The organism is Rahnella sp. PCH160, from assembly GCF_047784855.1.
Classification (GTDB): Bacteria; Pseudomonadota; Gammaproteobacteria; order Enterobacterales; family Enterobacteriaceae; genus Rahnella.
In genome coordinates this window covers 921,500-1,036,842 of the sequence record NZ_JBLOGT010000001.1, presented here as the reverse complement: position 1 = coordinate 1,036,842, position 115,343 = coordinate 921,500, and the positions used below count along the sequence as shown (strand labels likewise).

Sequence of the window (115,343 nt, the reverse complement as noted above, 5' to 3'; positions counted from 1 at the left end):
AAAGTAGCCGTTTTTCACCTTTATGAAAGAGACTCGTCGGGAAGAAAACGAAAGAAGGATCTAAAAACGGGCAAGCGACATCTGTTTTTCTAATCTAAAATAATCCAGGATCCTTCCTGAGCCTTTTATATTGCGTTACTGATGAGCCAGTTATATTAGTTTTAGTAATCTGAACGTGGATGCAAAAGAAAAACTCAATCGAGAGTTTATGAAAATCTCATTACTCTACGCGGCTCCAGCTTTCCCATTCATTGATTTGTCCGGCGAACATTCATGTTACTCACAGTGCTTTATATTATTGGGATCACCGCAGAAGCCATGACAGGTGCTCTGGCGGCCGGGCGTCGTAAAATGGACACTTTCGGCGTCATTATTATTGCGGCAGCGACGGCTATTGGCGGCGGTTCTGTTCGTGACATGTTGTTGGGACATTATCCTTTAGGCTGGGTTAAGCACCCGGAATATATTGTCATTGTGGCCGTAGCCGCCATTATGACGACCTGGCTGGCTCCGCTGATGCAACACCTTCGCCGGTTATTCCTCGTACTTGATGCCGTAGGTCTGGTTGTATTTTCAATCATCGGGACACAGGTCGCGCTTGATATGGGCCACGGCGCAATCATCGCGTCAGTCTGTGCCGTAATTACAGGCGTTTTCGGCGGCGTACTGCGGGATATGATGTGTAATCAGATCCCGCTGGTCTTCCAGAAAGAAATCTACGCCGGGATCTCTTTCGCCTCCGCCTGGGTTTATATCGGCCTGCAATACCTCGCGTTGCCGCACAATCTGGTGGTGATCATCACCCTGCTTGTCGGTTTTACCGCACGTCTTATCGCGCTGCGCTTTCGTCTCGGGCTGCCGGTTTTCAATTATCCGCATTCAGACCATTAGATTGCCCCCGCCTTCAGGAGCTACTGAAAAGCAGGCAGTTCTGCCTGCTTTAGCCGCTCGGCCAGCGCCATAACCTGCGGGTGATGGATAAAGTCGTAAACTTGCCTGGCGCGTTTTTGCCCTATTCCCGTCATTGTTTCCCATTCACCGGAAGTTAACTGTTCCAGCAGACGCCAGCTTTGCCTTTGCTCCGCAAACTTCAGGGCGAAGGTCGGGAAACCCAGTGCTGACAACCAGTGTCTGAAGCCTTTTCCCCGCGCCAGCTGGATTTGCGCTATCAGTTTCTGCGCCTGCTTAACACTAACCCCCGGCACCGCCGCCATATCTTTCTCATTGAGATCTAACCACGCCACCAGTGAGTCAGTCGGGATCCCGTCGAGCAACTTTTGCCACGTCGCGCCACCAAACCCGGCCATATCTAATCCTTCAGGGCCGCTGAGCCAGACAAGACGCGAAAGAAACTGCTGCGCGCAGCCGGGTTCCGGTGTGAAACAAGAAAGCGTATCGAACTGTTGCGGATCAGGAAGGTTGATATCGGGCCGCTCGCTCACGCGCCATGTGACGTCATCAAGACGTGGAATCCCCTGCCCGGCCAGACTGATTGCAACCTGATCGCCGGGAAGGACATCCCATGCTTTAAAGCGGGCAACCGACCCCACGCTGACTTTATTCACCCATTTATCATCCAGCTTCAGCGTTTTCAGATTCAGAATCACGGTCACTTTTCCACTTCGACCCGTGGTTGTAGTAACACCCGAAACTTCCGTGAGTTGTCTGGCAGGCGGATATTTCCATGCAACGGCCCAGGTCGCTGACTTATTTTTCCAGTATTTACCGGCGGGCTCTTCTTGCTGGCGGATAACCACGCCATCGGTCGCAAAAGGCAACGGCTGGAGAAACCAGGTATCACGCCATTTCGATACGTCTTCCACCGAGTTCACCGCAAGTGTGAATTGAGAAACCGCAGGGAAACCTAAATCGCTCAGTGTTTGAAGATGCACCGACATGTCGGCGGGCCCGTCCGGCCATGACCAGACAAAGATGCCAATCTGGCTGAGCTGATCGGACACCGAATTTCGCATCATGGCTCCCGCCACTTTTGATCTCGCATTCATGCCGCCTTCAACGCTTTGTTGGTGACCGGTCATCTTCAGATACAGCTCACCCTGCAATACAAGCTCAGGGCTGTTATCGGGAATATTGAGGGGTATTGACGGTATAGAGGCCGCTTTGGCGGTCCAGTTCTGGCCTTTGGCACCATCTCCCCGGCTAAGCAAGGCCGCCAGTTTACCAAAGCGGTAAATCAGCGAAACGGCCACGCCATCGACTTTCGGCTGCACCCAGAGATTTTTACGCCCGCGCATCCAGTCTGATACAGCCTGTTTATCGCGTAATTTATTGAGCCCGGTATGCGCGACCGGATGAATAACAATGGCATTATTGCCACCCGGTATCACGAGTTCAGGTGATGGCAATCCGGCGCACTGCAGCCACCGGCTTTGTTTCTGGCGCAGGTTATCGTAAACGGAATCCTCGATCGGGCTGCTGCCAGAGACGTGGTAAGCCTTGTCCCATTGGGTCAGTTGTTCAGAAAGCTGATGTGTTTCCTGGGCCAGTTGTGCGGATGACCAAGCAGGGCAATCTTGCGGGAAGACCTCACTGGCCGCCGCAGGAAAAATAAAACAGAACACGCTGATAAAAAGAGTGAAACGGCGCATAAGCACCTCCTTGTGGGCACAAGTAAACGCTGTCGATATTTTATCTGCCAGTGCCAATGTTCGTTCTTGCGAGATGCTTTCCCGGTTATTTCATTCGTTGCTGTAATGCAAAGAAATTTTGGAATGCAGCGCGTAAATCTCCAAAAAGGGGCTATTTTCTCGGGCTTAGTTACGATGAAATACGTCGGAACGCTGCACCGAATGCGGCGAGCGTGTATACTGTGCGAGAGATCACTCTTCGCATACTTCCTATCAACCCAATCAGTTGAAACGTCATCATGGTTCAAGGCACGCTATATATTGTCTCCGCCCCAAGTGGAGCAGGTAAATCAAGTCTGATTCAGGCTTTACTGAAAACACAACCGCTCTACGACACACAGGTTTCTATTTCCCATACCACCCGTACAGAACGTCCGGGCGAGAAACATGGCGAACATTACTTCTTTGTCTCTAAAGAAGAGTTTCGCGAGATGATTGAACGTGATGCCTTTTTAGAACACGCAGAAGTTTTCGGTAATTATTACGGGACTTCACGTGAAACCATTGAGCAGGTTTTAGCGTCTGGCGTTGATGTTTTCCTGGATATCGACTGGCAAGGTGCCCAGCAGATCAGGAAAAGAATGCCGCAGGCACGCAGTATTTTCGTGTTGCCGCCATCAAAAGATGAGCTTGACCGTCGCCTGCGTGGCCGGGGTCAGGACAGCGAAGACGTTATCGCGAAACGGATGGCACAAGCCGTTGCTGAAATGACGCACTTTGCCGAATACGACTATTTAATTGTGAATGATGATTTTGATCTGGCTTTATCGGATTTAAAAACGATTATTCGCGCCGAACGTCTGCGTCTGAGCCGTCAACGGCTCCGTCATGACGGATTAATCACCAAACTATTGGCAGACTGAAGTCACTTTCAGTATTATGCCCAGTCTTTCGTCACCCTGTGGAGTAGCACATATATGGCACGCGTAACTGTTCAAGACGCTGTTGAGAAAATTGGTAACCGTTTTGACCTGGTGTTGGTGGCTGCTCGTCGCGCACGCCAGCTGCAATCTGGTGGTAAAGATCCACTGGTCGCTGAAGAAAACGACAAAGTGACTGTTATTGCCCTGCGCGAAATCGAAGAAGGCCTGATCACGAATCAGATCCTCGACGTTCGCGACCGTCAGGAACAGCAAGAACAGGAAGCCGCAGAGATTCAGGCAGTGACTGCCATCGCTGAAGGTCGTCGTTAATTAACGAAACGGATCTCACTTGTATATCTTTGAAAGCCTGAATCAACTGATTCAAAAATACCTGCCGGAGGAGCAAATTAAGCGCCTCGTGCAGGCTTACCTCGTCGCGCGGGACGCGCATGAGGGGCAGACACGCTCCAGCGGTGAGCCTTACATTACTCACCCGGTAGCCGTGGCATGTATTTTGGCTGAAATGAGGCTCGATCATGAGACTCTGATGGCGGCGTTATTACACGACGTTATCGAAGACACGCCTGCAACCTACCAGGATATGGAACAACTGTTCGGCAAAAGCGTTGCTGAACTGGTTGAAGGCGTTTCAAAGTTAGACAAGCTGAAATTCCGCGATAAGAAAGAAGCGCAGGCGGAAAACTTCCGCAAAATGGTCATGGCGATGGTGCAAGACATCCGCGTCATTTTGATCAAACTCGCTGACCGTACCCACAATATGCGCACGCTGGGTTCTCTTCGCCCGGACAAACGTCGTCGCATTGCCCGCGAAACGCTGGAAATTTACAGCCCGCTGGCTCACCGTTTGGGTATTCACCACCTGAAAACCGAGCTCGAAGAGCTGGGCTTCGAAGCACTCTATCCAAACCGCTATCGCGTCATCAAAGAAGTGGTGAAAGCCGCGCGTGGTAACCGTAAAGAGATGATCCAAAAAATCCTCTCTGAGATAGAAGGCCGTTTAACCGAAGCCGGTATTCAGTGCCGTGTGAGTGGTCGTGAAAAACACCTGTATTCGATCTATTGCAAAATGCACCTTAAAGAACAGCGTTTCCATTCCATTATGGATATCTACGCGTTCCGGGTGATCGTTAAAGAACTCGATACCTGTTACCGCGTGTTGGGCCAGGCGCACAGTCTGTACAAACCGCGTCCGGGTCGGGTCAAAGATTACATCGCCATTCCCAAAGCCAACGGCTATCAATCTCTGCATACCTCGTTAATCGGCCCGCACGGCGTTCCGGTTGAAGTACAAATCCGTACCGAAGATATGGATCAGATGGCAGAGATGGGGGTTGCGGCACACTGGGCTTATAAAGAGAACAGTGAAACCAGCACAACGGCGCAGATCCGTGCGCAACGCTGGTTGCAAAGCCTGCTCGAACTGCAACAGAGCGCAGGCAGCTCATTTGAATTTATCGAGAGCGTAAAATCAGATCTGTTCCCGGACGAGATTTACGTCTTCACGCCGGAAGGCCGTATTGTCGAATTGCCTGCGGGCGCGACCCCGGTCGACTTTGCATACGCCGTGCACACCGATATCGGCCATGCCTGCGTCGGTGCACGTGTTGATCGCCAGCCTTATCCGCTCTCGCAGCCGCTGACCAGTGGTCAGACTATCGAAATCATTACTGCACCGGGTGCCCGTCCTAACGCAGCATGGCTCAATTTTGTCGTCAGCTCACGCGCTCGCGCCAAAATTCGTCAGATGCTCAAGAACCTGAAACGCGATGATTCCGTTTCACTCGGTCGCCGTCTGCTGAACCATGCGCTGGGTGCCGGTAAAAAACTGTCAGACATTCCGCCAGAAAATATCAAAAACGAACTTGACCGCATGAAACTCGCGGCGATGGACGACTTACTGGCTGAAATTGGCCTCGGCAACGCCATGAGCGTCGTCGTGGCTAAAAATCTGATGGGCGATCAGTCTTCGATGGCAACATCGGGTACACGCAATTTGCCAATCAAAGGCGCAGATGGCGTGCTGATTACCTTCGCGAAATGCTGCCGCCCTATTCCGGGTGACCCGATCATTGCTCACGTAAGTCCGGGTAAAGGACTGGTGATTCACCATGAATCCTGTCGCAACATTCGCGGTTATCAGAAAGAACCTGAGAAATTCATGGCCGTTGACTGGGATAATCACCAGGAAACCGATCAGGAATTTATCGCTGAAATCAAAGTCGATATGTTCAATCATCAGGGCGCGCTGGCAAACCTGACCGCGGCGATTAATGCCGCGCAGTCAAACATCCAGAGTCTGAGCACTGAAGAAAAAGACGGCCGCGTATACAGTGCCTTTATCCGCCTGACGACCCGCGACCGCGTTCATCTGGCGAATATCATGCGTAAAATTCGCATCATGCCGGACGTCATCAAAGTTACCCGTAACAGAAACTGATTGTTATGACCCCAGAACGTTATGCACGCATCCGCGAAATGCTTGCGGCACGACAGCCAGACCTGACGGTCTGCATGGAACTGGTGCATAAACCGCATAACGTTTCTGCTGTCATCCGGACTGCCGACGCCGTTGGTGTTCACCAAATCCACGCCGTCTGGCCAACGACCCGAATGAAGACGCTGGTATCTTCTGCTGCGGGCAGTAACAGCTGGGTTCAGGTTAAAACGCACAAAACCATTCAGGATGCCGTCGCTAAAATGAAGGCGCAGGGTATGCAAATCCTTGCGACCCACCTGTCTGAAAAAGCCGTCGACTTCCGCTCGATTGATTACACCCGCCCGACTTGTGTTTTGCTTGGTCAGGAAAAAACCGGTATTACGCCCGAAGCTCTGGCGCTTGCAGACAACGATATCATTATTCCGATGATCGGGATGGTACAGTCACTGAACGTGTCTGTGGCCTCCGCTTTAATCCTGTACGAAGCGCAGCGCCAGCGTGAAAATGCCGGGATGTATAATCGTGAGAACAGCGTTTTAAGCGAGAAAGAACAGCAGCGTCTGCTCTTTGAAGGCGGTTATCCGGTCTTATCCCATGTGGCGCAACGCAAGAAATTACCGCGCCCATTCATCGATGAGACTGGCCAAATTATTGCTGATGATGACTGGTGGTCAGCAATGCAAATGACGGTGAAAAAAAGATGAAAGGCCGCCTGCTCGACGCCATCCCGCTCACCTCGCTCTCCGGCGTGGGAGCCAGTCAGGCAGACAAACTCGCTAAACTTGGTCTTGAAACTATTCAGGATCTGCTACTTCACCTTCCCCTGCGTTATGAAGACCGCACCCGCCTGTACACCATCAATGATTTATTGCCGGGCATCTTTGCGACTGTAGAAGGCGAGGTGCTGCGGAGTGATATCAGCTTTGGGCGTCGCAGAATGCTCACCTGCCAGATTAGTGATGGCACGGGATTACTGACATTGCGCTTTTTCAATTTCAACGCCGCAATGAAAAACAGTCTGGCTGCTGGCCGACGCGTGACGGCTTATGGCGAAATCAAACGCGGTACGCACGGCGCTGAAATTATTCATCCGGAATACCGCGTTCAGGGTGAAAACAGCGAAGTTGTTTTGCAAGAATCGCTGACGCCGGTTTATCCGACAACCGAAGGTATCCGTCAGGCCACACTGCGTAAACTGACCGATCAGGCGCTGGAATTGCTCGATACCGTGCCCATCGCTGAACTATTACCGGAAGAACTGAGCCGTTCGTTAATCCCGCTTCCCAAAGCGCTGCATTTGCTGCACAGGCCACCGCCTGACATTCAGCTGGCTGACCTGGAAAAAGGGCATCATCCGGCGCAGCGACGTCTGATTATGGAAGAGTTGCTGGCGCACAATCTGAGTATGCTGGCCGTCCGCGCCGGTACGCAAAGCTATAAAGCCATGCCGCTGCATCATGACGATCGTTTGAAAAATCAGTTCCTGGCCTCTTTGCCGTTCAGCCCGACCGGCGCACAGCAGCGGGTGGTAGCTGAAATCGAACAGGATTTAGCAAAAAACTATCCGATGATGCGGCTGGTTCAGGGCGACGTGGGTTCAGGCAAAACGCTGGTGGCGGCACTTGCCGCGCTTTGTGCGATTGCGCAGGGTCAGCAAGTCGGTCTGATGGCACCCACAGAATTACTTGCCGAACAACACGCCAATAATTTCCGTCAGTGGTTCGAGCCTCTGGGTATTCAGGTCGGATGGCTGGCGGGCAAACAGAAAGGTAAAGCCAGACAGGCACAACAGGACGCGATTGCCAGCGGCCAGGTTTCCATGGTTGTCGGGACTCACGCGATATTTCAGGAACAGGTTCTGTTCTCCTCGTTATCTCTTGTCATCATTGATGAACAGCACCGCTTCGGTGTGCATCAGCGGCTGGCATTGTGGGAAAAAGGTCTGCAACAGGGCTTCCATCCGCATCAGTTGATCATGACCGCAACACCCATCCCCCGGACGCTGGCAATGACCGCTTACGCCGATCTGGATACCTCGGTTATCGACGAACTTCCGCCGGGCAGAACGCCGGTGACGACCGTTGCGATTCCCGATACGCGCCGAAACGATATTATCAGCCGGGTGAAAAGCGCCTGCGAGCAGGAAAATCGTCAGGCTTACTGGGTTTGTACGCTGATTGAAGAATCTGAAATGCTGGAAGCTCAGGCAGCAGAAGCCACCTGGGAAGGGCTGAAAGAAGCGCTGCCTGCGCTGAATATCGGTCTGGTTCATGGCCGGATGAAAGCGCAGGAAAAACTGGCCGTCATGCAGGCGTTCAAACAGGGCGAAGTACAGCTTCTGGTGGCGACAACCGTCATCGAAGTGGGCGTCGACGTGCCCAATGCCAGCCTGATGATCATCGAAAACCCGGAACGTCTCGGGCTGGCGCAGTTACACCAGTTGCGTGGCCGCGTCGGCCGTGGTGCCGTCGCTTCTCACTGCGTGTTGTTGTACAAAACGCCGATGAGCAAAACAGCGCAGAAGCGCTTGCAGGTTTTACGCGACAGCAACGATGGTTTTGTCATTGCTCAGCAGGATTTAGAAATCCGCGGGCCGGGCGAATTACTGGGCACGCGCCAGACCGGCAGCGCCGAATTTAAAGTCGCAGACCTGCTGCGTGATCAGGCCATGATCCCCGATGTACAGCGTATAGCCCGTTATCTCCAGCAGCAGTTTCCCGATCATGCCAAAGCGCTGATTGAGCGATGGCTGCCGGAAAGAGTGCGTTACACCAACGCCTGATTTCCCCCTCTTGCTTTCCTGGTATGCCAAAACATTATTGAAAATGATGTTTTGGCTTCGATGTATTTTCCCCACGCATGCCCATTTCCGCCTCAAACCATTAAGACCTCTGGTTATTTGATGACCTTCACAGACTGGGGCAAAATCGGTAACCGGTTTCATACCCCGCCACTACACTGATGATAATTAAGGTAAGCCTGTCAGATCCTTTCACCATAAGGCCATTATCATCATGAGTATCAGCCAATCCCTCTTTGATTTTATAGAACAGAAAATCAGTCCGTTTGCGGCGAGATTGTCTTCTCAGCGCCATGTGATGGCGGTGCGTGACGGGTTTATTTCAGCAATGCCATTTATGATTGTTGGCTCATTTTTGCTGGTTTTCGTCCATCCGCCATTCTCTCCTGAATCCTCATGGGGATTCGCGCGAAGCTGGCTGGAACTGTCGGCAAAATATGAAGTACAAATTCTTACGCCGTTTAATATGACGATGGGGATTATGTCGATTTATATTGCGGCAGCCATCGCCTACAATCTGGCTCGAAGCTACAAGCTTGACCCGTTTATGACCGCGATGTTGTCGCTGATGTCGTTTCTGCTGGTGGCTGCGCCGCAAATTGATGAAAAAATGTCGACGGCTGCGCTGGGAGGCGTGGGGATTTTCACCGCTATTCTGGTAGCTATCTATGTGACAGAACTGACGCGGCTGCTGAAAAAATACAATATTGGCATCCGGCTTCCCGAACAGGTTCCTTCCAACATTAAGCATTCATTCGATCTGCTGATCCCGATTATTGCCGTCGTCATTACGCTGTTCCCGTTGAGTTTACTGGTGCAGTCGGGCTTCGACATGCTATTGCCGCAGGCCATTATGGCGCTGTTCGAACCACTGATTTCCGCAGCGGACTCCCTCCCCGCCGTCCTTTTAGCCGTGCTGATTTGCCATTTGCTGTGGTTTGCCGGTATCCACGGTTCGGCTATCGTTTCGGGGATGTTGCAGGCTTTCTGGCTGACCAATCTGGGGCTGAACCAGACCGATCTCGCCGCCGGTTTGCCGATGACACACATCATGACCGAAGCATTCTGGAACTTCCTGATCGTAATCGGCGGATCCGGTGCCACCATCGGGCTGGTCTTGCTCTTTTGCCGCAGCAAATCAGCGCATCTGCGCACCATGGGAAAACTCAGCCTGGTGCCGAGCTGCTTTAACATTAATGAGCCGGTGATTTTTGGCACGCCGATTGTGATGAATCCGGTGTTTTTCATCCCCTTCCTTCTCGCGCCGATGGTTAACGCCGTGATCGCCTACTGCGCCGTATCGACAGACCTTCTTCCGCATATGATTTCACTGGTTCCCTGGACGTCTCCGGCGCCGATTGGGGCTGCATGGGCAATGGGCTGGGATTTCAAAGTCTCGATTCTGGTGATCATGCTGATGCTGCTTTCGATGGTGATTTACTATCCGTTCTTCAAGGTTTACGAGAAGCAGTTACTGACGCAGGAAAAAGCGGCTGAAGCGGAAGCCGTGTTTACGGAAAAAGCAGAGGCGACTCAGTAAGCGATAAGTGAAGAAGCAAAAGCATAAAAACAGGCACCGTACATTCATTCAGGTGCCTGTTTACATTCAGATACCTGCCGGACACACCCGATTTTATCCCTGAAACTGACTAACACTTCCTCCGAAACAAACCGCAGCCGGGTAAACAGTTCATAAAAGAATTTTTAACGAAGATTTCACAGTTTGCATTGTCGTTAGCAAACGTTTGCTTTTGTCGCGTATTTCAATAAAAATGCCCGCTTTGCCGCTTATTGGAATGCCATAACATGAGTTCGCAAACCACAGAACAAGACTCGCAACAACCCGACCTTTCCCGCCAGCCAAAAAGTGAACTGATTTACCGGCTCGAAGACCGTCCGCCACTTCCTCAGACTCTGTTTGCCGCCTGTCAGCATTTACTGGCGATGTTTGTCGCGGTGATCACCCCCGCATTACTGATTTGCCAGGCGCTCGGTTTACCTGCGCAGGACACCCAGCACATCATCAGCATGTCGCTGTTTGCTTCGGGTCTGGCTTCCATTCTGCAAATTAAAACCTGGGGTCCCGTCGGTTCCGGTCTGCTCTCTATTCAGGGCACCAGTTTTAATTTTGTTTCACCCCTGATTATGGGGGGCTGGCGCTCAAAAACGGCGGCGCTGACGTTCCAACGATGATGGCCGCACTGTTCGGCACATTGATGCTGGCTTCCTGCACCGAAATCGTTTTGTCGCGTTTTCTGCACCTTGCACGCCGCGTCATTACCCCACTGGTTTCCGGCATTGTCGTGATGATTATCGGTCTTTCACTGATTCAGGTCGGGCTGACTTCGATTGGTGGCGGCTATGCAGCGATGAGCAATCATACGTTCGGCGCGCCTAAAAACCTGATTCTGGCGGCGGTCGTTCTGGTGGTTATCATTCTGCTCAACCGCCAGCGTAATCCGTACATGCGCGTCGCGTCTCTGGTTATCGCCATGGCCGTAGGGTATCTGGCGGCATGGATGATGGGCATGTTACCCGACGTTGCGCCAGCCGCGCAGAGCAGCTGGATTACGTTGCCGACGCCATTGTATTACGGGCTCGGCTTCGACTGGAATCTGCTGGTCCCGCTGATGCTTATCTTTATGGTGACGTCACTGGAAACCATCGGGGATATCACCGCGACGTCTGACGTTTCCGAACAGCCGGTCAGTGGCCCGCTGTACATGAAACGCATAAAAGGCGGCGTGCTGGCTAACGGCCTGAACTCGATGCTGTCAGCCGTATTCAATACCTTCCCGAATTCCTGTTTCGGCCAGAACAATGGCGTGATTCAGCTGACCGGCGTGGCCAGCCGTTATGTCGGTTTCGTGGTTGCGCTGATGCTGATCGTGTTGGGGCTTTTCCCGGCAGTCGCCGGATTTGTGCAGCACATTCCAGAGCCTGTTTTAGGCGGCGCAACCATCGTGATGTTCGGTACCATTGCGGCTTCCGGTGTACGTATCGTTTCCCGCGAGCGCCTGAACCGCCGCGCGATTATGATCATGGCGCTTTCTCTGGCCGTCGGCATGGGCGTTTCCCAGCAGCCGCTGATCCTGCAATTCGCGCCTGACTGGATAAAAACGCTGCTGTCTTCCGGTATTGCGGCTGGCGGTATTACCGCGATTGTTCTGAATCTGGTTTTCCCTCACGAAAAGTGATCACGGGATGTAATCCAGGTGTAACAGCGGCAGCGGGTCTGGAACCCCTGCCGCTTTTTATTGCCTCGCTTCTGCTAACTTGTTGAGAAAAGTCGCTGTTTGCGGCATAAACAAAGAATCTTTTTTCCTTTTTCCCGTTACAGGGCTCCAGACGATGAGATTTATCGGTAAAATTTTGCTGACGTTCGCCCTACTTCTGGTGCTGGCTATCGTGCTGGTGTACGTCTTATTACAAACCCGCTGGGCTGCCGGATGGGTCAGCCGCTGGATAAGCGACAACAGCGAATACCGGCTTTCGGTAGAAAAGCTCGATCACAACTGGTCAACACCCGGTCGTGTCACACTGACGAATGTCATCTTCGGGCAAAAAAATCAGCCTGAAATTCTGAATGCCGGAGAAGTCGATCTCGATTTGAGTTGGCGTCAGATTACTGACCCTTACTTTTTCAATCACGTTGTTCTGGCCAATGGCCGCCTGAATGTGAATCCTTCCACCAATACGCTGCCGTTCCAGGCTAATACGCTGCAACTGAGCAAGATGGCGCTGGCCGGGAATACCGCAGGTCTTGATATTCAGGGGCAGCAAATTAACGCCGGCATTTCGCCGTGGCAGCCGAAACCGAATCAGCTTCTGGGTGATAAAGCCGATTTCCAGCTGAGTGCATCGAGCCTGACGGTGAACGGGCTTCCGGCGGAAAACGTGCTGATTCAGGGCAATATCAACAATAGGAATCTGACATTGAGTAATTTCGGTGGCGATCTGGCACGCGGGCAACTGACCGGTAAAGCGACGCAGGCCGCCGACGGCAGCTGGAATATTGAGAATTTGCGTCTGAGTAATGTTCGCCTGCAAACGTCAAAAACGCTTTCGGCATTCTTTGATGATTTCCAGACATTGCCGAAAGTGACGATTCAGCGACTGGATCTGATTGATGCACGCTTGCAAGGCACCGACTGGGCCTTCAGTGATGTCGACCTTTCAGTACAGGACCTGACGCTGGAAAAAGGCGACTGGCAAAGTGATGACGGCGAAATCACGCTGAACGCGACGGACATGATTGACGGGAATCTGCATATTCAGGATCCGATCATCAGCCTCGACCTTTCCCCACAGGGGATTGCCATTAAGCAGGCCACCGCACGCTGGGAACGCAGTTTGCTGAGAACCACCGGAAACTGGCTGCGCGCAAACAAACGCCTGCAACTGGATGAGCTTTCCGTTGCCGGGCTGGAATACACGCTGCCACAGAACTGGAAACAGCTCTGGCTTCAGGCGTTGCCAGCTCCGCTTGCCGAAATTTCCATTAGCCGGTTCATCGCTAACCGGAATCTGATTATCGATATCAACCCGCAGTTCCCGTTCCAGATCACAGCGCTTGATGGTTTAGGCAGTAATTTGTTACTGGCGCGCAACCATCAGTGGGGGATCTGGGGCGGTAAGCTGAATCTCAACGCCAGTGAAGCCACGTTTAATCGCAATGATGTCCGTCGCCCTTCTATAACGCTGGACGCGAACGACAGCCAGGTGAATATATCCGAGCTAAGCGCCTTCACCAAAGAAGGATTACTGGAGGCAACGGCAACGGTAGATCAGCAACCACAGCGTCATTTCTCCGTAAAAATGAACGGTCGTGCGGTGCCAGCCAATGAGCTGGAAAACTGGGGATGGCCGCATCTCGCGCTGGACGGCAATGCCAATATGCAACTCAATTTGCAGGGGCAGATGCCGGCCAGCGTGGATTATAAACCCACGCTCAGAGGCAGTTTGCAGGTCACCGGCAGCAACGGGCAGACGGTGAATCAGCAGATGGTTAACGGGCTGGTTTCAGGCGCTGCACCGCAATAATCAATTTTGCGTCTGAACGTAAAAAGGCACCGTTTGCGCGGTGCCTTTTGTATTTACGCAAAGCGAATCAGTTGATTTCCGGTTCCAGCGGCGCGCCTGGCGCAGCCGGAAGCACCAGATAAGTGCCTTCAAACACGGCACCGTCGGTCTCGTCACCGTATAAATTCACTTCAAGCTGCACGCGCGCCTTACGCCCACGAGCAAGCCGGTCAAGGTCACCCCGGACGGAGCCCAAATCGGCGATGGCTCGCGGTCTGCCGGTCACTGGCGTGCTGTAGCGGATGTGTGCATCGGCCAGCACGATAGTGCCGCCCAGATGGCGTTCACGCAGCAATAACCAGATGAGCCCCCAGCCGGTCAGCGTGGCCAGCGAGAACAAACTGCCTGCAAACAACGTGTGATGAGGATTCTGATTACCTGTTTCCGGCATCGTGGTCACGAATCGCTGGCCGGTGTACTGGCTGATGCGTACCCCCATTTTTTCACTCAACGGGATATGATCGTACCAGGCCTGCTGCAACTGACCGCACCAGTCGGGGCGGTGCAAAATATCGTCCAGCGTTTCGACCGGTTTGATCATCAGAAAATGGCGAACCGGCGTCGTTTGCGGCGTGGTGATTTCACCCTGATTCACAAAACCCAGCTTGGCAAAGAATTCCACGGCATCTTCACGCGCGCTACACACCACACGCTTCACGCCTTCCTGCCGCGCGACAGACTCCAGTGTCATCGCCACCAGCGTCCCCAGCCCTTTATCCTGCACATTCGGATTAACCGCCAGAAAACGGATTGAGGCCTCGTTATCGGCATTGATATATAAACGGCCAACCGCAACCGGATCACCGTTTTCATCCACCACCATCTGGTGATGCGCAATCGAATCGTAGGCATCACGTTCTGAACCTTCTGGCTGATGCAACGGTTTGCGCAGCATTTCCCAGCGGAATCGGTAATAAGCGGCCAGCTCTTTTTCGGTCGTCGGTACTCTCAGGTGATACATAGATGCTTTCTCTCCGGCGTTATGCCTTATCGATCAGACTTGTAGCCAGAAGGTCACCGGCCCGTCATTCACCAGCGCCACTTTCATATCTGCGGCGAAACGGCCCGTTTCGGTAGCAATACCTTTTTCACGGCATTGTCCGCAAAAATACTGATACAACCGGTCAGCTTCCTGCGGCTCTGCGCCCTGAGAGAAGCCCGGACGCATGCCTTTTTGGGTGTCAGCCGCCAGCGTAAACTGCGAAACCACCAGCAAACTGCCGACAGCCTGCTGAACGTTCAGGTTCATTTTGTCATTCTGGTCACCGAATATCCGGTACCCGATCACCCGTTCACAAAGACGTTTGGCCTTTTGTTCGTCATCGCCCCGCTCAACGCCCAGCAAAACCAGTAATCCCGGCCCGATTTCACTACAGATATTTCCGTCGATAGTCACGCTGGCATTCAATACCCGCTGAATTAACGCAATCATACAAATCCTTCAGACTTATTTTTCTGCTGCTCCTTGTTGAGCAGACTGCAATTTTCTCAGGGAACGAAACTCGCCAAGCGTAACGGTGATTTCTGCGCCAAGAAGCACGATACACCAGCTGACATAGACCCAAAGAAATAAAATAGGAATCACCGCCAGTACACCGTAAATCAACTGATAAGACGGGAAAAGCTGAATGTACAGCGCGAAGATTTTTTTACTCAATTCAAATAATGCACCGGAAACCAGCGCGCCGACCAGCGCATCTTTGGACGGAACCCGGACGGTGGGCACCACCTGATAGAGCAGCCAGAAGGAAACCCAGGAAATCAATAACGGCAGAACCCGCAGGGAATGGTCGATGACAGAATGTACGCCGCTGATGTTCAGCCAGTTCAGCGAGAGAAGGTACGAACTGACGGCCACGCTGGCCACCAGCAGGATTGGTCCGAGCGTCAGCACCATCCAGTAGACGGCAAATGAGAAGACGATCGGGCGTTTGGTTTTGCTGTCCCATATTTTATTCAGCACGCTGTCGACAGACGCGATCAGCAGCAGCGCTGTGACGATGAGCCCGCAGGTGCCCACCGCCGTCATTTTGCTGGAGTTGGCGACAAACTGTTCGAGATAACGCTGGATGACATTGCCGGTCGCTGGCATGAAATTGGAAAAAATGAATGTTTTGAGCTGCGCGCTGATATCCGAAAACACCGGAAACAGCGCAAACAATGAAAAGACCACCGCAATCAGCGGGACCAGTGAAAGCAAAGAAACATAGGCTAAATGGCCCGCAAGAAGCGTCAGGCCATCTTTATCTGAGCGCTTTAAGAGCAGGTGGATAAATTTCCACAATGATTTCGGGTAGTGGCTCAGTGCCCTTTTTTGCATCCTTTCATCCTTCAGGAAAAGTATTTTGGTACGGTTTGATTGTCTTCCACCCACACCGCTTCGATTCCGGCCGCACGGGCAGCCTCAATATTCTCGACCACATCGTCAAAGAAGACCGTCTCAGCCGCACTGAAACCTTCTTTTTCAAGCACATGCTGGAAAATTTCCGGCTCGGGTTTACGCATTCCTAAATTTTGCGAGAGGTACATCGCATCAGTGTTGGCTTCAATTTCAGGATAGTGATGAGGCCAGAAATCCAGATGCAGGCGGTTGGTATTCGACAATACGACAACGCGATGGCCTTCTTCGCGCAGTTTCTTGAATACCGTAATCACCTCAGGCCGCAGCCCGACGAAGATGGCTTGCCAGCCTGCGCTGAACTGCTCAAAACTGAGCGCAATGCCCATTTCATGGCATAGATCGGCGGCAAACTGTTCATCGCTGATTTCGCCACGTTCGTGCTTCTGGAATACCTCACCCATTGAGAATCGCTCAGTCAGCGTTGCCAGCGGCGTACCGCTCAGATGGCTCCACACGCCGAGCACTCGTTTGAAATCAATATCAATAATGACGTTTCCCATATCAAAAATGTACAGCATTGCACGCTCCTGATTTCAAAGATGACTTTTAACTTTAGCGGTAAAACGTACAGGTGAACAGTGACAGATGCGTGGGGTTTAGCGCAGGTTAGGAAAAAAAACACAAAAAAAACAGGGTACCCAAAGGCACCCTGTTTCTGTTTAACGGCTTGCGTAAAAGAAGATTAACCTTCTTTTGGACCACGCATTGCACGTTTACGGTCGTTCTCGGTCAGGTGACGTTTACGAATACGCACAGACGTCGGAGTCACTTCGACCAGTTCGTCATCATCGATGAATTCCAGAGCTTGCTCCAGAGACATTTTGATAGCAGGAACCAGAGTCGTCGCTTCGTCAGTACCGGACGCACGCATGTTGGTCAGTTTCTTACCGGTCAGGCAGTTCACGGTCAGGTCGTTAGAACGTGAGTGAATACCGATGATCTGGCCTTCATACACTTCTGCGCCGTGGCCCAGGAACAATTTACCGCGGTCTTGCAGGCTGAACAGTGCGAACGCAACTGCTTTACCCTGACCGTTGGAAATCAGAACGCCGTTCTGACGCTGACCGATTTCGCCCTGACGGACGTCATCGTAATGGCTGAACGTGGAGTACAGCAGACCGGTACCTGAAGTCATGGTCATGAATTCAGTACGGAAGCCGATCAGACCACGAGCAGGGATCAGGTAATCAAGACGGATACGACCTTTACCGTCTGGGATCATGTCTTTGACATCGCCTTTACGCTCACCCATGGCCTGCATTACAGAACCCTGGTGTTGCTCTTCGATATCCAGTGTCACGTTCTCGAATGGCTCTTGCATACGGCCATCGATTTTACGGTTGATTACTTTAGGACGGGAAACCGCCAGCTCGAAACCTTCGCGACGCATATTTTCGATCAGAACCGACAGGTGAAGTTCACCACGGCCTGAAACGCGGAATGCATCAGCATCTTCAGTTTCTTCAACACGCAATGCAACGTTGTGCACCAGTTCTTTGTTCAGACGGTCAAGGATCTGACGTGAAGTCACATACTTACCTTCTTTACCACAGAACGGAGAGGTGTTAACACAGAAGTACATGGTCACGGTTGGTTCATCAACGCTCAGCGCTGGCAGTGCTTCAACATTTGTCGGGTCACAGATTGTGTCGGAAATGTTCAGCTCACCCAGACCGGTGATTGCGATGATGTCGCCAGCTTCAGCAACGGTCGCTTCGATACGCTCAAGGCCCATGTGGGTCAGAACTTTACCGACTTTACCGTTACGTGTTTTACCTTCGCTGTCGATCACAGTGACCTGTTGGTTAGGTTTAACAGTACCACGCTTGATACGACCGATGCCGATGACGCCAACATAGTTGTTGTAGTCCAGCTGAGAGATTTGCATCTGGAAAGGCGCTTCCATCTCAACTTGTGGCGGAGATACGTGGTCAACAATTGCCTGGTACAGCGGGGTCATGTCTTCGGCCATATCGTTATGGTCGTTACCCGCGATACCCAACAGTGCAGATGCATAGATGATTGGGAAGTCGAGTTGTTCGTCAGTTGCGTCAAGGTTTACGAACAGGTCGAAGACCTGATCAACAACCCAGTCAGGACGCGCGCCAGGGCGGTCAACTTTGTTGATTACCACGATCGGCTTCAGACCATTAGCGAATGCTTTTTTGGTCACGAAACGGGTTTGCGGCATTGGGCCATCCATTGCATCCACAACCAGCAGCACCGAGTCGACCATTGACATCACACGCTCTACCTCACCGCCGAAGTCGGCGTGTCCAGGGGTATCCACGATGTTGATGCGGTAGTCTTTCCAATTAATGGCGGTGTTTTTTGCGAGGATGGTAATCCCACGCTCTTTCTCCAAATCGTTGGAGTCCATTACGCGTTCGGTAGCTTCTACACGTTCTCCGAAAGTACCGGATTGTTGCAGCAGTTTGTCGACCAGGGTGGTTTTACCATGGTCAACGTGGGCAATAATGGCGATGTTACGCAAATTTTCGATCACAGCTTTGCCTCAGGCATTAGAAATAGCGCGCTATTGTACACGTATTAAGCGAGGTTCTAAACAAGATCACAAGGATCTTGTTGAAACAACTTGTGGATGGCTACTTTGTGATCCCTTTCACGGTGCAAAAGAACCAATGAACCATTATGACGCACCTTTTTGGTGCCTTGCATCTCACGATTAGCACCATTGTAGTGCATGAATTCCGTTATGGTGCATACTTATTGAGTGCAAAAGCCCTGTAAAATGGCGTTGTTTGCATTTTCTCAAAGTTGGCACAGTTTTCGCTAATACTTTTTAGAGTAAAAGTTTTTTAGGGTAAAAAGTTTTTACAGGGTGAAAAGAGTCTGATCAGACAAATGATAGTGCTGTTTAGGCCACACGCCAGTTCAAGTAAGGCTGTTATTTCCAACTAAAGACCAAAAATGGTTATTCGTTCCACGACGATAATGAGAAATTCGGGAGAACTAGTATGTCCGCTGAACACGTTTTGACGATGCTGAATGAGCATGAAGTGAAATTCGTAGATTTGCGTTTCACTGACACCAAGGGTAAAGAACAGCACGTCACCATTCCAGCGCACCAGGTAAGCGCTGACTTCTTCGAAGAAGGCAAAATGTTTGATGGTTCATCCATCGGTGGCTGGAAAGGCATTAACGAATCTGACATGGTTCTGATGCCAGATGCGAGCACTGCTGTTCTTGACCCATTCTACGAAGAAACCACGCTGATCATTCGCTGCGACATCCTTGAGCCAACCACTCTGCAAGGTTATGACCGCGACCCACGCTCTACCGCAAAACGTGCAGAAGACTTCCTGCGCTCTTCCGGTATCGCGGACACCGTCCTGTTCGGGCCAGAACCAGAATTTTTCCTGTTTGATGATGTGCGCTTCGGCAGCAGCATCTCCGGTTCCCACGTTGCTATCGATGATATCGAAGGCGCATGGAATTCAAGCACCAAATACGAAGGCGGCAACAAAGGCCACCGTCCTGCAGTTAAAGGTGGTTACTTCCCGGTTCCTCCGGTCGACTCCTCCCAGGATCTGCGTTCTACCATGTGTCTGACCATGGAAGAAATGGGCCTGGTTGTTGAAGCCCACCACCACGAAGTAGCAACGGCTGGCCAGAACGAAGTGGCAACACGCTTCAACACGCTGACCAAGAAAGCTGACGAAATCCAAATCTACAAATACGTGGTTCACAACGTTGCTCACGCATTTGGCAAAACGGCGACCTTCATGCCAAAACCAATGTTTGGCGATAACGGTTCCGGTATGCACTGCCACATGTCTTTGTCCAAGAACGGTAATAACCTGTTCTCTGGTGACAAATACGGCGGCCTGTCTGAAATGGCACTGTTCTACATCGGCGGTATCATCAAACACGCTAAAGCGATCAACGCCTACGCTAACCCGACGACCAACTCCTACAAGCGTTTGGTCCCGGGCTACGAAGCACCCGTCATGCTGGCGTATTCTGCGCGTAACCGTTCTGCGTCTATCCGTATTCCACACGTATCCAGCCCGAAAGCAATGCGTATCGAAGCACGCTTCCCTGATCCAGCGGCTAACCCATACCTGGCGTTTGCTGCACTGATGATGGCTGGCCTGGACGGTATCATCAACAAGATCCACCCTGGCGACGCGATGGATAAAAACCTGTATGACCTGCCACCGGAAGAAGAAGCAGAAATTCCAAAAGTTGCAGGTTCACTGGAAGAAGCTCTGAACGCACTGAACGAAGACCGTGAGTTCCTGACTCGCGGCGGCGTGTTCACTGATGACGCTATCGATGCATACATCGGTCTGCGTAAAGAAGAAATGGACCGTGTGCGCATGACTCCACACCCGGTTGAGTTCGAACTGTACTACAGCGTTTAATTTCTGATTAAACCCTGAACTCAGCGCCAGTCGTTTGGCCGGTGCTGAGCGTAATACCCGACTGAAGGCCTGGTAGTCAGAAAGCCTTTAGCGTCAAAATTAAGTAAGACGATTTTATTTGTTGCCGTGGAAACTTTCAGCCCATCTCCGGATGGGCTTTTTTCTCCACACTCTTTCCTGCTTAACCCCTCTGACCCGTGATTTCGCCGGGTAGCGAGATAAAAATGCACCCATCAGGTGCGGGAGACTGCGGTATGGCAACTGGCAAGCTGCCCGATGCTGGGCAGATCCTGAATTCCTTAATCAACAGCGTTCTGTTGTTGGACGACGATTTGGCTGTGCATTATGCCAATCCTGCCGCTCAGCAGTTACTGGCGCAAAGTTCCCGCAAACTCTTTGGCACCCCTTTGCCGGAACTGGTGGGGTATTTTTCGCTCAATATCGAGTTAATGCGTGAAAGTCTGACCGCCGGACAGGGCTTTACAGACAGCGAAGTGACCTTAGTGGTCGATGGCCGCGCACATGTGTTGTCACTGACCGCACAGATGCTGCCGGAAGGTTTCATTCTGGTCGAACTGGCGCCGATGGATAACCAGAGACGCCTGAGTCAGGAACAACTGCAACATGCTCAACAGGTTGCCGCGCGTGATTTGATCCGCGGCCTGGCCCATGAAATTAAAAACCCGCTCGGCGGGCTGCGTGGTGCTGCCCAGTTGTTATCCAGAGCATTGCCCGACCCGGCTCTGCTGGAATACACCAAAGTTATTATTGAGCAGGCTGACCGTCTGCGTAATTTGGTTGATCGCCTGCTGGGGCCACAACGCCCTAGCCAGCACGTCACACAAAGTATTCATCAGGTTGCCGAACGCGTTTGCCAGTTGGTGTCGATGGAAAAGCCGGATAACGTTCAATTAGTGCGGGACTATGACCCTAGCCTGCCGGAACTGGCCCACGACCCGGATCAGATAGAACAGATTTTGTTAAACATCACCCGCAACGCATTGCAGGCGCTCGGGGACGAAGGCGGCACAATTACGTTGCGCACGCGCACTGCTTTCCAGATTACGTTACACGGCGTGCGTTATCGTCTGGTGGCCCGTATCGATATTGAAGATGACGGCCCCGGCGTACCGGCGCATTTGCAGGACACCCTTTTTTACCCCATGGTCAGTGGCCGCGAAGGGGGCACCGGTTTAGGCCTGTCCATCGCACGCAGTTTGATTGATCAGCATTCGGGTAAAGTTGAATTTAACAGTTGGCCAGGACACACCGAATTCTCGGTTTTCCTGCCTATTCGCCAGTGAGGTTCTTATGCAACGAGGGATAGTCTGGATCGTCGATGACGATAGCTCCATCCGCTGGGTACTTGAACGCGCGCTCACCGGAGCCGGTTTAACCTGCACCACGTTTGACAGCGGCAATGAAGTGCTTGATGCCATTGCGACTCAAACCCCTGACGTTTTGTTATCAGATATTCGTATGCCCGGCATGGACGGTTTAGCGCTGTTAAAACAGATTAAACAACGCCATCCGATGCTTCCGGTCATCATAATGACAGCGCATTCCGATCTGGATGCAGCGGTCAGCGCCTATCAGCAAGGTGCATTTGATTATCTGCCAAAACCGTTCGATATCGATGAAGCCGTTGCGCTTGTCGAACGTGCGATTAGTCATTATCAGGAACAACAGCAACCGGCCCGCACCCAGCCAGCCAGCGGCCCGACGGCGGATATTATTGGTGAAGCGCCAGCAATGCAGGATGTGTTCCGCATTATTGGCCGGTTATCACGCTCCTCAATCAGCGTACTGATTAACGGGGAATCGGGTACCGGTAAAGAGCTGGTCGCCCATGCCCTACACCGCCACAGCCCGCGCGCCAAAGCGCCGTTTATCGCACTGAATATGGCGGCGATCCCGAAAGACCTGATTGAGTCCGAATTATTCGGGCACGAGAAAGGCGCATTTACCGGGGCCAATACCATCCGGCAGGGACGTTTTGAGCAGGCCGATAACGGCACGCTGTTCCTCGATGAAATTGGTGATATGCCGCTCGACGTACAAACCCGCCTGCTGCGCGTGCTGGCTGACGGGCAGTTCTACCGGGTCGGTGGCTATGCGCCAGTGAAAGTGGATGTCCGGATTATTGCGGCCACCCACCAGAATCTGGAGCTGAGGGTTCAGGAAGGCAAATTCCGTGAGGATTTATTCCACCGTCTGAATGTCATCCGCGTGCACCTGCCTCCACTGCGTGAACGTCGTGAAGATATTCCGCGTCTGGCGCGTTACTTCCTGCAAGTTGCGGCGAAAGAGCTGGGTGTTGAAGCCAAGAATCTTCACCCTGAAACTGAAACGGCGCTGACGCGCCTGCCGTGGCAGGGGAACGTGCGCCAGCTGGAAAACACCTGCCGCTGGTTAACCGTTATGGCCGCCGGTCAGGAAGTGTTAATTCAGGATTTACCGAGCGAACTGTTTGAAACGACAGCGCCAGAAACGGGCGGCCAAAGCCTGCCGGACAGCTGGGCAACGCTGCTGGCACAATGGGCCGATCGCGCCCTGCGTTCCGGTCATCAAAACCTGCTGTCAGAAGCACAGCCGGAAATGGAGCGTACGCTATTGACCACGGCTCTGCGTCACACTCAGGGGCACAAACAGGAAGCTGCACGCTTGCTCGGATGGGGGCGAAATACCCTGACCCGTAAACTGAAAGAATTAGGCATGGAATAACGTCATTTGTCTGAAAGCAAAACAGCCGCAGATGCGGCTGTTTTTGTTGGTGCAGAGTGCATCAGATAACGCGGGAGAATTGCTGCTGGCGAACCTGGCGGCGGAGATAAATATCAAAGCACATGCAGATGTTGCGGATCAGCAGACGACCGCGCGGCGTGACCTGAATGTGATTTTCACCGAATTCCACCAGACCGTCTTTGACAAGCGGATCCAGCAACGCTAAATCATCGGCAAAGTAATCCGTAAACTGAATCCCGTAGCGTTTTTCGATATCAGCAAAATCCAGCTCGAAATGGCAGATCAGCGCTTTGATTACGTCGCGGCGCAGGCAATCGTCCCCGGTCATTTCCAGACCCCGCCACAACGCATTTCCTTCTGCTTCTACGCGGGCGTAGTAAGTTTTCAGGTCTTTTTCATTTTGCGCATAGGTGTCGCCCAGGATACTGATCGCCGAAACGCCCATGCCTAACAAATCGCTGTCGCCCTGCGTGGTGTAGCCCTGGAAGTTGCGATGCAATTTACCTTCGCGCTGCGCCACGGCCAGTTCATCATCCGGGCGGGCGAAGTGATCCATGCCGATAAAGCGGTATCCGGAATCCGTTAACGAAGCGATGGTTTCCTGCAAAATCTTCAGCTTTTCTTCGGCACCGGGTAAATCTGCATCTTTGATTTTGCGCTGAGCGGCGAACAGTTTCGGCATATGCGCGTAATTGAAAACACTCAGGCGGTCGGGGTTAAGCTGCGCTACGCGTTTTAGCGTAAACGCAAAACTTTCTGAGGTTTGTTTTGGCAGGCCGTAGATGAGATCGATATTGGTGGAGTTAAAACCCAGCGCACGCGCCCGTTCAATCAGCGCAAAAATGAAGTCTTCGTCCTGCTCGCGGTTTACCAGGCGTTGCACTTCTTTATTGAAATCCTGCACACCCATGCTCAGACGATTAAAACCTTCACTGCGCAGATGGTCGAGAACATCCAGCTCTATTTCACGCGGATCGACTTCCAGCGACATCTCTGCATCAGGCAGGATATCGAAGTGTGCCCGCAGAAGGCTCATCAGACGGCTTATCTGCGCTTTATTCAGGTAAGTCGGAGTACCACCGCCCCAATGAAGCTGGCTGACCTGACGGCCTTTAAAGAGCGGCGCACGGTGGCTGATCTCTTTCTCAAGGACATTAAGATATTCTTCGGCTTTATGCTGCTGACGGGTCACCAGTTTATTGCAGCCGCAGAAATAGCAGAGCTTATGGCAGAAAGGAATGTGCACATACAGCGAGAGGGAACGCTCAGGATAACGCCCAGCCGCTTTTTTAAAGGCTGCATTATCGTAGCTTTCGCTGAATTCGAGTGCTGTTGGATAGGATGTGTATCGCGGACCTGAGTAATTGTACTTCTGGATCAGCGCTAAATCCCAGACGGTTGTCTGTTCTGACATGGGGTGACTTACTCCTTCCGGCGCCGGATGCTGCCGGTTCGCCTCACAGGCAGGCTTTGGGCCTGCCGTGCAAAGGTCGCTCTGCGCAAACGTGCTTTGGTTTTCGATAACCGCCGTAGTTTACCGAATAACCAAAGCAGATAACATGCAAAGAGTAAGGCTATTGCCGGGATGACCCAGCGCATGGCTTAGAAACCGTCTTTTGGATTTCCGCGCTTAAGCAACTGCATCATGTCTTCGTTTTTCTCTTCTTCTTCTTCTTCATCTTCGTCGTCGCCGAGTTCAATGCCGAGGATTTCCATCAGAACATCAATGCGATCCAGCGTCTGATCAACATAAGCCTGATCTTCTGCGCTAAGAGCTTTGCCATCGTCGATGAGATCCAACAGCGAATCCAGACGCGCATCATTTTCCAGCAGCGTCAGTTCTTCTTGCGGTGACATTTTTGGTGTTGCATCTTGCTTCGGCTGAGCCGCTTTTTTAGCCTTCGCCGCATTGTTGGTGACAGTTTCAATAATCAATGGCACGGCTTTCTTGCTGCCGATGCGCGGATCGGATTTTTTAGCATCAGAACCGCTTTGGTTCTGGGCTGCCCCCGGATTAGCGCGTGAGCCAGCTTTATGGCCACGACGCTTGTTGTCACGCTTGCGTTCGCGCGCTTCGATATCAAGCTCGACGCGATTTTTCTTCTTTGTTTTAGTTGTCGCGGTATTGGCACGCGGGGCTTTCGCTGGCTGTTTCATGGCATCTGCTCTTAGGTGTGTACATTTAGTATAGATTTGCGCCGGAATCTAGCAGAAAGCGAACAAAGAAAAAAGGCAGCAAGGTAACCTTGCTGCCTTTTTCTTTCCTTCATCAGAAGGATATTCATCAAACACGTTCCCTGTATAGCGTCAACGTCCCGGTTTTTCCTTTGCCTTTCAGAGCCTCCAGCCCCGTTCATCCTTAAATCGCAATGCATTTCCTGTGATCCGTGAATGCAAAATTCATCCGTGTTTCCCTACTTGCCTTCATCGCGTAAGAATTACTTTACCCGACTGGCGCAAAGGCTCAAGATACCCGCCAATCGCCTGTGAGGTTTCGGAAACACTCAAAATATATCTTATTGATTAAGATAAGAATTAAAGAATACTGCGATAAAACAAGCGAAATATCCCGCATCATGAATAGCAAATGTCTTACATCATGAAGGCAATTTCCCCCGCCTTCATCTCTGTGGTCCCTTCGCCTCATTATTCGGATTTCAAAAACACGAACACATCTCGGCTCTGTTGCAGTTATAATCGCCAGCCAGATACTCATGCCTCACGGAGACGCACGTTTTGACCAGCCAAACATACAACTATCATATGACCCATTTCGTCATGAGCGCCCCGGATATCCGGCACTTGCCAGCTGACGAAGGCATTGAAGTCGCATTTGCTGGTCGTTCAAACGCCGGCAAATCCAGTGCGCTGAATACACTGACACAGCAAAAAAGCCTCGCACGTACCAGTAAAACACCGGGACGTACTCAGCTGATCAACCTGTTCGAAGTCAAACCAGGCATCCGTCTGGTCGATTTGCCGGGTTACGGTTACGCGGAAGTACCGGAAGAAATGAAACGCAAATGGCAGCGCGCGCTGGGCGAATATCTGCAAATGCGTAACTCGCTGAAAGGTCTGGTTGTGCTGATGGATATCCGTCATCCGCTTAAAGATCTGGATCAGCAGATGATTCAGTGGGCTGTCGATGTCGGTACGCCGGTCATGTTATTGCTGACTAAAGCCGACAAACTGGCTTCCGGTGCGCGTCAGGCACAGATCAAAATGGTCCGTGAAGCGGTAAAAGAATTCATGGGCGATATTCAGGTAGAAGCGTTCTCCTCGCCGAAGAAAATGGGCGTGGATAAACTAAGCGACAAGCTGAACACCTGGTTCAGTGAGATCCCACCGGAAGTACTGGAAGAAGAATTGTCCGGCGAATAAAGTTGCCGGCCATTTTTGAATGGCATGTTAAGTAAAAAACATCATCAGGGTGGCCAGCAGGTTGCCCTTTTTTATGGGTCGCGTTTGAGCGAAATCTTTAGCAACGCCATGAAAAGCACAATAAAAAACGCCCCAGACATAAATGCCTGGGGCGGCTAAAATATTCAGCCAAATCCGATTACGTGAAGTAAAAGGTCTGAAAGATAGAACATCTTACCTCTGTACCCTACGAGAGAAACTTTACCCTATTTCCTGACGGGGAAAAAGAACTTTTTGTAGTTTACTTACACAAAAATCGTGGATTATGCGATCACCTTCAAGGTCTGAGCACATAATTCTGTAGCTTAATTACAAAAAAAGCTTAATTCCTATCCACTTAGTCAAATTATCACTTAGTGAGCCTGATCCCAGTTTTCACCCGTTCCGACATCCACTTTTAGCGGAACTGCCAGCGTCATACTCGCTTCCATCAGATCGCGAATTTTCTCGCTCGCTGCCGTGACATCATCCTTATGCACCTCAAACACCAGTTCATCGTGTACCTGCATGATGATGCGGGCACGCGGAGCATCCGGTTGTTTCAGCCAGTCAGCGACGCTGATCATGGCGCGTTTGATAATGTCCGCCGCCGTTCCCTGCATCGGGGCGTTGATTGCAGCACGCTCGGCGCCTTTACGACGCATGGCGTTACTGGATTTAATATCTGGCAGATACAGACGGCGGCCATCAAGCGTTTCAACATAGCCCTGCTCAGACGCCTGAGTGCGGGTGCGCTCCATATATTCGAGTACGCCCGGATAGCGCTCGAAATACAAATCCATATAACGCTGGGACTCTTTACGGGAATGTTCAACTGACGGGACAAACCGAAAGCGCTCATGCCATAAATCAGACCGAAGTTAATTGCCTTGGCGCTGCGACGCTGTTCGCCGGTGACGCTTTCCAGCGGCGTGCCAAAGACTTCCGCTGCGGTCGCCCGGTGAATATCTTTGCCTTCAGCAAACGCTTTCAGCAAACCTTCATCTTTGGATAAATGTGCCATGATACGCAACTCAATCTGCGAGTAGTCGGCAGCCAGAATGATGTAATCTTTTGGCGCAATAAAAGCCTGACGAATGCGACGGCCTTCATCATTTCGCACCGGGATATTTTGCAGGTTGGGATCACTGGAGGAAAGACGACCGGTGGCCGTCACCGCCTGATGATACGAGGTATGAACCCGGCCAGAAAGCGGGTTGATCATCAAAGGCAGTTTGTCGGTATAGGTTGATTTCAGCTTCGCCAGACCACGATATTCCAGAATCACTTTCGGCAACGGATAATCCAGTGCCAGTTCAGCCAGAACTTCTTCATTCGTCGATGGCGCGCCGCCCGGCGTTTTCTTCAGAATCGGCAATTTCTGTTTTTCATACAAAATAGCCTGAAGCTGTTTGGTCGAAGAAAGATTAAAAGGTTCTTCCGCCAGCTCGTGCGCTCTGTTTTCCAGCTCGTTCAGGCGAATTGCCAGCTCTTTAGAGTGAGCAGCCAAAATATTCTGGTCAATCAAGACACCGGTGCGTTCGATATGAGACAGAACAGGCACCAGAGGCATTTCAATTTCAGTGAAGACTTTCTTCAGCGATTCACTTTCCTGAATACGTGGCCAGAGCGCCTGATGCAATTGCAACGTGACGTCCGCATCTTCAGCAGCATACGGCGCGGCCTGTTCGAGAGCGATCTGGTTGAAAGTCAGCTGGTTTTTGCCTTTCCCCGCAATCTCTTCAAAACCTACGGTTTTATGCCCAAGGTAACGATCTGCCAGACTGTCCATATCATGGCGGCCTGACACACTGTCAAGCACGTACGATTCAAGCATTGTGTCGTAAGCGATGCCTTTCATTTCGATGTCATAGCGCATTAAGATGCCGCGATCGAATTTCAGGTTCTGCCCGACTTTCAACTGCTTCTCGTCTTCCAGTAACGGTTTAAATTGCTTAAGCACTTCATCGCGATCAAGTTGTACCGGCGCATCCAGATAATCGTGAGCAACGGGCAGATAAGCGGCTTTGCCTGGTTCTGTCGCTAAAGACAGCCCAATCAGGTTGGCCGTCAGCGTATCCAGACCATCGGTTTCTGTATCGAAAGCGAAAACGTCGGAGGCTTTCAGATAACCGATCCATTCGTCCAGAGTCGCCTGATCCAGAATCGTGGCATAACCTTCCTGAGAAAGCTGTTTGCGTTCAAGAGGTTGCTCTGCTGAGGTGACTTCCGTTGCTTCTGAATTCTTTTTCGATGCGGCTGACGCTTTAACTGCAGATTTTTTACCGCTCAGCCAGGTGCCCGATTCAACATCGGCCAGCCAGCGTTTAAATTCATAACGGCCAAATAACTGATGAAGCTCATCAGCATCAGGTTCTGAAACGGTCAGTTCAGCACAGGTTAAATCGAGCTTAACATCTGTTTTAATGGTTGCCAGCTGATAGGACAGATAAGCGACGTCTTTATTTTCCGCAAGCTTCGCGGCCATGGTTTTAGAACCACGGAAACTTAATGTCGAAACCTTATCAAGATCAGCATACAACGCATCAAGGCCGCCAATACCCTGCAATAGGGCTTGTGCGGTTTTCTCCCCAACACCCGGCACGCCCGGAATGTTATCCGAAGAATCACCCATAAGTGCCAGGAAATCGATAATCAGTTCAGGCGGTACACCATACTTCTCAACGACTTCTTCAGGCCCAAGAATCGCATTATTCATGGTGTTAATCAGCGTAACGCCCGGTGTAACCAGTTGCGCCATATCTTTATCGCCGGTACTGATAAGAACGGCATGACCCGCCTTTTCCGCTTCCAGTGCCAGAGTACCGATCACGTCGTCAGCTTCCACGCCGGAAACCACCAGCAGCGGCAACCCCATGGCTTTAACCATTTGATGCAAAGGCTCAATCTGCGAACGCAGATCATCAGGCATCGGAGGACGATGTGATTTGTACTGTTCAAAAAGTTCGTCACGGAAGGTTTTGCCTTTCGCGTCGAAAACCACGGCGACATGGCTTGGTGTGTATTGCAGCAATAAACTGCGCAACATATTAAGCACACCATACATCGCACCTGTCGGTTCACCCACTGAGTTGGTCAGCGGCGGGAACGCATGATAAGCGCGATAAAGGTAAGACGAACCGTCCACCAAGATTAAGGGGTTTTCTGCTATCTGGGCCATAACTCTTCTTCATTCGTGATCAGACATGCTCTAAGGATGCCATAGCCAGCCGGAAAGACGAACCTCAGGAGGAAAAATCATTGCGAACTTGCGAGGGATCTCGAAGGATCGTCCTGTGGATAAGTTTGTGAATAGTTTCTACAGGGAATTATTCTCTGAATTGCATCGGGAAATGTTGCAGAATTTTAACTACTGGTTTCATGAGGTTATAGTCAGTATGCGCGGGATCGTAGTGTAATAGAAACTTAATGGCTTTTGTGGATAGTAATATTTATTCAAAAGCATTCCTGGTAAAAAACATTTATATTTTAGCCTGCAATCATTTCTGGTTTTTAATTTTACCAAAATATAACGCCAGCCCGAAGGCTGGCGTTGGGATCAACACGTCTTATTTTTTTGTCGATAAGAAGTTAATGACATCAGAGTATTGTTTGACGTAAATGTCCATTGAACTGGTATCAAGTCCTTCATTTTTAACCATATATTTGCCGTTCACAAATACAGAAGGCACGCCTTGCAGACCCAGATCGGCAGCGGCTTTTTCCTGCTGAACAACCAGTGATTTCACCACAAAACTGTTAAGTGCAGCATCATAGTCTTCACCTTTCACACCCGCCTGAATAAATACCTTACGGATATCATCAGCAGTCTGTACAGACTGCTGTTTCTGAACGGCATCAAACATCAGCGGGCTGACTTTATCCTCAACACCCAACGCAATAGCAACAGCCCATGCCTGAGTTAATTGTTTACCCAAAGGCCCCAGGAATTCCACGTGGTATTTGGTGTATTTCACATCTTTTGGCAGGTTCTTACGGATGCTGTCTGATACATGCCAGACTTGTTCAAACTGGTAGCAGTGCGGGCAATAAAATGAGAAGAACTCGATTACCTGTGGTTCATTAGCAACGGTTTTATCTAAAGTAACGTATTGTGCACCATCAGAAAACTGTGCTGCAGATACACTGAAGGCCATAACCATACCAACCAGTGCCAGGAATATCTTTTTCATATATAGCCTATCTCCATTTAATTAAACTTCGAATATTAATCGTGACTCAATACATTGGCATCAGCTGTAAAGGAGGTGCCTGTAATTTCTTAATTTGCTCGGTGAAAGCGGCTATCTGACCACGCCAAAAGTCTTCGTCCTGCATCCACGGGAAGCTTTTTGGAAACGCCGGATCCCCCCAGCGCTTCGCGACCCAGGCCAGGTAATAAATCATGCGCATAGCACGCAGCGGCTCAATTAAGGCCAGTTCACTGGAATCAAAATCGGCAAATTCCTCATAAGCTTCCAGCAAGATATCTAACTGAATTCGTTGTTCACTTTGCTCGCCATGCAATAGCATCCACAAATCCTGAACGGCCGGTCCGGTGCGGGCATCATCCATATCGACAAACAGCGGACCATCACGCCAGAGAATATTTCCCGGATGGCAATCGCCATGCAGACGTAATGGCTGCCAGTCCGTATGCCAAAATTCCCGCGTCGTGCTTATCAGGTTATCAGTAACTGATAAGAAAGGTTCGCGCAGGCTGACAGGGATAAGGGAACATTGTGCAAGAACTTCGCGCGGCTGCGTCAGATACTCATCCAAACCTATCGTAGGACGCACTTTGAACTGGCTCTGACTACCAACCTGATGAATGCGCCCAAGAAAGCGGCCTACCCATTCCAGCTGATCCAGGTTATCGATTTCATACTGACGGCCACCGACACTGGGAAACACAGTGAATAAGTAACCCTGATGGCGGTGAAGAGTATCTTTATTGATAGAAAGGGGAGCGACAGCCGGTATTTCAGCATGAGCCATATCAAGCGAAAAACGGTGTTCTTCGTAAATTTGCGCTTCGCTCCAGCGTTCCGGGCGGTAAAATTTCACGACGTACCGTTTTCTGTCTTCACCAAGAAACTGGTAAACCCTATTCTCATAGCTGTTTAATGCAGTGAGGCCGGACTCAGCGACAAGACCGACACTCTCTAAAGCATCAAGGATAAGATCCGGCGACAATGCCTGAAAATTAAATGCTGAATTATTCATGACTTCATTCGGATTGGCCGCACAGAAAAATGACAATGCGAAATAGTATCATCTATTTTTAGCGGCACGCATGAAGTTCACATAAGTTTACATCAATCTTTAATCACGCCACGGGCACGTAAAAGAGCGGTTTTAAAGTCATCCTCGTAGTCTTTCTTAAGCCCCGGGATTTCCGCTGTGCTATCGGTACCACGCATTTTAAGGTGATAAATCAAGGTGTCATCGCTCAGTTCACCCAACGGCCCCTGGTAACCACATTCGGTCGCCAGTTTCTGAATAAACTCCATCAGATTCAGATCACAATCTTCTTTCCATGCCGGATGCAGTAATTCAATCAACTCGTTTACGCGATGCTCTTTCACAGTATTTCTCTCCATTAGCTTACAGACCCTAAAAATAACAGGGTTATTTCCTTTGGGGAAGAGCAAGCTTATGACGAAAAGTTAAACCTGCCCGCGCTTATCGTTAGACGTTACAATCATCACAATACAAATTTCCCGGCAGGAAAATTATGAACCGCAGTGATATTACTGGCGTTATTTTGGCTGGTGGCCGCTCAACCAGAATGGGCGAAGATAAGGGGCTGGTGGAAGTCAATGGGCGGCCACTATTTGAACATATCGCCGAGAAATTACGACCTCAGGTCGGTGAAATCCTAATCAGCTGTAACCAGAATGCTGAACGTTATGGGAGGGATTTTATGACCGTTCCGGATATTACACCCGACTTCTCCGGCCCGCTGGCTGGCATGCTTGCCGCATTATCGGTGAGTAAAACCGAATGGATACTCTTTGTCCCCTGTGATGTTCCTGCCTTCCCAGACAATCTTGCTGAAGCATTGAGGGCCGAAGCTGACGGGCAGCAGGCCGTTTATGCTCGTGATCCTGAAAGAGCCCATCCGACACTTTGCCTTCTGAATCGAAAAGTTATGCCAGATCTTGAATCCTATCTTGGAAATGGTGACAGAAAACTGATGTTTTTCTTCGAAAAAATAGGCGCTAAATCAGCTCTGTTCCAGGATCCTTCAGCTTTTTCAAACCTCAATACACCGGAAGATGTTGAACTTTGGAAGGCTAGTCAGCGAGACATCAAACTATGAAAAGTACACAGATCCCTTTACTTGGAATCGTCGCATACAGCGGAACAGGTAAGACGACGCTGCTGAAACAACTCATCCCGTATTTACGTTCACGTGGTATCCGGACAGGCCTGATAAAGCATACTCATCATGATGTTGACGTAGATTCTCCGGGAAAGGATAGCTTCGAGCTACGCAAAGCTGGCGCGGATCAGACTATGGTCGCCAGCAACAACAGGTGGGCACTTATAACGGAGACACCTCAGCAAAATCAGCCTGATCTTCACTATCTGGCCAGCCGCTTTGACGGCCACAGTCTGGATATGATTTTAGTGGAGGGGTTCAAGCATGAGGGAATTGAAAAGATTGCCCTTCACAGAGAAGAAACAGGAAGACCGTCGGATCAGTTAATCGATGAGCATGTGCTTGCTGTTGCTACGGATCTTACTTCAGCAGCCGTTTTCAACAATATCAGGGTTTTAGATCTTAATAACCCTGATGAAATAGGTGAGTTTATCGTCGAATGGTTGGAAAAAAAGAGAGAATAGGCGCGACATCTGCTCCTGCTCATTCAATATTTCTCAAATTCCACATAGCAAAAAGCCCTGTACGTCAGTACAGGGCTTTCCACTTGTTTGATGCCTGGCAGTTCCCTACTCTCGCATGGGGAGACCCCACACTACCATCGGCGCTACGGCGTTTCACTTCTGAGTTCGGCATGGGGTCAGGTGGGACCACCGCGCTACTGCCGCCAGGCAAATTCTGTTTCATCCATAACGCTTACCCTGTCTCAGGTTTGCACTACGAACCAATCTCGGAACATCAGCTGAAAATCAAAGTATCTGCACAGAATCTCTAAAAACACCTTTGGTGTTGTAAGGTTAAGCCTCTCGGGTCATTAGTACTGGTTAGCTCAATGCATCGCTGCACTTACACACCCAGCCTATCAACGTCTTAGTCTTAAACGTCCCTTCAGGTGGCTTAAAGCCACAGGGAAGACTCATCTCGAGGCAAGTTTCGCGCTTAGATGCTTTCAGCGCTTATCTTTTCCGCATTTAGCTACCGGGCAATGCCATTGGCATGACAACCCGAACACCAGTGATGCGTCCACTCCGGTCCTCTCGTACTAGGAGCAGCCCCTCTCAATCTTCCAACGCCCACGGCAGATAGGGACCGAACTGTCTCACGACGTTCTAAACCCAGCTCGCGTACCACTTTAAACGGCGAACAGCCGTACCCTTGGGACCTACTTCAGCCCCAGGATGTGATGAGCCGACATCGAGGTGCCAAACACCGCCGTCGATATGAACTCTTGGGCGGTATCAGCCTGTTATCCCGGAGTACCTTTTATCCGTTGAGCGATGGCCCTTCCATTCAGAACCACCGGATCACTATGACCTACTTTCGTACCTGCTCGAGCCGTCACTCTCGCAGTCAAGCTAGCTTATGCCATTGCACTAACCTCACGATGTCCGACCGTGATTAGCTAACCTTCGTGCTCCTCCGTTACTCTTTAGGAGGAGACCGCCCCAGTCAAACTACCCACCAGACACTGTCCTCACCCCGGATTACGGGGCCGAGTTAGAACATCAAACATTAAAGGGTGGTATTTCAAGGTTGGCTCCACAAGAACTGGCGTCCTCGCTTCAAAGCCTCCCACCTATCCTACACATCAAGGCTCAATGTTCAGTGTCAAGCTATAGTAAAGGTTCACGGGGTCTTTCCGTCTTGCCGCGGGTACACTGCATCTTCACAGCGAGTTCAATTTCACTGAGTCTCGGGTGGAGACAGCCTGGCCATCATTACGCCATTCGTGCAGGTCGGAACTTACCCGACAAGGAATTTCGCTACCTTAGGACCGTTATAGTTACGGCCGCCGTTTACCGGGGCTTCGATCAAGAGCTTCGCATTGCTGCTAACCCCATCAATTAACCTTCCGGCACCGGGCAGGCGTCACACCGTATACGTCCACTTTCGTGTTTGCACAGTGCTGTGTTTTTATTAAACAGTTGCAGCCAGCTGGTATCTTCGACTGGATTCAGCTCCGGGAGCAAGTCCCTTCACCTACGCGCCAGCGTGCCTTCTCCCGAAGTTACGGCACCATTTTGCCTAGTTCCTTCACCCGAGTTCTCTCAAGCGCCTGAGTATTCTCTACCTGACCACCTGTGTCGGTTTGGGGTACGATTTCGTGTTACCTGGAGCTTAGAGGCTTTTCCTGGAAGCATGGCATCAACTACTTCACCACCGTAGTGGCTCGTTATCACGCCTCAGGGTTATACAAAAGAGCGGATTTACCAACTCTTCCCCCCTACACGCTTGAACCGGGACAACCGTCGCCCGGCTAGCCTAGCCTTCTCCGTCCCCCCTTCGCAGTAACACCAAGTGCTGGAATATTAACCAGCTTCCCATCGACTACGCTTTTCAGCCTCGCCTTAGGGGTCGACTCACCCTGCCCCGATTAACGTTGGACAGGAACCCTTGGTCTTCCGGCGTGCGGGTTTTTCACCCGCATTATCGTTACTTATGTCAGCATTCGCACTTCTGATACCTCCAGCAAACCTCACAGTTCACCTTCGACGGCTTACAGAACGCTCCCCTACCCAACAACGCATAAGCGTCGCTGCCGCAGCTTCGGTGCATGGTTTAGCCCCGTTACATCTTCCGCGCAGGCCGACTCGACCAGTGAGCTATTACGCTTTCTTTAAATGATGGCTGCTTCTAAGCCAACATCCTGGCTGTCTATGCCTTCCCACATCGTTTCCCACTTAACCATGACTTTGGGACCTTAGCTGGCGGTCTGGGTTGTTTCCCTCTTCACGACGGACGTTAGCACCCGCCGTGTGTCTCCCGTGATAACATTCTTCGGTATTCGTAGTTTGCATCGAGTTGGTAAGCCGGGATGGCCCCCTAGTCGAAACAGTGCTCTACCCCCGAAGATGAGTTCACGAGGCGCTACCTAAATAGCTTTCGGGGAGAACCAGCTATCTCCCGGTTTGATTGGCCTTTCACCCCCAGCCACAAGTCATCCGCTAATTTTTCAACATTAGTCGGTTCGGTCCTCCAGTTAGTGTTACCCAACCTTCAACCTGCCCATGGCTAGATCACCGGGTTTCGGGTCTATACCTTGCAACTTGACGCCCAGTTAAGACTCGGTTTCCCTACGGCTCCCCTATACGGTTAACCTTGCTACAAAATATAAGTCGCTGACCCATTATACAAAAGGTACGCAGTCACCCCATAAAAGAGGCTCCCACTGCTTGTACGTACACGGTTTCAGGTTCTATTTCACTCCCCTCGCCGGGGTTCTTTTCGCCTTTCCCTCACGGTACTGGTTCACTATCGGTCAGTCAGGAGTATTTAGCCTTGGAGGATGGTCCCCCCATATTCAGACAGGATGTCACGTGTCCCGCCCTACTCATCGAACTCACAATCTGTGCATTTTTGTGTACGGGACTATCACCCTATACTGTGCGACTTTCCAGACGCTTCCACTAACACACAAACTGATGCTGGTTCTGGGCTCTTCCCCGTTCGCTCGCCGCTACTGGGGGAATCTCGGTTGATTTCTTTTCCTCGGGGTACTTAGATGTTTCAGTTCCCCCGGTTCGCCTCATTACACTATGTATTCATGTAATGATAATGTGTCGAAACACACTGGGTTTCCCCATTCGGGTATCGTCGGTTATTACGGTTCATATCACCTTACCGACGCTTTTCGCAGATTAGCACGCCCTTCATCGCCTCTGACTGCCTAGGCATCCACCGTGTACGCTTAGTCGCTTAACCTCACAACCCGAAGGTGTTTCCACCATCGCATTGCGATTATTTGAGAGACTCTGTTACAGACTAATCACCACTCAGTACTTCTACGGAGAGTGATGTTCAGCTGTAAACTTTCAATTTTCAGCTTGTTCCAGATTGTTAAAGAGCAATATCTTAAACACGACTCGTTAAAGTCATCTTTAAGATTTTTTATCGTTCATTAAGAACGGTTGATAATGTCTTTCACACATTATCGGATTGGCGTCCCCAAGGGGATTCGAACCCCTGTTACAGCCGTGAAAGGGCAGTGTCCTAGGCCTCTAGACGATGGGGACACGAAAAATCCGTACCAGACCGTATAACGGTATGGCACTTTTCGCATCAGCGTAAGGTCTCCCTTACCGCATCAACAGGTGCTCTTGCTCATTAATTTCATCAGACAATCTGTGTGGACACTGCACAATGCGTATCTTGAGGTAAGGAGGTGATCCAACCGCAGGTTCCCCTACGGTTACCTTGTTACGACTTCACCCCAGTCATGAATCACAAAGTGGTAAGCGCCCTCCCGAAGGTTAAGCTACCTACTTCTTTTGCAACCCACTCCCATGGTGTGACGGGCGGTGTGTACAAGGCCCGGGAACGTATTCACCGTAGCATTCTGATCTACGATTACTAGCGATTCCGACTTCATGGAGTCGAGTTGCAGACTCCAATCCGGACTACGACATACTTTATGAGGTCCGCTTGCTCTCGCGAGTTTGCTTCTCTTTGTATATGCCATTGTAGCACGTGTGTAGCCCTACTCGTAAGGGCCATGATGACTTGACGTCATCCCCACCTTCCTCCGGTTTATCACCGGCAGTCTCCTTTGAGTTCCCGACATTACTCGCTGGCAACAAAGGATAAGGGTTGCGCTCGTTGCGGGACTTAACCCAACATTTCACAACACGAGCTGACGACAGCCATGCAGCACCTGTCTCAGAGTTCCCGAAGGCACTAAGCTATCTCTAGCGAATTCTCTGGATGTCAAGAGTAGGTAAGGTTCTTCGCGTTGCATCGAATTAAACCACATGCTCCACCGCTTGTGCGGGCCCCCGTCAATTCATTTGAGTTTTAACCTTGCGGCCGTACTCCCCAGGCGGTCGACTTAACGCGTTAGCTCCGGAAGCCACGCCTCAAGGGCACAACCTCCAAGTCGACATCGTTTACAGCGTGGACTACCAGGGTATCTAATCCTGTTTGCTCCCCACGCTTTCGCACCTGAGCGTCAGTCTTTGTCCAGGGGGCCGCCTTCGCCACCGGTATTCCTCCAGATCTCTACGCATTTCACCGCTACACCTGGAATTCTACCCCCCTCTACAAGACTCTAGCTTGCCAGTTTCAAATGCAGTTCCCAAGTTAAGCTCGGGGATTTCACATCTGACTTAACAAACCGCCTGCGTGCGCTTTACGCCCAGTAATTCCGATTAACGCTTGCACCCTCCGTATTACCGCGGCTGCTGGCACGGAGTTAGCCGGTGCTTCTTCTGCGAGTAACGTCAATGCAATGTGCTATTAACACATTACCCTTCCTCCTCGCTGAAAGTGCTTTACAACCCTAAGGCCTTCTTCACACACGCGGCATGGCTGCATCAGGCTTGCGCCCATTGTGCAATATTCCCCACTGCTGCCTCCCGTAGGAGTCTGGACCGTGTCTCAGTTCCAGTGTGGCTGGTCATCCTCTCAGACCAGCTAGGGATCGTCGCCTAGGTGAGCCATTACCTCACCTACTAGCTAATCCCATCTGGGCACATCCGATGGCGTGAGGCCCGAAGGTCCCCCACTTTGGTCTTGCGACGTCATGCGGTATTAGCTACCGTTTCCAGTAGTTATCCCCCTCCATCAGGCAGTTTCCCAGACATTACTCACCCGTCCGCCGCTCGTCACCCAGAGAGCAAGCTCTCCTGTGCTACCGCTCGACTTGCATGTGTTAGGCCTGCCGCCAGCGTTCAATCTGAGCCATGATCAAACTCTTCAATTAAAAGTTCGATTTGCTTAAACAAGTTAAGCGGTGCTCAAAAATTAACTTTCGTAATAATTCACTAAATGAATTACTGCTTGGTCACTCTTTAAGACTTGATATTTTTTTGCCACCGAGGTGGCTGATATCGTCTTGTGAGTGCCCACACAGATTGTCTGATAAATTGTTAAAGAGCATGCCGCGGTTCGCAAGGAATCTTATGCGGCGCGGGAGGCGTATATTACGTTTTCCCGCTGAAGAGTCAAGAGATTATTCATTTGAACTTTCATCTTTTCTCTTCCTGTCCGAGCGACTTGTCAGTCGTTGTTCCCGGTCAGTGGAGGCGCATTATAGGGAGTTCTCAGAAGGCCGCAACCCCTAATTTCAATTATTTTATCAACCGTTCACTAATTCAACAATTTCACATGAATAGGATAATAAACACACTAAACCAGCTAAAAATGCGCCAGTTTAAAGCCTGAGGCTGACGTAAACTCTCCTTTATAATAAGAGAAAGACATTCAGGAATACCTTACATGCTACTCAATACACATCAACAGGCTGCTCAACGTAACCTTTCTTACTTACTGGCAGAGAAGATTGCACAACGTATTTTGTCTGGCGAGTATCCGGAGGGATCTATCCTTCCCGGGGAAAACGAGCTGGGGGAGATTTTTGGCGTCAGCCGGACGGCGGTGCGTGAGGCGGTAAAAACGTTAACAGCAAAAGGAATGCTCTTGCCGCGACCACGTATAGGTACGCGGGTGATGCCACAATCGAGCTGGAACTTCCTCGATCAGGAATTACTGACATGGTGGATGACAAGGGAGAACTTTGATGAAGTGATGGCACATTTTATTGTTTTGCGCCGCGCGCTGGAGCCGCAGGCTTGTGCTCTTGCGGCAATCTCCGCCACCAGGGAGCAAAAGCATCAGCTCTCTCTCTATATGTCTGAAATGCGCCAGTTGCATAAGCGCTTTGACCGGGAACGCTGGATAACCGTCGATACTCAATTTCACCAGCTCATCTATGAAGCGGGGAAAAATCCTTTCCTGACTTCATTTTCGAATTTGTTCAGTTCGGTCTACCAAAGCTATTTCCGGGCGATCACGGAAAATGAAGTCATCAAGCTGGAACATCACCAGCGCCTGACGGATGCCATCCTTACTGGTAACGCAAATGTCGCATTACAGGAATGCCAGCGTCTGTTACTGGCTGATGAGTGATCCTACAGACTGACGCACTACCAGCTCCGGCGTGAGCACTAAAACCTGAGGCTCTGATTCCGGATCTTGCAGACGATGCAATAATGCATCCACGGCCAGTTCACCCAGAGAATCTTTCGGCTGATGAATGGTTGTCAGTGGCGGCATCATATACTGCGCCAGCTGAATGTCATCGTATCCCACAACAGCCACATCATCGGGCACGCGTATTCCTCGCTGATAAAGCGCCTGATAGACGCCCACGGCCATCGCATCATTGCTGGCAAAAACGGCATGAGGCGGTACAGGCAACATCAGCAACTGCTCCATCGCTACCAGACCGCCGCCAAATTCAAAGTCACTGCTGACTTCATAACCGGGCAGGATCTCCAGACCGGCTTTTTTCATAGCCTTACGGTATCCGTTCAGCCGTTCCTGCGCCGTCGTTTTGTCCAGCGGACCGGTGATACAGGCAATACGACTGTATCCGTGACGGATTAAATGATCCGTCGCCATCTCGCCGCCCAGCAACGCATTATCCTGAATGACATCGATTGAACCTTCGAAGGGCGACCAGTCCATCATCACAATAGGTAGTGAAGGATAGCGGCTGATAGCATCTTTCGAAGGCCTGTGGTTTTCAGTACACATGATCAATAACCCGTCGACGCGCTTTTGCAAAAGCGTTTCCAGACTGCGGTTCATGCGTTCTGCGTCCCCGTCGGTATTACAGAGGATCAGACTGTAACCGCGTTCATAACAGCTGCGCTCAACGCCACGAACCACTTCGGAATAAAACGGGTTACTGCTGGCGGTCAGCAACATTCCGAGGGTGCGGGTTTGGTTGAGCTTAAGGCTTCGGGCTAACGCGGAGGGGGCATAGTTAAGTTGTTCAACGGCGGCATTCACTTTGTCGGCAATGGATTCGCTGACAAAGCGATTTTTATTGATGACATGAGAAACTGTAGAGGTTGAAACGCCCGCGAGGCGGGCGACATCTTTCATGGTGGCCAATCAGGCCTCCTGTTGAGCAAGAAAATCGTCGATTTCTTTACGCCACGGAACCGAGGGTTGCGCGCCAGGGCGTGTTACGGCTATCGCGGCAGCGGCATGGGCGAAACGCACGGCATTGTCCATGGTTTTGCCTTCGAGCAACGCGGTGACTAATGCACCGTTAAAGGTATCGCCGGCGGCGATGGTATCCACGGCTTTCACGCGGAACCCGGCAACCTGCTTACCTTCACCATTCTGGCTCAGCCAGACACCTTTACTTCCCATTGTAATGATGACCGTCGCGATACCTTTGTCATGGAGTACGCGTGCAGCACGCGCAGCGTCATCATTATTGTCGACTTTAATCCCCGTCAGCTTTTCGGCTTCGGTTTCGTTCGGGGTGATCATATCCACCCGCGCCAGCAATTCATCAGGCAGTTCACAGGCCGGAGCCGGGTTAAGGATGACCTGCGTGCCGTTATCTTTAGCCAGCTTCGCCGCTGCGATAACTGTTTCCAGCGGAGATTCCAGCTGCATCAGCAGGGCTGAGGCGTCGATAATGTTTTGTTTGTAACGCTCAAGATAGTCAGGCGTGACGGCTTTGTTTGCCCCCGCATCGATACCAATGACATTCTCACCTTCCGCATTCACAAAAATCAGCGCTACGCCGGTGGTTGTCTCTTTGATGGCTTCGATAGGTTGCGTATCAATGTGGTCGCTCGCCAGCTGCTTGCGAACACGCTCGCCAATATCGTCATCTCCGACACAGGCAATAAATGAAATATCAGCACCACTGCGACCGGCAGCAACTGCCTGGTTTGCACCTTTACCGCCGAAAGCCACGGTGTATTGCTTACCGATTACGGTTTCACCCGGTTGCGGAAAGTGGTTGATATTCAAAATATGGTCGGCATTGATACTGCCGAGAACGACCAGTTTGCCTGTCTTCACGTGTTGCTCCCTGAGTTAAATAGCGCCCCCGTAAGGAGGCGCGCAGATACAGCGTCAATATTACGGCTGAGCAACCAGTTTCAAATCAACAGGGATAACCGCCGGGACTTTTTCGCCTTTCAGCACTTTGTCTGCAGTTTGGACGCCGATTACGCCGATTTGTTCAGGACGTTGTGCCACGGTAGCGCCCATTTTGCCACCGTTGACCGCTTTGATGCCGTCATCTGTGCCGTCAAAACCGACAACCAGCACGTCAGTTTTACCGGCAGTCTGCAGGGCACGCAATGCGCCGAGCGCCATTTCGTCATTCTGAGCAAAGACTGCCTGCACATCCTGATGCGCGGTCAGCAGGTTTTGCATCACGTTCAGACCTTTGGTGCGGTCGAAGTCAGCAGGCTGGCTGGCGAGGATTTTGAAATGGTGCTTTTCAGCGGCCTGTGCAAAACCTTTGCCGCGTTCACGGGCAACAGACGTTCCTGCAATCCCTTCCAGTTCGATAACTTTTGCGTTTTCGCCCAGTTTTTTGGCAATGTAATCGCCTGCCATCTGGCCGCCGAAGGCGTTATCAGAGGCAACGTGGCTGGCGACAACGCCCTTGGTCGCCTGACGGTCAAGGGTGATCACCGGGATTTTCGCCTGGTTTGCCATCGTAACGGCATTACCTACTGCGTCAGAATCTGTCGGGTTGATAAGAATCAACTTGGTACCACGAACGGTCAGGTCCTGCACGTTCGCCAGTTCTTTCGCCGGGTTGTTCTGAGAATCCAGAACCACCAGGTTATAACCCAGTTTGTCGGCTTCTTTTTGCGCGCCGTCTTTCATGGAAACGAAGAACGGGTTATTCAACGTTGAAACGACCAGTGCAATAGTGTCTTTCGCCAGAACGTTAGCACTGAAGGAAGCGGTGATCGCTGCGGCGGAAACCCAGACAGCCAGTTTTTTCATATTCATGGTCATAAGTCCTGTAGGAGAGTTTATTTGTTGCTTTTGTTATCCACCAGAACCGCCAGCAGAATGACGACTGCTTTTACGATCATCTGGTAGTAGGAAGAAACACCTAATAAGTTCAAACCGTTATTCAGGAAGCCAAGGATCAAAGCACCGATCAGGGTGCCGACAATACGTCCTTTCCCGCCGGAGAGGCTGGTTCCCCCTAAAACCACAGCGGCAATCGCATCCAGCTCGTAACCGGTCCCCGCATTAGGCTGCGCGGAAGACAGACGCGCCACTTCGATGATACTGGCCAGAGCCGCCAGCAGCCCGCACAGGGAGTAGACGATGATTTTGACTTTATCGACGCTGATACCTGACAGACGCGTGGCAGACTCATTACCGCCCAGCGCGTAGATATAACGCCCTAACCGGGTGTGATGCAGCATGTACCAGACTGCAATAAACACCACGGCCATCAGCCAGACTGGGGTAGGAATACCCAGCGGACGTCCGATACCAAACCAACCGAATACGTCTGCTACATCGTTAAAACCGGTGCTGATCGGGCTGCCGTTGGTATAAACCATCGTGATACCGCGCAGCAGTAACATCATGACCAGCGTGGCAATAAACGCCTGCACCTTGCCTTTCGCAACAATCAACCCCGTGACAGCGCCGACACCGGCACCCAGCGCCAGCGCGCCCGCCACAGCAACCAGTGCATTAACTTCCAGCCCGACAATTGATGCGGCAACCGCACCGGTCAGCGCCAGCAAAGAGCCGACAGACAAATCGATACCGGAAGTCAGGATAACCAACGTCATGCCCACGGCCATAATGGCGTTGACCGACGTTTGCTGAAGAATGTTGAACAGGTTATTGACCGTGAAGAAGTTCGGGCTCAACGAGGAAACCACGGCAATCAACACCAGCAGTGCAATCAGAGACTTTTGCTCCAACAACAACTCTTTACTGATCCAGCGCTTTTTGGCTGGCAATGTCTGAGAACTCATATCTGATTACTCCTGCGTCACGCCGTATTGCTTGCCGACAGCGGCTGCCATCAGCACTTCTTGCGTTGCCTGTTCTATCGGGAATTCACCGCTCAAATGGCCTTCATGCATCACTAAAATCCGGTCGCTCATGCCGATCACTTCCGGCATTTCCGAGGAGACTAAAATGATGCTCAGCCCTTCGCGCTTGAACTGGTTAATAAGCTGGTAAATCTCTTTTTTCGCGCCAACGTCAACGCCACGTGTCGGTTCGTCGAGGATCAGGACTTTTGGCCGCGTCATTAATCCGCGGGCAATCGCCACTTTTTGCTGATTCCCGCCGGAAAGCAGGCCGATGGTCTGCATCATCGATGGCGTTTTTATATTGAAGAGGCGAATGAAATCGCCCACAGCCTGTTGCTCGTCGGCATGTTTCAAACGCCCGCCGCCGTGGCTGAAATAGCGCAACGCGGTCAGTGACATGTTTTCTTTCACCGACATCCCGAGCACCAAACCATCACGCTTACGGTCTTCGGAAATGTAGACGATGCCGTTTGCCAGCCCGTCCTGCGGAGAATGTGTGACGACCTCGCGGCCATCCAGCGAAACGTAACCACTTTTACGCGGCAACGCGCCGTAGAGAATTTTCATCAGTTCAGTACGGCCCGCGCCCATCAGGCCAGACACGCCGAGGATTTCGCCGCTGTGAAGTTCAAAGCTGACGTTATCCACACCCGGACCGCATAAATTACGGACCTGCAAACGCAGTGCGCCGCGTTCGTGGTTTATCCGCGGATACTGTTCTTCTAGACGACGGCCCACCATCATTTCGATCAACGTATCTTCTTGCAGTTCGCTGACCGGACGTTCAGCAATAAACTGACCGTCACGGAATACGGTGACGTCATCGCAAATCTCAAAAATCTCTTTCAGGCGATGGGAGATATACACCACGCCACATCCGGCGGCTTTCAGTTCGCGAATGACGTTAAATAAAGACGCCGTTTCGGTATCGGTGAGCGCATCAGTCGGTTCATCCATAATGATGACTTTAGATTCAAAGCTCAGCACTTTGGCGATCTCAACCATCTGCTGGTCGCCAATCGATAATTCACCGACCAGCCGGTCGCTTTTGTAACGCAGATTCAGACGCGCCAGGAGTTTATCGGCTTCGGCATACATCTTTTTCCAGTTGATGCGGCCAAAGCCATTGACGAACTCACGGCCAAGGAAAATGTTTTCAGCGATAGTCAGTTGTGGGATCAGGTTTAATTCCTGATGGATGATGCCAATCCCCGCTTCCTGAGAAGCTTTCGGGCCATTGAAGGTGGTTTCCTTGCCAAGAAACTGTACTGAGCCGGCATCTTTCTGGTAGATGCCGGTCAGCACTTTCATCATGGTGGACTTGCCCGCGCCGTTTTCTCCCACCAGCGCCATCACACGTCCCGGATAAACGCTGAGCGCCGCGCCGGAAAGTGCTTTTACGCCGGGAAAGGCTTTATCAATCCCTGTCAGTTTCAGCAAAGGTTGCATAAAGGCCTCAGAAGGTTACGCCGGCACACAGAATAACGTTCGCGTAAGGCGAACATTCCCCGCTGCGGATCACAGCCCGACTTTTTTCGCTTTGCGCTTTGAATGCCTCATGACTGACGTAATCCAAAGCAATGGTATTTCCCTGGTGTTGTTCGAGTTGTGTCAATTGGGCGAGTAACGCTTCATGGAGTTGAGGATTGTTAGTGAGGATTTCCTCGGCGAGGATAGCCCGCTCAACCTGCATCTCGTGTGTCACTACCTCTAAGACTTGTAAAAAGGTGGGGACTCCCTGGGTTAGCGCCAGATCGATGCGTTGGCAAGCTGCTGGCACCGGAAGACCGGCATCGCCAATAACCAGCTGATCGGTATGACCTAACCGGGCAATAACATTTGAGATTTCGGCATTTAATAGCGGTGACTTCTTCATTTTGACTCCTACAGCGAAACGTTTCGCTCATGGATGAGTTTATGAAACTCGCAGAACAAGGCAATGAAGATGTGATGGAATTGTGATCAGCGTCGAAACGTTTCGCTGAACGCTTCATAAAACGCAGCTCAATTTGAGTTAGCACTTAAATAAAGGGAAAGGGCAGAAATAAAACAGGGCACCCGAGGGTGCCCTGTTGAAAGCAGAAAGGGAAATCAGATTTCCACCTGCGTACCGAGTTCGATCACACGATTCGGCGGGATCTCAAACTGGTCCGGCGCGCGCAGGGCGTTACGGCTCAGCGCCATAAACAGTTTTCCGCGGAAATACAGATACCATGGACGCTTGGTGAGGATCAGCGATTCGTGCGACATGAAGAACGACGTTTCCATCATCCTGCACGGCAATCCTTCCAGACCACATCGATGGAAGACTTCTTCCACATTCGGCGTTTCTTTAAACCCGTAACTCGCGACCACACGCCAGAACGTCGGCGACAGCTGTTCAATGGTGACACGCCGGACGTTATGTACATAAGGCGCATCTTCCGTTCTCAACGTCAGCAGGACAACACGCTCATGCAACACTTTGTTGTGCTTAAGGTTATGCAGCAACGCAAATGGAATCACGTTGATGGCACGGGACATATAAACCGCAGTCCCCGGAACGCGAACTGGCGGTGATTTCTCCAGTGAAGCAATCATCGCTTCGAGTGAATTCCCGTGTTCGTTCATGCGGCGCATAAGACGGAAACGCTCGCTTTTCCAGGTGGTCATGACGATAAACATGCACAGACCCAGCGTCAGTGGCAGCCAGCCACCGGAGAACAGTTTTGTGGCGTTCGCCGCAAACAGCGGGATATCCATAAACAGCAGGGCAATCAGTAAAAGCCCGACCAGGAAAGGTTTCCAGTGCCAGTTTTTTAGCGCCACCGTGCAGGAGAGAATACTGGTCAGCACCATGGTGCCGGTGACGGCAATACCATAAGCCGCCGCCAGATTACTCGAATGCTCGAAGCTGGCAATCACGATAACCACCGCGAAATACAGCAGCCAGTTAATCGCCGGGATGTAGATCTGACCCGCTTCCATTTCTGAGGTATGGATAATGCGCATCGGCGGTAAATAGCCCAAACGCACCGCCTGACGGGTCAGGGAGAACACACCGGAAATCACGGCCTGAGACGCGATGATAGTTGCCAGCGTCGCCAGAATCAGTAACGGAATCAGCGCCCAGTCAGGTGCCAGCAGGAAGAAGGGGTTTTTGATCGCTTCCGGATTTTTCAGCAGCAACGCGCCCTGACCGAAGTAGTTCAGTACCAGAGAAGGCAATACCACGGTGAACCAGGCCAGACGGATCGGGAATTTCCCAAAATGCCCCATATCCGCATACAACGCTTCTACACCGGTGATTGACAGCACGACCGCGCCGAGCGCCAGGAAGGAAAAGGACTTATGCTCAATAAAGAAGTTAACCGCCCACATCGGGTTCATGGCGCGCAGCACTTCCGGATTCTGCATGATGCTGTTCACACCGAGGATCGCCAGCGACAGGAACCACAGCAACATAACCGGGGCAAAGAGTTTGCCCACAATGCCGGTGCCGTGCTTCTGAATTATGAAAAGCAACGTCAGAACAGAGATAGAAAGAGGGACGATATAAGGATCAAGGGCAGGCGCGGCGATTTCCAAACCTTCCATCGCGGAAAGCACCGAGATAGCCGGTGTGATCACCACTTCACCATAGAAGAAGCTGCCACCGATCAGGCCAAGAATCACCAAAACAGCGGTGGTACGTGCCGATGTATTTCTGCCCGCCAGAGACATCAGCGTCAGAATACCGCCTTCACCTGCGTTGTCCGCCCGCATCACGTAAGTGAGGTATTTGAGCGAAACAATGAGGATTAACATCCAGAAAATCAGAGAGAGAAAACCAAAAACGACGCTGGGTTCAACGTTGAAACCATAGTGACCAGAAAAACACTCTCTTAAGGTATAGAGAGGGCTGGTACCGATGTCGCCATAGACCACACCAATGGCGGCCAGGGTTACTGCTGGGAGTGACCGTTTATGTTCAGTGCTCATATTTTGTTTCTTTTTTGCTCGAACATCTGTAAGCGATGCGTGCGCTCAGTCTTATGATGCCCACTAAAAGGCGCACAGTATGCACGAATAAATCAGATTGCCTACCCATAAATGTGCAGCGAAACCGCCATTAAGATGAACGCGGTCACAATTCTGATAATAGAAAATTTTTAGTAATCAACAAGCTATAACGATAAAAATAAACGTGGCATATCGTCATAAGCCAGTACACTATTCAACAACTAAATGGAAACCGGAAGAGACAGTATGGCGCAATCCCCCCTTCTGGCAGAACGGATAGCCCGTCTTGCTAACGCATTAGAACATGGCCTGTACGAGAGGCAAGATGCGATACGCCTGTGTCTTCTGGCGGCCTTATGCGGAGAGAGCGTTTTTCTGCTTGGCCCGCCAGGCATCGCGAAAAGCCTGATTGCCCGCCGCCTGAAATTTGCTTTCCGACACGCGCGCGCTTTTGAATATCTGATGACACGCTTTTCCACTCCGGAAGAAGTCTTTGGTCCGCTGTCCATTCAGGCCCTGAAAGATGAAGGCCGTTATCTGCGTCTGACCGAAGGTTACTTGCCGGAAGCGGAAATTGTCTTCCTTGATGAAATCTGGAAAGCGGGTCCCGCCATCCTCAACACCTTGCTGACAGCCATCAACGAACGTCGTTTCCGTAATGGCGAGCGCGAAGAACCGATTCCGATGCGTCTGCTGGTCAGCGCTTCCAACGAATTGCCCGAAGCTGATGGCGGCCTGGAAGCATTGTATGACCGCATGCTGATTCGCCTGTGGCTGGATAAAGTGCAGGATAAGCAGAATTTCCGCTTACTGCTGACCAGCCGCACCAATGAAAGCGCCAATCCGGTGGCGGAATCCCTGAGTATCAGCGATGAAGAATATCAACAATGGCAGCCGGAGATCGATAAAGTCAATCTTTCAGACAGTTGCTTCGAACTGGTGTTTCAGCTTCGCCAGCGCCTTGATGCGCTCGATACCGCGCCTTATGTTTCCGATCGTCGCTGGAAAAAGGCACTCCGCCTGTTGCAGGCCTGCGCTTTTTTCAGCGGCCGGAATACTATCACTCCGATAGATTTGATTCTGCTGAAAGATTGTCTGTGGCATGACCTGAATACCTACCAACTGTTGCAAACCCAAATCGAGCAGCTGATCACCGAACAGGCTTACCAGCAACAAACCTTGCTGATGAAAATCCAGCAACTCAATCAGCAATGGATGCAATATCAGCAGCAGCAAAGCTCACGTCAGTCGATTAAGCTGAGCAAGAAAGCTGGCATTTTCAGCCGTAAACCGCAATACAGCCTGCCTGATGCCCTCGTTGCCAGCGGAATAACGCTGTTGCTGCAAACGCCTTTGCATCTGCATGAGATTAAAGTCACGCATCTGCTTTTTGAACGCAGCGTTCTGGAAGAGTGGATAAATAAAGGTGGCGTTCTGAAAGCCAAACTTAACGGGATTGGTTTTGTTCAAACGGTTGATGCCGAAATCGATGATAAGCAGCAATTGCTGGTGCTGGACGTCAGCCGTCAAAGTACGCCACTGACGTTGCCGGGCAACGAACACATCGCGGTGCCGGACGAAATGAAAAATACGCTGAATGATCTGACCGCAAAACTCGCTCAGCAAAGACATGAGTTCGGACAGCAGCAGAGTTGCCTTTTTGTTCCCGCAACGTGGATGGCAAAAATTGAAGCCAGTCTTTTGCAGGTTTCTGAACAGCTACGCCTGCAGCAACAAACCTTCAGCGGGCACTGATCATGTTTACCCTGGAATCTCTGGATCTTCTGCTGGCTATCAGCGAAGGAGAACTGATTGAGGAACTGATCGTCGGGTTACTGGCCGCGCCAGCCCTGGCGGTTTTCTTCGAAAAGTTTCCCCGCCTGAAGCGCGCGCTGACCCGGGATCTTCCTGAATGGAAATTACGCCTGCGCCAGAGGATCCACGAAACTCCGGTTCCTCAGGATCTGGCAAAAGAGTTTTATCTCTACCAGCATTGTCAGCAAGCCGACGCCCTGATATTTCAGGCAGAGCTGGGATCCCTGCTTGATGAGCTGGCAAGGCTGAATTCCCCGTTTGCCACCGAAGCCCGTACCTTGCGTGACAATCATGAAACCTCCCGTACTGCGCAGACCGGCAGTAGCTTCCAGACTTTATTCCTCCAGCGCTGGCGCCTGAATCTGACGTTCCAGACGGTGAACGTTCATCACCAGTTACTGGAACAGGAGCAGGAGCAGCTTCAGGAAGAATTGTTACAGCGGCTTGAACTGAGCAGCGAGTTGTCTCCTTTATTAGCAGAGAACGATACTGCCGCAGGCCGGTTGTGGGACATGAGTAAAGGAAAGCGTCTTCGCGGTGATATTCAGTCGCTGGCGCGTTTCGGCGCATTTCTCCAGCAACAACCGGAACTGATGAAACTGGCAGAACAACTCGGGCGCAGCCAGACGGTGAAAACCAGCCCGCATGAAGATGCCAAAATGGAAACGCACCGGCTGATGGTTCGCGAGCCTGCGACAGTGCCGGAAGAAGTGAATGGCATTCATCAGAGCGATGACATTTTGCGCCTGATGCCCACCGAACTGGGCACGCTGGGCATCCCCGAACTCGAATATGAATTTTACCGGCGCTTGCTGGAAAAACGTCTGATGACGTACCGGCTGCAAGGCGATGTCTGGTGTGAAAAAGTCGTGAAACGCCCGGTGGTTTATCAGCAGCAGGAACCACAGCCGCGGGGCCCTTTTGTGGTCTGCGTGGACACCTCAGGTTCGATGGGTGGCTTCAATGAGCAGTGTGCGAAAGCGTTCTGCCTGGCACTGCTGAAAATCGCTCTCGCCGATAACCGGAAGTGTTACATCATGCTGTTTGCCAGCGAAGTGATCCATTACGAACTGACCTCTGCCGGCGGGCTGGATCAGGCGCTGCGCTTTCTCGGACAGCATTTTCGTGGCGGTACCGATCTGGCCGCCTGCCTGAATGCCACGCTGGACAAACTGGCTTCTCCGCAATGGCACGACGCGGATGCCGTCGTCATCTCCGATTTCATCGCCCAGCGATTGCCTGATGAGGTGCAGAGAAAAGTTAAATTACTGCAACAGGAAAAACAGCACCGCTTCCATGCGCTGGCAATGTCACACTACGGAAAGCCCGGAATTCTGCGCATATTCGATCATATCTGGCGCTTTGATACCGGCGTGAAGAGCCGCGTTCAGCGACGCTGGCAGAGAAATTAAGCTTAAAGAGAAAGATAACCATGACTGAAATTTATCAGCTCGATGAGCTGGATCGCGGGATTCTGAACGCGTTGATGGAAAATGCCCGCACACCCTACGCCGAGCTGGCCAAAGTCTTCACCGTCAGCCCGGGAACCATCCACGTTCGTGTCGAGAAAATGAAGCAGGCCGGCATCATTACTGGCGCGCACATCACCGTGAATCCCAAGCAACTCGGTTACGATGTTTGCTGTTTTATCGGCATCATTCTTAAAAGCGCCAAGGATTATCCGTCTGCGCTGAAAAAGCTCGAGAGTATAGAAGAAGTGGTTGAAGCCTATTACACCACGGGCCATTACAGCATTTTCATTAAGATCATGTGTCGCTCTATCGATTCCCTCCAACATGTACTTATCAACAAGATCCAAACGATTGACGAGATCCAGTCCACAGAGACCCTGATCTCCCTGCAGAACCCCATCACACGGACTATCCAGCCCTGAGTCTCCATTTCTATACCCCTATTATCCACAGGTAGATCCCAGCTCATTCACAGCGTACAATAGCCCCTTTTCTCGGGTTGAGAGCACAATGGCAGACATTACCCTGATCAGTGGCAGTACGCTTGGCAGCGCCGAATATGTGGCAGAACACGTAGCAGAAAAGCTGGAAGAAGCCGGTTTTTCTACTGAGACGTTTCATGGCCCGGAGCTGTATGAAGTCCCGCAGGACGGGATCTGGTTGATGGTGTGTTCAACACACGGTGCGGGTGAACTGCCTGACAATTTACAGCCCTTTTTAGAGCAACTGGACGATCAGCAACCCGATCTCTCCAAAGTTCGCTTTGGTGCCTTAGGTTTAGGCAGCAGCGAATATGACACCTTCTGTGGTGCGATCGTCGCTTTGGATCAAAAACTGACCTCATTAGGGGCAAAACGGATCGGTGATCGTCTTGAGATCGACGTGACTCAACACGAAATTCCTGAAGATCCTGCTGAGGTTTGGGTCCTCAACTGGATTAATTTGATCAAATAAGTGTAAATTTCAGGCGATCAGATGTGGATAACTATGCTTAAAAGCAGGGTAAAACCCGTAGTTATCCCTCTAACAACTCCTGTATGCTTTTCATGCTGTGCATAACTCTCAATTCTGATCCCAGCTTATACTGTCCAGGATCACCGATCATTCACAGCATTGGATCCTTCTTAGCATCTTGATCTTCTTAAACAAAAGAGACTTATGCACAGAGGATCGCGATCCTAATAGAAGTATTAATAAGAGATCTTTAAATAAAAAAGATCTTCTTTTAATTAGTGAAGATCCCCGGGGACTTGTGGAACCTCTAAACTTGAGTAGAATCCCTCCTCCCAACGCCATACAAAGAAAGTTCGCTTGAACGCCGAGGTGCAGTCGCATGTTTTATCCGGATCAATTTGACGTCATCATCATAGGTGGTGGTCATGCAGGTACAGAAGCCGCCATGGCTTCGGCACGCATGGGACGTCAGACCTTATTACTCACCCACAATATCGACACGCTTGGACAAATGTCGTGTAACCCGGCTATTGGCGGGATCGGGAAGGGACATCTGGTTAAAGAAGTGGACGCGCTGGGCGGACTGATGGCCACCGCCATCGATCATGCAGGCATTCAGTTTAGGATACTAAACGCGAGCAAGGGCCCTGCTGTCAGGGCAACCCGTGCTCAGGCAGACCGGGTGCTTTACCGCCAGGCTGTCCGTACTGCGTTAGAAAATCAGCCTAACCTGATGATCTTCCAGCAACCTGTTGAAGACCTGATCGTCGAAAACGATCGCGTCGTGGGTGCTGTGACAAAAATGGGTCTCAAATTCCGCGCCAAAGCCGTTGTGCTGACCGTCGGGACGTTTCTGGATGGTAAGATCCACATCGGTCTTGAAAACTACAGCGGCGGCCGTGCGGGGGATCCTCCGGCGATCTCTTTGTCACAACGTCTGCGTGAATTGCCATTACGCGTAAACCGCCTGAAAACAGGTACACCGCCGCGTATCGATGCACGTTCCATAGATTTCAGCGTTCTCGCACAACAACATGGCGATAACCCGGCTCCGGTCTTCTCGTTCATGGGCAATGTGTCGCAACATCCGCGACAGATCCCATGCTACATGACCTACACCAACGAAAAAACGCATGATGTGATCCGCAATAATCTGGATCGCAGCCCGATGTATGCCGGGATCATCGAAGGGATCGGCCCGCGCTACTGCCCGTCGATCGAAGATAAAGTCATGCGTTTTGCCGATCGTAATTCTCATCAGATCTTCCTTGAACCGGAAGGCCTGACCAGCAACGAAGTCTATCCCAACGGGATTTCGACCAGCCTGCCCTTTGACGTACAGATGCAAATCGTCCGTTCAATGCAAGGGATGGAAAATGCGGTGATCGTTCGTCCTGGCTATGCCATCGAATATGATTTCTTCGATCCTCGTGATTTGAAACCGACGCTGGAAAGCAAATTTATCGCCGGCCTGTTCTTTGCCGGACAAATTAACGGCACCACAGGTTACGAAGAAGCCGCCGCACAAGGCCTGCTGGCCGGTATGAATGCGGCACGCAGCGCCAGCGAAGAAGAAGGCTGGGCACCACGACGAGATCAGGCTTACCTTGGCGTTCTGGTTGACGACTTGTGTACGCTGGGTACCAAAGAACCGTACCGTATGTTTACGTCACGCGCTGAATATCGTCTGATGCTGCGCGAAGACAACGCCGATTTACGCCTGACTGAAAAAGGCCGTGAACTTGGCCTGGTTGATGATGCCCGCTGGGTTCGTTTCAACCAGAAACTGGAAATGATCGAACAGGAACGTCAGCGTCTGCGTGGGATCTGGGTTAACCCTCACCATGCTCAGGTTGAAGAGATCAACGCGCATCTTTCTGCACCTCTTTCTAAAGAAGCAAGTGCTGAAGAACTGCTGCGTCGTCCTGAGATGACGTATGCACTGATCGCGAGTCTGTCTCCGTTTGGCCCCGGCGTACCGGATGTCCAGGCCGCAGAACAGGTTGAGATTCAGATCAAATACGAAGGCTATATCGCCCGTCAGCAGGAAGAGATCGAAAAACAACAGCGTAACGAAAACACGGTGTTGCCTCTCGATCTTGATTACAGCCAGGTAAACGGCTTGTCGAACGAAGTGATCGCCAAACTTAACGATCACAAACCGATGTCGATTGGTCAGGCGTCAAGGATCTCCGGTATTACACCGGCTGCAATTTCCATTTTGCTGATCTGGCTTAAAAAACAAGGCTTACTGCGCCGCAGTGCCTGAACCACATCTTTAATGACCGCTCTTTAAACTCGAAGAGCGGTCAATTCTTTCTTTTCCCACTTTTCTGGCTGTTTTATCATTTCCAAACCGGGCTGTTCCCGGCATATCGACTTTGTCTGAGGATTTCACTGTGCAAAAGAAACTGGACTCGCTGCTTGCTGCGGCAGGAATAGCGTTACCCGATCAGCAAAAACATCAACTGATTGGCTATGTCGAACTGCTGCATAAGTGGAACAAGGCCTACAACCTGACCTCTGTACGTGATCCGATGCAAATGCTGGTTCGTCATATTATGGACAGTATTGTGGTGAACCCGCATTTGCAGGGCCGTCGTTTCATCGATGTAGGAACCGGACCGGGCCTGCCTGGCATCCCGCTGGCAATTGTCCGTCCTGATTCACACTTCACATTGCTAGACAGCCTGGGTAAGCGTATACGCTTCCTGCGTCAGGTTCAGCATGAACTGGGCCTGAAAAACATCGAGCCCGTGCAGAGCCGTGTTGAAGAGTTTCAGCCAGAGCCGCCTTTTGATGGCGTGATCAGCCGCGCCTTTGCTTCGCTTCAGGATATGTTGTCATGGTGTCACCATTTGCCACAGAAAGGGCAGGGGCGTTTTTACGCGCTGAAAGGCGTGCGTCCGGATGATGAGCTCAACGTGTTGCCGGAAGGTATCACTCTGGAACGCGTCATAAAATTGCAGGTACCGGAACTTGACGGAGAACGTCATCTGGTCATTCTTACTGCAAACTAAAGTTGAGTTTTATCAATTAATCCTTAAAAAACGTGTGTGTTATCAGGGTTAAAATGAGCAGGCTAATTAAATAGTACAACCGACCTCTCAATTACTGCTTTTTTACATACTGATAGCATTTCAGTGATGTTTTTATTGTAATCCGCGACGTAATCGTCACTTTTGAAATTGAACAGGGGACAACTTCCTGATATTTAAATTGTAATGAAAATGTTGTTATTTGTTGGGTTGTTGTGTCAATAAATCGTAGCCAATTTTAAATAAGATTGTTTATCGAACATTGCATTCTTAACAATTTGATTTATAAAGATTTTAAAAGGCCTGATTAGCTAAAGACATTTAAACAGCGCAGGGTATATAAAGACATCTGGGTTAATTATGTGATCCAGTGCACGCTTCTTTGTCAGATGATGAAATAACCGAAGCAATGTAAAAAGGGCAAATTCAGCTATAGTTTGGTTGTCAAAATAGTGATGAAGCGGAAAATTTAAATAATTGTTCACCTTTTCGCTACTTATCCATTGAATTCGTTCCTGTGCCCCGTATAATTTGCTCGGTTTTTGCTGCTTGACTCAAAACAGTAAAGGCAGTGATATACGGCATTCAGTATACCTCCAGCTAGGTACTTGATACGGAGAGAACAAACGTCATGTCTGTATCCGGTATTTTACACAGTGCCCATAGTGTGAAGGTTGCCAGAAAGCTGTTGATACTGCAGTTATTGACCTTTGTTCTGCTCAGTGCTGTGTTTGGCTTTAAAAGCCTGGAATGGACCACATCGGCCCTTATGGGTGGTTTGGCCGCCTGGGTGCCAAATGTGCTGTTTATGCTGTTTGCATGGCGCCACCAGGCGCAAACAACGGTCTCTGGACGGGTTGCCTGGTCCTTTGCTATCGGGGAAGCGCTGAAGGTTCTGGTGACGGTGATCTTAATGATTGTCGCACTTGGCCTGTTTAAGGCGGCTTTTGCTCCGTTGGGGTTGGCCTATTTATCGGTGTTGATGACTCAGATTTTGGCACCGGTCGTCATTAACAGTTACCGTACTTAACTACTAAAGGGTAAGAGGCATCATGTCTGCATCAGGAGAAATCTCTACTCCACAAGAGTATATCAGTCACCATCTGACTCAGCTTCAGATCGGGACGGGATTCTGGTCGATTAACATCGATTCGATGTTTTTCTCCGTGTTCCTCGGAGTACTCTTTCTGGTTATTTTCCATCGCGTAGCCAAAAACGCCACCAGCGGTGTACCGGGTAAATTGCAAACTGCAGTTGAACTGGTCGTTGGTTTCGTCGACAGCAGCGTGCGTGACATGTATCACGGCAAAAGCAAAGTGATTGCACCTCTCGCGCTGACCGTCTTCGTCTGGGTGTTTATGATGAACCTGATGGATTTGCTGCCAATCGATTTGCTGCCGACTCTCATCGGTGAAAAGTTGCTTGGTCTGCCAGCGCTGCGTGTGGTTCCTACGGCTGACGTGAATATTACGTTGTCCATGGCACTTGGCGTATTCATTCTGATTCTTTTCTATAGCATTAAGATGAAAGGCTTTGGCGGTTTCATTAAAGAACTGACAATGCAGCCATTCAATCATCCGGTTTTCATTCCGATTAACTTGATTCTTGAAGGTGTCAGCCTGCTGTCTAAACCAGTTTCACTGGGTCTGCGACTGTTTGGCAATATGTATGCGGGTGAGTTGATCTTCATCCTTATTGCTGGCCTGTTGCCGTGGTGGTCACAGTGGATCCTGAATGTGCCTTGGGCCATTTTCCACATCCTGATCATTACGCTACAAGCCTTTATTTTCATGGTTCTGACGATTGTCTATCTCTCGATGGCATCTGAAAAACACTGATTTTCTTTCAACACTACTGCGTTTTAACTGAAACAAACTGGAGACTGTCATGGAAAACCTGAGTATGGATCTGCTGTACATGGCTGCCGCTGTGATGATGGGCCTGGCGGCAATCGGTGCTGCGATCGGTATCGGCATCTTGGGTGGTAAATTCTTGGAAGGTGCTGCACGTCAGCCTGACCTGATCCCTCTGTTGCGTACACAGTTCTTTATCGTTATGGGTCTGGTCGATGCAATCCCAATGATTGCGGTTGGTCTGGGTCTGTACGTGATGTTTGCTGTCGCCTAACACTGAGTTCGCTCAGCGTTAAACGAACTACATCAAATATTTCACTTTGAAAGAGGCATTGTGCTGTGAATCTTAACGCAACAATCCTCGGCCAGGCTATCGCGTTTGTCCTGTTTGTCGTGTTCTGTATGAAGTACGTATGGCCGCCAATTATGGCTGCCATCGAAAAACGTCAGAAAGAAATTTCTGAAGGTTTATCTTCCGCAGAACGTGCAAAAAAAGAACTGGACTTAGCGCAAGCCGATGCGACCGACCAACTGAAGAAAGCCAAAGCTGAAGCTCAGGTAATCATCGACCAGGCGAACAAGCGTAAAGCACAGATCGTCGACGAAGCGAAGACCGAAGCCGAGCAGGAACGTAACAAGATCGTAGCGCAAGCTAAGGCAGAGATTGACGCCGAACGCCAACGTGCACGTGAAGAGTTGCGTAAACAGGTCGGGATTTTGGCCATTGCTGGCGCCGAGAAGATCATCGAACGTTCCGTGGATGAAGCTGCTAACAGCGACATCGTTGATAAACTGGTCGCTGAACTGTAAGGAGGGAGGGGCTGATGTCTGAATTTGTAACTGTAGCTCGCCCCTACGCCAAAGCAGCTTTTGACTTTGCCGTTGAGCACCAAAGCGTAGATCGCTGGCAGTCCATGTTAGCGTTCACGGCTGAAGTCACGCGCAATGAACAGATTGAAGAACTGCTTTCCGGTGCTAGCGCGCCAGAAACGTTGTCTAAAACGTTTATTGCCGTATGTGGTGAACAACTCGACGAGGCATGCCAGAACCTGATTAAGGTGATGGCTGAAAATGGACGTTTACGCGTTCTTCCGGAAGTGCTGGAGCAGTTTATTGAACTGCGCGCCTCTCTCGAGGCTGTTGCTGAAGTCGAAGTAACCTCAGCAAATCCACTTTCGGAAGAACAGCAGGCAAAAATTGCTGCTGCGATGGAAAAACGTCTGTCTCGCAAAGTTAAGCTGAATTGCAAAATTGACAAGTCTGTTCTTGCCGGTGTCATTATCCGTGCAGGTGATATGGTGATTGATGGCAGCGTTCGCAGTCGTCTTGAACGCCTGGCAGACGTCTTGCAGTCTTAAGGGGACTGGAGCATATGCAACTGAATTCCACCGAAATCAGCGAACTGATAAAGCAGCGCATTGCTCAGTTCAATGTAGTGAGCGAAGCTCACAATGAAGGTACTATCGTTTCCGTCAGTGACGGGATCATCCGCGTACACGGCTTAGCCGATGTTATGCAAGGGGAAATGATTGCGTTGCCGGGTAACCGTTACGCTATCGCCCTGAACCTGGAGCGTGACTCTGTAGGTGCCGTTGTAATGGGCCCTTACGCTGACCTCGCCGAAGGGATGAAAGTAAAATGTACTGGCCGTATCCTGGAAGTTCCCGTTGGCCGTGGCCTGCTGGGCCGTGTTGTTAACACCCTGGGTGCGCCAATTGACGGTAAAGGTCCGGTAGAGCACGACGGCTTCTCAGCTGTTGAAGCAATCGCACCTGGCGTTATCGAACGCCAATCCGTAGACCAGCCTGTGCAGACAGGTTATAAGTCCGTTGATGCCATGATCCCAATCGGTCGTGGTCAGCGTGAACTGGTCATCGGTGACCGCCAAACCGGTAAAACTGCTCTGGCAATTGATGCGATCATCAACCAGCGCGAATCCGGCATCAAATGTATCTATGTGGCTATCGGCCAGAAAGCGTCCACCATTTCTAACGTGGTGCGTAAACTGGAAGAGCACGGCGCACTGGAAAACACCATCGTTGTTGTTGCAACTGCATCAGAATCTGCTGCACTGCAATACCTGGCGCCGTACTCCGGTTGCGCAATGGGTGAATATTTCCGTGACCGCGGTGAAGACGCACTGATCGTTTATGATGACCTGTCTAAACAGGCTGTTGCATACCGTCAGATTTCCCTGCTGCTTCGTCGTCCACCAGGTCGTGAAGCTTACCCAGGCGACGTTTTCTATCTCCACTCCCGTCTGCTGGAACGTGCTGCGCGTGTAAACGCCGATTACGTTGAAGCATTCACCAAGGGTGAAGTGAAAGGCAAAACCGGTTCCCTGACTGCGCTTCCAATCATCGAAACGCAAGCGGGCGACGTTTCCGCGTTCGTTCCTACCAACGTAATTTCGATTACTGATGGTCAGATCTTCCTGGAATCAAACCTGTTTAACGCCGGTATTCGTCCTGCGGTTAACCCGGGGATTTCGGTATCCCGTGTTGGTGGTGCTGCTCAGACTAAGATCATGAAAAAACTGTCCGGTGGTATTCGTACCGCTCTGGCACAGTATCGTGAACTGGCTGCGTTTTCGCAGTTCGCATCTGATCTGGATGAGGCAACCCGTAAACAGCTGAATCACGGTCAGAAAGTGACTGAGTTGCTGAAACAGAAACAATACGCTCCGATGTCTATCGTTGCGCAGTCTCTGATCATCTTCGCAGCAGAACGTGGTTACCTGGAAGACGTTGACTTGTCCAAAGTCGGTAGCTTCGAAGCGGCACTGTTGGCTTATGCTGACCGTGAACACGGCGAGCTTCTGCAGCAAATCAACCAAACTGGTGCGTATAACGATGAGATCGAGGGTAAATTCAAAAATATCCTCGATACCTTCAAAGCAACCCAGTCCTGGTAATACTAAACGGCCCTGCTGCCCTGCTTTTAGCAGATAAGCAGCAGGCCGTTTGGTCATGAGGAGAAGCAGAGATGGCCGGCGGAAAAGAGATACGTAGTAAGATCGGTAGCGTTCAAAACACGCAAAAGATCACTAAAGCGATGGAAATGGTCGCCGCCTCCAAAATGCGTAAAACGCAGGATCGCATGGCGGCCAGCCGTCCTTATGCAGAAACCATTCGTGAAGTGATTGGTCACCTCGCGCTCGGGAATCTGGAATACAAGCACCCTTACCTGGATGAGCGTGACGTTAAACGCGTCGGGTATCTGGTGGTGTCTACCGACCGTGGTCTTTGTGGTGGTCTGAACATTAACCTGTTCAAAAAACTGCTGACAGAGATGAAAGACTGGTCCGCAAAAGGCGTTGAGGTTGACTTAGCCCTGATCGGTTCCAAAGCAGCGTCTTTCTTCGGCTCCGTGGGTGGCAACGTTGTTGCTCAGGTGACTGGCATGGGGGATAACCCTTCCCTGTCAGAACTGATCGGACCGGTGAAAGTGATGTTGCAGGCTTTCGACGAAGGTCGCTTAGACAAGTTATGCGTTGTTAGCAATAAATTCGTCAATACCATGTCTCAGGAACCCCGCATCGTACAGCTGTTGCCTCTGCCTCCGGCAGAAGATGGCGTACTGGCGAAGAAATCCTGGGATTACCTGTATGAGCCGGACCCTAAAGCACTGCTGGATACCCTCCTGCGTCGCTACGTGGAATCGCAGGTTTATCAGGGCGTCGTAGAAAACCTGGCCAGCGAACAGGCCGCGCGAATGGTAGCGATGAAAGCCGCAACCGATAACGGCGGCAGCCTGATCAAAGAGCTGCAGTTGGTATACAACAAAGCTCGTCAGGCCAGCATCACTCAGGAACTCACCGAGATCGTCGGGGGAGCCTCCGCGGTTTAAGCTAGGTTTACGAATTACGTAGAGGATTCAAGATGGCTACTGGAAAGATTATCCAGGTAATCGGCGCCGTGGTGGACGTCGAGTTCCCTCAGGATGCGGTACCGAACGTGTACCATGCTCTTGAGGTAGAAAACGGTACCTCCAAGCTGGTGCTGGAAGTTCAGCAACAGTTAGGCGGCGGCGTTGTTCGTTGTATCGCAATGGGTACCTCAGACGGCCTGCGTCGCGGTCTGAAAGTGAACAACCTGCAACACCCAATCGAAGTTCCAGTGGGTGTGGCAACTCTGGGTCGTATCATGAACGTATTGGGTGAACCAATCGACATGAAAGGTGAAATCGGCGAAGAAGAACGTCGTGCCATTCACCGTCCGGCACCTTCTTATGAAGAGCTGGCGAACTCCCAGGAATTGCTGGAAACCGGTATCAAAGTTATGGACCTGATGTGCCCTTTCGCTAAGGGCGGTAAAGTCGGTCTGTTCGGTGGTGCGGGTGTAGGTAAAACTGTAAACATGATGGAGTTGATCCGTAACATCGCGATCGAGCACTCCGGTTATTCTGTGTTTGCAGGCGTGGGTGAACGTACTCGTGAGGGTAACGACTTCTACCACGAAATGACCGAATCCAACGTTATCGACAAAGTTTCTCTGGTTTATGGTCAGATGAATGAGCCACCAGGTAACCGTCTGCGCGTTGCACTGACCGGCCTGACCATGGCGGAGAAATTCCGTGATGAAGGTCGTGACGTACTGCTGTTCGTTGACAACATTTACCGTTACACCCTGGCGGGTACCGAAGTGTCTGCACTTCTGGGCCGTATGCCATCGGCGGTAGGTTATCAGCCAACGCTGGCGGAAGAGATGGGCGCTCTGCAAGAACGTATCACCTCGACCAAAAGTGGTTCTATCACCTCCGTACAGGCCGTTTACGTCCCTGCGGATGACTTGACTGACCCATCTCCAGCCACCACCTTTGCTCACTTAGATGCAACCGTGGTACTGAGCCGTCAGATCGCGTCACTGGGTATCTACCCGGCGGTTGACCCACTGGATTCCACCAGCCGTCAGCTGGATCCACTGGTTGTTGGTCAGGAACACTATGATGTGGCTCGTGGCGTGCAGTCTATTCTGCAACGTTACAAGGAACTGAAAGACATCATCGCGATTCTGGGTATGGACGAATTGTCAGAAGATGACAAACTGGCTGTCTCCCGTGCGCGTAAGATCGAACGCTTCCTGTCCCAGCCATTCTTCGTGGCCGAAGTCTTTACCGGTTCTCCGGGCAAGTTCGTATCGCTGAAAGACACCATTCGTGGTTTCAAAGGCATTATGGACGGCGACTACGATCACCTGCCAGAGCAAGCGTTCTACATGGTTGGCACCATTGAAGAAGCAGTGGAAAAAGCCAAGAAACTGTAACGCTAGTTTGTTGTGAGAGAGGATGACATGGCTGAAAAAGCTTACCATCTGGATGTTGTCAGTGCGGAAAAACGTATGTTTGCCGGCATGGTACAGAAAATCCAGGTGACGGGTAGCGAAGGCGAACTGGGTATTTTCCCGGGGCATGCTCCGCTGCTCACCGCCATCAAGCCTGGCATGGTGCGCATTGTTAAAGAACACGGTGAAGAAGAGTATATCTATCTTTCCGGTGGCATCCTTGAGGTGCAGCCGAATGCAACGACCGTGTTGGCTGATACTGCAATCCGTGGGCAAGACCTCGACGAAGCGCGCGCGCTTGAAGCTAAGCGCAAAGCGGAAGAACACATTAGTGGTTCTCACGGCGACGTTGATTACGCTCAGGCGTCAGCGGAACTGGCTAAGGCGATCGCGAAACTTCGCGTTATCGAACTGACCAGAAAAGCGATGTAACAACATCAGTGAGAAAAGCGACCTTCGGGTCGCTTTTTTTTTACCTTTAAAAAAGAGTGTTTTCAGCATTTATCCCAAGGCTTATTTTGGCTTTTGGTGGAATACTTGCGTGATTAATGGACACTTTACCCTCAGGTTTTTTGTTATAGTCTATATCGTGTTCAACCCTTGCGGGCTGCGGCTTGCAGACGGTTTTTGACGCGAAATATGTAGTAATCCGTTCACATAACGGGTTATTTTTGTCACTCAAATTGGATTTGTCAGGTTATCTATGTCAAACAGCGCACTGAGTGTGGTGATCCTTGCCGCGGGCAAGGGAACACGCATGTATTCCAACCTTCCTAAAGTTCTTCATACATTGGCGGGCAAGCCAATGGTTCAACACGTTATCGATGCAGCCACGCAGGTGGGTGCAAGAAACGTGCATCTGGTCTATGGCCACGGTGGGGATTTACTGAAGAAAACGCTGGCTGGCAGTGATCTGAACTGGGTATTGCAGGCCGAACAGCTGGGTACCGGGCATGCAATGCAGCAGGCTGCGCCTTTCTTTGCGGATGACGAAGATGTCCTGATGCTTTACGGCGATGTCCCGCTGATTTCAGTCGAAACGCTGGATAAATTGCTGAAAGCCAAACCTGAAGGCGGTATCGGTTTGCTCACCGTCGTACTGGATAATCCAACCGGCTATGGTCGCATCGTGCGTGAAAATGGCATTGTGACCGGCATCGTTGAGCAGAAAGATGCCAATGCCGAACAGCTGAAAATCAAAGAAATTAACACCGGTATTCTGGTGGCCAACGGCGCGTCGTTTAAACGCTGGCTCGGTCAGCTGAATAACAACAACGCGCAGGGCGAGTATTACATTACCGATATCATCGCGATGGCGCATGCGGAAGGCAATCTGATCGCCACCGTTCATCCGGCGCGTGACAGTGAAGTCGATGGCGTGAATAACCGCCTGCAACTTTCCCGTCTTGAGCGTGTGTATCAGACCGAACAGGCCGAACGTCTGCTTCTGGAAGGCGTGATGCTGATGGATCCGGCGCGCTTTGATCTCCGTGGCGAGTTGTCTCACGGGATTGATGTGGTGATCGACACCAACGTTATTATCGAAGGCCACGTAAAACTGGGCGATCGCGTCAAAATCGGTGCGGGCTGTGTACTGAAAAACTGCGTAATCGGCGATGACTGCGAAGTCAGCCCTTACAGCGTATTCGAAGATGCCGTGCTGGAAAGCGGTTGTACGGTCGGGCCTTTTGCCCGCCTGCGACCAGGTGCCGAACTGGCCGAAGGCGCGCATGTGGGTAACTTCGTCGAAATCAAAAAAGCGCGTCTTGGGAAGGGTTCGAAAGCGGGCCATCTTTCCTATCTTGGCGACGCTGAAATTGGCGACAACGTGAATATCGGCGCGGGTACGATCACCTGCAACTACGACGGCGTGAACAAAAGCAAAACGATTATCGGCAACAACGTCTTCGTCGGGTCTGACACTCAGCTGATTGCGCCGGTCACCGTGGGCAATAATGTCACTATCGCTGCCGGAACAACCGTGACGCGCGATGTACCGGATAACGGTTTGCTGCTGAGCCGTGTCCCGCAGGTGCATAAGCCGGACTGGCAGAAACCCGTGAAGAAAAAATAAGCTACCCTGAAATGGAGTGCGTCAGGCGCAAAAATTTGCGCCTGATTTCTTTCTGTCACGTTGTGTTTTGGTCTGTGTTTTCTCCGAATGCAGACCAAAACATAATAATCCCCAACTTCTACAAGGCTCGGGGAACCGCACGTACACCGGAAAACGGGGCGTGTGGATAAATCAGGTCAGGCATCAAAAAAGGTCCCGAAAGACCTTCAATAGGAATAAAACTGATGTGTGGAATTGTAGGCGCAGTAGCGCAACGCGATATTGCTGAAATTCTGTTAGAAGGTTTACGTCGTCTGGAATACCGCGGTTATGACTCAGCGGGTCTGGCTGTGATTGATGAGGACGGAAAAATGGGGCGCCTGCGTCGTCTGGGTAAAGTCCAGATGCTGGCAGATGCGCTGGATGAACATCCTTTGCACGGCGGTACGGGTATTGCCCATACCCGCTGGGCAACGCACGGTGAACCTTCCGAAGCGAACGCGCACCCGCATGTCTCTGATTACATTGCGGTAGTGCACAACGGCATTATTGAAAACCACGAACCTCTGCGTGAATTGCTGATCGAACGCGGTTACCGTTTTGATTCCGAAACGGATACCGAAGTGATTGCGCATCTGGTGCATTGGGAACAACTTCAGGGCGGCACGTTGCTGGAAGTCGTTCAGCGCGTGATCCCTCAACTGCGCGGCGCTTATGGCACCGTGGTGATGGACCGACGTGATCCGTCCGTTCTGATCGCTGCCCGTTCCGGTAGTCCGCTGGTGATTGGTCGTGGCGTGGGTGAAAACTTCATTGCTTCCGATCAGCTGGCGCTGTTGCCTGTCACCCGCCGCTTCCTGTTCCTGGAAGAAGGCGATGTGGCCGAGGTTAAACGCCGTTCCGTCAGCGTGTATGACAAAAAAGGTCATGCCGTTGAACGCGAAGAGATCGAATCTAAAGTGCAGTACGACGCCGGTGATAAAGGTGCTTACCGCCACTACATGCAGAAAGAAATCTACGAACAGCCGCTGGCGATTAAAAACACCCTGGAAGGGCGTTTCAGTCACGGTGAAGTGAATCTGAGCGAACTGGGCGAAAAGGCGGATGAGATCCTGTCCCGCGTTCAGCATGTGCAGATTATCGCCTGCGGCACGTCATACAACTCCGGGATGGTGGCGCGTTACTGGTTCGAATCTCTGGCCGGTATGCCGTGTGATGTCGAGATCGCGTCCGAATTCCGCTATCGCAAATCTGCCGTGCGCCCGGGCAGCCTGATCATCACCTTGTCTCAGTCAGGTGAAACCGCCGATACGCTGGCGGCACTGCGCCTGTCCAAAGAGCTGGGTTATCTCGGTTCCCTGGCCGTGTGTAACGTTGCCGGTTCCTCTCTGGTGCGTGAATCCGATATGGCGCTGATGACCAAAGCGGGCACGGAAATCGGTGTGGCATCGACCAAAGCGTTTACCACCCAACTGACCGTTCTGCTGATGCTGGTGGCGCGTATGGGCCGTCTGAAAGGCATGGCACCGCAGGTTGAGCACGACATTGTTCACGCATTACAGGCGCTGCCTGCGCGTATCGAACAGATGCTCTCGCTGGATAAAACCATCGAATCGCTGGCGGAAGGTTTCTCTGACAAACATCATGCGTTGTTCCTCGGTCGTGGTGATCAGTACCCGATTGCCATGGAAGGTGCGCTGAAGCTGAAAGAGATTTCCTATATTCATGCGGAAGCCTATGCGGCAGGCGAGCTGAAACACGGCCCGCTGGCGCTGATTGACGCAGATATGCCGGTGATCGTGGTGGCGCCTAACAACGAACTGCTGGAAAAACTGAAGTCGAATATCGAAGAAGTGCGCGCCCGCGGCGGTTTGCTGTATGTATTCGCCGATCAGGATGCTGGTTTTACCGACAGCGACGGTATGAAGATCATTCAGTTACCGCACGTCGAAGAAATCGTCGCTCCGATTTTCTACACAGTTCCGTTACAGCTGCTGTCTTACTATGTCGCGCTGATTAAAGGCACTGACGTAGACCAGCCACGTAATCTGGCCAAATCAGTCACAGTAGAATAAGCCACGCCGGTTTTGATACTGACTTCTAAGCGCCCATTTCGGGCGCTTTTTTATTTCCAAACGGCTACCTGCGGGTTTTCTCTTTCCCAGCCGCTGTCACGATTCTTTTCTCTCAGGCTTCGTTACCCGCCACGCATAAGGTATAGTCCGCCTTTTTACGAAGGTGCCTTGCTGAATGCTGTCCAACCCCTCCATTCGTCTCAACAAATACATTAGTGAGAGCGGGATCTGCTCTCGCCGCGATGCCGATCGTTACGTAGAACAAGGAAACGTTTTTATTAATGGCAGACGCGCCTCCGTGGGTGCACAGGTATTTGCCGGGGATGTGGTGAAAGTTAACGGCCAGCTGATTGAACCGCGTGATGAAGAAGATGTCGTGCTGATTGCGCTCAATAAGCCCGTGGGCATCATCACCACCATGGAAGACGGTGAACGGGACAACATCAGTGATTTCGTAAATCACAGCAAACGTGTTTTTCCGATTGGGCGTCTGGATAAAGACTCTCAGGGGCTGATTTTACTGACCAACCACGGTGATCTGGTCAACAAAATCCTTCGTGCCGGTAACGATCACGAAAAAGAATACGTCGTAACGGTCAACAAACCGGTGACGGATGAGTTTATTACCGGCCTGGGCGCGGGCGTGCCGATGCTGGGAACGGTAACCAAAAAATGCAAAGTGAAGAAAGAAGCGCCCTTTGTATTTCGTATCACGCTGGTTCAGGGGCTTAACCGCCAGATCCGCCGTATGTGTAAGCACTTTGGCTTTGAAGTCACCAAGCTTGAACGTGTGCGGATTATGAACATCAACCTGAAAGGCCTGCCTTTGGGGGAATGGCGTGATTTGACGGACGACGAGCTGGTCGAATTATTCAGGCTGACTGAAAACTCAACGTCTGATGAAAAACCGGCCAAAAAAACGCAGGCGAAACCTGCTCAGGCGAAAAAAACGGTTGTCACAAAACCGAAAAATACTGAAAAACCTGACGGGAATTCAGCGTCCCGTATGCGTTTTGCACAGCCTGGACGTAAAAAGAAAGGGCGTTAAGCCTGAATGTTTTTTCGCTGATACCGGCCTTCGCGCCGGTTTTTATTTGATGGGTCCCCGCCAGCTTGCCCATCTCGCTCAAATTGTGACCGGTGTCATAAAACTGTCATATAACGTACATTTTACTGTCACCGAACTGTCCTATTTTCCTCCTGTGCCAAACACTTTATATATCTCGACCTGGGTCGAACAAAAAAAAACCACTAGGAGTGGAACATGAAATTGATGCGTAACACCGTCGCCGGTATTGTAGCAGCGACTTTTTCCCTCACAGCAATGTCTGCTTTCGCTGCTAGTAATTTGACTGGCGCTGGCGGCACCTTCCCTGCACCTGTCTACGCTAAGTGGGCGGATGCTTATCAGAAAGCCACCGGTACTCAGGTTAACTATCAGGGCATCGGTTCTTCCGGCGGCGTGAAACAAATCATCGCCAAGACCGTTGATTTCGGCGCATCTGATGCTCCGATGAAAGAAGAAGATCTGAACAAAAACGGCCTGTTCCAGTTCCCTACCGTCATCGGTGGCGTGGTACTGGCTGTCAATATCCCGGGCATCAAATCAGGTCAGCTGACGCTGGATGGCGCAACGCTGGGTGATATCTACCTGGGTAAAATTAAAAAGTGGAACGACGCGGCGATCACTAAGCTGAACCCGGGCGTGAAACTGCCAGATACCAATATCGCGGTTGTTCGTCGTGCTGACGGCTCCGGGACTTCTTTCGTGTTCACCAGCTATCTGGCTAAAGTGAACAACGAGTGGAAAGAGAAAATCGGTTCAGGCTCTACGGTTAACTGGCCTACCGGTCTGGGCGGCAAAGGTAACGACGGTGTGGCCGCATTTGTACAGCGTCTGCCAGGCTCAATCGGTTACGTAGAGTACGCTTACGCGAAACAAAACAACCTGGCTTACACCAAACTGGTGGATGCCGATGGAAAAGCTATCAGCCCGACGGAAGAATCCTTCAGCGCAGCAGCTAAAGGCGCTGACTGGAGCAAAACCTTCGCTCAGGATCTGACTTACCAGAAAGGCACCAATGCGTGGCCAATCAGCTCCACCACCTTCATCCTGATTTACAAAGATCAGCAGGATGCAGCGAAAGGCGCTGAAGTTCTGAAGTTCTTCGACTGGGCTTACAAAAACGGCAACAAACTGACGACTGATCTGGATTACGCAACGCTGCCACCCGCTGTGGTTGAGCAGGTTCGCGCAGCCTGGAAAGCCAACGTCAAAGATAGCAGCGGCAAAGCACTTTACTAGGATCCGGCGTCTCGTCTGATATAAAGTACAAGTCTTCTGCTTCATTCCCTCTCCGGCCGGGGAGGGAATTAAATCTGAATTAAAAGAGAGTGGTATGGCTGAATACAAACCGGCTATCAAAGCACCGAGCAAAAACGGTGACATTATTTTCGGTGCACTGGTCAAACTGGCTGCGCTGATCGTGTTATTAATGCTGGGCGGCATCATTGTCTCGCTGTTTGTCGCTTCGCTGCCGAGTATTGAAAAGTTCGGATTATCCTTCCTGTGGAATAAAACCTGGGATGCTCCTAATCAGGAGTTCGGCGCACTTGTGCCTATTTACGGCACGGTCGTTACCTCAATTATCGCCTTACTGATTGCCGTACCCGTCAGTTTTGGTATCGCATTATTCCTCACTGAGCTTGCACCTAACTGGATGAAACGTCCGCTGGGTATTGCCATCGAACTGCTGGCGGCTATCCCCAGTATTGTTTATGGCATGTGGGGTTTATTCGTTTTCGCGCCGTTGTTTGCGAAGTATTTCCAGACGCCAGTCGGCGATGTGCTGTCCGGTATCCCGATTGTAGGTGCGCTTTTCGCCGGGCCGGGGTTTGGTATCGGTATTCTGGCGGCAGGCGTCATTCTGGCCATCATGATCATTCCGTATATTGCCTCCGTCATGCGTGACGTGTTTGAGCAAACGCCGGTGATGATGAAAGAATCGGCCTACGGTATTGGGTGTACGACCTGGGAAGTTATCTGGCGCATTGTACTGCCGTTCACTAAAAATGGTGTCATCGGCGGTGTCATGCTCGGTCTGGGTCGTGCGCTGGGGGAAACCATGGCGGTGACCTTCATTATCGGTAACACCTACCAGCTCGACAGTGCGTCGCTCTACGCACCCGGCAACAGCATTACGTCGGCGCTGGCGAACGAATTCGCCGAAGCCGAAGCGGGTCTGCACACTTCCGCACTGATGGAACTGGGGCTTATCCTGTTTGTTATCACCTTTATCGTTCTGGCGCTGTCGAAAGTCATGATCCTGCGCCTGGCTAAGAAAGAGGGCCGTTAAGATGACGACACTCGAAATGCAAAGTAACCCAGCTTTACTGGAATCCCGCCGCAAGCGTCAGGCATGGCGTCGCCAGAAGAACCGTCTGGCACTGATGGTCTCCATGCTGACCATGCTCTTTGGTTTGTTCTGGCTGGTCTGGATCCTGTTTACGACCATCGTTAAAGGCGTAGACGGCATGTCTCTGGCGCTGTTTACCCAAAACACGCCGCCGCCCAATACGGCAGGCGGGGGCTGGCGAACGCCATTGCGGGCAGCGGATTATTGATTTTATGGGCGACAGCCATCGGTACGCCGCTGGGCGTCATGGCGGGGATCTATCTGGCAGAATATGGCCGTAAATCCTGGCTGGCGGAATTCATTCGCTTCATCAACGACATTCTGCTTTCTGCCCCTTCCATTGTGGTCGGCCTGTTCGTTTACACCATTATGGTGGCGAAAATGGGACACTTCTCTGGCTGGGCGGGCGTACTGGCGCTGGCGCTGCTGCAAATCCCGATTGTTATCCGTACCACGGAAAACATGCTGAAACTGGTGCCGGACAGCCTGCGTGAAGCAGCTTATGCGCTGGGCACGCCGAAATGGAAAATGATTTCTGCGATCACCCTGAAAGCGTCTGTTTCCGGCATTATCACCGGTATTTTGCTGGCTATCGCCCGCATCGCCGGTGAAACCGCACCGCTGCTGTTTACGTCGCTCTCCAACCAGTTCTGGAGCACCGACATGATGCAGCCGATCGCCAACCTGCCGGTCACCATCTTTAAGTTTGCGATGAGCCCGTTTGGCGAATGGCAACAACTGGCCTGGGCGGGCGTGCTGCTGATTACAGTGTGTGTGCTCTTGCTGAACATTCTGGCGCGTGTGATTTTCGCCACGAAGAAGCAGTAAGTTAATTCATTACTGATGGCAGATGCGTGTTAAATCTGCCGTCACTGTTTACCCGGCGTCGCACGGCGACGCGCGCAAAAGAGAGATGTCTTATGAGTCGAATGACTGACGCATCCAACAGCAAGATTCAGGTTCGCGATCTGAATTTTTATTACGGCAAATTCCACGCGTTGAAAAATATTTCCCTGGATATCGCTAAGAACGAAGTCACGGCATTCATCGGCCCGTCAGGTTGTGGTAAATCCACGCTGCTGCGTACGTTTAACAAAATGTACCAGCTTTATCCGGAGCAGAATGCGGAAGGTGAAATTCTGCTCGATGGCGAAAATATTCTGGTCGATAAACAGGATATCGCGCTGCTGCGTGCCAAAGTCGGCATGGTCTTCCAGAAACCGACGCCGTTTCCGATGTCTATTTATGACAACATCGCGTTTGGTGTCCGTCTGTTTGAAAAACTGTCCCGTACGGACATGGATGAGCGCGTGCAATGGGCGTTGACCAAAGCTGCATTGTGGAACGAATCCAAAGATAAGCTGCACCAGAGCGGTTACAGCCTGTCCGGCGGCCAGCAACAGCGTCTGTGCATTGCGCGCGGTATTGCGATCCGTCCTGATGTTCTTCTGCTTGATGAACCGTGCTCGGCGCTGGATCCTATTTCAACCGGCCGTATCGAAGAGCTGATCACCGAGCTAAAATCTGATTACACTGTGGTGATCGTGACCCACAACATGCAGCAGGCTGCGCGTTGTTCAGACCGCACTGCGTTTATGTATTTGGGTGAGCTGATCGAATACAGTGATACTGACTCGCTGTTTACTTCGCCAGCGCGCAAACAGACTGAAGATTACATTACTGGCCGCTACGGTTGAGGTAAGAAAGATGGACAACCTGAACTTAAACAAACACATATCCGGCCAGTTCAACGCCGAGCTTGAGCACATCCGTACACAGGTTCTGGCAATGGGCGGGCTGGTTGAGCAGCAACTGACTGATGCGATCACCGCGATGCACAATCAGGATGCCGAACTGGCACAGCGCGTCATCAAAGGTGATGACAAAGTTAACCTGATGGAAGTGGCGATCGACGAAGCCTGTGTGCGTATTATTGCCAAGCGCCAGCCGACCGCCAGCGATCTGCGTTTAGTGATGGCGATTATCAAAACCATTTCTGAACTGGAACGTATCGGCGATGTGGCGGATAAAATATGCCGTACCGCGCTCGAGAAATTCTCGCACCTGCATCAGCCACTGCTGGTCAGCCTGGAATCTCTGGGTCGCCACACGGTAGAAATGCTGCATGACGTGCTCGACGCGTTCGCGCGTATGGATCTTGACGAAGCGGTGCGTATTTACCGTGAAGATAAGAAAGTGGATCAGGAATACGAAGGTATTGTGCGCCAGCTCATGACTTACATGATGGAAGATCCGCGTACCATTCCAAGCGTCCTGACCGCGTTGTTCTGCGCCCGTTCCATTGAGCGTATCGGCGACCGTTGCCAGAATATTTGTGAATTCATCTTCTACTTCGTGAAAGGACAGGATTTCCGTCACGTCGGCGGCGATGCGCTGGACAAATTGCTGACAGACGGTAAAGACGCCGCGAAAGAGTGATCGGTCACTGATACTCTTCATAAGCGCTATTCGTCATAAAAAAGGCCTCTTCCGAGGTAATGCCAGTCAGTTAAGCAACTGACTGGCTTTTTTCCTGTGCTTTTGGATACTTCCGGGGTCTTTCCTTCACCACTCTCGGAAAGGCCCTTTCTCTTCTTATCGGCAGCTTCACCATCTGCGCCATACTCTCCAGATTACGCAACAGTTCGGGGATCCGGCCCGGAGATGCGCCCTGAAGCGTCATTAACATCCTCATCACCAGACTGCACGAGTCTGAGAAGCTTAGCTGATTCGGCCAGTAACCCTTTAGGGTTTTAGACATCTTAATCATCTGATAACGAACAAGATTATAGGCTAGTAATACCCCCCATAACTCCTGCTCGACAAGTTCTGGTTTTTTACTTCTCAGCGTTAACCGACTCAGTAACATCGTCTGCTTAATTTCACGATAACCCAGTTCGATTTCCCAACGGTGGCCGTAGAGATCGGCCATTTCCCCCCCGGGTACCGCATGGCATCTGTCATTGAGGTCAGCAGATGGCAGACTTTGCCTTTACGGGTAAACGTCAGAAGGCGAGCCGTCATTTCCTCCCCCAGATCAGGCCACTTTTTCCGGGCCTGAGGACTGGTTTTCATCCTTATCAGATGATCGCCTTTACCGAGTTTTCGCACCTCTTCGTACTGCGCTCCTTTTTTCAACGGGATCATCCAGTGACGGCTCTCTCCCGCCTGATGCCAGGCATTCAGCAGCCCCAGAGAATAATAACCTTTATCGAGTAAAGTCAGTGTGTTATCGCCTGTTTGTTCTATCAGTTTTTCTGCCAGCGTATATTCGCTTTCTTTCATCGTACCGAAGGCGGCAGCCGTAAGCAGGTGGCTGGTCAGTTCCATCTGGCAGACCATTTTCACCTGCGGATAAAGCCCCGGTTGCCCGGCATAGGTCTGTCGCGGGAAAGCCACATCATTTTCTGGTGTATCCTGGGTTCGCCAGACGACACCGTCCACCGCCAGTAATGTCAGACCACACCAGTGTGGATGGGTGACGGAGTTGTGCCACACCTGTGCCGTTTGGGTAAACACGCGGCGAACGGCATCACTTCCCAGGCGCTGGCGGGCCTGGATAACGGCGCTTGGGGCAACGAAGGGCCGGTTGCCGGGGAGCATAATATCCAGACGGTTCACGATTTGGTGGAGGGGTTCTTCGCGTTCGAGCGCCATGCCAATGATGCACCAGACCATCATTTCCAACGGGAGACGGCGTTTACGCAGCGTGACGGAACCTGACTCGGCCAGACAGCGGGAGACAAGGTCGGGATCCAGAACATCACCGAGAGAAGTCAGAGGGTTACGGGTAGAGTCGTAGCAGGAAACGAGCTCAAGAGCCTGAGCAATGCGCATAAAAAAAATCCAGAAACGAAGAACGTTTCTGGATTTTTACACAGCCACTGGATCGTTCAACTGATCCTTAACTGATCGGCATTACCTCTTCCGAGGCCTTTTTGCTGTCCGCTGACGCGTTATTTCATCACATACCGCAGTGCCACCACCACCGCCAGCTGGCGATAATGCGCGACCTGCAAATCCACTTCGTCAGGGTTTTCGAACAGCGCACCAAACGTGTACTGGTTCGCGACCTGATGCACACACAGGCTGCTGATCAACCGGTGGACGTCGCGCGCCTGCGAATCTTCCTTAAATAAATGGCTCTGCTTTCCGCGTTCGAGAATATCTTCCAGCAGCGTTAACGCCGTTTTGTTGATCTCGCGGATGCTGGTGGACTGACGGATAAACCGGCCGCGCAGCATGTTTTCCGTTGACACAATCCGGATGAATTCCGGGTGCGAAACGTGGAAATCGAAGCTGGCTTCCACCAGTTTGACGATCGCTTCCGCCGGGGGAAATGACGACAAATCCAGATCCAGCTCGTGCTGGCGGATGCCGCGGTAAACGTGTTCCAGTACCAGCATGTACAGGGCTTCTTTGGTCTTATAGTGATAGACCACCATACGTTTTGTGGTACTGGCGTTTGAGGCGATATTTTCCATCCGCGCGCCCATCAGGCCAGATTCAGCGAATTCAGCCAGAGCACTGTCGAAAATGCGCTGTTTCAGTCCTATCGGATCATTTTTACGTCCCGGCGCCGGGGAACTTTGGCTGCTCAGCGTCATATCCTCATTAATAACCCAATCTCGCCACAGAGATTAACCATTGATTCGCTCAGTTACAATCTGTGCGTTCCACACAAGCGGCCAACACTTGACGAACGCGGCATGAAGGTCCACTACTGTAAGTCTCGAAGCCTGACAAAAGGACGCTATTTTGCCTGCTACCACCCGGTTACGTTCTATTGCGACAGTTTCAGCATCAGGAACTCTGCCCGAAAAACTCACGGCTATCGCGGCTGCGGGGTTTGATGGCGTAGAGATTTTTGAAGATGATTTACTCAAAAGCCCGCTTAAACCGATCGCTATTCGAAATCTGGCGGATTCCCTCGGGTTGCGGATTTTCCTGCTCCAGCCTTTCCGTGATTTTGAAGGTGTTCCGCCGGAAAAACGTCATGAGAAATTTGCCAGCGCGCGGCGACAGTTTGATCTGATGAATGAACTGGGCTGCGAACGTTTGCTGGTGTGCAGCAATACCGACCCCGAAAGCTCAGCGGAGCGCGATGTCCAGATTGCCGATCTCGCCGCACTGGCAGAGATGGCGCAGCCTCATGATATCCATATTGGCTTAGAGGCGCTGGCGTGGGGGAAACATATCAACCGTTACCGGCAGGCTTGGGATCGTGTGCGCGAGGTGAACCACCCGGCATTGGGGATTGTGCTCGACAGCTTCCATATTCTCGCCGTCGGCGACAATCTTGATCGTCTGGACGAAGTCCCGCTGGAGAAAATCAGTTTCCTGCAACTGGCCGATGCGCCGTTCAAAGACATGAACGTGCAGCAGTGGAGCCGCAGTTACCGGTGCTATCCCGGTCAGGGCGATTTACCGCTGGTGGATTTCGTCAGCACGCTGAACCGGAAAGGTTTTACCGGGCCGTGGTCGCTGGAGATCTTCAACGATAAAACCCTGCCGCTCGCAGAGGGCCTGAGTTCCCTGGCGGAACTTGAGCGGCGTATGCAGGCTTACGACAAATCACTCCACGCGTGATCTGATCCCTTTTTTCACCCCAAAGCGCAGGCGGTTCGCACATGTCGTGGAAAGGGGGCTCAGCGGATAAGATCGGAAAATAAAAAGACACATTTAACCGCTGACATACTTCCTCCCCGCGAGAATTTATCTATTCGCGTGGTTTATGCGACTGTACCGAACCATAGATTTTATCCCATACATCCAGTGCTGGCACTTTCCGGCTAAAATCCTTAGGATACCCCCGATTGTTTTTCCCCCATTTTGGAACTCACTAATGAGCACACCACACAGCAATGCTACCGGCGGAAAAAGTCTGGCTGAACGTTTGTTTAAACTGACGCAGCACGGCACCACGGTACGCACCGAAACTATCGCAGGCTTAACCACCTTCCTGACCATGGTCTACATCGTTTTCGTGAACCCGCAGATCCTGGGTGTCGCGGGGATGGATAAACAGGCTGTCTTTGTGACCACCTGTCTGATTGCCGCGTTCGGCAGCATCCTGATGGGTGTGATTGCCAACCTGCCGGTTGCGCTGGCACCCGCAATGGGCCTGAACGCCTTCTTCGCCTTTGTGGTGGTGGGTGCGATGGGTGTTTCCTGGCAAATCGGGATGGGCGCTATTTTCTGGGGTGCCGTCGGCCTGCTGTTGCTGACCATTTTCCGTATCCGCTACTGGATGATCGCGAACATTCCGGTCAGCCTGCGCGTGGGGATTACCGCCGGTATAGGGCTGTTCATCGGCATGATGGGGCTGAAAAATGCCGGCATTATTGTGGCGAACCCGGACACCATCGTCACCATCGGTAACCTGACATCCCACAACGTGCTGCTGGGCGTGCTGGGCTTCTTCATCATTGCGGTGCTGGCGTCACGTAACTTCCACGCCTCCGTGCTGGTGTCGATTGTGGTGACGACGGGCATTGGTCTGGCGATCGGTGACGTGCATTACAACGGTTTCTGGTCGATGCCGCCGAGCATCACCACTGTCGTCGGTCAGGTTGACCTGAAAGGCGCGCTGAACATCGGTCTGGCGGGGGTTATTTTCTCCTTCATGCTGGTAAACCTGTTTGACTCTTCCGGTACGCTGATTGGCGTGACGGACAAAGCCGGTCTGGCGGATGAAAAGGGTAAATTCCCGCAGATGAAACAGGCGCTGTACGTCGACAGTATTTCCTCTGTGGCAGGCGCTTTCATCGGGACCTCTTCCGTGGGCGCGTACATCGAAAGCACGTCCGGCGTGTCCGTGGGTGGCCGTACTGGGCTGACCGCCGTCGTCACCGGTTTGCTGTTCCTGCTGGTGATCTTCATTTCCCCGCTGGCGGGCATGGTGCCGGAATATGCGGCCGCCGGCGCGCTGATTTATGTGGGCGTTCTGATGACCTCCAGCCTGGCGCGCGTGTCATGGGATGACCTGACTGAAGCGGTTCCTGCTTTCGTGACGGCAGTGATGATGCCATTCAGTTTCTCTATCACGGAAGGTATTGCGCTGGGCTTCATCTCTTATGTGGTGATGAAACTGGGCACCGGTCGCTGGAGAGAAATCAGCCCGTGTGTAGTGGTCGTTGCCCTGCTTTTCGTCCTGAAAATCGCGTTTGTTGACGGGCATTAATCCGCACGCGATTTAGCTTTTACGAACGATAAAAAAACAGCCCGCCACTTTCCATAAGTTGGCGGGCTGTTTGTATTTCAGCGGTGGAAATTATTTGCTGACGCGATGCGTGTAATCTGCAAATGCGGTCAGCTGGCTTTTAAGGAAATCCAGCGTTCCCTGATCGGTAACTTCACCAATTTGTTCGTCCACCTTGCTCTGAATGACGCCACCCATAAACTCAGGCTTATTCATCACCATCGCGTCGAGGAAGACCAGAATCTGGCGCAGATGATACTGGCAGCGTGCGCCGCCGACCGGCTCCATGGAACTGGTCTGAATCAGCACGGTTTTGCCCGCCAGTGGCTGGTTTGGCAGACGTGAAATCCAGTCGATGGCGTTCTTCAGGCCACCGGGAACGGAATAGTTATATTCCGGCGTCACGATGATCACACCATCCGCCTGACGGATTTGCTCAGCAATCGCGTCTAAATCGGCCGGAAAGCCCTCTTCCTGCTGAATATCCGCATCATATAACGGCAGAGTGCCGATAGACGGCAGCGCTTCAATGGTGACGCCCTCAGGCGCGACTTTGGGCAGCGTGCGCGCGACCATACCGTTGTAAGAGGCTTTACGAAGACTACCTAACAGTGTGACAAACTTCAGTGGTTGAGCTGACATGGTTAACTCCTGTTATTTACCCGTCATACGTAGAGCTGCATTCAGGGTAGGGATGGCGTATTTCTTACCTTAAACGAAAAACGGCACGGCGATATACAAGGTTTTTGAAAACATGCGTGAAGTTTTATTTGGCAGGCGGCAGGCTGGTGAACTTCATAAAATGCGGCGATTCGGATTGCTGGTCTGGAGACAGGGTTTGTGTACGGGTGAAACCATTTTCCGGTTCATAGCGCCAGCACTGTAAACGGATAATCGACGGTGACTGCGCACACGCCCAGGTAATCGACCCTTCAATATCACTCATCACCTGCGCTTCGGGTGTCACGGTTGACCGCAGACGCCCGGAAGCCGGATTCAGGCTAAGCGTCAGCGGGTCTTGCTCGTTCAGGCCGGACATCTTCAGCATACTCTGACGAATACACCACAGTTGTAGCGAGGATTCCACGGGTCGGACTGCATGGCAATCCAGGTTTTTTCGACGGCGGATAGTTGCTGCTGCGGGTTTACCAGTGCGCTGCGTGCGTGAATGATTTCGAGATCAAGTCCGACTTTCCCTTCGCTGCTGATCAGAACCCCTGCTGTGCTGCCTGCATACGCCAGGCTGAAGTCGGGGAGATCGGGGGATTCAAAGCTCGGGCGACCACTGGGCAGCGTGATCACGTGGGGAAGTTCTGCGATGCCGTAAAGGTAGAAAATGATTTCAGCCAGAAGGACACGGCCGTTTAAGAAACGTCTTCGCTGTTTATCAGAGAGATGTCTTGCGGACATCACAATACTTTTGGGCAACCGGTGTGTATCCGGTTCTGCTTCCGTCACAGCCCATCTTGCAAAATGGCACGCCATTGTTCACTCCATGATTAATGGTTCGACCGTATTTTCACTATATTATGGAAGAATAACATTAAGAGAAATCATTAAAAACCGCTTAAACCCAGCGTCTCTGCACACTTTTTTTACTTTTCAGAAAGTTTTTCATAACCATAAAGTGAAACTAATCACAGTATTAACCACGTATTGAGAAAAAAACTCATCGGGACGATGTTCTGGTTTTTCACTCCGATGATCTGAGTCCCAGATATATCTACTATAGCCTCATAAAGAAACGTCAGAAAATGCCGTTATTAATTAAGCAGCGATCTCGCTGCTTTGCCTGTGAGTTACCCTAAAATGTTAAAAACAACGCAATCCCGGTTTATTGCATTGATCAGCGTGTTTTTTATTGTGCTGGTCATCGTCACGCTCATTGTGATCCAGGTCTTTGTTGCCCTCAGCTGAAACAAACAGAAAGCACTCTGGTTGCTAATCAGGTTGATGATATCGCTGTTGTTGTCAACGACCGGCTGAACAAAGTTGAATCTCAGATGCGTACCATCACTCAAACCGTCGCACAAATCGACAGCGACAGTATTGACCGGCTGCTCCCTGCACTGGTTGATCAATATGGTGATTCTGCAGTATTTGGCGGCGGTATTTGGCCTTTGCCGAATCAGCGTGACCCGGCAAAAATCAAATTCAGCACCTTCTTCGCGCGAAATAATAATAATCAGCTGACGGTAAACACGTTCTGGAACAGCGCCGAATCGCCGAACTACTTTGAGCAATCCTGGTATCTTGCAGCCTCAAAAGGTGAAAAAGGCCAGTGTGTCTGGGCGCCTGCCTACTTTGATGACGCCAGCCCCCAGCCGCGAACCAACTGCGCGATGCCGATTTATAAAGGCGATCAACTCTGGGGTGTTGCCACCGTTGACGTCACGCTGGGCTTCTTTAACCAGCTGGTGGCGGAAATGGAGAAAAAAGTCCACGGCACCGTTTATATCGTCGAAAAAGACGGAAAAATTGTTGGCAGCAGTCATTCAGGCGACGAAAAGTTACCGAAGCTGGCTTCTCTGGGCGAACAATCTCCGCTGGCGATACAGATTCGTAAAAGTCTCGATCAAATTAACGGGCAGACGAATCTGGTTGCTGACTACGATAACGATGGCACGTCTCACACGATGTTCATGAGCAACATTCAGGGGCCGTGGTACATCGCGACCGACATGCCAACCAGCCAGCTGCTGACGCGTACGCACGGTATCCTGCAAAGTCTGGGGATGGTGCAAATTCCGATGGTGATTTTGCTGCTGGTCGTTTTGATTATGGCGATCAAAATTTTTATGCGTCAGCTGGATGCGTTATATAAAAATATCAGCCAGCTTTCAGCCGGTGGCGCGGATCTGACCCGCCGTTTGCCGGAAAGCCGCAGCCCGGAATTCAACCGTGTGAACCAAAGCTTCAACCAGTTCCTGTCATTCCTGCAATCGATTCTCCGTCAGGTTGGCGACAGCAGTCTGGCGATCACGTCGGCCTCGCGCGAAATCGCCAGCGGCAACATGGATCTCTCCGGGCGTACCGAAGAGCAGGCGAGTTCGATTGTTGAAACAGCGGCGTCTATGGAACAGCTGACCAGCACGGTGAAACAGAACGCGGCCAACGCCGAAGGCGCTAACCAGCTGGCGCGCGATGCGTCTGCGGTGGCGCAGAAAGGGTCGGAAGTGGTGAAACAGGTCGTTGATACCATGGGCTCGATCACCCGTTCCTCGCACAAAATTGTCGATATCATCAGCGTGATAGACGGTATTGCCTTCCAGACCAACATTCTGGCGCTGAATGCTGCCGTCGAAGCGGCGCGTGCCGGTGAACAGGGGCGCGGCTTTGCTGTCGTGGCCTCTGAAGTACGCAGTCTGGCACAGCGTTCCGCAACGTCCGCCCGTGAAATCAAAAAGCTGATTGAAGATTCCGTGGCCGATATCACCACCGGCAGCCAGCTGGTGGCAACTGCCGGGACGACGATGGATGAAGTCATGGGCGGCGTGAATAACGTCGCGACGCTGATGAACGAAATCATGTCTTCCAGCCAGGAACAAAGTCTCGGCATCGAGCAGGTGAACGTTGCGATCACCCAGCTGGATAACGCCACACAGCAGAACGCCGCGCTGGTGGAACAGGTTTCTGCGGCCGCTCAGGCCATGCAGGATCAGACGGTCCAGCTGGAAACCGTGGTGGCCAGCTTTAAACTCTGATTGTTTGTTTTCACTATAAATAGAACGGTAAGTGAGCGATCACTTACCGTTGTTTTATGGACGGGATCATCAGTAGAAATCGTTTTCTGCCATGTAGTTAATCAGGCTGTTCAGTTTTGCTCGCGGGCGGAAATCGGGCAGATAAACCACATGCACGGCGCGCGTGGCGAAAGCTTATGTGCGCAGTGTGGAAGGTGCTCAAACCGGGCGTATTTATTAAGTCTGGTAAGATAACATTATGAATTACATAAAGAAGCCCGCAACAGTCGCGGGCTTTTCTGCATTCTGCCGGTCATTATTTCCCGATACAGAAACTCGAGAAAATACGGCCCAGCAAATCGTCAGACGTGAATTCGCCGGTGATTTCACTCAGCGACTGCTGCGCAAGACGCAGTTCTTCCGCCAGCAATTCGCCCGCCCATGCGCCAAGCAGCTGATCTTTACCCTGCACCAGATGCTGCGCGGCGTCTTCCAGCGCCTGCAAGTGGCGACGACGGGCAAGGAATCCGCCTTCCATGTTGTGATTAAAGCCCATCACCTGTTTCAGATGATCGCGCAGCAAATCTACGCCGTCACCGGTGCGCGCTGAAAGGCGAATAAGTGAGTGACCATTCACTTCTGTTTGCCCCAGCGCTTCGCCGGTAATATCGGCTTTATTGCGTACCACGACGATAGGCAGGGAAGCCGGAAGACGAGCCATAAACTCTGGCCAAATCTCCGCCGGTTCAGTTGCCGCAGTGGTGGTGCCATCGACCATAAACAGCACTAAGTCGGCCTGTTCGATCTCATTCCACGCACGTTCGATACCGATACGCTCAACTTCGTCGCTGGCTTCACGCAGACCGGCGGTATCAATGATGTGCAATGGCATTCCATCGAGATGAATATGTTCGCGAAGCACGTCGCGCGTGGTGCCCGCGATGTCCGTCACAATCGCCGCTTCGCGACCGGCCAGCGCGTTCAGCAGGCTGGATTTACCGGCGTTAGGGCGCCCGGCAATCACGACTTTCATCCCTTCACGCAGCAGGCTACCCTGACGGGCTTCAGCACGCACTGCATCCAGGTCGCCCATCACGGTGTTGAGTTTGGTTTCGATTTTGCCGTCGGACAGGAAGTCGATTTCCTCATCCGGGAAATCGATAGCCGCTTCGACAAAGATTCGCAGGTGAGTGAGTGCTTCCACTAAATGATGAATACGCTGCGAGAAAACGCCCTGAAGCGAATTGACCGCTGAGCGTGCGGCCTGTTCGGAACTGGCGTCGATCAGATCGGCGATGGCTTCTGCCTGTGCCAGATCCAGCTTATCGTTGAGAAATGCACGTTCAGAAAACTCGCCCGGACGCGCGATGCGTACATTTTCCAGCGCGACAATCCGCTTGAGCAGCAGGTCGAGAATGACCGGGCCGCCGTGGCCTTGCAGTTCCAGCACGTCTTCACCGGTAAACGAATTCGGGCCGGGGAACCACAGTGCGATCCCCTGATCTAACGTGCTGCCGTCGGTATCCTGAAACGGAAGATAATCGGCATAGCGGGGTTTTGGCAGCTTACCTAAGACAGCCTGTGCCACATCACGCGCCGCACGGCCGGAAATGCGCAAAATGCCAACGCCGCCGCGACCGGGAGGCGTTGCCTGGGCAATAATGGTATCTGAGGTACTCATAGCAATTGTCTCTTTCTGAATATGCAAAAAGGCGGTCTCGATGACCGCCTTCGTGTCTTAATCATGAGTGTAGCGGTCAGGACGGCAAACGCCCTGACGCTGACTTATGACTTTTTCTTGTCGCGGCTGTGCAGGCCACGTTTTTCCAGCCCGCGATAAATCAGCTGCTGCTGGAGAATGGTCACCAGGTTACTGACGATGTAGTACACCACCAGGCCAGACGGGAACCACAGGAAGAACACGGTGAAGATGACCGGCATGAAGGTCATGATCTTCTGCTGCATCGGGTCAGTAACGGTTGTCGGCGACATCTTCTGAATGAAGAACATCGTGATACCCATCAGAACCGGCAGAATGTAGTACGGGTCTTGCGCTGACAGGTCATGGATCCACAGGATGAATGGCGCGTGACGCAATTCAATGGAGCCAGACAGCATGTAATACAGTGCCAGGAAGATTGGCATCTGAATAACCAGCGGCAGACAGCCACCCAGCGGGTTCACTTTCTCAGACTTGTACAGCGCCATCATTTCCTGACTCATGCGCTGTTTGTCATCACCGATACGTTCACGCATCGCGGCCAGTTTCGGCTGCAACATACGCATTTTCGCCATCGACGTGTACTGAGCACGGGTCAGCGGGTACATGATACCGCGCACGATGAAGGTGATAACAATGATTGAGAAGCCCCAGTTACCGACGAAGCTGTTGATGAATTTCAACAGTTTGAACAGTGGCTGAGAGATGAACCACAACCAGCCGTAATCAACGGTCAGGTCAAGGTGAGGTGCGATAGCGGCCATTTTGTCCTGAAGTTCAGGACCGACCCACAGGGTAGACGCGACTTGTTGTTGCGCACCCGGTGCCACGGTAAACGGTGCACCTTTAAAGCCAATCGAGGAGATACCGTTGTTGGTGGTCGTGAAGAACGTGTTGGTGTCCTTCGCTGACGGGATCCACGCTGTTGCAAAATACTGTTGCAACATAGCAATCCAACCGCCTTGAGTTGTGACATTCAGCGCTTCGCTCTTATCGAACGCATACTTCTGATATTTGTCATCACTTGAGGAGTATGCCGCGCCACGGAACGTATGCAGCGCAAAGTTATTGCTGCCGGTATCGCGGTGCTTAGGCAAATCGGTGGTTTGTTTCAACTGGCCAAACAGGGTCAGTTCAAGCGGGGCAGCCGTGGTGTTGTTGATGTTGTATTCAACGTTCACCGCGTAAGAACCGCGCTTGATCACGAAGGTTTTGGTATAAACCGCACCGTTTTGCGCCGTGTAAGACATCGGAATGCGCAGTTCAGACTGGCCTTCAGCCAATGTGAACGAATCCGAGCTGGCCTGGAACAGAGGACGTTCGCCGTTTGCCGGATTATCAGGGCCGTTTTTACCTGTCAGACCGCTTTGTGCCTGATAGAGAAAATTAGGAGTGGTTTCCAGTAACTGGAAAGGCTGGTCAGAGCCCAAAGATGTAGGGTAAGCAGTCAGCAGAGCCTGCTCAATGTCGCCACCACGGGTGTTGATCGTTAATGACAGCACATCACTGTTAACTGTAATTAATTTGCCCTGTCCGCTACCAGGAACAGCCTGGTTAGCAGCATCACCGTTTGCAGTGTTCGCAGTCTGTTGCGTGGTCTGGTTGGCGGGTTGCGGAGCGTGGTCCGTTTGCCATGCCTGCCAGATCATGAAAGACACGAACAGCAGAGCGATGAGGAAAAGATTGCGTTGCGAATCCATCGTTAGTGTTCTCTGTTATTGTCGGTTTTCGGCGGTACGGGGTCATCACCACCTGGGTTCAAAGGATGGCATTTTAATACGCGTTTCAATGTCAACCAACTGCCTTTTAACATGCCAAAACGACCAATTGCTTCAATACCGTATTGAGAGCAGGTTGGTCGAAAGCGGCAATGTGGCCCGAGCAACGGACTGATGAATAACTGATAACCACGTATCAGTTTAATCAGGATGCGGGAGCCTGTCGGCAATGTCGACGCCATAATTTCTCCAACGCTTCCGTCAGCGCGCGATTATCTAAATCGGCGACACCCTTCTTGGCGACCACCACAAAATCCATCGACGGCAGCGTGTGCTGATTCAACCGAAAACTTTCGCGGGTTAGGCGTTTGATCCGATTGCGTTCATGTGCGCGTTTGACGTGTTTTTTTGCGACGGTGAGACCGATGCGGGGATGCCCCAGCTCGTTCAGGCGGCCGAGTATGGTGATTTGCGGCGTGCCAGCCCGTTGTGGCTGCTGGAAGACGAAAGTGAAATGACGGGGAGTTAACAAACGTAACTCCCTGGGAAAAGCGAGCTTAACCACTAAATAGGTTAGCTTTTATTACTTAGAAGCTGACAGACGGGTACGGCCTTTCGCACGACGGCGAGCCAGAACCTGACGACCATTTTTGGTGGCCATACGAGCACGGAAGCCGTGGGTACGGTTGCGCTTCAATACGGACGGTTGGAAAGTGCGTTTCATGGCGATTTCTACCTAAACTTAAATTATTACTGATCAGTAAACGCGAAGACATTTCGGCGAAAATACGACCGATGCCTTTGTCGCAACATATAAAGAAGCGGGATTGTAATAACTGTACAGTCCTGAGTCAATTTACATTGCCAGAAATGGCTCAAGTGTTTACCAGAATGGCCCGTGGTCACACCGTAATATCCATCTGGTTATGACCATCAGGAGCACAGGCTTCACACGTAGGGCTGAGGATTATACGGACTCTGCTATAAATCGCAAGGATCCTCGCCTGATCCTTATCCACAGGGAGGAGATCTTTCTCCCAAACTGGCGAAAATAGCCTCAGCGGACTCCTATTTTTTCACCAGAGTGATGATTACATCGCCTAATTTTAAAAGGATCGGCTAAGCTTACCCACTTGCCGATCAGTGCCTGTGGATAAAAAGGATCTAAACTCTCAGGAAGGGGAGGATCTCTGTGACGGATTGCGTTATGATCCGCCATTCCGATCGCCATCCCAGCAGGGTAGCTTTCGACAAAAACCGTAAAAAGCGGTTCACACGTGACTTTACGCCACTGACAGGGTGGTGAGAGAAATTTCCCCCATTGCGGGCGGAACGTGTGTCAAAAATCATGATTTAAAAAATATCCTGATCCTTTTCTTTTTTTATACTTGTTCGAGTGGAGTCCGCCGTGTCACTTTCGCTTTGGCAGCAATGTCTTGCCCGTTTGCAGGATGAACTACCTGCCACAGAATTCAGTATGTGGATACGCCCCCTGCAGGCGGAACTCAACGACAATACGCTGGCGCTTTACGCCCCGAATCGTTTTGTCCTGGATTGGGTTCGTGACAAATACCTAAACAATATTAACGGCTTGCTAAACGATTTCTGTGGCACGGATGCTCCGTTGCTGCGTTTTGAAGTCGGCAGCAAGCCGTTGATTCAACGCGTCAGTCAACCGGTCGCGGCCAGCGTCAGCTCACAGTCGGCGCCTGCTATTCCGCGTCTGGCTCCGTCCCGCCCAAGCTGGGACAGTTCTCCGGTTCAGCCCGAACTTTCTTACCGTTCTAACGTCAACCCGAAACATACTTTTGATAACTTCGTTGAAGGTAAATCAAACCAGCTGGCTCGCGCGGCGGCGCGGCAGGTGGCTGATAATCCGGGTGGCGCGTACAACCCGCTTTTCCTTTATGGCGGCACCGGTCTGGGTAAAACCCACTTATTGCACGCGGTCGGTAACGGCATTATGGCGCGCAAAGCCAACGCAAAAGTAGTGTACATGCACTCCGAGCGTTTTGTGCAGGACATGGTAAAAGCCCTGCAAAACAACGCGATCGAAGAGTTCAAACGTTACTACCGTTCAGTCGATGCGTTGCTCATCGATGACATCCAATTCTTTGCTAATAAAGAACGTTCCCAGGAAGAATTCTTCCACACCTTTAATGCCCTGCTCGAAGGTAATCAGCAGATCATCCTGACCTCTGACCGCTATCCGAAAGAGATCAACGGTGTTGAGGATCGTCTGAAATCGCGTTTCGGCTGGGGCCTGACGGTGGCGATCGAGCCGCCAGAATTAGAAACGCGCGTGGCGATCCTGATGAAAAAAGCCGACGAGAACGATATCCGTCTGCCGGGTGAAGTGGCGTTCTTTATTGCTAAACGTCTGCGTTCCAATGTGCGTGAACTCGAAGGTGCACTGAACCGCGTAATTGCCAATGCCAACTTTACTGGCCGTGCGATTACCATCGACTTCGTTCGTGAAGCGCTGCGCGATTTACTGGCGCTTCAGGAGAAGCTGGTCACTATCGATAATATTCAGAAAACAGTGGCCGAATATTATAAAATCAAGGTCGCTGACCTGCTTTCCAAACGGCGCTCCCGTTCGGTAGCCCGTCCACGCCAGATGGCGATGGCGCTGGCGAAAGAGCTGACCAACCACAGCCTGCCAGAAATCGGCGATGCGTTCGGTGGTCGGGACCATACCACGGTGTTGCACGCCTGCCGGAAAATCGAGCAGTTGCGTGAAGAAAGTCACGACATCAAAGAAGATTTCTCCAACTTAATCAGAACATTATCTTCCTAGCGCTATGAAATTTATTGTTGAACGTGAGCATTTGCTGAAACCACTGCAACAGGTCAGTAGCCCGCTGGGTGGACGACCGACGTTGCCAATTCTGGGTAACCTGTTATTACAGGTGACGGATGGCGCGCTGTCGCTGACCGGGACGGATCTGGAAATGGAGATGGTGGCGAAAGTCGCGCTGTCTCAGCCACATGAAGCCGGGGCGACGACCGTTCCTGCGCGTAAATTCTTTGATATCTGCCGGGGATTGCCAGAAGGCGCGGAAATTTCCGTCGCGCTCGACGGCGACCGTATGCTGGTACGTTCAGGCCGCAGCCGTTTCTCGCTGTCGACCCTGCCGGCAACAGATTTCCCTAATCTCGACGACTGGCAAAGCGAGGTGGAATTCACCCTGCCGCAGGCCACGTTGAAACGCCTGATCGAAGCCACGCAGTTCTCCATGGCGCATCAGGACGTCCGTTATTATTTAAACGGTATGCTGTTTGAAACCGAAGGTGAAGAACTGCGTACGGTGGCGACCGACGGTCACCGCCTGGCGGTTTGTTCAATGCCCGTTGGTCAGTCATTGCCTTCGCATTCGGTGATCGTGCCGCGTAAAGGTGTGATGGAACTGGTGCGTTTGCTCGACGGCGGCGACAACACGCTGCAACTGCAAATCGGCAGCAACAATATCCGTGCGCACGTCGGCGACTTCATTTTCACATCCAAACTGGTTGATGGTCGTTTCCCTGATTATCGCCGTGTATTGCCGAAGAATCCGGACAAAACGCTACAGGCAGGTTGTGACTTGCTGAAACAGGCGTTTGCCCGTGCAGCCATTCTTTCTAACGAAAAATTCCGTGGTGTGCGTTTGTATGTCAGCCATAACCAGCTGAAAATCACCGCCAATAACCCGGAACAGGAAGAAGCCGAAGAAATTCTGGATGTCGGCTACGAAGGCACTGAAATGGAAATCGGCTTTAACGTCAGTTACGTGCTGGATGTGCTTAACGCCCTCAAGTGCGAAGACGTTAACTTGCTGCTGACCGACTCTGTGTCCAGCGTGCAGATCGAAGATGCCGCCAGTCAGTCTGCGGCGTATGTCGTTATGCCAATGAGGCTTTGATCTGAATTAATGGCCTTAACGCGCTTACTGATAAAAGATTTCCGCAACATCGAGGCGGCGGATTTAGATCCCTCGCCGGGTTTTAACTTTCTCGTCGGTCCCAACGGCAGCGGTAAAACCAGCGTGCTCGAGGCGGTATATACCCTCGGGCATGGCCGCGCTTTTCGCAGTTTGCTGGCCGGGCGTGTCATTCGACACGATCAGCCTGAATTTGTGCTGCATGCGCGGGTCGATGACGGCGGCGATCGTGAATTATCGATTGGCCTGAGCAAAAGCCGTCAGGGCGACAGTAAAGTACGCATCGACGGCAGTGACGGACACAAAGTGTCTGAACTGGCGCAGATGTTGCCGATGCAACTTATCACGCCCGAAGGCTTCACCCTGCTCAATGGCGGGCCGAAGTACCGGCGGGCGTTTATCGACTGGGGTTGTTTCCATCACGATCCCGGTTTTTTTATCGCCTGGAGCAACCTGAGACGGTTACTCAAGCAGCGCAACGCCGCGTTGCGACAGGTGAGTCGCTATGCGCAAATTCGTGCCTGGGATCAGGAACTGATCCCGTTAGCCGAGCGTATTAGCGAATGGCGGGCGGCGTACAGCGAAGCGATCGCGGCTGATATCAGCGCGACCTGCGCGCAATTCCTGCCTGAATTCGCCCTCAGTTTTTCGTTCCAGCGTGGATGGGACAAGGAAACCGAGTACGGCGAGTTGCTGGAGCGTAATTTTGAACGCGACAGAGCCTTAACCTATACCGCATCAGGTCCACACAAAGCGGATTTCCGCATTCGTGCCGACGGCACGCCGGTGGAAGATTTATTGTCCCGTGGGCAGCTGAAATTACTGATGTGTGCGCTCCGGTTAGCGCAGGGTGAGTTTCTCACCCGACAGAGCGGGCGGCGTTGCCTGTATCTTCTTGACGATTTTGCCTCCGAGCTGGATGCCGACAGACGTCGGTTGCTGGCGGATCGCCTGAAAGCCACCCAGGCACAGGTTTTTGTCAGTGCGATAAGCGCTGAGCAAGTGACCGACATGATGGGTGAAAAGGGCAAGATGTTCCGCGTGGAACAAGGTAAAATAGCCGTTCTATCACAGGACTAAAAATGAGCGAGAAACGTTGATGTCGAATTCTTATGACTCCTCAAGTATCAAGGTATTAAAAGGGCTGGACGCGGTGCGTAAGCGCCCCGGCATGTATATCGGCGATACCGATGACGGCACTGGTCTGCACCACATGGTATTCGAGGTTGTGGACAACGCTATCGACGAAGCCCTCGCGGGCCACTGTAAAGAGATTCAGGTCACGATCCACGCAGACAACTCAGTCTCCGTGCAAGATGATGGTCGTGGTATTCCTACCGGCATTCATGAAGAAGAGGGCGTTTCTGCCGCTCAGGTGATCATGACCGTTCTGCATGCTGGCGGTAAGTTCGATGATAACTCGTACAAAGTATCCGGTGGTCTTCATGGCGTGGGTGTTTCCGTCGTTAACGCCTTGTCGGAAAAACTGGAGCTGGTTATCCGCCGCGAAGGCAAAGTGCACTCTCAGACGTATGTGCACGGCGAGCCACAGGCTCCGCTGAAAGCGATCGGTGATACCGATCAGACCGGGACCACAGTGCGTTTCTGGCCGAGCTTTAATACCTTCACCAATAACACCGAATTCGAGTATGAAATTCTGGCGAAACGCCTGCGTGAATTGTCATTCCTGAACTCTGGTGTTGCCATCCGTTTGCTGGACAAACGTGACGGCAAAAACGATCATTTCCATTACGAAGGCGGTATCAAAGCGTTCGTGGAATATCTGAACAAGAACAAAACGCCCATTCACCCGACCGTATTCTATTTCTCCACGGTGAAAGACGATATCGGCGTTGAAGTAGCCTTGCAGTGGAACGACGGCTTCCAGGAAAACATTTACTGCTTTACCAACAATATCCCTCAGCGCGACGGCGGCACCCATCTGGTTGGCTTCCGTTCTGCGATGACCCGTACACTTAATGCGTATATGGATAAAGAAGGCTACAGCAAAAAATCAAAAATCAGCGCCACCGGTGATGATGCCCGTGAAGGTCTGATTGCCGTCGTTTCGGTAAAAGTGCCGGATCCTAAGTTCTCTTCCCAGACCAAAGACAAACTGGTTTCTTCTGAAGTGAAGACCGCCGTTGAGTCACTGATGAACGAGAAGCTGGTTGATTATCTGATGGAAAACCCGGGCGACGCGAAAATCGTGGTCGGGAAAATCATTGATGCAGCCCGTGCGCGTGAAGCAGCACGTAAAGCCCGTGAAATGACCCGCCGTAAAGGCGCGCTGGATCTGGCCGGCTTGCCAGGCAAACTGGCGGATTGTCAGGAACGCGACCCGGCGCACTCCGAACTGTACTTAGTGGAAGGGGACTCCGCGGGCGGCTCTGCAAAACAAGGCCGTAACCGTAAGAATCAGGCGATTCTGCCGTTGAAAGGTAAAATCCTCAACGTTGAGAAAGCACGCTTCGACAAAATGCTGTCTTCTCAGGAAGTGGCAACGCTGATTACCGCGCTCGGTTGTGGTATCGGCCGTGACGAATACAACCCGGATAAACTGCGCTATCACAGCATCATCATCATGACCGATGCCGACGTCGATGGTTCACACATCCGTACTCTGCTGCTGACCTTCTTCTACCGTCAGATGCCTGAAATTGTTGAACGTGGCCATGTGTTTATCGCACAGCCGCCGTTGTACAAAGTGAAGAAAGGCAAGCAGGAGCAGTACATTAAAGATGACGAAGCAATGGATCAGTATCAGATCTCCATTGCGATGGACGGCGCAACGCTGCACGCCAACGCTCACGCACCGGCACTGGCGGGCGAACCACTGGAAAAACTGGTGGCTGAACATCACAGCGTGCAGAAAATGATTGGCCGTATGGAACGTCGTTATCCGCGTGCGCTGCTCAACAACCTGATTTATCAGCCGACGCTGGCCGGTACTGAACTGGCCGAACAGGCTAAAGTTCAGGCCTGGATGGAGTCGCTGGTTGCGCTGCTTAATGAGAAAGAGCAGCACGGCAGCAGCTACAGCGCTATCGTACGTGAAAATCGCGAACAACAGATTTTCGAACCGGTTCTGCGCATCCGTACTCACGGCGTGGACACGGATTACGATCTGGATGCTGATTTCATTCAGGGCGGCGAATACCGCAAAATCTGCGCATTGGGTGAAAAACTGCGTGGCCTGATTGAAGAAGACGCGTACATCGAACGTGGCGAACGCCGTCAGCCAGTGACCAGCTTCGAGCAGGCGCTGGAATGGCTGGTGAAGGAGTCCCGTCGTGGTCTGTCGATTCAGCGATACAAAGGTCTGGGCGAAATGAACCCTGATCAGCTGTGGGAAACCACTATGGATCCTGCACAACGTCGCATGTTACGTGTGACTGTGAAAGACGCCATTGCCGCTGACCAGTTGTTTACAACGCTGATGGGCGATGCGGTTGAACCGCGCCGCGCCTTCATCGAAGAAAACGCCCTGAAAGCAGCCAATATCGATATCTGATGAAAATCTGATCGTGGTTGCTGAAAAAAGTCCGAACCGGGAAACCGCTTCGGGCTTTTTTTTCGTCTATCGTCACCCGCTTTCTGGCTGGCTTTAGCCCGGCATGTCGCTTAGCATTAAGGAAGATTTTTCAAACTCTGAGGATGCTATGGCTATTGAATTAATTGCAATTGATATGGACGGGACATTGCTCAATCCGCAGCATGAAGTGACCCCAGCCGTTAAAAAAGCGTTATCCGATGCGCGAGCAAAAGGTGTGCAAATCGTTCTGGCGACAGGCCGCCCGTTTATCGGCGTGCAGCGTTATTTAAAGGAACTGGATTTGCAGCAGGAAGGGTGTTATTGCATCACCAACAACGGTGCACTGGTTCACAATGCGAAAGATGGCAGCGTGATCGCCGAAATATCCCTCAAAATTGAAGATTATCACTACTTCGAACAACTGGCGCGTGAGCTGGGCGTGCATTTTCATGCGCTGACCAAAACCGACCTTTACACCGCAAATCGCCACATCAGCAAATTCAGCGTGCATGAATCCTTCACGACCGGCATTCCGCTTCAGTTCTGCCCGGCGGAAGAAATGGACGCGTCCCTGACCTTCCCGAAAATTATGATGATTGATGATCCTGACGTGCTGGATCGCGCCATCAGCCAGCTTCCGCAAGAAGCCAAAGATCGCTATACCATCATGAAAAGCTCACCGTATTTCCTTGAAATCCTCGATAAGCGTGTGAACAAGGGTGAAGGCGTTAAAGTCCTGGCTGAAAAGCTGGGTATTTCGCGTGAAAACGTCATGACGCTGGGCGACCAGGAAAATGACATCGCAATGCTGGAATACGCCGGTATTGGTGTCGCGATGGGTAACGCGCTCGACAGCGTAAAAGCCGTCAGCCAGTTCGTCACCAAAACCAATACCGAAGACGGTGTGGCGTTTGCGGTTGAGAAATTTGTTCTTAACGTCTGAGATTTATCATGGAAAAACAGTTAACTTCCGATCCCCGCGGGCATCAGTTGACCAACATTAACGTCTGGACGCCGGACAGCCAGTGGCTGGTCTACGACGTGCGCCCGCACGGTGGCTCTTTCACCGGTTCCACCATTGAGCGCGTGAATGTGAAAACCGGCGAGACGGAAGTCCTTTATCGCGCTGGTGAAGGTGCTCATGTGGGCGTGGTGACGGTCAGCCCGGATCAGCCCGCCCGCTATGCGTTTATTCATGGCCCGGAAAAACCGGATGCCGGCTGGCAGTATGATTTCTATCACCGGCGCGGCGTAATTGTCTCAGAGCCGCAGCGTGAGGAGGCCGTGACGCTCGACGCGATGGACATCACCGCGCCGTTTACGCCCGGCGCTCTGCGTGGCGGCACGCATGTTCATGTTTTCAGCCCCGACGGCTCCCGCCTCAGTTTTACCTACAACGACCATGTTTTGCATGAACTGGCCCCTGTTTTGGACTTACGTAACGTCGGCGTCGCGTTATCGGCACATCCGGTCGCGCCGCCAAAACATCACCCGCGCGAATATGATGGCAGCCATTTCAGCGTGCTGGTCAGTCAAACTACCGCTAAACCACAGCCCGGCAGCGACGACATTAACCGCGCGTATGAAGAAGGCTGGATCGGCCAGAAAGGCTATATCAAACCGGACGGTCATCGTCAGCGCCGGGCGCTGGCTTTTATTGGTGATACGCTTTCAGCCAGCGGAGAAAAGCATCCGGAAATTTTCGTGGTGGATTTGCCGGAAGACGACGCGGATTACCTGAAAGCAGGAGAAAAACCGTTGCAGGGAACGCCGGACACACTGCCTGCGCCCCCGGCGGGCGTGAAACAGCGGCGAATTACGTTTACTGAAAAAGGTATCGCCACTCAGCCGCGTCACTGGTTGCGGTCTTCGCCGGATGGCAGCCAGATTGCGTTTCTGATGAAAGATGAAAACGACGTGGTGCAGTTCTGGACGGTTTCGCCTAATGGCGGGGCGCCTGTGCAAATCAGCTATTCGGCCAGCGGAATTCAGTCGGCATTTAGCTGGAACCCGGACGGGAAATCAGCGGCACTGGTGTGCGACAACAGCGTGATGCGCCTTGATATGCAAAGCGGAGACATGCACCGGCTGACCGAAAGAACGGAAATAGCGCCGTGCGCGGATGCGGTGGTGTATTCACCCGACGGCAGCCAGGTGGCTTTCATGCGCCAGATGGGTGAATTCGCGCAAATCTTCGTGACGGCCAGCCGCTAAGTTTTTACCCAACCGGCCGATGATTACTTTTTATGCGTGGAGGATTTCTCACCGCGCGGCGTCGAAGTCATCGGCGGGGTGTGATCGATATCCACCCCGTTGCTCAGCGCAATATTGTGTTCTTCGCTGGCTTTGACCCGGTCGCGCGTCGTCACTTTTCCGCTGCGATAATAATCGTAAGGCAGCAAAAACGTATCGAGTAAGGCGCTGAAAGGCAAATCCACGAGTAGCAACGGAGTCATTGCCCAGCTGGTGTCGTCACTTTTCATCATATTGACGTCTGAGCGCGTGCCCGAATAATACCCGGTATCGCCACCGGTATGGCTCATGACGCTGGAACAGCCGCTCGTCGCTAAAAAAACACATCCTGTCATCAGCGGCGTTAATACACATTTCTTCATGTTAGAACTCATCTTATGCTGTCAGGCTGAGCTTTTAAGTCAAAGTGACTTATACCACCCAGCACAAAAAATTAACAAAGCAAGCTGTAGCTCTGTGGCTGCGATCCCAATAAGTGTAATGACTATTTGAAATCTTGCAGGAAACTGCCTGCTGTCCCTGGCTTTTCGCCGTGGCAATATTTGTATTTTGACCCCCGCAGTTCAAACGAAAACAAAATTTTTGTCTTTTTCTTGCGAATGCCCACTTGAAATTATCGCTTTTATCGCCATTTTTAATGTACGACGCAGCGGAACGATCGCCGGAAGGGATCGTGAATATAAACTGCGTCGCGAGCCTGTCCCATCCGGAAGGCTATATACATACACTCGCTGAATGTCAGGAGAAGTAGTAATGCGTAATTTTGATTTATCCCCACTATACCGTTCTGCAATTGGTTTTGACCGTTTATTTAATCTTATCGAATCGGGTCAGAATCAGGGTGGCGGCTATCCTCCTTATAATGTTGAATTGGTTGACGAAAACCATTACCGGATTGCTATCGCGGTAGCGGGATTTGCCGAATCCGAACTGGACATCACAGCGCAGGACAATATGTTAGTGGTCAAAGGCGCGCATGCACCGTCTGACACCGACCGCACGTATTTATATCAGGGCATTGCTGAGCGTAATTTCGAACGCAAATTCCAGCTGGCCGAACATATTCAAATTAAAGCGGCCAATTTGTCGAATGGTTTGCTGTATATCGATCTGGAACGCATCGTTCCTGAAACGTCCAAACCACGGCGTATCGAGATCCGCTAAGCGTTTATAAAGACAACGCACAAATGAAAAAGTTTGGGCTCGCCGTCAGGGAGCTGAACCGTCACACCCAAATCGGGTGACGGATTAATTAATCTCGCTTCAAAGAAGGAGTTACACCATGCGTAATTACGATATTTCCCCATTACTTCGTCAGTGGATTGGTTTTGATAAATTAGCCAGCTCAATGCAGGGCGGCGACCAGGCTTTCCCGCCGTACAATATTGAGAAGTCTGACGACAATCATTACCGTATTTCGCTGGCACTGGCCGGTTTCCAGCAAAGTGAGCTGAATATTGAAGTGGAAGGTCCGCGCTTAACCGTCAGCGGCACCCCGGCTCAGCAGGAAACGAAAGTTGAGTATTTGCATCAGGGGTTAGTGATTAAGCCTTTCACCCTGAGCTTCACGCTGGCAGAGCACATGCATGTGTCAGCCGCCGAGTTTGTAAACGGCTTGCTGCACATCAATCTGGTGCGTGACGTACCGGAAGCTTTGCAGCCGCAGAAAATTGCGATCGGTACCGAGAAACCTGCACTGGAAAATCAGTCAGCCTAATCCCGGTCAGCCGGTAAAAACGAAAACAGGAGGGCATTTGCCCTCCTGTTTTTTTATGCCTGTCGCGCAGAAAAGTTAATTTTCGGCGTGCGCTTTTTCGACTTCTTCCGCCAGAATTTTGACACCGCGTTCGATCTGTTCGGCATCCGGCACGTAATTCATGCGCATACACTGATGCGTGTGCGGCCACGGATGCTCCAGCCCCGGGAAGAAATAATCCCCCGGCACCATCAGCACGCCGCGCTGTTTCAGGCGCTGATACAACACTTCAGTGGTAATCGGCAGATCCTTAAACCACAGCCACAGGAAAATCGCGCCTTCCGGTTTGTGGATCAGGCAACGTTCTTCCGGCAGATAACGGCGCAGCGTGGCGATAGTTTCCTGCACGCGCTGATAATAAAACGGCTTGATCACGTTTTCGGAAAGCTTCAGCAGATCACCACGGGCAATCATTTCTGTGGCAATGGCGGGCCCGACGCTGCCCGGTGCCAGACTGATAATCCCGTTCATATTACTGATCGCACTGATGATTTTCTCATCGGCAATCACGATACCGCAGCGCGAACCCGGCAGGCCCAGCTTCGACAGGCTCATGCACAGAATGATATTTGGGTTCCACAGCGGCGTCGCGTCAGTAAACACGATGCCGGGGAACGGCACGCCATAGGCGTTATCGATTAATAACGGGATATCTTTTTGCTGCGCCAGGGCATCGAGGCGGATCAGCTCTTCGTCGGTAATCACGTTGCCGGTCGGGTTGGTCGGGCGCGAAACGCAGATCAGGCCGATATCCTCGGTGATATTCAGATGATCAAAATCGACGTGATATTTGAACTGACCTTCAGGCAACAGTTCGATATTCGGCTTGGCGGAAACAAACAGATTTTCGTCCAGCCCGGCATCGGCGTAACCCAGATATTCCGGGGCCAGCGGGAACAGCACTTTCGACATGCTGCCGTCGGCGCGACGCCCTGCGAACAGGTTAAACAAATAGAAGAAGGCGCTCTGGCTGCCGTTCGTCAGCGCGATATTTTGCGCATCGAGCTGCCAGCCGAGTTCTTTCTGCAACATTTCTGCCAGTGCGTGACGCAGCACGTCTTTGCCCTGCGGGCCGTCGTAATTGCACAGCGCTTCGGTCAGCTTGCCGTCGGCCAACATGTCCGCCAGCAGCGTCTGGAAATAATCCTGCATCTCAGGGATCTGCGCCGGATTACCGCCGCCCAACATCACAGCACCGGGTGTGCGTAAACCGTCATTCATGTCGCCAATCAGGCGGGTAATGCCTGAAAAACGGGTAAATTTGTTACCGAAAGCAGAAAACGTCATAGAAAGTTTTGTATGTTATCGAAATGTGATGCCCACCATAACGCCTGAGGCAAAGCAGCGCAATCCGACCACCGGGTTTTGAATTGTCCTTCCCCTTCAAAATCACTGAAAGGGAAGGAAAAGGAAGGGGTTACTTTCTGAGAACTTCCGGATTCACGCAGAACTGTTTCACGTCGCCGTTCAGGGCGGCAATCAGATTATCCACCGCGCAGGCCGCCATATCATAACGGGTCTGATGCGTCGCAGAACCAATGTGCGGCAGCGCCACCACGTTTGGCAGGCTCAGTAGCGGGGAATCTTTCGGCAGCGGTTCTGTTTCAAACACGTCCATACCGGCACCATAAATCGTCCCGTCTTTCAGTGCTTCAATCAGCGCAGGTTCATCAATGACCGGGCCACGACCGGCGCTGACCAGCACGGCGCTGGATTTCATTTTCGCCAGTTGTTCCTTGCCGATCAGATGGAACGTCTCTTTGGTCATGGGCAGCAGAACGCAAACGAAATCAGATTTCTCCAGCAGCTCGTCCAGTTCACATTTGCGCGCGCCAAAACGCTCTTCTGCTTCGGTGTGCTGACTGCGTGCGTTGTACAGAATCGGCATATCAAAACCGAAATGCGCACGTTGCGCGAGTGCCAGACCGATGCGGCCCATGCCCACGATGCCCATGGTTTTGTGGTGAACATCGATGCCGAACCAGTCCGGGCCGACGTTTTGTGTCCATTCGCCCGCTTTCACACGTTCCGCCAGATTCACGACGCGGCGGGCCGTCGCCAGCACCAGCGCCATCACGGTATCGGCAACCGTATCGGTCAGCGCGGTCGGAGTGTGCATCAGCGGGATTTCACGGCGCGTCAGTTCTGCGACATCAAAATTATCGTAACCGACAGAACTGGTGGAAACGGCACGCAGGCGCGGCGCGTGATCCAACAGGTCTTTATCCACCCTTCCGCCTGAGCCCAGCAACCCTTCCGCGTTCTGTAACGCTTCTAAAACTTGCGCACGGTTTTCTTCTGTAATGTCATCAAATTGAGTGATGGCGAAGTGCTGCTCAAGGCGTTGTTGCAGGTCAGCAGGTTGTTTCTTATACACAACAATAGACGGCTTCATCAATTACCACTCCCTCAGGTTAAGGAAACTTCTTTTTGTTTCATTTCAGATTGTCGCGGTTTGACCAGCAGGGTCAGCCCTGCGGAAACCAGTAACGACACGGCCATAAAAATAAAGGAGGCTGCCGGGCTGCCCGTATTACCGTTCAGCATGCCGACAAACCAGGAACCAAAGAACGAGCCAAGCGCCCCGAGGCTGTTGATTAACGCCATTGCGCCACCGGAAACATTCTTCGGCAGCATTTCAGGAATGATGGCGAAAAACGGGCCATACGGGGCATACATTGCGGCGGCAGCGGCCACCAGTAAACTGTACGAAAGCCAGAAATAGTTTGTGCCAACGGCCCATGAACCCAGGAACGCCAGCGCGCCGACCAGCAACAACGGCCAGACAAATACCCGGCGGTTTTGCATTTTGTCGGAAGCCCACGACACCAGAATCATGGCGATGGTGGCCGCCAGATACGGCACGGACGACAGCCAGCCCGCTTCGACCATGCCCATCGATTTTCCGTCGCGCAAAATCGACGGCAGCCATAGCACAAAGCCGTACACACCGATGCTCCAGAAGAAATATTGCAGACAAAGGACAATGACGTTTCGCGAGCGGAAAGCTTCGCGATAACCGCCGACCGGCTGAATACTTTTTTGCTCTTTTTCCAGCTGCGCGGCCAGCGCTTTTTTTTCCTGACTGCTCAGCCAGCTGACTTCTTCGGGCTTATCCTTGACGGTGAACCACCAGATAATCGCCCAGATCACCGCCGGAATACCTTCGAAAATAAACATCTCCCGCCAGCCGAACGACCTGATCAGATAGCCGGAAAGCACCGACATCCACAGTACCGTGACCGGATTACCGAGGATCAGAAACGTATTGGCGCGTGAGCGTTCGGACTTCGTAAACCAGTTGCTGATATACACCAGCATCGCAGGCATGACTGCGGCTTCCACCACGCCCAGGGCGAAACGGATCACTGCCAGCATGGGAATATCAGTGACCACCCCGGTCAGTGAGGCGAATCCGCCCCACAGTAAAAGGCACCAGAAAATCAGTTTTTTGACGCTGCGCCGTTCGGCGTAAATCGTGCCGGGGATCTGGAAGAAGAAATAGCCTAAGAAAAACAGCGCGCCCAGCAGGGACGACATGCCTTTGGTTATGCCGAGATCGTCATTAATGCCCGCCGCCGACGCGAAACTAAAATTCGAACGATCGACATAGGCCAGGCTGTAGGTGATGAACACCACCGGCATGATGTACCCCCACCGGCGGGCGGCGATCCCGGGCTGTTTCATGGCCATTTCTCCTGATGAGGCATCAGAATTATTGACGCAGCAGTTCGACGTAATAACGCGTCACGGCAGTCAGGTCATCCCCTTCCAGCGGGAATTCGATGCCGCGGGGCACATCCTGAGGCAACAGTGTTAACAACGGTTCCCAACTGCCATCGCTGTTATCGAGCGCCACGGCGTGCCACTTGCCGTCGCGTTGCTCTGCCGCTTTCACGTGCACATAACCCACATGTCGCGCCAGACGTTCGGCTGCAGCGACAGGATCCTGTCCCACCCACAGCCAGTTCGCCGTATCAAACGTCAGACTCACAGGTAAATGCAGGGATTCCGCCGCAAAGGCAAAAGCATTAATGCGCGACAAAATTCCGCAATCGCTCGACTGGTCATTTTCCACCACCAGTTTGACGGTCTGAGAATCCAGCAGTACGCGCAATGGCGTCAGATCGGCTCCCGGTTCAAACTCGCCCAGCGAAAACTTAATGGTGCGGGCACCTAAAACATGCGCTTCGGAAAAATACTGTTTTGCATCCGGATTCAGTTTGCCGCCCGAAATGAACAGCGGGAAGGGCACCGAATAGACTGAAAACAGCCCGTGACGCTTAATGTTTTCCGCCAGTTCGGGCAGGGTATTCAGCTCTTCTGCGCAGAAGAGTTCACGGCGGATTTCCACACCGTCTGCCTGTGCGTCTGCGATGATAGAAAGCAGCGCGGCCTGCCCGCCCAGGGCCTTCACCACGCTGTTTCCGTAAGCGGCGGTGACAATGACGACTTCTCTTTTCATGCGAGTTTATCCTGATAAAACGCGCCACAGCGGCGGCGCAGGCGTTCAATCCCAAAACATCATCTTAGTAAAACAAACGACAGTGGGAGACGTTGTTAATGTTTTGTTTCGTTTTATACAACCTAATTGGAACCGGTTCCAATCAACAGGACAAAAGGCCGAAAACATGATCCCGCTCACGAAGAACGGGGCAGAAAACAGGGGAAGAAAAGATTCAGTGCGCCGTCGTGGAGCCTCGCGCAATCAGCTCGCCGGAAAATTCGAGGTCTTTAACGGGGTCGGTATTTCCCTGAATTCGCGCCACCAGTTGGCCGAGTGCGGCGACGCCCATTTCGTAGGTCGGCTGTTTAAGCGTGGTAATCCCGACGCCTGCCAGTTCGGCCCAGACCAGCTCGTCGAAACCAGACAAACCGATGTCCTGTCCCCAGACAATCCCCAGCCGGCGCATGGCGCGCGCGACCTGCAATGTAAGTGTGCCGTTCACGCACATTACGGCTTTTCGTTTGTCCGGATGGCGGGCAATGAATTCACGCAACATATTATCCAGCGCTTCGGTATTCGAAATCTCAATCTCGCCTTGTTCGGCGATGTGCTGCGGCGATTGCTGCATACGCTGGAGGAACGTGCGCAGGCGGTCTAAACGGGTATTAATTGTGGCTGGTTCACTGATGAAAAGCAGGGCTTCAAAACCCTGTTGCAGAAGGTGATCGGTCATCATCTGCGTGGCTTCCACGTTGTTCAGCCCGATAACGTCGCAGGCGAAGTTCGCGACTTTACGGTCGATCAAAACCATCGGTAAATTGGCCTGTTGCAGCGTGGAAATTGCCGCCTCACGCATGCCGACGGCGTTGACCACAATGCCGTCCACGCGATAACTGCTGAGCAATTGCAGGTAATGTTTTTCCTGATCGAGCTCGTTATTGGTGTTACACACCAGCAGCGTCAGCCCTTCCTGGCGGCAGGCGGCTTCGACGCCACGCATGACTTCAACGGAATACGGGTTGGTGATGTCCGCAATAATCAGTCCAATCAGACGCGTCTGGCCGCTTTTCAGGCTGCGCGCCATCTGGCTGGGCTGATAATCGAGCAGGGCGATCGCCCGTCCGATGCGTTCTGTTAACGCGTCGGACAGCAGGTCTTTTTCACCGTTGAGATAACGTGAAACGCTGGTTTTACCCGTTTTCGCGGCGCTGGCGACATCACGTATCGTGGCGCGTACCGGTGCGCCCGGCTCCTGTTTTTTGCTCACTACCTTTCTCCCGTCATGCTTGTCCCACGGAGACTAGCACAGAGTGCCGAAAGGCTGCATCCGTTACTCAGCGCAATCCTTCTGCCGGTCTTGCCGCCGGAGCCGCCTGTTTCTCCGGCCGGTTACTCAGCGTAAACGCGGAAATGATCGTCACGGAAAATGCGATGCCGCCGAGGATCAGATAGGTATCGCTGAATCCGATGCGGTCGTACAAACTGCCTGCGAAAGCCGAAAGGAAAATCGCTGCCAGCTGTTTGGCAAAATTAAACCCGATCAGATAAATGGTTGCCGAGAACCGGACATCAAAAATCTGCGTGATGTATTTGAACACGCCGACCAGCAGGAACGGCACTTCCAGCGCATGCAGCATTTTCAGCAGAATGACTTCGATGGCGGTGGTCGCAAATGACGAACCGACGATGCGGATCGACATAATCGTCCCTGCCAGCAGCAGCGTATTTTTCGCGCCGATGCGGTTAATAATCCATGGCGAACAGAACATGATCAGCGCGTTGCATAGCTCGCCCGCCGTGGTGACGTAGCCGAACATTTCCGTGCCCTGTTGCGGCGAGGCAAAAAAGGTTTTGAAGAACGTGGCGAACTGCTGATCAAACACGTCATAGACGCAGGCGACGCCGATCACGTATAAAATCAGCATCCACAGTTTGCGTTCCTTCAGCAGCAAAGCCGCCGTCTTCAGCGAGAATTGCGGCTGATTGGCACCGAGTTTATCCATCACCACGGCATTTTTATTTTCCTGCGGGCGGGAAACCAGCAGCAGAACCATCAGAATCAGCGCTGCGCCGGAGCCCATCCAGAACACGATATTCGGGTTGATGTTAAACAACACGCCTGCGGTCGAGGCGCAAATCCCCCAGCCAAAACACCCGAACATCCGTGCCTTGCCGTATTCAAAAGCACTGTTGCGGCTGACCCTTTCGATATACGCCTCGGTAGCGCCGGAACCGCCGGCAAAAACGAAGCCGATATACGCGCCGCCCAGCATCGCGCCGAGCACAATATTGATTTTCAGCAGCGGGGCGAAAACGTAAATAAAGAACGGCGCAAACAGGAAAAGCAGCACCGCGATAATCCACAACAAATGTTTTTTAAGGCCGAGCTTGTCAGAAATAACGCCAAAGAAGGGCTGAAACAAAATGGCAAACAGCGACATGCTGGAAAACACGATGCCGGTTTCCGTTTTGCTCAGGCCAATAACGTCAGATAGCCAGATTGGTAAAAATGGATAACAGGTTGCCATAATGAAGAAATACAGGAAAAAATAACTGCCAAATATCCAGAAGTTAGTATTTTTTTTATAGAAACAGCGATCGGTAGTTTGTGTAGGGTTCATCGTGATTTCCTTGCCGAAACCATCAAAACCGGCACCTGGGTACCGGCGTTTTTTCTTCTTTATTGAAAACGCTAAACGCGCTCAAAACTCAGCAGCAGGGCGCTTTCCGGGTCCAGCACCGGCAGCGTCAGCCCGGCGTTCCCCAGCCATTCACCGCTCAATACCGGCGATTCGTGCAGCCACGCCGGTTGCACGCGCATGGTGTGACCGCTCCCGCCGCCCGCCAGCAATGCCGGTTCATCCAGCACAGTGACGCGATAACGGGCGTCCGGTTTCAGCCCCGGTACCCGCAGTGTTCCCGGCAATGACCAGGTGGGCATGGCGAGCTGGCTGACCAGAAACACCGCGCGATCGCCATTTTCGCTGACCACGCCGTTAATCAGCATGGCCTCGTCATGACTGTCGACGCGGTACACATCGCCGCTGTGCAGCAAAGGCCGCAACTGCTGATGCAGCCGGGTATATTTCGCGAATCCGGCGCGTTCTGCTTCGCCTTCCTTCACCGGGTCCAGCTCAATGCCCATGTGCCCGAACAGCGCCGTGAGGCCACGAAACGCAATGCTGTGCTGGCGTGAGGTGGCGTGACACAGTTTGTTGCCGATATGCGACCCCATGACTTCCGGCGGGAAGAAATAGCTCATGCCGCGCTGAATTTTCTGGCGCTCCAGCGCGTCATTGTTGTCCGATGTCCAGAAACGGTGGCTGCGTTTGAGTACTTCATAATCAATACGTCCGCCGCCGGACGCGCAGGATTCAAACTCAATGTGCGGAAAACGCTCGCCGAGCACGTCGAGCAAGCGATAAAACTGCTGCGTCTGGTTGGTCAGCGCTGCGCGGCCTTCATGCCCCGGCTGAACGATTTCGCGATTCATGTCCCATTTCACGTAATCCACGTCGTGCTCACCGAGCAGCCAGCTCATGCGTTCCACCAGATAATCAAAAACCTGCGGATTATTAAGATCGAGCACGAACTGATGACGGCCACTCGGTTGCTGATAACCCGGCAGCGCCAGCAGCCAGTCGGGATGCGCGCGGTACAAATCCGAATCCGGGTTAATCATTTCCGGCTCAACCCAGATACCAAATTCCATGCCGAGTTTTTTGACATGGTCAATCACTGGTTTCAGGCCATTCGGGTATTTCTTCTCGTCGAGATACCAGTCGCCCAGCGCGGCGCGGTCATGATCACGTCCCCGGAACCAGCCGTCGTCGATAATAAAGCGTTCAACGCCTAACGCCGCGGATTCGGTCGCCATCTGCATGATGTAGTCGGGATCGTGATCGAAATAGATGCCTTCCCAGGTATTGAGATGCACCGGGCGCGGTTTTTCCACCGGGAAGCGCAGAATCTGCTCACGCACAAAGCGGTGAAACTGCTGACTCATGCGGTTCAGGCCGCTGGCGGAATAACTGGCGTAGAGCCACGGCGTTTCCAGCGTTTCTCCCTGTTCGAGACGCTGTTCGCCGGGGAAATACAGGGCTTCAGCCTGTACCACACGGCGGCCATCGGTTTTGATATCCGCGCGCAGGCGGTGATTGCCGCTCCAGCCCAGATGCATCCCCCAGACTTCGCCCTGTTCTTCGCTAAAACCCGGATGACCGATCATCATCGCCGGAAAATGCTCAGAAGAGGTTTTGCCGCGACGGTTTTCCTGAATAACGCCGCCGTGATCCAGCAACGTGCGGTGAGGCTGAAATTCTTTGATCCAGCGGCCATGAAACGCCATCACTTCGGCGGCGCGCTCCGGCAGTGGCAGCGTAACGGCCAGACGCGTCAGCTGATACGTACCGGGTTTCAGATTGGTCAGCGCATTTCGCGCCTGCAAAACACCGCTGGAATCCAGATGCAGTTCACTGCGAAATTGCAGACCAGCGATCGGGTCTTCGGTGGTGATCGTCAGCTGATTATCGTGGTGCCTGACGTTCGTCGTATTGAAGACAGGCGACCAGTCCAGGCCGTCGCGATGGCCTTCGACCCCCGGATTTCCGAACGAACCCCTGCCAGAATCGGCGCTGAGATTGACCGGTGCATCGACGTCAATACGCCCGTTGGGCACTGCGCGGCTCAGGGAAATCAGGTCTTGCGCTGAAAACTGGCTGAGGCGTTTTCCCCAGTAAAGGATTTCGGCGAACGGCGTGCAGCGCACGATCAGGCTGATGTGCTCGCTGGTTAAATGGACGGTCTGGTTTTCCATATTGTCACAACTCCACAAGGGTAAAATGCGGCGATAAAACGCGATTTTGTGGAGTAACTATTGATCCGAAACGTTTCGGATGGGAAATGAGACGACTCAAATTTGTGATATAGGGTGGAAAAATAATTTAAAGGGGAAGTATCAGTGTGGCGGATGTGCGGTGACGCCCGCCTGCAATTCCGGCTGCCAGAGAATCTGCAAATTCTTCAGCGGTTCGTTGCGAATCAGAGCCCGCGTCATGTCCGCAATTTGCAGCCCGACCGCTTCGCGGGTGCCCTGACGGATAGCGGTGACGGCGACGTCTGGCACGCTGTCGGAAGGTAATCCGTCAAAAATAATCAGCGAAACGCCGCCGCTGATCAGCAAGCCGGCTTCATTTAACGCCAGCGCCGCGCCTTCGCCGTGCATATTGCAGTCGCAGACAATTGCGGTTGGCGGCTGAGGCAGCGCCAGCAGCGCCTGTGTGGCCTGATATCCGGCACGGCGGCTGGGGCTGACTTTATGCGCATAATCCGGATTGAACGGCAGGTTGTTCGCCCGCAAACCATTGAGATAACCCTGATGGCGCTGACCAATAAACGATTGCTGATTGTTCTCGCCGAGGAACGCGATACGGCGGTGGCCAAGTGCGGCCAGATGATCGACCGCCATTTGCATACCGGCGCGGTTATCGAAATCAAACCAGGCGTAATCCTGCGTCAGACACTGGCTGCGCCCCAGCGCCAGAAACGGAAAATTGCGCTGCTGTAAATCCAGCAGGCGCGGGTCGTTATCCAGCGTATGCGCCACCAGCATGGCATCCACGCGTTTACTTTCGATCAGCCGCCGCCACGAAAATGTGCCGAGTTCATCCGGCACCAGCAGTAAATCGATTTCATATTTCGCCAGTTCGCGGGTGATGCACCCGACCATTTCGATAAACGCCGAATTGCTTAAAGGATGTGAAGTGAAGGGGAAAATCAGCCCAACGGCGTCGATCTTGCCCATTTTCAACCGGCGGGCGAGGGTGTTCGGGCGGTAGCCGCGTAAATCTGCCGCCGCCTGAACCCGCGCTTTGGTCTCCGCTGAAACGTCATCGTAACCGTTCAGCGCACGGCTGACGGTGGTGACAGAGAGACCGAGATCTTTCGCGATAGCTTTCAGCGACATACTGATTTCCGTTGCACAAATAAGGGAGGATTCTTTGGCGGAGAATAGCACAAACGAAAAACGGAGCCCTGAGGCTCCGCGTATATTTTGGATTTTAACGCAATTACTGCATCGGGCTGAGGGTGATTTCCACGCGGCGGTTCTGCGCTTTACCGGCCTCAGTGCTGTTGCTGGCAATCGGATTATCCGGGCCTGCGCCGGTCGTCCGCACGCGGCTGCCTTCAACGCCCTGGGTAATCAGCGCGCTGCCCACGCCGTCAGCACGTTGCTGTGACAACTTCATGTTGAGCGCACGGGAACCGGTGCTGTCGGTGTAACCGACCACGTTCACGGCCGTTTTTGGATACTCTTTCAGTACCATCGCCACGCCGGTGAGCGTGTTCGCGCCCGCCGGTTTCAGCGTGCTGCTGTTGGTATCGAAGGTCACATTGTTCGGCATATTCAGCACGATATTGTCGCCCTGACGGGTCACGCTGACGCCGGTGCCTTTCATTTTGTCGCGCAGTTTAGATTCCTGCACATCCATGTAATAACCCGCGCCGCCACCCAGCGCCGCACCGGCTGCCGCCCCAATCAGCGCACCTTTGCCGCGATCGTGTTTAGATGAAGAAAGCATACCGACGCCCGCGCCGAGTGCCGCACCAATACCCGCGCCAATACCGGATTTTCCGGCTTCTGATTCGCCGGTGTAAGGGTTGGTGGTACAGGCTGAAAGGCCCATCGTCACACACAGCACGCCCGCAACCACTAGAAGTCTTTTGTTCATCGTAATTCCTTTCTGGATGTTTTCTTTGTGTTCTTTTTTCAGAACCTGACCGCTGCATTATGACTGCACGCTTTTCTGTAAGTTGCACAGAAAAAGGTGTCAAAACATAAACAAATGCAACAGGCAGACTTCAGCCCTGCGGCGTTCTGGCGCTCTTTATGCGCAATTTCGTGGCGTTAAGCAGTAGGAGAATTCCGGTTATCTGTTTTTGTATTTTTGCGGAAGTGAAGAATTTATTCAGAAAGGGGTTGGTACCAGCGTAATACCCAGGTCGGAAGCCCGGTTCCCGGATGAACAGTGTCGTTGACGACCAGGAAATCCTCTTTGCGGTAGAACGCCACGGCACGCGGATTTTGCTGATAAACCTCCAGCAGTAAAAGCGGATAACGGTCTTTTACTTCATGCATTAATTGCTGCGCGATGCCCAGACCATAAATGTTTTCATCGACAAACAGCGCACCGATAAATTGCTGATTCAGCACGCTGATAAAACCATTGATTACGCCGTCGTTAGCGGTGGAAACCCAGGTGACGGCCTGCGGCAGAAACGTCTCGCGCACCATCGGTGCGCTTTCAAACCAGTACGACGCCTCAATAAACGGATGCGCCGCAAGCGTACTGCGCAGCCATAGCAGCATAATTTTTTCGGTATCAGCGGGCTGCGCGAGGCGGATCATGCCGGTTGGTTTTTCGGATGACAGAAACAGTACGACTGATGATCGTTCACCAGTCCGGCAGCCTGCATAAAAGCGTAGCAAATGGTCGAGCCGGTGAACTTAAAGCCTTTCTTTTTTAGCGCCTTAGACATCGCATCTGACACCGCTGTTTTGGCCGGAACGCCTTCCGGCCCGAGCGGATTATTGATGACCGGTTGATTGCCCACGAAGCCCCAGATGAAATCTGAGAAGTCCTCGCCGCTGGCCTGCATGGCTAAATAAATCTGCGCATTCAGGATGATCGCTTTGATTTTTCCGCGATGGCGCACGATCCCCGCATCGAGCACCAGACGTTCGACGTCGTCATCGGTCATTTTGGCGATACGGACCGGATCGAAATTGTGGAAGTTCTGACGGTAGTTTTCGCGTTTTCTCAGAATGGTTATCCACGAAAGCCCGGCCTGCTGGCCTTCAAGGCACAACATTTCAAACAACTCACGGCCATCTTTGACCGGCACGCCCCATTCTTTATCGTGGTATTCGAGGTAAATCGGTTCTTTGGAAACCCAGCTGCAGCGCGTCATCTCGTTTTCTCCTTGAAAGCGTGGGCTCCAGTGTGTGGTTTCTCGGATAACTCTGCAACGTCGCAATTTGCGTACCGCGAACTTGACGCTGGTCGGTTCTGAACAATATTTAAAGCCATTCATTACGAATTCCTTACATTTAATCAGGGGCATGCGCCGCTGAAACTTCAGGAAAACAGGTTTATGGCAGGCACAAAAAAGTACGCAACACGGCTGACGCAGGGCGCATTCGCCGTGGCGCTTTGCCTCGGAACGCAGGCTTCAGCGCAGGCTTACGATCAGCTTTATGTTTTTGGCGACAGTCTGAGTGATACCGGCAATATCGGTCGCTGGACCTTCGACAGCAGCACGCATCAGCTTTATGACGAGATTTTGGCGAATAATATCGGCACGACCTTAAAACCTTCTTCACAAGGCGGGCTGAACTATGCCGAAGGCGGCGGCGTCGCGGTGCCGGGGCTGGATTCTGATTACACCACGCAGGATCAGGTGAAAAGTTATCTGGCCTCGACCGGCGGCAAAGCCGATCCCAACGGGCCGTATATTCACTGGATTGGGGGTAACGACCTGGCGGCGGCCGCGCTCAATCCGCTGAACGCGCTGGATATCGCCACCAATAGCGCGACGCAGGCCGCATCACAGGTCAACGATTTGCTGAAAGCCGGTGCCGGAACGGTGATTGTGCCGACGGTGCCAAATATTGGTCTGACGCCGGTGCTGATGGAAGGGATTATTCAGGTCGGATTGCTGCCGGTTCAGCAGCAGGCGCTGGAAGCGGCCTATAAATATCTGAATGCGCAGAACACGCCGGATGCCGAAGCGCGTACCGAAGCGATTCATAACGCGCTTGCGGCCGCGGCGGCCGAAGGTTCGAATATTCCGCTGGTTCAGGAGGTGATCGCGAAAGGGCTGGCCGCCGCTTATGACGCACTGAAGGACGTCGCAGGCGGGCTGACCGACACCTACAACACGACTGAGGATATTGCACTGGCGAAAACCGGTGGCAATATTGCGCGTGTGGATATCAACGGTTTGTTCAATGAAGTGATTGCCGATCCGGCGCTGTACGGTTTCGCGAATACAGCGGGCACGGCCTGTCCGGTCGGGACATCCGCTTCCGAATGTACGTCAAATCTGCCGGGTTTCGACAGCAGCAAAGCTTTCCTGTTTGCTGACCATTTTCACCCGACACCGCAGGCGCACGCGCTGATCGCAGAATACATGCAGTCCGTGCTCAACGGCCCGCTGGAAGCTACGGCGCTGAATCAGGGCTCGCTGGCGCTAGCGCGAAATACGCAGGGAATACTCGACAGCCGTTATCAGCAATTACGCACACAGGATAACGACGCCGGAACCTTCGGCATGTTCGGCGGTTACGCCGGGCAAAGTGCGGACAGAAAAATCAACCCGTCGCTAGGCGATGGCGATCTGACCTCGAATTCGCTCAATATCGGGATGGATTATCAGATGACCGATCGCTGGATGATGGGGCTGATGATTTCCGGTTCCGACGATAAACAGGATCCGACTGACCATTACAGTTACCGCACACGCGGCTGGATGGCGACGGCGTTTACCGGCGTGAAAATCGCCGAAAACGGCTGGATCAACGGCGATGTGCACTACGGTTCGCTGAATTATGACGACATCAACCGCAGCATCAAACTCGGGCCAACCACCCGCACCGAGCGCGGCGAAACCGACGGTAAGCAGATTGGCGGCCGCGTCACCGCCGGCTGGGATTTCCCGATTTTACCGGTGCTGAAAACCGGTCCGGTGGCGCAGTACAGCTGGGATTACAGCAGCATTGAGGGTTACAGCGAGGAAGGTAAGAACAGCACGTCGATGCGCTTTGGTGACCAGACCTCGCACTCACAAATCGGTGCACTGGGCTGGCGTCTGAACGCGGAACTGGGCATTGTGAATCCGTATGCGCAGGTCACGTATGACCGCCAGTTCGGCGACAAAACCTATACCGCGACCGGCGCCATCAAATCCACCCGCACGCATTTTAGCCGCACCACCGGCGAGCAGGACGACGACTGGGTCGATATGACCGTCGGCGCCAACGTCCAGATCACCCACAGCATTTCCGCCTTCGCCGCCGTCTCCCAGACCACCGGCCTGGATTCCGGCGAACAAACGTCATACAACGCGGGGATTAGTGCAAGATTTTAAATTAATTTTCCTGGCTGATTTCTATAAAGCTAACAATGAATCCAAACCACTGATTAAGGTGGTTTGTTTTCGCTTGGTGTGTTTAAAGAAGGCGGTAACAAATCCACTTTCTGAATTTTCGCGTTCAGACAGAACCCACTTTTCGCTGAACACCATGAAAAGATTGCGGGATGTCCTGACAAACCGAAGAACTTGAATGAAGAGAGCGATAAATAAAACAGCCTGAATGGCAATATCAGCGGAACTGAATTGCATGAAATATGGCCACGACTGGCTAATCGTTAAAAAGAGGGCAAAACCCTGAATGATGATTTTTACAACAAACATCCTTGTATAAAAGGTTTTAAGTAATTCCTTATTCATGAAAAAAGGATTACTCAGAGAGCTGTGTGAATCTCGTACTGGTATCCCATGGACATAGATCATCCAGTCACTTTTTTTCTCCGGCATGTAAATTAAAGCCTGATCCTTGAGGCGATGTAAGTGAACTGACATGCCGACCGGGAAAATCAGGCCGACACAAACCATGTAAACTAATGGCCCGTTTACATGAAAAAAGCCCAGTCCAAGGCAGATTACAGCGGTAAGAAAAACTGCTGGTTTGTATATCCAAATACTTGTTGATAGATACTTCATTAGTGGTGCTTCCTTGCAGTTACATTAAGATTTTCTTTTGAGTCGCAGGCGCTTATTTAGTTTCACTATCACTTAATCTTTATGTGGCTACTGTCTTGACCTCCCGGATCCAGGCGAACAAACGTCATACCACGCGGGGATCAGCGCAAGATTTTAAAAGCATCTTAAAGGGTGCTCTTAAAGATGCTTTTAAGGCTATAATAACGGCATAGTGTGACAGGAGAAAACCTATGCCGTTTGAAATACTCACTTCCTCAGCTGCCAGTATTACCGAGCTAAAACGTGATCCGATGGGGACCTTCTCCGCCGGAGAAGGTGAAGCCGTGGCGATCCTTAACCGCAATGAACCGGCCTTTTATTGCGTCCCACCGGAGGTCTACGCCTATTTCCTGAGTCTTGCAGAAGACGTGGAACTGAACCGCATAATGGATGCGCGGCAGGGCGAAGAAAGGATAAGGCTGACACTGGATGACTTATAAAATCGATTTTCTGAAGTCAGCTCTGAAAGAATGGAAGGCGCTGGCACCTCCCGTTAAAGACCAATTTAAAAAGAAACTCGCTGAGCGGCTCGAAAATCCTCATGTCGTTTCTGCCCGTTTATGTGGCCCAAAAACTAACCGTTATAAAATTAAATTGAAGAGCCTCGGCTACCGTCTGGTCTATCAGGTTGAGGATCAGGAAATCGTGGTAATTGTTGTCGCGATTGGTAAACGTGAGGGCAATGAAGCCTATAAACTGGCAGAGAAACGCTGAATACTGGCGTTTTTAAGGTAATTCACAGGGATCTGTTGTGTGATTATCTTCCGTTCAGCGGGTATACTGTCCGACTCTTTATAAACCCACTTTCTCGCGTGCGAATCCAACATGCAAAAGTTTGATACTAAGACATTTCAGGGCCTGATCCTGACACTGCAAGATTATTGGGCGCAGCAGGGCTGCACCATTGTTCAACCGCTGGATATGGAAGTCGGCGCGGGCACCTCGCACCCGATGACCAGCCTGCGCGCACTCGGCCCTGAGCCTTTTGCGGCAGCCTATGTTCAGCCTTCCCGCCGCCCGACCGACGGTCGCTACGGTGAGAACCCGAACCGCCTGCAACACTATTATCAGTTCCAGGTGATGATCAAACCGTCGCCGGAAAACATTCAGGAACTGTACCTCGGTTCCCTGAAAGAGCTGGGTCTTGACCCGCTGATCCACGATATCCGCTTCGTAGAAGATAACTGGGAAAACCCGACGCTTGGCGCCTGGGGTCTCGGCTGGGAAGTGTGGCTGAACGGCATGGAAGTGACGCAGTTCACGTACTTCCAGCAGGTCGGCGGCCTGGAATGTAAACCTGTGACCGGTGAAATCACCTACGGTCTTGAGCGTCTGGCGATGTACATCCAGGGCGTGGACAGCGTTTACGATCTGGTCTGGAGCGACGGTCCGCTGGGCAAAACAACCTACGGCGACGTTTTCCATCAGAACGAAGTGGAGCAATCCACCTATAACTTCGAATACGCCGATGTTGATTTCCTCTTCTCCTGTTTTGAACAGCACGAGAAAGAAGCGCAAACCCTGCTGGCTCTTGAAAAGCCGCTGGCACTGCCTGCTTACGAGCGCATCCTGAAAGCCGCACATTGCTTCAACCTGCTCGATGCACGTAAAGCGATTTCTGTGACTGAACGTCAGCGCTACATTCTGCGCATCCGTACCCTGACTAAAGCGGTAGCTGAGGCGTATTACGCTTCCCGCGAAGTACTGGGCTTCCCGATGTGCAAAAAGAACGAGAAGTGAGAAACAGCCATGACTGAAAAAACTTTTCTGGTGGAAATTGGCACGGAAGAACTGCCACCTAAGGCTCTGCGCAGCCTTGCTGAATCCTTTGCCGCTAACCTGACGGCGGAACTCGCTGCGGCGAATCTGCCACACGGTGACGTAAAATGGTTTGCTGCACCGCGACGTCTGGCGCTGAAAGTCTCTGGTCTGCATGAATCACAGGCCGATCGCGAAGTTGAAAAACGCGGCCCGGCTGTGGCGCAGGCGTTTGATGCAGAAGGCAAACCAAGCAAAGCCGCAGAAGGCTGGGCTCGTGGTTGCGGCATCACCGTCGATCAGGCTGACCGTCTGGTCACCGACAAAGGCGAATGGCTGGTTTACCGCGCACACGTCAAAGGCGAAAGCGCGCAACAACTGCTGCCGGCGATGATCGCGACATCTTTGTCCAAGCTGCCTATTCCTAAACTGATGCGCTGGGGCGATTCTGACGTGCAGTTTGTGCGTCCGGTTCACACCGTGACATTGCTGTTAGGCGATGAACTGATCCCGGCGAAAATCCTCGGTATCGAATCTGCGCGCACTGTTCGCGGCCACCGTTTCATGGGCGAGCCGGAATTCACTCTCGACAACGCCGATCAGTACCCGCAAATTCTGCTGGAACGCGGCAAAGTCATTGCGGATTACGAGCAGCGTAAAACCATCATCAAACAGGATGCTGAGAAAGCGGCGAAAGAGATTGGCGGTATTGCCGATCTGAGCGAAAGCCTGCTGGAAGAAGTGACCTCTCTGGTGGAATGGCCGGTGGTGCTGACCGCTAAATTCGAAGAGAAATTCCTGGCGGTGCCAGCGGAAGCGCTGGTTTACACCATGAAAGGCGACCAGAAGTATTTCCCGGTGTATGACGCCGCGGGCAAACTTCTGCCGAACTTCATCTTCGTGACCAACATCGAGTCGAAAGACCCGCAGCAAATTATTTCCGGTAACGAGAAAGTGGTTCGCCCGCGTCTGGCCGATGCGGAATTCTTCTTCAATACTGACCGCAAAAAACGTCTCCAAGATAACCTGCCGCGTCTGGAAACCGTATTGTTCCAGAAACAGCTGGGTACGCTGCGTGATAAAACCGCTCGTATCGAAGAACTGTCTGGCTGGATCGCCGGGAAAATCGATGCCAACGTTGAGAACGCAAAACGCGCGGGTCTGCTGTCCAAATGTGATCTGATGACCAACATGGTCTTCGAATTCACCGACACGCAGGGCGTGATGGGCATGCACTATGCGCGTCACGACGGCGAGCAGGAAGAAGTTGCGGTTGCGCTGAACGAACAGTATCAGCCACGCTTTGCGGGCGACGAATTACCGGCTTCGCGGGTGGCTTGTGCGCTGGCTATCGCTGACAAAATGGACACGCTGGCCGGTATCTTCGGCATCGGTCAACATCCGAAAGGCGATAAAGATCCGTTCGCGCTGCGCCGTGCTGCGCTGGGCGTTCTGCGTATCATCGTTGAGAAAAACCTGTCTCTTGATCTGCAAACTCTGACTGAAGAAGCGGTGCGCCTGTACGGTGACAAGCTGACTAACGCCAAGGTTGTTGATGAAGTGGTTGATTTCATGCTCGGTCGTTTCCGCGCGTGGTATCAGGAAGAAGGTCACGCGGTCGATACCATTCAGGCTGTGCTGGCACGTCGTCCAACCAAACCGGCTGATTTCGACGCCCGTGTGAAAGCGGTGAGCTACTTCCGTACGCTGGATGAAGCGGCAACGCTGGCTGCGGCCAACAAACGCGTTTCCAACATCCTGGCGAAATCCACCGACGTTCTGCTGGATCACGTTCACGCCTCCGTGCTGAAAGAACCTGCTGAGCTGAAACTGGCTACGCATCTGGTGGTTCTGCGCGACAAACTGGAGCCGCTGTTTGCTGCCGGTCAGTACAAAGAAGCACTGGTCGAACTGGCTGCCCTGCGTGAAACCGTGGATACGTTCTTTGACACCGTGATGGTGATGGATGAGAACGAAGCGGTTCGAATCAACCGGTTGACGCTTCTCTCCAAGCTGAGGGAGTTGTTCTTACAAGTGGCGGATATTTCTTTACTTCAGTAAGTAAGCAACTTTTCTAAAGTCAAAGTCGTGGGCTCGCCGCCCACACTGGCCCAGAGACCCGCAATCGCGCGGGCCTCTGGACTCCACGCTCTTTTCACTGCGCGCTGCCGCTCGCTGACTATGTTTCAGCAACTCAGGCTAGTGCCGCAAACGCCGCCGCTGCGCGGTACTCTCGTTTCGGGTTCGAACCTGCTCGAAAAAGACTCTCGCTGTTTCTCACCGCTCACTCCACGTCGTTTTGAAAGCGGCCACTGGCTTTCTAAAGCACAGCCTTACTGACTGTTTTCTAAAGCACAGCCTTACTGACTGATTTTCAGGCCTGCCTTTGACTTTAAAAAATCCTCCAGCCGCTTTCAGGATACTTGCTGAGTGAGAGTTTCGAGACCGCAAGGCTCGAATACCGATACGAAGGAACCGCGCAGCGGCAAGTTTTCGCGGCAGTAGCTGTGGCTTCTGAAATATAGCCAGCGAGCGGTAGCGCGTAGTAAAAAGACGGGAGAGATCCAAGAGAGGCCCGT

The 115,343-nt window shown here is 52.0% G+C and carries 92 protein-coding genes, 1 tRNA gene, 3 rRNA genes and 6 pseudogenes; 56 read left to right on the top strand and 46 right to left on the bottom strand.

From position 1 onward, the window contains the following. Positions 1-273: 273 nt before the first annotated feature. The gene (locus ACM5QY_RS04725; protein WP_104923931.1) at positions 274-891 is read left to right on the top strand and encodes a trimeric intracellular cation channel family protein; all 618 of its coding nucleotides are present in this window, start codon (positions 274-276) and stop codon (positions 889-891) included. 20 nt (positions 892-911) lie between these two features. Here the strand turns inward: ACM5QY_RS04725 and ligB are convergent, their stop codons facing one another. Then, positions 912-2,609, bottom strand: a complete 1,698-nt coding sequence (gene ligB, locus ACM5QY_RS04720) for an NAD-dependent DNA ligase LigB (protein WP_416119449.1) — start codon at positions 2,607-2,609, stop codon at positions 912-914. Between the two features lie 278 nt (positions 2,610-2,887). Between ligB and gmk the strand changes: the two genes are divergently transcribed. From gmk to ACM5QY_RS04680, 8 genes and pseudogenes are all read left to right on the top strand, one after another. Next, positions 2,888-3,511: a guanylate kinase gene (gene gmk, locus ACM5QY_RS04715; RefSeq protein ID WP_416119447.1), complete on the top strand. Its 624-nt coding sequence runs from the start codon at positions 2,888-2,890 to the stop codon at positions 3,509-3,511. A 54-nt stretch (positions 3,512-3,565) separates the two neighbouring features. After that, positions 3,566-3,841, top strand: coding sequence for a DNA-directed RNA polymerase subunit omega (rpoZ, locus tag ACM5QY_RS04710; RefSeq protein WP_013577639.1), 276 nt, complete (start codon positions 3,566-3,568; stop codon positions 3,839-3,841). Between the two features lie 19 nt (positions 3,842-3,860). Beyond that, on the top strand, positions 3,861-5,969 hold the full coding sequence (gene spoT / locus ACM5QY_RS04705) for a bifunctional GTP diphosphokinase/guanosine-3',5'-bis pyrophosphate 3'-pyrophosphohydrolase (protein ID WP_416119446.1): 2,109 nt from the start codon (positions 3,861-3,863) through the stop codon (positions 5,967-5,969). A gap of 5 nt (positions 5,970-5,974) precedes the next feature. Next, on the top strand, positions 5,975-6,673 hold the full coding sequence (gene trmH, locus ACM5QY_RS04700) for a tRNA (guanosine(18)-2'-O)-methyltransferase TrmH (protein WP_416119445.1): 699 nt from the start codon (positions 5,975-5,977) through the stop codon (positions 6,671-6,673). After that, on the top strand, positions 6,670-8,751 hold the full coding sequence (recG, locus tag ACM5QY_RS04695) for an ATP-dependent DNA helicase RecG (protein WP_416119444.1): 2,082 nt from the start codon (positions 6,670-6,672) through the stop codon (positions 8,749-8,751). The genes trmH and recG overlap by 4 nt, the downstream gene beginning before the upstream one ends. A 232-nt stretch (positions 8,752-8,983) precedes the next feature. Further along, the gene (locus tag ACM5QY_RS04690; protein ID WP_416119443.1) at positions 8,984-10,309 is read left to right on the top strand and encodes a PTS sugar transporter subunit IIC; all 1,326 of its coding nucleotides are present in this window, start codon (positions 8,984-8,986) and stop codon (positions 10,307-10,309) included. A 266-nt stretch (positions 10,310-10,575) separates the two neighbouring features. Next, positions 10,576-11,966, top strand: a pseudogene (locus tag ACM5QY_RS04685) (uracil-xanthine permease family protein). Between the two features lie 154 nt (positions 11,967-12,120). After that, complete coding sequence (locus ACM5QY_RS04680; RefSeq protein WP_416119441.1) at positions 12,121-13,812, top strand: AsmA family protein; 1,692 nt, start codon at positions 12,121-12,123, stop codon at positions 13,810-13,812. 67 nt (positions 13,813-13,879) lie between these two features. Here the strand turns inward: ACM5QY_RS04680 and fabY are convergent, their stop codons facing one another. The 5 genes from fabY to typA form a co-directional block, all read right to left on the bottom strand. Further along, positions 13,880-14,812 carry a fatty acid biosynthesis protein FabY gene (gene fabY / locus ACM5QY_RS04675; RefSeq protein ID WP_416119440.1) on the bottom strand — a complete coding sequence of 311 codons (933 nt, stop codon included), beginning with the start codon at positions 14,810-14,812 and terminating at the stop codon, positions 13,880-13,882. A gap of 33 nt (positions 14,813-14,845) precedes the next feature. Continuing rightward, positions 14,846-15,283, bottom strand: a complete 438-nt coding sequence (dtd, locus tag ACM5QY_RS04670; RefSeq protein WP_416119439.1) for a D-aminoacyl-tRNA deacylase — start codon at positions 15,281-15,283, stop codon at positions 14,846-14,848. A gap of 15 nt (positions 15,284-15,298) precedes the next feature. Continuing rightward, a complete protein-coding gene (locus ACM5QY_RS04665) occupies positions 15,299-16,171 on the bottom strand; it encodes a virulence factor BrkB family protein (RefSeq protein ID WP_416119438.1) in 873 nt (290 codons plus the stop codon). Positions 16,172-16,182: 11 nt separating this feature from the next. Then, on the bottom strand, positions 16,183-16,770 hold the full coding sequence (gene yihX / locus ACM5QY_RS04660) for a glucose-1-phosphatase (RefSeq protein WP_416119437.1): 588 nt from the start codon (positions 16,768-16,770) through the stop codon (positions 16,183-16,185). Between the two features lie 164 nt (positions 16,771-16,934). After that, positions 16,935-18,758 carry a ribosome-dependent GTPase TypA gene (typA, locus tag ACM5QY_RS04655; protein ID WP_416119435.1) on the bottom strand — a complete coding sequence of 608 codons (1,824 nt, stop codon included), beginning with the start codon at positions 18,756-18,758 and terminating at the stop codon, positions 16,935-16,937. 472 nt (positions 18,759-19,230) lie between these two features. Here typA and glnA point away from each other — a divergent pair, with 472 nt between their 5' ends. The 3 genes from glnA (at position 19,231) to glnG (ending at position 23,364) form a co-directional block, all read left to right on the top strand. Then, the gene (glnA, locus tag ACM5QY_RS04650; protein ID WP_101079951.1) at positions 19,231-20,640 is read left to right on the top strand and encodes a glutamate--ammonia ligase; all 1,410 of its coding nucleotides are present in this window, start codon (positions 19,231-19,233) and stop codon (positions 20,638-20,640) included. A gap of 254 nt (positions 20,641-20,894) precedes the next feature. Next, positions 20,895-21,944 carry a nitrogen regulation protein NR(II) gene (gene glnL / locus ACM5QY_RS04645; RefSeq protein WP_416119433.1) on the top strand — a complete coding sequence of 350 codons (1,050 nt, stop codon included), beginning with the start codon at positions 20,895-20,897 and terminating at the stop codon, positions 21,942-21,944. 7 nt (positions 21,945-21,951) lie between these two features. Continuing rightward, positions 21,952-23,364: a nitrogen regulation protein NR(I) gene (gene glnG, locus ACM5QY_RS04640; protein ID WP_104923917.1), complete on the top strand. Its 1,413-nt coding sequence runs from the start codon at positions 21,952-21,954 to the stop codon at positions 23,362-23,364. Positions 23,365-23,425: 61 nt separating this feature from the next. On the opposite strand, the gene hemN is transcribed toward glnG, so the two are convergent. Next, positions 23,426-24,799 (bottom strand): oxygen-independent coproporphyrinogen III oxidase, encoded by a 1,374-nt coding sequence (gene hemN, locus ACM5QY_RS04635; RefSeq protein WP_416119432.1) that lies wholly within the window; start codon positions 24,797-24,799, stop codon positions 23,426-23,428. Between the two features lie 188 nt (positions 24,800-24,987). Then, positions 24,988-25,542 (bottom strand): Der GTPase-activating protein YihI, encoded by a 555-nt coding sequence (yihI, locus tag ACM5QY_RS04630; protein ID WP_416119431.1) that lies wholly within the window; start codon positions 25,540-25,542, stop codon positions 24,988-24,990. 579 nt (positions 25,543-26,121) lie between these two features. Between yihI and yihA the strand changes: the two genes are divergently transcribed. Beyond that, positions 26,122-26,766, top strand: coding sequence for a ribosome biogenesis GTP-binding protein YihA/YsxC (gene yihA, locus ACM5QY_RS04625; RefSeq protein WP_410151203.1), 645 nt, complete (start codon positions 26,122-26,124; stop codon positions 26,764-26,766). A gap of 164 nt (positions 26,767-26,930) precedes the next feature. Here the strand turns inward: yihA and spfP are convergent, their stop codons facing one another. The 5 genes and pseudogenes from spfP to ACM5QY_RS04605 form a co-directional block, all read right to left on the bottom strand. Further along, the gene (spfP, locus tag ACM5QY_RS26495) at positions 26,931-26,978 is read right to left on the bottom strand and encodes a small protein SpfP (RefSeq protein ID WP_071892919.1); all 48 of its coding nucleotides are present in this window, start codon (positions 26,976-26,978) and stop codon (positions 26,931-26,933) included. A gap of 180 nt (positions 26,979-27,158) precedes the next feature. Next, positions 27,159-29,965 (bottom strand): annotated as a pseudogene (gene polA, locus ACM5QY_RS04620) (DNA polymerase I). A gap of 388 nt (positions 29,966-30,353) precedes the next feature. Next, the gene (dsbA, locus tag ACM5QY_RS04615; protein ID WP_416119430.1) at positions 30,354-30,977 is read right to left on the bottom strand and encodes a thiol:disulfide interchange protein DsbA; all 624 of its coding nucleotides are present in this window, start codon (positions 30,975-30,977) and stop codon (positions 30,354-30,356) included. 46 nt (positions 30,978-31,023) lie between these two features. Beyond that, the gene (locus ACM5QY_RS04610; RefSeq protein ID WP_416119429.1) at positions 31,024-32,010 is read right to left on the bottom strand and encodes a serine/threonine protein kinase; all 987 of its coding nucleotides are present in this window, start codon (positions 32,008-32,010) and stop codon (positions 31,024-31,026) included. 92 nt (positions 32,011-32,102) lie between these two features. Next, the gene (locus tag ACM5QY_RS04605) at positions 32,103-32,372 is read right to left on the bottom strand and encodes a YihD family protein (protein WP_101079961.1); all 270 of its coding nucleotides are present in this window, start codon (positions 32,370-32,372) and stop codon (positions 32,103-32,105) included. 149 nt (positions 32,373-32,521) lie between these two features. On the opposite strand from ACM5QY_RS04605, the gene mobA reads away from it, so the two are divergent. Together mobA and mobB are read left to right on the top strand one after the other, a co-directional pair. Next, positions 32,522-33,109, top strand: coding sequence for a molybdenum cofactor guanylyltransferase MobA (mobA, locus tag ACM5QY_RS04600; protein WP_416119427.1), 588 nt, complete (start codon positions 32,522-32,524; stop codon positions 33,107-33,109). Then, entirely contained in the window at positions 33,106-33,636 is a 531-nt protein-coding gene (gene mobB / locus ACM5QY_RS04595) for a molybdopterin-guanine dinucleotide biosynthesis protein MobB (protein WP_416119426.1), read from the top strand. The genes mobA and mobB overlap by 4 nt, the downstream gene beginning before the upstream one ends. 92 nt (positions 33,637-33,728) lie before the next feature. On the opposite strand, the gene rrf is transcribed toward mobB, so the two are convergent. The 4 genes from rrf to ACM5QY_RS04575 form a co-directional block, all read right to left on the bottom strand. After that, positions 33,729-33,844 (bottom strand): 5S ribosomal RNA (rrf, locus tag ACM5QY_RS04590). A 121-nt stretch (positions 33,845-33,965) separates the two neighbouring features. Beyond that, positions 33,966-36,874, bottom strand: a 23S ribosomal RNA gene (locus tag ACM5QY_RS04585). A 235-nt stretch (positions 36,875-37,109) separates the two neighbouring features. Continuing rightward, a tRNA-Glu gene (locus tag ACM5QY_RS04580) sits at positions 37,110-37,185 on the bottom strand. Between the two features lie 142 nt (positions 37,186-37,327). Continuing rightward, positions 37,328-38,870: ribosomal RNA gene (locus ACM5QY_RS04575) — 16S ribosomal RNA — on the bottom strand. Together the 16S, 23S and 5S rRNA genes with 1 tRNA gene alongside form the textbook arrangement of a ribosomal RNA operon. Before the next feature lie 515 nt (positions 38,871-39,385). Here ACM5QY_RS04575 and ACM5QY_RS04570 point away from each other — a divergent pair. Further along, the gene (locus ACM5QY_RS04570) at positions 39,386-40,075 is read left to right on the top strand and encodes a FadR/GntR family transcriptional regulator (RefSeq protein WP_416119425.1); all 690 of its coding nucleotides are present in this window, start codon (positions 39,386-39,388) and stop codon (positions 40,073-40,075) included. Here ACM5QY_RS04570 and rbsR read toward each other — a convergent pair. The 7 genes from rbsR to kup form a co-directional block, all read right to left on the bottom strand. After that, positions 40,058-41,068 (bottom strand): ribose operon transcriptional repressor RbsR, encoded by a 1,011-nt coding sequence (rbsR, locus tag ACM5QY_RS04565; protein ID WP_416119424.1) that lies wholly within the window; start codon positions 41,066-41,068, stop codon positions 40,058-40,060. The two genes, ACM5QY_RS04570 and rbsR, sit on opposite strands and share 18 nt — an antisense overlap. Beyond that, positions 41,069-41,998 carry a ribokinase gene (gene rbsK, locus ACM5QY_RS04560; RefSeq protein ID WP_416119422.1) on the bottom strand — a complete coding sequence of 310 codons (930 nt, stop codon included), beginning with the start codon at positions 41,996-41,998 and terminating at the stop codon, positions 41,069-41,071. Positions 41,999-42,058: 60 nt separating this feature from the next. Further along, the gene (gene rbsB, locus ACM5QY_RS04555) at positions 42,059-42,949 is read right to left on the bottom strand and encodes a ribose ABC transporter substrate-binding protein RbsB (RefSeq protein WP_104923903.1); all 891 of its coding nucleotides are present in this window, start codon (positions 42,947-42,949) and stop codon (positions 42,059-42,061) included. 23 nt (positions 42,950-42,972) lie between these two features. Next, positions 42,973-43,944, bottom strand: a complete 972-nt coding sequence (gene rbsC, locus ACM5QY_RS04550; RefSeq protein ID WP_416119420.1) for a ribose ABC transporter permease — start codon at positions 43,942-43,944, stop codon at positions 42,973-42,975. Between the two features lie 6 nt (positions 43,945-43,950). Beyond that, complete coding sequence (gene rbsA, locus ACM5QY_RS04545; RefSeq protein ID WP_195825551.1) at positions 43,951-45,456, bottom strand: ribose ABC transporter ATP-binding protein RbsA; 1,506 nt, start codon at positions 45,454-45,456, stop codon at positions 43,951-43,953. Between the two features lie 7 nt (positions 45,457-45,463). Further along, on the bottom strand, positions 45,464-45,883 hold the full coding sequence (gene rbsD, locus ACM5QY_RS04540; protein ID WP_416119419.1) for a D-ribose pyranase: 420 nt from the start codon (positions 45,881-45,883) through the stop codon (positions 45,464-45,466). Between the two features lie 215 nt (positions 45,884-46,098). After that, positions 46,099-47,967, bottom strand: a complete 1,869-nt coding sequence (kup, locus tag ACM5QY_RS04535) for a low affinity potassium transporter Kup (RefSeq protein WP_416119418.1) — start codon at positions 47,965-47,967, stop codon at positions 46,099-46,101. Positions 47,968-48,234: 267 nt separating this feature from the next. On the opposite strand from kup, the gene ravA reads away from it, so the two are divergent. From ravA to phoU, 23 genes and pseudogenes are all read left to right on the top strand, one after another. Then, positions 48,235-49,743, top strand: a complete 1,509-nt coding sequence (gene ravA / locus ACM5QY_RS04530) for an ATPase RavA (protein ID WP_416119417.1) — start codon at positions 48,235-48,237, stop codon at positions 49,741-49,743. Positions 49,744-49,745: 2 nt separating this feature from the next. Beyond that, on the top strand, positions 49,746-51,215 hold the full coding sequence (gene viaA / locus ACM5QY_RS04525) for an ATPase RavA stimulator ViaA (RefSeq protein WP_416119416.1): 1,470 nt from the start codon (positions 49,746-49,748) through the stop codon (positions 51,213-51,215). A gap of 20 nt (positions 51,216-51,235) precedes the next feature. Then, positions 51,236-51,697 (top strand): transcriptional regulator AsnC, encoded by a 462-nt coding sequence (gene asnC / locus ACM5QY_RS04520; RefSeq protein ID WP_095924057.1) that lies wholly within the window; start codon positions 51,236-51,238, stop codon positions 51,695-51,697. 88 nt (positions 51,698-51,785) lie between these two features. After that, positions 51,786-52,229, top strand: coding sequence for an FMN-binding protein MioC (gene mioC, locus ACM5QY_RS04515; RefSeq protein ID WP_416119415.1), 444 nt, complete (start codon positions 51,786-51,788; stop codon positions 52,227-52,229). 379 nt (positions 52,230-52,608) lie between these two features. Beyond that, on the top strand, positions 52,609-54,498 hold the full coding sequence (gene mnmG, locus ACM5QY_RS04510) for a tRNA uridine-5-carboxymethylaminomethyl(34) synthesis enzyme MnmG (protein ID WP_416119413.1): 1,890 nt from the start codon (positions 52,609-52,611) through the stop codon (positions 54,496-54,498). 130 nt (positions 54,499-54,628) lie between these two features. Beyond that, positions 54,629-55,249: a 16S rRNA (guanine(527)-N(7))-methyltransferase RsmG gene (gene rsmG / locus ACM5QY_RS04505; RefSeq protein ID WP_416119411.1), complete on the top strand. Its 621-nt coding sequence runs from the start codon at positions 54,629-54,631 to the stop codon at positions 55,247-55,249. A 649-nt stretch (positions 55,250-55,898) separates the two neighbouring features. Next, the gene (gene atpI, locus ACM5QY_RS04500; protein ID WP_416119410.1) at positions 55,899-56,297 is read left to right on the top strand and encodes a F0F1 ATP synthase subunit I; all 399 of its coding nucleotides are present in this window, start codon (positions 55,899-55,901) and stop codon (positions 56,295-56,297) included. 22 nt (positions 56,298-56,319) lie between these two features. Further along, positions 56,320-57,105: a F0F1 ATP synthase subunit A gene (gene atpB, locus ACM5QY_RS04495; RefSeq protein ID WP_416119409.1), complete on the top strand. Its 786-nt coding sequence runs from the start codon at positions 56,320-56,322 to the stop codon at positions 57,103-57,105. A gap of 49 nt (positions 57,106-57,154) precedes the next feature. Then, positions 57,155-57,394 (top strand): F0F1 ATP synthase subunit C, encoded by a 240-nt coding sequence (gene atpE / locus ACM5QY_RS04490; RefSeq protein WP_004093904.1) that lies wholly within the window; start codon positions 57,155-57,157, stop codon positions 57,392-57,394. A gap of 65 nt (positions 57,395-57,459) precedes the next feature. Beyond that, on the top strand, positions 57,460-57,930 hold the full coding sequence (atpF, locus tag ACM5QY_RS04485) for a F0F1 ATP synthase subunit B (RefSeq protein ID WP_104923890.1): 471 nt from the start codon (positions 57,460-57,462) through the stop codon (positions 57,928-57,930). 14 nt (positions 57,931-57,944) lie between these two features. After that, positions 57,945-58,478: a F0F1 ATP synthase subunit delta gene (gene atpH / locus ACM5QY_RS04480; RefSeq protein ID WP_416119408.1), complete on the top strand. Its 534-nt coding sequence runs from the start codon at positions 57,945-57,947 to the stop codon at positions 58,476-58,478. 14 nt (positions 58,479-58,492) lie between these two features. Then, positions 58,493-60,034: a F0F1 ATP synthase subunit alpha gene (gene atpA, locus ACM5QY_RS04475; protein WP_104923888.1), complete on the top strand. Its 1,542-nt coding sequence runs from the start codon at positions 58,493-58,495 to the stop codon at positions 60,032-60,034. 71 nt (positions 60,035-60,105) lie between these two features. After that, positions 60,106-60,969, top strand: a complete 864-nt coding sequence (gene atpG / locus ACM5QY_RS04470; RefSeq protein WP_416119407.1) for a F0F1 ATP synthase subunit gamma — start codon at positions 60,106-60,108, stop codon at positions 60,967-60,969. 32 nt (positions 60,970-61,001) lie between these two features. Further along, positions 61,002-62,384: a F0F1 ATP synthase subunit beta gene (gene atpD / locus ACM5QY_RS04465; protein ID WP_104923887.1), complete on the top strand. Its 1,383-nt coding sequence runs from the start codon at positions 61,002-61,004 to the stop codon at positions 62,382-62,384. Between the two features lie 27 nt (positions 62,385-62,411). After that, positions 62,412-62,834 (top strand): F0F1 ATP synthase subunit epsilon, encoded by a 423-nt coding sequence (locus ACM5QY_RS04460; protein ID WP_101077831.1) that lies wholly within the window; start codon positions 62,412-62,414, stop codon positions 62,832-62,834. Between the two features lie 271 nt (positions 62,835-63,105). Continuing rightward, complete coding sequence (glmU, locus tag ACM5QY_RS04455) at positions 63,106-64,476, top strand: bifunctional UDP-N-acetylglucosamine diphosphorylase/glucosamine-1-phosphate N-acetyltransferase GlmU (RefSeq protein ID WP_416119406.1); 1,371 nt, start codon at positions 63,106-63,108, stop codon at positions 64,474-64,476. 224 nt (positions 64,477-64,700) lie between these two features. Next, complete coding sequence (gene glmS, locus ACM5QY_RS04450; RefSeq protein ID WP_416119404.1) at positions 64,701-66,530, top strand: glutamine--fructose-6-phosphate transaminase (isomerizing); 1,830 nt, start codon at positions 64,701-64,703, stop codon at positions 66,528-66,530. Between the two features lie 175 nt (positions 66,531-66,705). Continuing rightward, positions 66,706-67,578, top strand: coding sequence for a 23S rRNA pseudouridine(2604) synthase RluF (rluF, locus tag ACM5QY_RS04445; protein ID WP_416119403.1), 873 nt, complete (start codon positions 66,706-66,708; stop codon positions 67,576-67,578). A 216-nt stretch (positions 67,579-67,794) separates the two neighbouring features. Further along, positions 67,795-68,835, top strand: a complete 1,041-nt coding sequence (pstS, locus tag ACM5QY_RS04440) for a phosphate ABC transporter substrate-binding protein PstS (RefSeq protein ID WP_416119402.1) — start codon at positions 67,795-67,797, stop codon at positions 68,833-68,835. A 94-nt stretch (positions 68,836-68,929) separates the two neighbouring features. Next, entirely contained in the window at positions 68,930-69,886 is a 957-nt protein-coding gene (gene pstC, locus ACM5QY_RS04435) for a phosphate ABC transporter permease PstC (protein ID WP_416119401.1), read from the top strand. Position 69,887: 1 nt separating this feature from the next. Further along, positions 69,888-70,774: pseudogene (gene pstA, locus ACM5QY_RS04430) on the top strand (phosphate ABC transporter permease PstA). Positions 70,775-70,875: 101 nt separating this feature from the next. Next, a complete protein-coding gene (pstB, locus tag ACM5QY_RS04425; protein ID WP_416122812.1) occupies positions 70,876-71,643 on the top strand; it encodes a phosphate ABC transporter ATP-binding protein PstB in 768 nt (255 codons plus the stop codon). 10 nt (positions 71,644-71,653) lie between these two features. Beyond that, positions 71,654-72,385, top strand: coding sequence for a phosphate signaling complex protein PhoU (phoU, locus tag ACM5QY_RS04420; protein ID WP_416119399.1), 732 nt, complete (start codon positions 71,654-71,656; stop codon positions 72,383-72,385). Positions 72,386-72,455: 70 nt separating this feature from the next. Here phoU and ACM5QY_RS04415 read toward each other — a convergent pair. Together ACM5QY_RS04415 and ACM5QY_RS04410 are read right to left on the bottom strand one after the other, a co-directional pair. Beyond that, a pseudogene (locus ACM5QY_RS04415) lies at positions 72,456-73,783 on the bottom strand (IS4 family transposase). A gap of 119 nt (positions 73,784-73,902) precedes the next feature. Continuing rightward, on the bottom strand, positions 73,903-74,553 hold the full coding sequence (locus ACM5QY_RS04410; protein WP_416119398.1) for a TetR/AcrR family transcriptional regulator: 651 nt from the start codon (positions 74,551-74,553) through the stop codon (positions 73,903-73,905). A gap of 151 nt (positions 74,554-74,704) precedes the next feature. Between ACM5QY_RS04410 and ACM5QY_RS04405 the strand changes: the two genes are divergently transcribed. Together ACM5QY_RS04405 and ACM5QY_RS04400 are read left to right on the top strand one after the other, a co-directional pair. Beyond that, positions 74,705-75,535 (top strand): sugar phosphate isomerase/epimerase family protein, encoded by an 831-nt coding sequence (locus tag ACM5QY_RS04405; protein ID WP_416119397.1) that lies wholly within the window; start codon positions 74,705-74,707, stop codon positions 75,533-75,535. A 256-nt stretch (positions 75,536-75,791) separates the two neighbouring features. Then, positions 75,792-77,129, top strand: a complete 1,338-nt coding sequence (locus ACM5QY_RS04400; RefSeq protein WP_410149715.1) for an NCS2 family permease — start codon at positions 75,792-75,794, stop codon at positions 77,127-77,129. 90 nt (positions 77,130-77,219) lie between these two features. Here the strand turns inward: ACM5QY_RS04400 and ACM5QY_RS04395 are convergent, their stop codons facing one another. Beyond that, entirely contained in the window at positions 77,220-77,789 is a 570-nt protein-coding gene (locus ACM5QY_RS04395; RefSeq protein ID WP_416119396.1) for an NADPH-dependent FMN reductase, read from the bottom strand. Positions 77,790-77,913: 124 nt separating this feature from the next. Further along, positions 77,914-78,632: pseudogene (locus ACM5QY_RS04390) on the bottom strand (4'-phosphopantetheinyl transferase family protein). Positions 78,633-78,956: 324 nt separating this feature from the next. On the opposite strand from ACM5QY_RS04390, the pseudogene ACM5QY_RS04385 reads away from it, so the two are divergent. Further along, positions 78,957-80,851 (top strand): annotated as a pseudogene (locus tag ACM5QY_RS04385) (methyl-accepting chemotaxis protein). A 295-nt stretch (positions 80,852-81,146) separates the two neighbouring features. Here the strand turns inward: ACM5QY_RS04385 and mnmE are convergent. The 5 genes from mnmE to rpmH form a co-directional block, all read right to left on the bottom strand. Beyond that, positions 81,147-82,511 (bottom strand): tRNA uridine-5-carboxymethylaminomethyl(34) synthesis GTPase MnmE, encoded by a 1,365-nt coding sequence (gene mnmE / locus ACM5QY_RS04380; protein ID WP_416119395.1) that lies wholly within the window; start codon positions 82,509-82,511, stop codon positions 81,147-81,149. Between the two features lie 104 nt (positions 82,512-82,615). Further along, positions 82,616-84,250, bottom strand: a complete 1,635-nt coding sequence (yidC, locus tag ACM5QY_RS04375) for a membrane protein insertase YidC (protein ID WP_416119394.1) — start codon at positions 84,248-84,250, stop codon at positions 82,616-82,618. A gap of 2 nt (positions 84,251-84,252) precedes the next feature. After that, positions 84,253-84,510 (bottom strand): membrane protein insertion efficiency factor YidD, encoded by a 258-nt coding sequence (yidD, locus tag ACM5QY_RS04370; protein ID WP_095924029.1) that lies wholly within the window; start codon positions 84,508-84,510, stop codon positions 84,253-84,255. Further along, positions 84,474-84,833 (bottom strand): ribonuclease P protein component, encoded by a 360-nt coding sequence (gene rnpA, locus ACM5QY_RS04365; protein WP_071823635.1) that lies wholly within the window; start codon positions 84,831-84,833, stop codon positions 84,474-84,476. Before rnpA ends, yidD begins: the two co-directional genes overlap by 37 nt. 18 nt (positions 84,834-84,851) lie before the next feature. Next, complete coding sequence (gene rpmH, locus ACM5QY_RS04360; protein WP_104923868.1) at positions 84,852-84,992, bottom strand: 50S ribosomal protein L34; 141 nt, start codon at positions 84,990-84,992, stop codon at positions 84,852-84,854. Between the two features lie 684 nt (positions 84,993-85,676). Here rpmH and dnaA point away from each other — a divergent pair. The 6 genes from dnaA to ACM5QY_RS04330 all read left to right on the top strand — a co-directional run bounded on the left by dnaA (position 85,677) and on the right by ACM5QY_RS04330 (position 93,940). After that, complete coding sequence (gene dnaA / locus ACM5QY_RS04355) at positions 85,677-87,068, top strand: chromosomal replication initiator protein DnaA (protein WP_416119393.1); 1,392 nt, start codon at positions 85,677-85,679, stop codon at positions 87,066-87,068. A 4-nt stretch (positions 87,069-87,072) separates the two neighbouring features. Further along, the gene (dnaN, locus tag ACM5QY_RS04350; protein ID WP_416119392.1) at positions 87,073-88,173 is read left to right on the top strand and encodes a DNA polymerase III subunit beta; all 1,101 of its coding nucleotides are present in this window, start codon (positions 87,073-87,075) and stop codon (positions 88,171-88,173) included. 9 nt (positions 88,174-88,182) lie between these two features. Next, a complete protein-coding gene (gene recF / locus ACM5QY_RS04345) occupies positions 88,183-89,271 on the top strand; it encodes a DNA replication/repair protein RecF (RefSeq protein ID WP_416119391.1) in 1,089 nt (362 codons plus the stop codon). Positions 89,272-89,290: 19 nt separating this feature from the next. Next, complete coding sequence (gene gyrB / locus ACM5QY_RS04340; RefSeq protein WP_416119390.1) at positions 89,291-91,705, top strand: DNA topoisomerase (ATP-hydrolyzing) subunit B; 2,415 nt, start codon at positions 89,291-89,293, stop codon at positions 91,703-91,705. A gap of 148 nt (positions 91,706-91,853) precedes the next feature. Next, positions 91,854-92,669 carry a sugar-phosphatase gene (gene yidA, locus ACM5QY_RS04335; protein WP_416119389.1) on the top strand — a complete coding sequence of 272 codons (816 nt, stop codon included), beginning with the start codon at positions 91,854-91,856 and terminating at the stop codon, positions 92,667-92,669. A gap of 8 nt (positions 92,670-92,677) precedes the next feature. Then, positions 92,678-93,940 carry a DUF3748 domain-containing protein gene (locus ACM5QY_RS04330; protein WP_416119388.1) on the top strand — a complete coding sequence of 421 codons (1,263 nt, stop codon included), beginning with the start codon at positions 92,678-92,680 and terminating at the stop codon, positions 93,938-93,940. 23 nt (positions 93,941-93,963) lie between these two features. Here the strand turns inward: ACM5QY_RS04330 and ACM5QY_RS04325 are convergent, their stop codons facing one another. Further along, positions 93,964-94,341: a YceK/YidQ family lipoprotein gene (locus ACM5QY_RS04325; RefSeq protein WP_416119386.1), complete on the bottom strand. Its 378-nt coding sequence runs from the start codon at positions 94,339-94,341 to the stop codon at positions 93,964-93,966. On the opposite strand from ACM5QY_RS04325, the gene ACM5QY_RS04320 reads away from it, so the two are divergent. The 3 genes from ACM5QY_RS04320 (at position 94,268) to ibpB (ending at position 95,696) form a co-directional block, all read left to right on the top strand. Continuing rightward, entirely contained in the window at positions 94,268-94,471 is a 204-nt protein-coding gene (locus ACM5QY_RS04320) for a hypothetical protein (protein WP_416122966.1), read from the top strand. The genes ACM5QY_RS04325 and ACM5QY_RS04320 overlap by 74 nt on opposite strands. 261 nt (positions 94,472-94,732) lie before the next feature. Next, positions 94,733-95,143, top strand: coding sequence for a small heat shock chaperone IbpA (gene ibpA / locus ACM5QY_RS04315; protein WP_101077802.1), 411 nt, complete (start codon positions 94,733-94,735; stop codon positions 95,141-95,143). 118 nt (positions 95,144-95,261) lie between these two features. Then, positions 95,262-95,696: a small heat shock chaperone IbpB gene (gene ibpB, locus ACM5QY_RS04310; protein WP_416119384.1), complete on the top strand. Its 435-nt coding sequence runs from the start codon at positions 95,262-95,264 to the stop codon at positions 95,694-95,696. A gap of 75 nt (positions 95,697-95,771) precedes the next feature. Here ibpB and ACM5QY_RS04305 read toward each other — a convergent pair whose 3' ends face one another. From ACM5QY_RS04305 to ACM5QY_RS04255, 11 genes are all read right to left on the bottom strand, one after another. After that, entirely contained in the window at positions 95,772-97,022 is a 1,251-nt protein-coding gene (locus ACM5QY_RS04305) for a valine--pyruvate transaminase (protein ID WP_416119383.1), read from the bottom strand. Positions 97,023-97,152: 130 nt separating this feature from the next. After that, positions 97,153-98,130, bottom strand: a complete 978-nt coding sequence (ghrB, locus tag ACM5QY_RS04300; RefSeq protein ID WP_416119381.1) for a glyoxylate/hydroxypyruvate reductase GhrB — start codon at positions 98,128-98,130, stop codon at positions 97,153-97,155. A gap of 14 nt (positions 98,131-98,144) precedes the next feature. Beyond that, positions 98,145-99,422, bottom strand: coding sequence for an MFS transporter (locus ACM5QY_RS04295; protein ID WP_416119379.1), 1,278 nt, complete (start codon positions 99,420-99,422; stop codon positions 98,145-98,147). Between the two features lie 28 nt (positions 99,423-99,450). Continuing rightward, complete coding sequence (locus ACM5QY_RS04290) at positions 99,451-100,200, bottom strand: sugar phosphate isomerase/epimerase family protein (protein ID WP_416119378.1); 750 nt, start codon at positions 100,198-100,200, stop codon at positions 99,451-99,453. 214 nt (positions 100,201-100,414) lie between these two features. After that, the gene (locus tag ACM5QY_RS04285; protein ID WP_416119377.1) at positions 100,415-101,449 is read right to left on the bottom strand and encodes a LacI family DNA-binding transcriptional regulator; all 1,035 of its coding nucleotides are present in this window, start codon (positions 101,447-101,449) and stop codon (positions 100,415-100,417) included. 67 nt (positions 101,450-101,516) lie between these two features. Continuing rightward, entirely contained in the window at positions 101,517-102,803 is a 1,287-nt protein-coding gene (locus ACM5QY_RS04280; RefSeq protein WP_416119376.1) for an MFS transporter, read from the bottom strand. Positions 102,804-102,874: 71 nt separating this feature from the next. Next, positions 102,875-104,998 (bottom strand): alpha-galactosidase, encoded by a 2,124-nt coding sequence (locus ACM5QY_RS04275; RefSeq protein ID WP_416119375.1) that lies wholly within the window; start codon positions 104,996-104,998, stop codon positions 102,875-102,877. 141 nt (positions 104,999-105,139) lie between these two features. Next, positions 105,140-106,147 (bottom strand): substrate-binding domain-containing protein, encoded by a 1,008-nt coding sequence (locus ACM5QY_RS04270; RefSeq protein WP_416119373.1) that lies wholly within the window; start codon positions 106,145-106,147, stop codon positions 105,140-105,142. 103 nt (positions 106,148-106,250) lie between these two features. Next, the gene (locus ACM5QY_RS04265; protein ID WP_104923847.1) at positions 106,251-106,913 is read right to left on the bottom strand and encodes an OmpA family lipoprotein; all 663 of its coding nucleotides are present in this window, start codon (positions 106,911-106,913) and stop codon (positions 106,251-106,253) included. Positions 106,914-107,146: 233 nt separating this feature from the next. After that, positions 107,147-107,590 carry an N-acetyltransferase gene (locus ACM5QY_RS04260; RefSeq protein WP_416119372.1) on the bottom strand — a complete coding sequence of 148 codons (444 nt, stop codon included), beginning with the start codon at positions 107,588-107,590 and terminating at the stop codon, positions 107,147-107,149. Beyond that, positions 107,587-108,153: a DNA-3-methyladenine glycosylase I gene (locus tag ACM5QY_RS04255; RefSeq protein ID WP_416119371.1), complete on the bottom strand. Its 567-nt coding sequence runs from the start codon at positions 108,151-108,153 to the stop codon at positions 107,587-107,589. Before ACM5QY_RS04255 ends, ACM5QY_RS04260 begins: the two co-directional genes overlap by 4 nt. A 183-nt stretch (positions 108,154-108,336) precedes the next feature. Between ACM5QY_RS04255 and ACM5QY_RS04250 the strand changes: the two genes are divergently transcribed. Further along, positions 108,337-110,331, top strand: a complete 1,995-nt coding sequence (locus ACM5QY_RS04250) for an autotransporter outer membrane beta-barrel domain-containing protein (RefSeq protein WP_416119369.1) — start codon at positions 108,337-108,339, stop codon at positions 110,329-110,331. A gap of 21 nt (positions 110,332-110,352) precedes the next feature. On the opposite strand, the gene ACM5QY_RS04245 is transcribed toward ACM5QY_RS04250, so the two are convergent. Next, positions 110,353-110,967: a hypothetical protein gene (locus ACM5QY_RS04245; protein WP_416119368.1), complete on the bottom strand. Its 615-nt coding sequence runs from the start codon at positions 110,965-110,967 to the stop codon at positions 110,353-110,355. A 230-nt stretch (positions 110,968-111,197) separates the two neighbouring features. Here ACM5QY_RS04245 and ACM5QY_RS04240 point away from each other — a divergent pair, with 230 nt between their 5' ends. From ACM5QY_RS04240 to glyS, 4 genes are all read left to right on the top strand, one after another. Continuing rightward, positions 111,198-111,446: a type II toxin-antitoxin system Phd/YefM family antitoxin gene (locus ACM5QY_RS04240; RefSeq protein ID WP_152323719.1), complete on the top strand. Its 249-nt coding sequence runs from the start codon at positions 111,198-111,200 to the stop codon at positions 111,444-111,446. Further along, positions 111,436-111,720, top strand: a complete 285-nt coding sequence (locus ACM5QY_RS04235; protein ID WP_416119367.1) for a type II toxin-antitoxin system RelE family toxin — start codon at positions 111,436-111,438, stop codon at positions 111,718-111,720. Before ACM5QY_RS04240 ends, ACM5QY_RS04235 begins: the two co-directional genes overlap by 11 nt. A gap of 111 nt (positions 111,721-111,831) precedes the next feature. Further along, complete coding sequence (gene glyQ / locus ACM5QY_RS04230) at positions 111,832-112,746, top strand: glycine--tRNA ligase subunit alpha (protein WP_140475572.1); 915 nt, start codon at positions 111,832-111,834, stop codon at positions 112,744-112,746. Between the two features lie 9 nt (positions 112,747-112,755). Beyond that, complete coding sequence (glyS, locus tag ACM5QY_RS04225) at positions 112,756-114,825, top strand: glycine--tRNA ligase subunit beta (protein ID WP_416119366.1); 2,070 nt, start codon at positions 112,756-112,758, stop codon at positions 114,823-114,825. Positions 114,826-115,343: the final 518 nt, after the last annotated feature.

Excerpts from the sequence above, each read along its gene's own strand:
- ACM5QY_RS04725 (WP_104923931.1), top strand. The coding sequence starts at position 274 with ATGTTACTCACAGTGCTTTATATTATTGGGATCACCGCAGAAGCCATG.
- ligB (WP_416119449.1), bottom strand. The coding sequence starts at position 2,609 with ATGCGCCGTTTCACTCTTTTTATCAGCGTGTTCTGTTTTATTTTTCCT.
- gmk (WP_416119447.1), top strand. The coding sequence starts at position 2,888 with ATGGTTCAAGGCACGCTATATATTGTCTCCGCCCCAAGTGGAGCAGGT.
- rpoZ (WP_013577639.1), top strand. The coding sequence starts at position 3,566 with ATGGCACGCGTAACTGTTCAAGACGCTGTTGAGAAAATTGGTAACCGT.
- trmH (WP_416119445.1), top strand. The coding sequence starts at position 5,975 with ATGACCCCAGAACGTTATGCACGCATCCGCGAAATGCTTGCGGCACGA.
- recG (WP_416119444.1), top strand. The coding sequence starts at position 6,670 with ATGAAAGGCCGCCTGCTCGACGCCATCCCGCTCACCTCGCTCTCCGGC.
- ACM5QY_RS04690 (WP_416119443.1), top strand. The coding sequence starts at position 8,984 with ATGAGTATCAGCCAATCCCTCTTTGATTTTATAGAACAGAAAATCAGT.
- ACM5QY_RS04680 (WP_416119441.1), top strand. The coding sequence starts at position 12,121 with ATGAGATTTATCGGTAAAATTTTGCTGACGTTCGCCCTACTTCTGGTG.
- fabY (WP_416119440.1), bottom strand. The coding sequence starts at position 14,812 with ATGTATCACCTGAGAGTACCGACGACCGAAAAAGAGCTGGCCGCTTAT.
- dtd (WP_416119439.1), bottom strand. The coding sequence starts at position 15,283 with ATGATTGCGTTAATTCAGCGGGTATTGAATGCCAGCGTGACTATCGAC.
- ACM5QY_RS04665 (WP_416119438.1), bottom strand. The coding sequence starts at position 16,171 with ATGCAAAAAAGGGCACTGAGCCACTACCCGAAATCATTGTGGAAATTT.
- yihX (WP_416119437.1), bottom strand. The coding sequence starts at position 16,770 with ATGCTGTACATTTTTGATATGGGAAACGTCATTATTGATATTGATTTC.
- glnA (WP_101079951.1), top strand. The coding sequence starts at position 19,231 with ATGTCCGCTGAACACGTTTTGACGATGCTGAATGAGCATGAAGTGAAA.
- glnL (WP_416119433.1), top strand. The coding sequence starts at position 20,895 with ATGGCAACTGGCAAGCTGCCCGATGCTGGGCAGATCCTGAATTCCTTA.
- glnG (WP_104923917.1), top strand. The coding sequence starts at position 21,952 with ATGCAACGAGGGATAGTCTGGATCGTCGATGACGATAGCTCCATCCGC.
- hemN (WP_416119432.1), bottom strand. The coding sequence starts at position 24,799 with ATGTCAGAACAGACAACCGTCTGGGATTTAGCGCTGATCCAGAAGTAC.
- yihI (WP_416119431.1), bottom strand. The coding sequence starts at position 25,542 with ATGAAACAGCCAGCGAAAGCCCCGCGTGCCAATACCGCGACAACTAAA.
- dsbA (WP_416119430.1), bottom strand. The coding sequence starts at position 30,977 with ATGAAAAAGATATTCCTGGCACTGGTTGGTATGGTTATGGCCTTCAGT.
- ACM5QY_RS04610 (WP_416119429.1), bottom strand. The coding sequence starts at position 32,010 with ATGAATAATTCAGCATTTAATTTTCAGGCATTGTCGCCGGATCTTATC.
- mobA (WP_416119427.1), top strand. The coding sequence starts at position 32,522 with ATGAACCGCAGTGATATTACTGGCGTTATTTTGGCTGGTGGCCGCTCA.
- mobB (WP_416119426.1), top strand. The coding sequence starts at position 33,106 with ATGAAAAGTACACAGATCCCTTTACTTGGAATCGTCGCATACAGCGGA.
- ACM5QY_RS04570 (WP_416119425.1), top strand. The coding sequence starts at position 39,386 with ATGCTACTCAATACACATCAACAGGCTGCTCAACGTAACCTTTCTTAC.
- rbsB (WP_104923903.1), bottom strand. The coding sequence starts at position 42,949 with ATGAATATGAAAAAACTGGCTGTCTGGGTTTCCGCCGCAGCGATCACC.
- rbsC (WP_416119420.1), bottom strand. The coding sequence starts at position 43,944 with ATGAGTTCTCAGACATTGCCAGCCAAAAAGCGCTGGATCAGTAAAGAG.
- rbsA (WP_195825551.1), bottom strand. The coding sequence starts at position 45,456 with ATGCAACCTTTGCTGAAACTGACAGGGATTGATAAAGCCTTTCCCGGC.
- rbsD (WP_416119419.1), bottom strand. The coding sequence starts at position 45,883 with ATGAAGAAGTCACCGCTATTAAATGCCGAAATCTCAAATGTTATTGCC.
- kup (WP_416119418.1), bottom strand. The coding sequence starts at position 47,967 with ATGAGCACTGAACATAAACGGTCACTCCCAGCAGTAACCCTGGCCGCC.
- ravA (WP_416119417.1), top strand. The coding sequence starts at position 48,235 with ATGGCGCAATCCCCCCTTCTGGCAGAACGGATAGCCCGTCTTGCTAAC.
- viaA (WP_416119416.1), top strand. The coding sequence starts at position 49,746 with ATGTTTACCCTGGAATCTCTGGATCTTCTGCTGGCTATCAGCGAAGGA.
- asnC (WP_095924057.1), top strand. The coding sequence starts at position 51,236 with ATGACTGAAATTTATCAGCTCGATGAGCTGGATCGCGGGATTCTGAAC.
- mioC (WP_416119415.1), top strand. The coding sequence starts at position 51,786 with ATGGCAGACATTACCCTGATCAGTGGCAGTACGCTTGGCAGCGCCGAA.
- mnmG (WP_416119413.1), top strand. The coding sequence starts at position 52,609 with ATGTTTTATCCGGATCAATTTGACGTCATCATCATAGGTGGTGGTCAT.
- atpI (WP_416119410.1), top strand. The coding sequence starts at position 55,899 with ATGTCTGTATCCGGTATTTTACACAGTGCCCATAGTGTGAAGGTTGCC.
- atpB (WP_416119409.1), top strand. The coding sequence starts at position 56,320 with ATGTCTGCATCAGGAGAAATCTCTACTCCACAAGAGTATATCAGTCAC.
- atpE (WP_004093904.1), top strand. The coding sequence starts at position 57,155 with ATGGAAAACCTGAGTATGGATCTGCTGTACATGGCTGCCGCTGTGATG.
- atpH (WP_416119408.1), top strand. The coding sequence starts at position 57,945 with ATGTCTGAATTTGTAACTGTAGCTCGCCCCTACGCCAAAGCAGCTTTT.
- atpA (WP_104923888.1), top strand. The coding sequence starts at position 58,493 with ATGCAACTGAATTCCACCGAAATCAGCGAACTGATAAAGCAGCGCATT.
- atpG (WP_416119407.1), top strand. The coding sequence starts at position 60,106 with ATGGCCGGCGGAAAAGAGATACGTAGTAAGATCGGTAGCGTTCAAAAC.
- atpD (WP_104923887.1), top strand. The coding sequence starts at position 61,002 with ATGGCTACTGGAAAGATTATCCAGGTAATCGGCGCCGTGGTGGACGTC.
- ACM5QY_RS04460 (WP_101077831.1), top strand. The coding sequence starts at position 62,412 with ATGGCTGAAAAAGCTTACCATCTGGATGTTGTCAGTGCGGAAAAACGT.
- glmU (WP_416119406.1), top strand. The coding sequence starts at position 63,106 with ATGTCAAACAGCGCACTGAGTGTGGTGATCCTTGCCGCGGGCAAGGGA.
- glmS (WP_416119404.1), top strand. The coding sequence starts at position 64,701 with ATGTGTGGAATTGTAGGCGCAGTAGCGCAACGCGATATTGCTGAAATT.
- rluF (WP_416119403.1), top strand. The coding sequence starts at position 66,706 with ATGCTGTCCAACCCCTCCATTCGTCTCAACAAATACATTAGTGAGAGC.
- pstS (WP_416119402.1), top strand. The coding sequence starts at position 67,795 with ATGAAATTGATGCGTAACACCGTCGCCGGTATTGTAGCAGCGACTTTT.
- pstC (WP_416119401.1), top strand. The coding sequence starts at position 68,930 with ATGGCTGAATACAAACCGGCTATCAAAGCACCGAGCAAAAACGGTGAC.
- pstB (WP_416122812.1), top strand. The coding sequence starts at position 70,876 with ATGACTGACGCATCCAACAGCAAGATTCAGGTTCGCGATCTGAATTTT.
- phoU (WP_416119399.1), top strand. The coding sequence starts at position 71,654 with ATGGACAACCTGAACTTAAACAAACACATATCCGGCCAGTTCAACGCC.
- ACM5QY_RS04410 (WP_416119398.1), bottom strand. The coding sequence starts at position 74,553 with ATGACGCTGAGCAGCCAAAGTTCCCCGGCGCCGGGACGTAAAAATGAT.
- ACM5QY_RS04400 (WP_410149715.1), top strand. The coding sequence starts at position 75,792 with ATGAGCACACCACACAGCAATGCTACCGGCGGAAAAAGTCTGGCTGAA.
- ACM5QY_RS04395 (WP_416119396.1), bottom strand. The coding sequence starts at position 77,789 with ATGTCAGCTCAACCACTGAAGTTTGTCACACTGTTAGGTAGTCTTCGT.
- mnmE (WP_416119395.1), bottom strand. The coding sequence starts at position 82,511 with ATGAGTACCTCAGATACCATTATTGCCCAGGCAACGCCTCCCGGTCGC.
- yidC (WP_416119394.1), bottom strand. The coding sequence starts at position 84,250 with ATGGATTCGCAACGCAATCTTTTCCTCATCGCTCTGCTGTTCGTGTCT.
- yidD (WP_095924029.1), bottom strand. The coding sequence starts at position 84,510 with ATGGCGTCGACATTGCCGACAGGCTCCCGCATCCTGATTAAACTGATA.
- rpmH (WP_104923868.1), bottom strand. The coding sequence starts at position 84,992 with ATGAAACGCACTTTCCAACCGTCCGTATTGAAGCGCAACCGTACCCAC.
- dnaN (WP_416119392.1), top strand. The coding sequence starts at position 87,073 with ATGAAATTTATTGTTGAACGTGAGCATTTGCTGAAACCACTGCAACAG.
- recF (WP_416119391.1), top strand. The coding sequence starts at position 88,183 with ATGGCCTTAACGCGCTTACTGATAAAAGATTTCCGCAACATCGAGGCG.
- gyrB (WP_416119390.1), top strand. The coding sequence starts at position 89,291 with ATGTCGAATTCTTATGACTCCTCAAGTATCAAGGTATTAAAAGGGCTG.
- yidA (WP_416119389.1), top strand. The coding sequence starts at position 91,854 with ATGGCTATTGAATTAATTGCAATTGATATGGACGGGACATTGCTCAAT.
- ACM5QY_RS04330 (WP_416119388.1), top strand. The coding sequence starts at position 92,678 with ATGGAAAAACAGTTAACTTCCGATCCCCGCGGGCATCAGTTGACCAAC.
- ACM5QY_RS04320 (WP_416122966.1), top strand. The coding sequence starts at position 94,268 with ATGACGCTGGAACAGCCGCTCGTCGCTAAAAAAACACATCCTGTCATC.
- ACM5QY_RS04325 (WP_416119386.1), bottom strand. The coding sequence starts at position 94,341 with ATGAAGAAATGTGTATTAACGCCGCTGATGACAGGATGTGTTTTTTTA.
- ibpA (WP_101077802.1), top strand. The coding sequence starts at position 94,733 with ATGCGTAATTTTGATTTATCCCCACTATACCGTTCTGCAATTGGTTTT.
- ibpB (WP_416119384.1), top strand. The coding sequence starts at position 95,262 with ATGCGTAATTACGATATTTCCCCATTACTTCGTCAGTGGATTGGTTTT.
- ACM5QY_RS04305 (WP_416119383.1), bottom strand. The coding sequence starts at position 97,022 with ATGACGTTTTCTGCTTTCGGTAACAAATTTACCCGTTTTTCAGGCATT.
- ghrB (WP_416119381.1), bottom strand. The coding sequence starts at position 98,130 with ATGAAGCCGTCTATTGTTGTGTATAAGAAACAACCTGCTGACCTGCAA.
- ACM5QY_RS04295 (WP_416119379.1), bottom strand. The coding sequence starts at position 99,422 with ATGAAACAGCCCGGGATCGCCGCCCGCCGGTGGGGGTACATCATGCCG.
- ACM5QY_RS04290 (WP_416119378.1), bottom strand. The coding sequence starts at position 100,200 with ATGAAAAGAGAAGTCGTCATTGTCACCGCCGCTTACGGAAACAGCGTG.
- ACM5QY_RS04280 (WP_416119376.1), bottom strand. The coding sequence starts at position 102,803 with ATGAACCCTACACAAACTACCGATCGCTGTTTCTATAAAAAAAATACT.
- ACM5QY_RS04275 (WP_416119375.1), bottom strand. The coding sequence starts at position 104,998 with ATGGAAAACCAGACCGTCCATTTAACCAGCGAGCACATCAGCCTGATC.
- ACM5QY_RS04270 (WP_416119373.1), bottom strand. The coding sequence starts at position 106,147 with ATGTCGCTGAAAGCTATCGCGAAAGATCTCGGTCTCTCTGTCACCACC.
- ACM5QY_RS04265 (WP_104923847.1), bottom strand. The coding sequence starts at position 106,913 with ATGAACAAAAGACTTCTAGTGGTTGCGGGCGTGCTGTGTGTGACGATG.
- ACM5QY_RS04260 (WP_416119372.1), bottom strand. The coding sequence starts at position 107,590 with ATGATCCGCCTCGCGCAGCCCGCTGATACCGAAAAAATTATGCTGCTA.
- ACM5QY_RS04255 (WP_416119371.1), bottom strand. The coding sequence starts at position 108,153 with ATGACGCGCTGCAGCTGGGTTTCCAAAGAACCGATTTACCTCGAATAC.
- ACM5QY_RS04250 (WP_416119369.1), top strand. The coding sequence starts at position 108,337 with ATGGCAGGCACAAAAAAGTACGCAACACGGCTGACGCAGGGCGCATTC.
- ACM5QY_RS04245 (WP_416119368.1), bottom strand. The coding sequence starts at position 110,967 with ATGAAGTATCTATCAACAAGTATTTGGATATACAAACCAGCAGTTTTT.
- ACM5QY_RS04240 (WP_152323719.1), top strand. The coding sequence starts at position 111,198 with ATGCCGTTTGAAATACTCACTTCCTCAGCTGCCAGTATTACCGAGCTA.
- ACM5QY_RS04235 (WP_416119367.1), top strand. The coding sequence starts at position 111,436 with ATGACTTATAAAATCGATTTTCTGAAGTCAGCTCTGAAAGAATGGAAG.
- glyQ (WP_140475572.1), top strand. The coding sequence starts at position 111,832 with ATGCAAAAGTTTGATACTAAGACATTTCAGGGCCTGATCCTGACACTG.
- glyS (WP_416119366.1), top strand. The coding sequence starts at position 112,756 with ATGACTGAAAAAACTTTTCTGGTGGAAATTGGCACGGAAGAACTGCCA.